This is a genomic window from Streptomyces sp. NPDC028298, from assembly GCF_055565895.1.
Map to the genome: position 1 here is coordinate 170331 of NZ_JBVHTL010000010.1, position 115343 is coordinate 285673.

Annotated in this window: 94 protein-coding genes, 5 tRNA genes and 4 pseudogenes (2 of these 103 cut by a window edge); 35 read left to right on the forward strand and 68 right to left on the reverse strand. The window is 71.1% G+C overall.

The genetic code is table 11. From position 1 onward, the window contains the following. Positions 1-83, forward strand: the 3' portion of a protein-coding gene (locus ACZ4TO_RS35435; protein ID WP_385048495.1) for a CAP domain-containing protein. Its footprint begins 919 nt before the window's first position; only the last 83 of its 1002 coding nucleotides appear in the window; its start codon lies off the left edge, out of view; it ends in the stop codon at positions 81-83. 20 nt (positions 84-103) lie between these two features. On the opposite strand, the pseudogene ACZ4TO_RS35440 reads toward ACZ4TO_RS35435, so the two are convergent. After that, positions 104-595 (reverse strand): annotated as a pseudogene (locus tag ACZ4TO_RS35440) (tyrosine-type recombinase/integrase); the annotation flags it as partial. Between ACZ4TO_RS35440 and ACZ4TO_RS35445 the strand changes: the two are divergent. The 4 genes and pseudogenes from ACZ4TO_RS35445 to lepB all read left to right on the forward strand — a co-directional run. Continuing rightward, a pseudogene (locus ACZ4TO_RS35445) lies at positions 584-727 on the forward strand (NUDIX hydrolase); the annotation flags it as partial. The pseudogenes ACZ4TO_RS35440 and ACZ4TO_RS35445 sit on opposite strands and share 12 nt — an antisense overlap. Before the next feature lie 9 nt (positions 728-736). Continuing rightward, positions 737-1114 carry a hypothetical protein gene (locus ACZ4TO_RS35450; RefSeq protein ID WP_468026348.1) on the forward strand — a complete coding sequence of 126 codons (378 nt, stop codon included), beginning with the start codon at positions 737-739 and terminating at the stop codon, positions 1112-1114. A 358-nt stretch (positions 1115-1472) separates the two neighbouring features. Beyond that, a complete protein-coding gene (locus tag ACZ4TO_RS35455; protein WP_468026349.1) occupies positions 1473-1697 on the forward strand; it encodes a hypothetical protein in 225 nt (74 codons plus the stop codon). 920 nt (positions 1698-2617) lie between these two features. Next, a pseudogene (gene lepB / locus ACZ4TO_RS35460) lies at positions 2618-3460 on the forward strand (signal peptidase I); the annotation flags it as partial. Between the two features lie 220 nt (positions 3461-3680). On the opposite strand, the gene ACZ4TO_RS35465 reads toward lepB, so the two are convergent. The 4 genes and pseudogenes from ACZ4TO_RS35465 to ACZ4TO_RS35480 form a co-directional block, all read right to left on the reverse strand. Continuing rightward, positions 3681-3995, reverse strand: coding sequence for a hypothetical protein (locus ACZ4TO_RS35465; protein WP_468026350.1), 315 nt, complete (start codon positions 3993-3995; stop codon positions 3681-3683). 741 nt (positions 3996-4736) lie between these two features. Continuing rightward, positions 4737-4961 (reverse strand): annotated as a pseudogene (locus ACZ4TO_RS35470) (flavoprotein); the annotation flags it as partial. Positions 4962-5047: 86 nt separating this feature from the next. Next, entirely contained in the window at positions 5048-5545 is a 498-nt protein-coding gene (locus ACZ4TO_RS35475) for a hypothetical protein (RefSeq protein WP_468026351.1), read from the reverse strand. A gap of 650 nt (positions 5546-6195) precedes the next feature. Beyond that, positions 6196-6513 carry a hypothetical protein gene (locus ACZ4TO_RS35480; protein WP_468026352.1) on the reverse strand — a complete coding sequence of 106 codons (318 nt, stop codon included), beginning with the start codon at positions 6511-6513 and terminating at the stop codon, positions 6196-6198. A gap of 204 nt (positions 6514-6717) precedes the next feature. Here ACZ4TO_RS35480 and ACZ4TO_RS35485 point away from each other — a divergent pair, with 204 nt between their 5' ends. After that, positions 6718-7173 (forward strand): winged helix-turn-helix transcriptional regulator, encoded by a 456-nt coding sequence (locus ACZ4TO_RS35485; protein WP_468026353.1) that lies wholly within the window; start codon positions 6718-6720, stop codon positions 7171-7173. 51 nt (positions 7174-7224) lie between these two features. Here ACZ4TO_RS35485 and mutM read toward each other — a convergent pair whose 3' ends face one another. The 8 genes from mutM to ACZ4TO_RS35525 all read right to left on the reverse strand — a co-directional run bounded on the left by mutM (position 7225) and on the right by ACZ4TO_RS35525 (position 15996). Then, a complete protein-coding gene (gene mutM, locus ACZ4TO_RS35490; RefSeq protein WP_468026354.1) occupies positions 7225-8085 on the reverse strand; it encodes a bifunctional DNA-formamidopyrimidine glycosylase/DNA-(apurinic or apyrimidinic site) lyase in 861 nt (286 codons plus the stop codon). A 478-nt stretch (positions 8086-8563) separates the two neighbouring features. Continuing rightward, positions 8564-9421, reverse strand: a complete 858-nt coding sequence (gene rnc, locus ACZ4TO_RS35495) for a ribonuclease III (protein ID WP_382790865.1) — start codon at positions 9419-9421, stop codon at positions 8564-8566. A gap of 19 nt (positions 9422-9440) precedes the next feature. Then, entirely contained in the window at positions 9441-9614 is a 174-nt protein-coding gene (rpmF, locus tag ACZ4TO_RS35500; protein WP_006139588.1) for a 50S ribosomal protein L32, read from the reverse strand. A 2-nt stretch (positions 9615-9616) separates the two neighbouring features. After that, complete coding sequence (locus ACZ4TO_RS35505; protein WP_361683169.1) at positions 9617-10261, reverse strand: YceD family protein; 645 nt, start codon at positions 10259-10261, stop codon at positions 9617-9619. Positions 10262-10434: 173 nt separating this feature from the next. After that, entirely contained in the window at positions 10435-11508 is a 1074-nt protein-coding gene (locus ACZ4TO_RS35510; protein WP_468026355.1) for a cell division initiation protein, read from the reverse strand. A gap of 99 nt (positions 11509-11607) precedes the next feature. Next, the gene (gene coaD, locus ACZ4TO_RS35515; RefSeq protein ID WP_192582606.1) at positions 11608-12087 is read right to left on the reverse strand and encodes a pantetheine-phosphate adenylyltransferase; all 480 of its coding nucleotides are present in this window, start codon (positions 12085-12087) and stop codon (positions 11608-11610) included. Positions 12088-12113: 26 nt separating this feature from the next. After that, positions 12114-12701, reverse strand: a complete 588-nt coding sequence (rsmD, locus tag ACZ4TO_RS35520; protein WP_468026356.1) for a 16S rRNA (guanine(966)-N(2))-methyltransferase RsmD — start codon at positions 12699-12701, stop codon at positions 12114-12116. A 67-nt stretch (positions 12702-12768) separates the two neighbouring features. Next, positions 12769-15996: a helicase-related protein gene (locus tag ACZ4TO_RS35525; RefSeq protein WP_468026357.1), complete on the reverse strand. Its 3228-nt coding sequence runs from the start codon at positions 15994-15996 to the stop codon at positions 12769-12771. Positions 15997-16162: 166 nt separating this feature from the next. Here ACZ4TO_RS35525 and ACZ4TO_RS35530 point away from each other — a divergent pair, with 166 nt between their 5' ends. Both ACZ4TO_RS35530 and ACZ4TO_RS35535 read left to right on the forward strand, forming a co-directional pair. Then, a complete protein-coding gene (locus tag ACZ4TO_RS35530) occupies positions 16163-18001 on the forward strand; it encodes an HSP90 family protein (protein ID WP_468026358.1) in 1839 nt (612 codons plus the stop codon). Next, positions 17998-21162, forward strand: coding sequence for a tetratricopeptide repeat protein (locus ACZ4TO_RS35535; RefSeq protein WP_468026359.1), 3165 nt, complete (start codon positions 17998-18000; stop codon positions 21160-21162). Before ACZ4TO_RS35530 ends, ACZ4TO_RS35535 begins: the two co-directional genes overlap by 4 nt. 41 nt (positions 21163-21203) lie before the next feature. On the opposite strand, the gene ACZ4TO_RS35540 is transcribed toward ACZ4TO_RS35535, so the two are convergent. Beyond that, a complete protein-coding gene (locus tag ACZ4TO_RS35540) occupies positions 21204-22130 on the reverse strand; it encodes a LysR family transcriptional regulator (protein ID WP_382790882.1) in 927 nt (308 codons plus the stop codon). Positions 22131-22210: 80 nt separating this feature from the next. Here ACZ4TO_RS35540 and ACZ4TO_RS35545 point away from each other — a divergent pair, with 80 nt between their 5' ends. After that, positions 22211-23137, forward strand: coding sequence for a DMT family transporter (locus tag ACZ4TO_RS35545; protein ID WP_468026360.1), 927 nt, complete (start codon positions 22211-22213; stop codon positions 23135-23137). Between the two features lie 19 nt (positions 23138-23156). Here ACZ4TO_RS35545 and ACZ4TO_RS35550 read toward each other — a convergent pair whose 3' ends face one another. After that, a complete protein-coding gene (locus ACZ4TO_RS35550; protein ID WP_468026361.1) occupies positions 23157-25055 on the reverse strand; it encodes a DAK2 domain-containing protein in 1899 nt (632 codons plus the stop codon). A gap of 261 nt (positions 25056-25316) precedes the next feature. Between ACZ4TO_RS35550 and rpmB the strand changes: the two genes are divergently transcribed. Continuing rightward, a complete protein-coding gene (gene rpmB, locus ACZ4TO_RS35555) occupies positions 25317-25502 on the forward strand; it encodes a 50S ribosomal protein L28 (protein ID WP_037625034.1) in 186 nt (61 codons plus the stop codon). Between the two features lie 136 nt (positions 25503-25638). Here rpmB and ACZ4TO_RS35560 read toward each other — a convergent pair whose 3' ends face one another. Next, positions 25639-26604 (reverse strand): thiamine-phosphate kinase, encoded by a 966-nt coding sequence (locus tag ACZ4TO_RS35560; protein ID WP_382790889.1) that lies wholly within the window; start codon positions 26602-26604, stop codon positions 25639-25641. A 206-nt stretch (positions 26605-26810) separates the two neighbouring features. Between ACZ4TO_RS35560 and ACZ4TO_RS35565 the strand changes: the two genes are divergently transcribed. After that, the gene (locus ACZ4TO_RS35565; protein ID WP_028802415.1) at positions 26811-27044 is read left to right on the forward strand and encodes an Lrp/AsnC family transcriptional regulator; all 234 of its coding nucleotides are present in this window, start codon (positions 26811-26813) and stop codon (positions 27042-27044) included. A gap of 20 nt (positions 27045-27064) precedes the next feature. After that, the gene (locus ACZ4TO_RS35570) at positions 27065-27574 is read left to right on the forward strand and encodes a DUF3515 domain-containing protein (RefSeq protein WP_382790892.1); all 510 of its coding nucleotides are present in this window, start codon (positions 27065-27067) and stop codon (positions 27572-27574) included. Positions 27575-27595: 21 nt separating this feature from the next. On the opposite strand, the gene ACZ4TO_RS35575 is transcribed toward ACZ4TO_RS35570, so the two are convergent. The 3 genes from ACZ4TO_RS35575 to ACZ4TO_RS35585 form a co-directional block, all read right to left on the reverse strand. Beyond that, the gene (locus tag ACZ4TO_RS35575) at positions 27596-28753 is read right to left on the reverse strand and encodes a D-alanine--D-alanine ligase family protein (protein WP_382790896.1); all 1158 of its coding nucleotides are present in this window, start codon (positions 28751-28753) and stop codon (positions 27596-27598) included. Between the two features lie 115 nt (positions 28754-28868). Beyond that, positions 28869-29879: an NAD(P)H-dependent glycerol-3-phosphate dehydrogenase gene (locus tag ACZ4TO_RS35580; RefSeq protein WP_468026362.1), complete on the reverse strand. Its 1011-nt coding sequence runs from the start codon at positions 29877-29879 to the stop codon at positions 28869-28871. Beyond that, entirely contained in the window at positions 29876-30646 is a 771-nt protein-coding gene (locus tag ACZ4TO_RS35585; RefSeq protein WP_382790902.1) for a lysophospholipid acyltransferase family protein, read from the reverse strand. Before ACZ4TO_RS35585 ends, ACZ4TO_RS35580 begins: the two co-directional genes overlap by 4 nt. Positions 30647-30790: 144 nt before the next feature. Between ACZ4TO_RS35585 and cofC the strand changes: the two genes are divergently transcribed. Both cofC and ACZ4TO_RS35595 read left to right on the forward strand, forming a co-directional pair. After that, positions 30791-31429 carry a 2-phospho-L-lactate guanylyltransferase gene (gene cofC, locus ACZ4TO_RS35590; protein WP_468026363.1) on the forward strand — a complete coding sequence of 213 codons (639 nt, stop codon included), beginning with the start codon at positions 30791-30793 and terminating at the stop codon, positions 31427-31429. Between the two features lie 62 nt (positions 31430-31491). Beyond that, positions 31492-31695 carry a hypothetical protein gene (locus ACZ4TO_RS35595; protein WP_355766608.1) on the forward strand — a complete coding sequence of 68 codons (204 nt, stop codon included), beginning with the start codon at positions 31492-31494 and terminating at the stop codon, positions 31693-31695. A gap of 113 nt (positions 31696-31808) precedes the next feature. Here the strand turns inward: ACZ4TO_RS35595 and ACZ4TO_RS35600 are convergent, their stop codons facing one another. The 4 genes from ACZ4TO_RS35600 to leuC form a co-directional block, all read right to left on the reverse strand. Beyond that, on the reverse strand, positions 31809-32444 hold the full coding sequence (locus ACZ4TO_RS35600; protein ID WP_382790908.1) for an HU family DNA-binding protein: 636 nt from the start codon (positions 32442-32444) through the stop codon (positions 31809-31811). A 138-nt stretch (positions 32445-32582) separates the two neighbouring features. Continuing rightward, positions 32583-32813, reverse strand: a complete 231-nt coding sequence (locus tag ACZ4TO_RS35605) for an SCO5555 family protein (protein WP_355766602.1) — start codon at positions 32811-32813, stop codon at positions 32583-32585. Between the two features lie 275 nt (positions 32814-33088). After that, on the reverse strand, positions 33089-33682 hold the full coding sequence (gene leuD, locus ACZ4TO_RS35610; RefSeq protein ID WP_382790910.1) for a 3-isopropylmalate dehydratase small subunit: 594 nt from the start codon (positions 33680-33682) through the stop codon (positions 33089-33091). Positions 33683-33687: 5 nt separating this feature from the next. Further along, positions 33688-35112 (reverse strand): 3-isopropylmalate dehydratase large subunit, encoded by a 1425-nt coding sequence (gene leuC, locus ACZ4TO_RS35615; RefSeq protein WP_382790914.1) that lies wholly within the window; start codon positions 35110-35112, stop codon positions 33688-33690. Positions 35113-35303: 191 nt separating this feature from the next. On the opposite strand from leuC, the gene ndgR reads away from it, so the two are divergent. After that, the gene (gene ndgR / locus ACZ4TO_RS35620; protein WP_028806673.1) at positions 35304-36020 is read left to right on the forward strand and encodes an IclR family transcriptional regulator NdgR; all 717 of its coding nucleotides are present in this window, start codon (positions 35304-35306) and stop codon (positions 36018-36020) included. Between the two features lie 218 nt (positions 36021-36238). On the opposite strand, the gene ACZ4TO_RS35625 is transcribed toward ndgR, so the two are convergent. From ACZ4TO_RS35625 to ACZ4TO_RS35665, 9 genes are all read right to left on the reverse strand, one after another. Beyond that, a tRNA-Glu gene (locus ACZ4TO_RS35625) sits at positions 36239-36311 on the reverse strand. Positions 36312-36340: 29 nt separating this feature from the next. Beyond that, a tRNA-Gln gene (locus ACZ4TO_RS35630) sits at positions 36341-36412 on the reverse strand. Between the two features lie 37 nt (positions 36413-36449). Next, positions 36450-36522 (reverse strand) — tRNA-Glu (locus ACZ4TO_RS35635). A gap of 62 nt (positions 36523-36584) precedes the next feature. Beyond that, a tRNA-Glu gene (locus ACZ4TO_RS35640) sits at positions 36585-36657 on the reverse strand. A 42-nt stretch (positions 36658-36699) separates the two neighbouring features. Continuing rightward, a tRNA-Gln gene (locus ACZ4TO_RS35645) sits at positions 36700-36771 on the reverse strand. Positions 36772-36861: 90 nt separating this feature from the next. Then, complete coding sequence (locus ACZ4TO_RS35650; RefSeq protein WP_382790916.1) at positions 36862-37596, reverse strand: HAD family hydrolase; 735 nt, start codon at positions 37594-37596, stop codon at positions 36862-36864. Between the two features lie 286 nt (positions 37597-37882). Continuing rightward, positions 37883-39352, reverse strand: a complete 1470-nt coding sequence (gene gltX / locus ACZ4TO_RS35655; protein ID WP_385048430.1) for a glutamate--tRNA ligase — start codon at positions 39350-39352, stop codon at positions 37883-37885. After that, complete coding sequence (locus ACZ4TO_RS35660; protein ID WP_382790922.1) at positions 39345-40121, reverse strand: fumarylacetoacetate hydrolase family protein; 777 nt, start codon at positions 40119-40121, stop codon at positions 39345-39347. The genes gltX and ACZ4TO_RS35660 overlap by 8 nt, the downstream gene beginning before the upstream one ends. Before the next feature lie 235 nt (positions 40122-40356). Beyond that, positions 40357-40545, reverse strand: a complete 189-nt coding sequence (locus ACZ4TO_RS35665; protein ID WP_361683213.1) for a hypothetical protein — start codon at positions 40543-40545, stop codon at positions 40357-40359. 600 nt (positions 40546-41145) lie between these two features. Here ACZ4TO_RS35665 and ACZ4TO_RS35670 point away from each other — a divergent pair. The 8 genes from ACZ4TO_RS35670 (at position 41146) to ACZ4TO_RS35705 (ending at position 51652) form a co-directional block, all read left to right on the forward strand. Next, positions 41146-44898: a sensor histidine kinase gene (locus tag ACZ4TO_RS35670; RefSeq protein WP_382790925.1), complete on the forward strand. Its 3753-nt coding sequence runs from the start codon at positions 41146-41148 to the stop codon at positions 44896-44898. Between the two features lie 9 nt (positions 44899-44907). Continuing rightward, positions 44908-45321 (forward strand): roadblock/LC7 domain-containing protein, encoded by a 414-nt coding sequence (locus ACZ4TO_RS35675; protein ID WP_037624995.1) that lies wholly within the window; start codon positions 44908-44910, stop codon positions 45319-45321. Positions 45322-45432: 111 nt separating this feature from the next. Beyond that, a complete protein-coding gene (locus ACZ4TO_RS35680; RefSeq protein WP_103548533.1) occupies positions 45433-45831 on the forward strand; it encodes a DUF742 domain-containing protein in 399 nt (132 codons plus the stop codon). Continuing rightward, positions 45812-46387 (forward strand): GTP-binding protein, encoded by a 576-nt coding sequence (locus ACZ4TO_RS35685; protein ID WP_028802395.1) that lies wholly within the window; start codon positions 45812-45814, stop codon positions 46385-46387. Before ACZ4TO_RS35680 ends, ACZ4TO_RS35685 begins: the two co-directional genes overlap by 20 nt. Before the next feature lie 351 nt (positions 46388-46738). Next, positions 46739-49978 carry a sensor histidine kinase gene (locus ACZ4TO_RS35690; protein ID WP_382790928.1) on the forward strand — a complete coding sequence of 1080 codons (3240 nt, stop codon included), beginning with the start codon at positions 46739-46741 and terminating at the stop codon, positions 49976-49978. Between the two features lie 10 nt (positions 49979-49988). After that, a complete protein-coding gene (locus ACZ4TO_RS35695; protein ID WP_037625176.1) occupies positions 49989-50402 on the forward strand; it encodes a roadblock/LC7 domain-containing protein in 414 nt (137 codons plus the stop codon). Positions 50403-50496: 94 nt separating this feature from the next. Beyond that, positions 50497-51090 carry a DUF742 domain-containing protein gene (locus tag ACZ4TO_RS35700; protein WP_382790932.1) on the forward strand — a complete coding sequence of 198 codons (594 nt, stop codon included), beginning with the start codon at positions 50497-50499 and terminating at the stop codon, positions 51088-51090. Next, on the forward strand, positions 51071-51652 hold the full coding sequence (locus tag ACZ4TO_RS35705; RefSeq protein ID WP_103554950.1) for a GTP-binding protein: 582 nt from the start codon (positions 51071-51073) through the stop codon (positions 51650-51652). Before ACZ4TO_RS35700 ends, ACZ4TO_RS35705 begins: the two co-directional genes overlap by 20 nt. Positions 51653-51884: 232 nt before the next feature. Here the strand turns inward: ACZ4TO_RS35705 and ACZ4TO_RS35710 are convergent, their stop codons facing one another. From ACZ4TO_RS35710 to ACZ4TO_RS35720, 3 genes are all read right to left on the reverse strand, one after another. Next, positions 51885-52079, reverse strand: a complete 195-nt coding sequence (locus ACZ4TO_RS35710; protein WP_351868759.1) for an acyl-CoA carboxylase subunit epsilon — start codon at positions 52077-52079, stop codon at positions 51885-51887. Positions 52080-52136: 57 nt separating this feature from the next. Then, positions 52137-53744, reverse strand: coding sequence for an acyl-CoA carboxylase subunit beta (locus ACZ4TO_RS35715; RefSeq protein ID WP_468026364.1), 1608 nt, complete (start codon positions 53742-53744; stop codon positions 52137-52139). A 251-nt stretch (positions 53745-53995) separates the two neighbouring features. Next, on the reverse strand, positions 53996-54493 hold the full coding sequence (locus ACZ4TO_RS35720) for a hypothetical protein (RefSeq protein WP_468026365.1): 498 nt from the start codon (positions 54491-54493) through the stop codon (positions 53996-53998). Between the two features lie 394 nt (positions 54494-54887). On the opposite strand from ACZ4TO_RS35720, the gene ACZ4TO_RS35725 reads away from it, so the two are divergent. Continuing rightward, entirely contained in the window at positions 54888-55520 is a 633-nt protein-coding gene (locus ACZ4TO_RS35725; protein ID WP_468026424.1) for a YceI family protein, read from the forward strand. Between the two features lie 235 nt (positions 55521-55755). Here the strand turns inward: ACZ4TO_RS35725 and ACZ4TO_RS35730 are convergent, their stop codons facing one another. After that, entirely contained in the window at positions 55756-57111 is a 1356-nt protein-coding gene (locus tag ACZ4TO_RS35730) for a hypothetical protein (protein ID WP_468026366.1), read from the reverse strand. Between the two features lie 157 nt (positions 57112-57268). Beyond that, a complete protein-coding gene (locus ACZ4TO_RS35735; protein WP_468026367.1) occupies positions 57269-60310 on the reverse strand; it encodes a glycoside hydrolase family 3 protein in 3042 nt (1013 codons plus the stop codon). 289 nt (positions 60311-60599) lie between these two features. Here ACZ4TO_RS35735 and ACZ4TO_RS35740 point away from each other — a divergent pair, with 289 nt between their 5' ends. Beyond that, entirely contained in the window at positions 60600-62462 is a 1863-nt protein-coding gene (locus ACZ4TO_RS35740; RefSeq protein WP_468026368.1) for a lectin, read from the forward strand. Between the two features lie 57 nt (positions 62463-62519). Here ACZ4TO_RS35740 and cimA read toward each other — a convergent pair whose 3' ends face one another. From cimA to ureA, 5 genes are all read right to left on the reverse strand, one after another. Continuing rightward, positions 62520-64124: a citramalate synthase gene (gene cimA / locus ACZ4TO_RS35745; protein WP_382790953.1), complete on the reverse strand. Its 1605-nt coding sequence runs from the start codon at positions 64122-64124 to the stop codon at positions 62520-62522. A 327-nt stretch (positions 64125-64451) separates the two neighbouring features. Continuing rightward, entirely contained in the window at positions 64452-65042 is a 591-nt protein-coding gene (locus ACZ4TO_RS35750) for a TetR/AcrR family transcriptional regulator (protein ID WP_382790956.1), read from the reverse strand. Between the two features lie 15 nt (positions 65043-65057). After that, positions 65058-66095, reverse strand: a complete 1038-nt coding sequence (locus ACZ4TO_RS35755; RefSeq protein WP_382790958.1) for an agmatine deiminase family protein — start codon at positions 66093-66095, stop codon at positions 65058-65060. Between the two features lie 26 nt (positions 66096-66121). Further along, a complete protein-coding gene (locus tag ACZ4TO_RS35760) occupies positions 66122-67831 on the reverse strand; it encodes an urease subunit alpha (RefSeq protein ID WP_385049456.1) in 1710 nt (569 codons plus the stop codon). Continuing rightward, complete coding sequence (ureA, locus tag ACZ4TO_RS35765; RefSeq protein WP_468026369.1) at positions 67828-68532, reverse strand: urease subunit gamma; 705 nt, start codon at positions 68530-68532, stop codon at positions 67828-67830. Before ureA ends, ACZ4TO_RS35760 begins: the two co-directional genes overlap by 4 nt. A 166-nt stretch (positions 68533-68698) precedes the next feature. Here ureA and ACZ4TO_RS35770 point away from each other — a divergent pair, with 166 nt between their 5' ends. Beyond that, a complete protein-coding gene (locus ACZ4TO_RS35770; protein WP_382790967.1) occupies positions 68699-70132 on the forward strand; it encodes a cytosine permease in 1434 nt (477 codons plus the stop codon). On the opposite strand, the gene ACZ4TO_RS35775 is transcribed toward ACZ4TO_RS35770, so the two are convergent. From ACZ4TO_RS35775 to ACZ4TO_RS35795, 5 genes are all read right to left on the reverse strand, one after another. Continuing rightward, on the reverse strand, positions 70079-71311 hold the full coding sequence (locus ACZ4TO_RS35775; protein ID WP_468026370.1) for a KamA family radical SAM protein: 1233 nt from the start codon (positions 71309-71311) through the stop codon (positions 70079-70081). The genes ACZ4TO_RS35770 and ACZ4TO_RS35775 overlap by 54 nt on opposite strands. Positions 71312-71449: 138 nt before the next feature. Beyond that, entirely contained in the window at positions 71450-71923 is a 474-nt protein-coding gene (locus ACZ4TO_RS35780) for a hypothetical protein (RefSeq protein ID WP_468026371.1), read from the reverse strand. Then, entirely contained in the window at positions 71920-72519 is a 600-nt protein-coding gene (locus tag ACZ4TO_RS35785) for a hypothetical protein (protein ID WP_468026372.1), read from the reverse strand. The genes ACZ4TO_RS35780 and ACZ4TO_RS35785 overlap by 4 nt, the downstream gene beginning before the upstream one ends. Positions 72520-72675: 156 nt before the next feature. Continuing rightward, positions 72676-73764, reverse strand: coding sequence for a branched-chain amino acid aminotransferase (locus ACZ4TO_RS35790; RefSeq protein ID WP_382790974.1), 1089 nt, complete (start codon positions 73762-73764; stop codon positions 72676-72678). Between the two features lie 287 nt (positions 73765-74051). Next, on the reverse strand, positions 74052-75095 hold the full coding sequence (locus tag ACZ4TO_RS35795) for a 3-isopropylmalate dehydrogenase (protein ID WP_382790977.1): 1044 nt from the start codon (positions 75093-75095) through the stop codon (positions 74052-74054). A gap of 243 nt (positions 75096-75338) precedes the next feature. On the opposite strand from ACZ4TO_RS35795, the gene ACZ4TO_RS35800 reads away from it, so the two are divergent. Continuing rightward, the gene (locus ACZ4TO_RS35800) at positions 75339-76940 is read left to right on the forward strand and encodes a purple acid phosphatase family protein (protein ID WP_468026373.1); all 1602 of its coding nucleotides are present in this window, start codon (positions 75339-75341) and stop codon (positions 76938-76940) included. A gap of 99 nt (positions 76941-77039) precedes the next feature. Here the strand turns inward: ACZ4TO_RS35800 and ACZ4TO_RS35805 are convergent, their stop codons facing one another. Beyond that, on the reverse strand, positions 77040-77171 hold the full coding sequence (locus ACZ4TO_RS35805; RefSeq protein ID WP_103550476.1) for a hypothetical protein: 132 nt from the start codon (positions 77169-77171) through the stop codon (positions 77040-77042). A 415-nt stretch (positions 77172-77586) separates the two neighbouring features. Here ACZ4TO_RS35805 and ACZ4TO_RS35810 point away from each other — a divergent pair, with 415 nt between their 5' ends. Further along, positions 77587-78492, forward strand: coding sequence for an alpha/beta fold hydrolase (locus ACZ4TO_RS35810; protein WP_385049441.1), 906 nt, complete (start codon positions 77587-77589; stop codon positions 78490-78492). A gap of 51 nt (positions 78493-78543) precedes the next feature. Beyond that, the gene (locus ACZ4TO_RS35815) at positions 78544-78750 is read left to right on the forward strand and encodes a DUF5988 family protein (protein ID WP_382790986.1); all 207 of its coding nucleotides are present in this window, start codon (positions 78544-78546) and stop codon (positions 78748-78750) included. 173 nt (positions 78751-78923) lie between these two features. Here the strand turns inward: ACZ4TO_RS35815 and pruA are convergent, their stop codons facing one another. Genes pruA through ACZ4TO_RS35830 form a run of 3 tightly spaced genes read right to left on the reverse strand, consistent with a single transcriptional unit; the run spans position 78924 to position 81653 of the window. After that, on the reverse strand, positions 78924-80555 hold the full coding sequence (pruA, locus tag ACZ4TO_RS35820) for an L-glutamate gamma-semialdehyde dehydrogenase (protein ID WP_382790989.1): 1632 nt from the start codon (positions 80553-80555) through the stop codon (positions 78924-78926). A 39-nt stretch (positions 80556-80594) separates the two neighbouring features. After that, positions 80595-80723: a hypothetical protein gene (locus ACZ4TO_RS35825; protein WP_385049438.1), complete on the reverse strand. Its 129-nt coding sequence runs from the start codon at positions 80721-80723 to the stop codon at positions 80595-80597. Positions 80724-80726: 3 nt separating this feature from the next. Further along, on the reverse strand, positions 80727-81653 hold the full coding sequence (locus ACZ4TO_RS35830) for a proline dehydrogenase family protein (RefSeq protein ID WP_385049435.1): 927 nt from the start codon (positions 81651-81653) through the stop codon (positions 80727-80729). Positions 81654-81817: 164 nt separating this feature from the next. On the opposite strand from ACZ4TO_RS35830, the gene ACZ4TO_RS35835 reads away from it, so the two are divergent. Beyond that, positions 81818-83197: a PucR family transcriptional regulator gene (locus ACZ4TO_RS35835; protein ID WP_468026374.1), complete on the forward strand. Its 1380-nt coding sequence runs from the start codon at positions 81818-81820 to the stop codon at positions 83195-83197. Here ACZ4TO_RS35835 and pdxR read toward each other — a convergent pair. Then, the gene (gene pdxR / locus ACZ4TO_RS35840) at positions 83194-84627 is read right to left on the reverse strand and encodes a MocR-like pyridoxine biosynthesis transcription factor PdxR (RefSeq protein WP_468026375.1); all 1434 of its coding nucleotides are present in this window, start codon (positions 84625-84627) and stop codon (positions 83194-83196) included. The two genes, ACZ4TO_RS35835 and pdxR, sit on opposite strands and share 4 nt — an antisense overlap. A 329-nt stretch (positions 84628-84956) precedes the next feature. Here pdxR and ACZ4TO_RS35845 point away from each other — a divergent pair, with 329 nt between their 5' ends. After that, entirely contained in the window at positions 84957-86042 is a 1086-nt protein-coding gene (locus ACZ4TO_RS35845) for an MFS transporter (protein ID WP_468026425.1), read from the forward strand. Positions 86043-86061: 19 nt separating this feature from the next. Here the strand turns inward: ACZ4TO_RS35845 and ACZ4TO_RS35850 are convergent, their stop codons facing one another. Continuing rightward, positions 86062-86637 (reverse strand): TetR/AcrR family transcriptional regulator, encoded by a 576-nt coding sequence (locus ACZ4TO_RS35850; RefSeq protein ID WP_382790998.1) that lies wholly within the window; start codon positions 86635-86637, stop codon positions 86062-86064. A 123-nt stretch (positions 86638-86760) separates the two neighbouring features. Here ACZ4TO_RS35850 and ACZ4TO_RS35855 point away from each other — a divergent pair, with 123 nt between their 5' ends. Together ACZ4TO_RS35855 and ACZ4TO_RS35860 are read left to right on the forward strand one after the other, a co-directional pair. After that, positions 86761-88365: an MFS transporter gene (locus ACZ4TO_RS35855; protein ID WP_468026376.1), complete on the forward strand. Its 1605-nt coding sequence runs from the start codon at positions 86761-86763 to the stop codon at positions 88363-88365. 177 nt (positions 88366-88542) lie between these two features. Beyond that, a complete protein-coding gene (locus tag ACZ4TO_RS35860; protein WP_468026377.1) occupies positions 88543-91518 on the forward strand; it encodes a helix-turn-helix transcriptional regulator in 2976 nt (991 codons plus the stop codon). A gap of 94 nt (positions 91519-91612) precedes the next feature. On the opposite strand, the gene serA is transcribed toward ACZ4TO_RS35860, so the two are convergent. The 6 genes from serA to ACZ4TO_RS35890 form a co-directional block, all read right to left on the reverse strand. Further along, complete coding sequence (serA, locus tag ACZ4TO_RS35865) at positions 91613-93202, reverse strand: phosphoglycerate dehydrogenase (protein WP_468026378.1); 1590 nt, start codon at positions 93200-93202, stop codon at positions 91613-91615. A 304-nt stretch (positions 93203-93506) separates the two neighbouring features. Beyond that, positions 93507-94508: a ketol-acid reductoisomerase gene (gene ilvC, locus ACZ4TO_RS35870; RefSeq protein WP_382791008.1), complete on the reverse strand. Its 1002-nt coding sequence runs from the start codon at positions 94506-94508 to the stop codon at positions 93507-93509. A gap of 135 nt (positions 94509-94643) precedes the next feature. Continuing rightward, positions 94644-95171 (reverse strand): acetolactate synthase small subunit, encoded by a 528-nt coding sequence (gene ilvN, locus ACZ4TO_RS35875; RefSeq protein ID WP_037622651.1) that lies wholly within the window; start codon positions 95169-95171, stop codon positions 94644-94646. A gap of 20 nt (positions 95172-95191) precedes the next feature. Further along, positions 95192-97048: an acetolactate synthase large subunit gene (locus tag ACZ4TO_RS35880; RefSeq protein WP_382791015.1), complete on the reverse strand. Its 1857-nt coding sequence runs from the start codon at positions 97046-97048 to the stop codon at positions 95192-95194. A gap of 227 nt (positions 97049-97275) precedes the next feature. Next, positions 97276-100644 (reverse strand): putative bifunctional diguanylate cyclase/phosphodiesterase, encoded by a 3369-nt coding sequence (locus tag ACZ4TO_RS35885; RefSeq protein WP_468026379.1) that lies wholly within the window; start codon positions 100642-100644, stop codon positions 97276-97278. A gap of 219 nt (positions 100645-100863) precedes the next feature. Next, entirely contained in the window at positions 100864-101805 is a 942-nt protein-coding gene (locus tag ACZ4TO_RS35890; protein ID WP_382791021.1) for a 2-hydroxyacid dehydrogenase, read from the reverse strand. 75 nt (positions 101806-101880) lie between these two features. On the opposite strand from ACZ4TO_RS35890, the gene ACZ4TO_RS35895 reads away from it, so the two are divergent. After that, the gene (locus ACZ4TO_RS35895; RefSeq protein WP_468026380.1) at positions 101881-102888 is read left to right on the forward strand and encodes an aldo/keto reductase; all 1008 of its coding nucleotides are present in this window, start codon (positions 101881-101883) and stop codon (positions 102886-102888) included. 103 nt (positions 102889-102991) lie between these two features. After that, the gene (locus tag ACZ4TO_RS35900; RefSeq protein WP_468026381.1) at positions 102992-104161 is read left to right on the forward strand and encodes a PQQ-dependent sugar dehydrogenase; all 1170 of its coding nucleotides are present in this window, start codon (positions 102992-102994) and stop codon (positions 104159-104161) included. A gap of 103 nt (positions 104162-104264) precedes the next feature. On the opposite strand, the gene ACZ4TO_RS35905 is transcribed toward ACZ4TO_RS35900, so the two are convergent. The 9 genes from ACZ4TO_RS35905 to gatA all read right to left on the reverse strand — a co-directional run. Continuing rightward, positions 104265-107348, reverse strand: coding sequence for a helix-turn-helix transcriptional regulator (locus tag ACZ4TO_RS35905; protein WP_468026382.1), 3084 nt, complete (start codon positions 107346-107348; stop codon positions 104265-104267). A gap of 167 nt (positions 107349-107515) precedes the next feature. Continuing rightward, positions 107516-107707 (reverse strand): hypothetical protein, encoded by a 192-nt coding sequence (locus ACZ4TO_RS35910; protein WP_382791033.1) that lies wholly within the window; start codon positions 107705-107707, stop codon positions 107516-107518. A gap of 198 nt (positions 107708-107905) precedes the next feature. Continuing rightward, positions 107906-108532, reverse strand: a complete 627-nt coding sequence (locus ACZ4TO_RS35915; protein ID WP_468026383.1) for a hypothetical protein — start codon at positions 108530-108532, stop codon at positions 107906-107908. A 35-nt stretch (positions 108533-108567) separates the two neighbouring features. After that, positions 108568-109143: a GNAT family N-acetyltransferase gene (locus ACZ4TO_RS35920; RefSeq protein ID WP_468026384.1), complete on the reverse strand. Its 576-nt coding sequence runs from the start codon at positions 109141-109143 to the stop codon at positions 108568-108570. Between the two features lie 4 nt (positions 109144-109147). Further along, positions 109148-111451, reverse strand: coding sequence for an MMPL family transporter (locus ACZ4TO_RS35925; RefSeq protein ID WP_382791043.1), 2304 nt, complete (start codon positions 111449-111451; stop codon positions 109148-109150). Between the two features lie 183 nt (positions 111452-111634). Beyond that, positions 111635-111925, reverse strand: coding sequence for a hypothetical protein (locus ACZ4TO_RS35930; RefSeq protein ID WP_468026426.1), 291 nt, complete (start codon positions 111923-111925; stop codon positions 111635-111637). Positions 111926-112282: 357 nt separating this feature from the next. After that, positions 112283-113797 carry an Asp-tRNA(Asn)/Glu-tRNA(Gln) amidotransferase subunit GatB gene (gene gatB / locus ACZ4TO_RS35935; RefSeq protein WP_382791050.1) on the reverse strand — a complete coding sequence of 505 codons (1515 nt, stop codon included), beginning with the start codon at positions 113795-113797 and terminating at the stop codon, positions 112283-112285. Positions 113798-113813: 16 nt separating this feature from the next. Beyond that, on the reverse strand, positions 113814-114044 hold the full coding sequence (locus tag ACZ4TO_RS35940; protein WP_361693558.1) for a hypothetical protein: 231 nt from the start codon (positions 114042-114044) through the stop codon (positions 113814-113816). Positions 114045-114052: 8 nt separating this feature from the next. After that, positions 114053-115343: the 3' portion of an Asp-tRNA(Asn)/Glu-tRNA(Gln) amidotransferase subunit GatA gene (gene gatA / locus ACZ4TO_RS35945; protein WP_382791053.1), read on the reverse strand. 215 nt of this gene lie beyond the right edge of the window; only the last 1291 of its 1506 coding nucleotides appear in the window; the start codon falls outside the window, past its right edge; the stop codon is at positions 114053-114055.

Genomic DNA, 115343 nt, shown 5'->3' on the forward strand with positions numbered 1-115343 from the left:
TGAACTGCGACTTCAAGACCCTCGGCGTGGGAGTCCACTTCGGCGAGGGCGGCCCTTGGTGGACGCAGGACTTCGGCTACTGAGACAGCCGCAGGTCAGAGGGCTAAGCGCCCTCCTGGGCCGTGTCCGGGCCGTCGTGAATGGAATCTTCATCCGTGAAGACGCCATCCACGGCGGCCCGAGTCCGTTTCCCGCTCGACGGCATCAGGTGCGTGTACGTCCGCAGCGTGAAGCCGGGGTCATGGTGCCCCAGGTACTCGCTGACCGCCTTGATGCTCTCCCCCGCGTCCAGCAGTACCGACGCGTAGAAGTGCCGCAGCGCGTGCATGCCGTTGTCCCGCCCGGTCTCGACGCCCGCGGCCCGAAGCGCCGGCCGCCATTCGCGATCGTTGAAGCGGTTCAGGTCCAGCGCCAACCCCATGGGTCCGGTGAAGATCAGCGATGCCGTGACGGGCGGACCGTCCAAGGTCTTCCACGGCAGCGTGATCCTGACTGCCGGGTACCGCTTGAGGTGCTTGGCCAACGCGAAGGCGACAGACTCCGGCAGAGGCACGTCGCGTTCCTTGCCGCCCTTCGGCGGGGCGAACAGAGCGCGGTTGACTGGCTCACGCCCGAAGAGGTTGCCGAGCGCATGGCCGAGGTCTTCGCGATCCGGCTCCTGGATGCCTTGGACGGCAACGGCCCGCACGTGCGGAGCCACGACGGCAAGCAGCTGCTGCGCCGCTAGGGTGCCCAGATGACTGCGCCAGATGGAACGCGACAGAAGCCGAGGCAGCTGACCGAGCTGGGCGACGTAAACGACTTCCTCGATGAAGTCCGTCTACGCCCTGGGATGTGGCTGCCGGGCAGTTCCCTGCAGCATCTCGACTCCATGCTTGTTGGATACCGAGTCGCGTTGGCAGTGCACGGCACCCCAGAGGACTTCGACTTCTGGAACCCTGGCTGCCAGGGGCCATTCGCCGAGTGGTTGTGGAAGCGGCTGGGCCGACACAGCTCCCTGGGATGGGCAGTTGAGATCGAGCGTGAGGCCGAGGTCTCCAACACGCCAGCGGTCGAGTTGTTCTTCAGCCTGCTGGACGAGTACCGCGCTGAGCGCAGCCAGCCCAAGGGATAGAACTTTCTCTACTTCATCAAGTGCCCGCGCGAGCGCGGGCTGGCCCCTGGGCTTTGGCCCCTCTGCGCCTTCGGCGGCGGGGCCAGGCCCTGGGCCGCAGCGAGTGCGGGCCCGAGTCGAGAACGGTAACCACGCTGTGGGCCGGTTGGCTCCGAGACTTTAGGCAGCCACCATGGGGCGAGTCTCGAAGATCATGGCCCCAACGTCGTGCTTTAACGGGTAGGTCCACAGACTGCCCGACTCGCCGGAAGCTTAAGGGGCCATGATCACTCGCCCCATGGCAGCTCCCGCCCAAAGTCGCTCCGCCGACCGCGATATAAGGTGCGCGTAAGGGGGTCCAGTGCCAGCGAAGCCGCGTATGTCTATTCAGGACCGATTGATTGTGGGGGCGTGTGTAGCCGCGTTCGTCAACATCGGAGGAAAGGCGTTTTTTGCCTCCAGCGCTATCGTGCGAGCGGGGGCGATCTTCGGTCTGGTCTCTCTCGCCTTCGGCGCGGGAGCTCTCTTCGGCCGACTAGCGGAGCGGCGGAAGCTCAATGCCCAAGAACCCAAGGACGCCCCCGACTCTGACATCAGCGCCTGACACCAACAACCGCGAACCGCGCCAGACGGCACTGGACGTCCACAGCCTGGCAACCGGAGCCTTGCGTGGACAGACCGACGTCGGTGGCTCCCTGTCATCGACCTGATGAGGATGAGGCCACAGCTCAAAACGTGTCAGCCGTCCAAGTAAGCCCACAACCTTCGACAGTGGCGAAGGAGTTCGCGCAACGGCGGACCGTCGCAGCCGCTCAGAAGCCCGCCGACATCGCCGTGAAGGGTTTCGTCATTTCGCGCGGCCACTTCCAGGCAGCGAGGTGGCCGTGCGAAGATCACGGCTGGCGGCCATCGAGTCGCACATTTGTGGCAAGGGGGACTCGCCGTGGAGGGCATCGACTGGGCTCTGTTGGTGCTCTTTTGGCTCATTACCTTTGTCTCCGGCACTGCCGCCATCTGTGCCGGATGGATCGCCCCATGGTTCAGGAAGACGGTTTCCTCGCCGCGCCTCGGGGGCTGGGCAGACATTTGCATGGGCATCGGGGGCACACTCGCGGCGGGTCCTGTGCATCGCCACTTGGGGTCGATTCCAATGACAGCAATCGCCACAATCGTGGGTTACTGCTCCGTCTTCACCGCCCTAGGTCTCTACCGACGGTCCTACCGACCCGAGCCGTCGGGGTCAACGGCATACCAACACCCTGCAGCCTCAGTCGCTGCTGTACAGCAGCGAAGTACAGCAACCTCGCCGCCCGTGACCGGCCACCGGCAGACCGAAGCAGCCGACTAGCCTGCGGTACTGACTCAGCGACCGTCGCGCCCACAGTTCGCATCGAGCGGGTCCAGAGGCTTCGCACGCTCGTCGGCTGTGGCCGGCTGGCTTGGAGCCATTGAGACTCCGCCGACCGCGTCGGTTGCTGAGAGGCCCCGGATAACACGGCAGGCAGGTTGAGCTGTGGGAGGGCCATGCCCAGCGCAGAGCCAGGCCGAGGGCTCCGGCAGTCGGGAACTCCCGCTCGTTGTGACTGTGGTGGGCCCTGTGCTCTGCACGCAAGGGACCACTTCGGACACGGTGCGCTCGGACCGGGCGCAAGGGGAGGCGTGGTTGTGAAAGATCTTGTCGCTGGCGAACGGTCGAGATCCGGGGGCGACGAAACCGACGACGGAACGGCGGGTGAGCGCCGGCGGAAAACGCGCTCGTTCTGGAAGGAGTTGCCGATTCTCATCGGCATCGCGTTGGTGCTCGCGCTGGTCATCAAGACGTTCTTCGTGCAGGCGTTCTCGATCCCATCCGGCTCGATGCAGAACACGTTGCAGCCTGGCGACCGCGTGCTGGTCGACAAGTTGACGCCGTGGTTCGGATCCAAGCCGCAGCGCGGAGAGATTGTGGTCTTCCACGACCCGGGTGGCTGGCTCCCTGAGAAGGCCGAGGAACCGAACGCGGTGCAGAAGGTGCTCAGTTTCGTCGGCCTGATGCCGTCGACGGACGAGAAGGACCTGATCAAGCGGGTGATCGCGGTGAGTGGCGACACCGTGGAATGCTCGGGAAGCGGTCCGGTAAAGGTCAACGGGAAGGCGATGGACGAATCGTTCATCCACCCCGGCAACACCCCCTGCGGGGACAAACCGTTCGGGCCGGTCAAGGTGCCGACAGGGAGGATCTGGGTGATGGGTGACCACCGCCAAGACTCTCAGGACTCCCGGTACCACCAGGACCAGCCCGGCGGTGGCACGATCGACGAGGACCAAGTAATCGGCCGGGCCTTCGTCGTCGCATGGCCGGTCAACCGGTGGGCCCCGCTGCCGGTGTCGCGGTAACGAGCCACGCCGTCCATCGAGACGTCAAGCTCGCCCCCTGCGTGCCCTACTGGGCCGAGGGGGCGTGCCACTTCCGTGCCAGAACGGACGGGGCCTCACGGGGAATCGAGGTTCGCCAGGGTGCGTACCGCCCCACGCTGCCGGAGGCACGGATTCCCAGGTCACGCCGGTGATCACCCCACCTCGCTCCTAAAGTGGATGTCCGGCGCGCTTACCGGGTCCACACCCTCTGGAACTCCTCGGCCGCAACGGGCTCCAGCGGATCCGCTTCGGGATCGATCGCCTGGTCTGTCAGGCCGCCGTGGCCGTCCTCCAGGTGCTCCCAGCTGTAGCGGTGGAGTTGGCCGGCAGGAGTCAGCTCGGCTTGCTTGATGACGATCAACTCGCCACGGTCGGGCACGGCCTCCACGTACCAGAGGCCGCCTTCCTCATCAGCGTGGCGGAAGTGGCGCCGCGAGGTAGCGCCCTCATCGAGTGCTCGGAGGTACGCCAGGCTCTCTGCTTTGATGCGCTCCAGGTCAACCACAGGAGCATCGTGCAGCGAGCGCGTGCGGTTGCACCGTTCTGACATCCATAGGCGACATCAACGACCCCGGACGCCAGCACCTCTGGGCGGTCCTGCACGGCCAGCGGGGCCAGGCAGCTCCCCGCCAGCGCCGAGGAGCGATCGAACTCCTAAAGCGGTGGTCAACGGGCCCGTGCCCCTCGCGCGCCAGGACCGGCGGGAAGCCGTAGTGCCGTTGGCCGGAGGTCACAAGGCCAGATCAAGGTAGCTCTGCACTACAAGCCCGAAGGCAACGAAGAAGGAGCCAATCGTCTGTTCCCGCAAACCACGAATCGTCGCCCGCTTCGACTCCTCATCGCGAGCGGTGAGACGAGCCTCGAGGTCGTTGCCGATCTTCCGGTCTTCCTGTTCTCGTGCTTTCGTCTCTCTCGCCCTAGGTCGTGCCGCACGTCCTGGGCCAGTGTGAAGACACGATTCAGGCGTTCTTCGACCGCGGCCTTGAAGGCGCCAGCGTCCTGTGCGGGGTCAAGCAGGGGCCCGAACGTGACGATGCCCCGAGCGCTTCCCGCGAAGTTGATCTCCATTGCCGCGCCGAGAGCATGAACCACTGTCGGTCGCGGCGTCCGAGGAGGCGACGGCAAAGGCTTTTGAAGCCGGTCCAAAGTCGTCGGACTACTCCTGGCACGGTCGCCAGAAGCTGACGGGTCCGCGACCGGTCTCCCGATCCGGTCGCGGCCCCGTGTCTGGGGGTGTTGCAGGTGGTTACGAGCCGCAGTAGCCGCCCGCCGGCGTTTCCTGCGTGGCGGTGTTCGCACCGAGCTGGATGGGTTGCGGTGCCGGGGCGCAGCAGCCGCCCTCAGCCTGGTCCGCTTCGGGGGCGTCGAAGAGTCCTGCTCCGCCACAGACTCCGGTTTCGGGGAGGGTGAGTTCGACGCGGTCGGCGGAGTCGATATCGCCGGCAATAGCTGCGACGACGGAGCGGACCTGTGCTCGCCGGATGTACGCAGGAGAACCCGCCCGCTGCATCCCGCCAGGTCGCGAACCGACGCGCTACTGCGCCCAGGTGGTGCGGCCTACGTACGCCGATCCTCCCGGAACATCTCGCGGGCCGCGAACACACCGCAGGTGCCAAGGGTGGCGATGCAACTCGCGAGCGAGAGCAGAACGCGCTGTTCAGCCTCGACGGCGGCTTCGTATCCAGCCTTCGTCAACTCGATTTGGCTGTGGTGACCGTTATAGGCGTAGTACCGGTCCCCCAGAGCCTGCGGATCCTGGTAACGGGGATCGCCGTGCACCACCGACAAGACGAGCGCAGCGGCAGCCGTCAGCAGCAGCACGACAAGCGCCTTCCGCAGACGCCGGTGCAGCGCCAAGAAAGACGGCCACCAATCGACGTCCACGTCGTTCAGCGCCAGGCGCGCCCCGGTCGCGAGCGGCACCAGGACGATGACCCCTATCAAGGTCAGGCCGGCCCACCCCGTGCCGTCCACGGGCGAGGGCCCCGGCAGCCAGGTGATCGCCACGAACAGCAGAAGGGCGACGGCAAGCACTGCTGCGAACGCGCTGTGCACCCTGAAAGATCCACTCACGCCCGGAGAGTCGCACACGCGTCCGGCCGCCGTCATACCTTTCTCGGAAATCCACGTCTGCCTGCGGATCTCACCCCGGACGGCGCACCACTAGACCTGTTGCCGACCCGAGAGCCGAGTGCTCCACCGTTGAGGTCTGGCCCCAGGCGACGGCTCGCGGAACTGGACAGCGTGCGCCGGCCAGCCGCCTCTACCTGGCCATCGGCGCGCTCGGCACCGATGCAAGTCAAAGCGGCGGACATCAGCCAGTCTCGTGCCCGCAGCTTCCCAAGCCGATGGCTCGCAGCACGTGTCGGACGACGCGGCGTGTTGTGGCATTCACTCGGACCGTGACCTTCCTGACCCTGACAGTGACGAGGCACGGCGAGAGCGATCCATCTCTCTCGGCGGGACTCTGGCATCGAGGGGCTTCATCGGTCATGGTGTTGAGCAACCTCCGGGCCGCCCCTGGGCCGTCCGAGGGTGCTCGACGAAGACCGACGCTGACAACCGTCGACGGCTAAGCCGCAGGTCACAGCGTTGGACGGTTGTAGGGGTGCAGGTCGGAGACCCGGCCCCGCACTTCTTCGGCTACTGAGACAGCCGTGCAGCGCATGGCCGGCCCGCTCGGGGGGTCGGCCATGCGGCGTTTTTCAGGGGCGGACGGCGAGGGTGTGGAGCAGGAGGGCGCCGGCTCCCAGGACGGCGAGTTGTACCGCCGCGGTGACGCGAAGGCGCAGGGCGAGCAGCGCGCCGCCCGTGACCACCGCAGCGCCGGCCAGGATCCACGCGCCCTGACGCGCGACCCCCGGAGCCTCGGGCGCGTTGACCTCGTCGTAGGAGTCCGCCCAGCCCGTGATGCCGTAGCCGTACACCAGCCAGGCGATGACCAGCAGGTCGAGGACGAGCAGCAGCACGCCGATCGCCACCTGCAGGCCGGTCGACGGCCTCTTCCCCCGTTCCGTTCCCACGCCCGTCCCTCCGTGGCCGCCGCTCCCCGATCGTGCGGGGCCCAGCCTGCCGGACCGGTGGACTCCGCACATGAGTACGTCTACTCACTGGTACTCAGAGCCGAAGTCGTGGATCAGGGTCGGGGCGGGGACGGGCGGGGCGTGTGGCTAACCAGGAGTTAGTGCTCTCTGTCGGGTGGCGCTGTGGCTGAGTATGCTGGGCGTATGGATTCGTCCGCGGGGATCACCGAGCGTGCCGAGAGCGGCGAGGGTGGCGCGGGTGTCGGCGCCAAGGACCTCGCCTACGACGTGTTCGCCCGTGGCTGCCCGTCCCGGGGCACGCTGGAGAACGTCACCGGCCGCTGGGGCTCGCTGACGCTCGGAGCGTTGTACGACGGCACGTTCCGGTTCAACGAGCTGCGCCGCCGGGTCGACGGCGTCAGCGAGAAGATGCTCTCGCAGACCCTGCACGCGCTGGAGCGCGACGGTCTGGTGCACCGTGACGCGCGGCCCACGAACCCGCCGCGCGTCGACTACACCCTCACCCCTCTGGGCCGCGAGGTCGCCGAGCGCCTGCTGGCCCTCATCGACTTCGTCGAAGGACGCATGGACGAGGTCCTGGAGGCCCGCGGGCGGTACGACGAGACCCGCGAGGCCGTGCGGGCGGCGCGAGAAGCCTAGGGGTCGAGACCCCGAGCCCGGAAGCTGGGCCAGGCGGTCGGGCCCCGGGCCTCAGGCGGTCGGGCGGGGGGCTCGCTGGCAGCGTGGGCAGAAGTAGCTGGAGCGGTTCATCCAGGCGCGGCGGCGGATCGGGGTCCCGCAGCGGCTGCACGGCTCGCCCTCGCGCCCGTACGCGTCGAGCGAGCGATCGAAGTAGCCCGACTCGCCGTTGACGTTGACGTACAGACTGTCGAAGCTCGTGCCGCCGACGGCGAGGGCGTCGTTCATGACCTCGCGGACGTGGCCGAGGAGTTCGGCGGTGCGCGGCCGGGTCATGGTTCCGGCGGGGCGTTCGTAGTGCAGCTTGGAGCGCCACAGCGCCTCGTCCGCGTAGATGTTCCCGACCCCGCTGATCAGTGACTGGTCGAGCAGCGCGCGCTTGAGGGTCGTACGGCGGGCGCGCAGCGCGGTGTGGAACGCGGTGTCGTCGAAGAGGGGGTCGAGCGGGTCGCGGGCGATGTGCGCGATGACGTCGGGGAGGCCGTCCGGGGTGGTCTCGTGCAGCGACAGCCCGCCGAAGGTGCGCTGGTCGACGAAGCGCAGTTCGGTGCCCTGTTCGTCCTCGAAGCGGACGCGGATGCGCAGGTGCTTCTCGTCGGCGGCGTCCTCCGGCTGCACGAGGAGCTGACCGCTCATGCCGAGGTGGGCGAGCACGGAGTACGGCGAGTCGTCGAGGGGCAGCCACAGGTACTTGCCGCGGCGCATCGCCTCGCCCACGCGGTGCCCGGCGAGCGCCTTCGCGAAGCCGTCGGGGCCGGCCGGATGCCTCCGCACGGCCCGCGGATGACAGACCTCCACCGACCGCACCATCCGCCCGGTGACCCAGCGCTCCAACCCCCGTCGCACGACTTCGACTTCGGGCAGCTCGGGCACGGGACTCCTCCTGAGGGGTGGGCTGGGCCGGTGATGCCGGAAGGGTACATCGCACCGACCGCCGACCGCCGACCGCCGCCGAGCGATTCACCGCCGGGCCTGCGGCACGCGTCTACCGGGTTCGAAGCCGCCGCCTCGCCACCGGGGCCCCAGAGCGACGCCGAGGGCCAGAGCGGAGCCGAGGTCCCGGGCCGAGCCGAAGGGTCGGGGCGGAGCCCAGGTCCGGGGCGAAGCCGAGGCTCCAGAGCGAAGCTGAGGGGCTGGGGCGGAGCCCAGGGGCCGGGGCGGGCTCCCGGCCGCACGGAGCGTGGAGTCGTCTCCCGCCGCCCGGCCTCGGCGCCCCGTCGTACCCCGGTCCCCCCGCGGCAGCGGGAACGCAGCGACCCCGTCCCGCCGCGAGTGCGGCGGGACGGGGTCGGGTGGTGCTTGGTTCCGAGCGGGGGCGCGGATCACCGCGTACCCGTGTCGGGTGAAGGATTCAGGCCGTGGCCGTGTCGGAGCTGGGCGTCGAGGAGGTGTCGGCGGTCTCCTCGATGTCCTGCGCCGCCTGCTCGGCGGCGACAGCCGCCTGTTCGGCGGCCTGCGCCGACTTCGCGCGTTCGTCCGCGGCGGAGTGGATGGCACGCCACGCGGATTCCGCGGCCTGCTGCTCCGCCTCCTTCTTGCTGCGGCCGGTGCCGGTGCCGTACGAGACGCCTCCGACGCGGGCGGCAGCAGTGAAGACCTTCTCGTGATCCGGGCCGGTCTCCGTGACCAGGTACTCGGGAACCCCGAGCCCCTCGGTCGCGGTGAGTTCCTGGAGACTGGTCTTCCAGTCCAGGCCGGCACCGAGATTCGAGGACTTCTCGATCAGCGGGTCGAAGAGCCGGTGGACGAGTTCGCCCGCGGCCTCCAGCCCCTGGTCGAGATAGACGGCGCCGATCACCGCTTCGAGGGTGTCGGCGAGGATGGACGCCTTGTCCCGGCCTCCCGTGCCTTCTTCACCCCGGCCGAGCCGGATGAAGGAGCCGAGTTCGAGGCCGCGGCCCACCTCCGCCAGCGCACGAGAATTGACCACCGCGGCCCGCAGTTTGGCCAACTGGCCCTCGGGCAGGTCGGGGTGGGTGCGGTACAGCGTGTCCGTGACCACGAGGCCCAGTACGGAGTCCCCGAGGAACTCCAGACGCTCGTTGGTCGGCAGACCGCCGTTCTCGTACGCGTAGGAACGGTGGGTCAGCGCACGCACCAGAAGGGCGGACTCGAGCTTGTAGCCGAGCCGCCCTTCCAGAAGCGTGTGGGACGAGGCTGTGTTGTCCGCCTTTTTCTTGGCGTTTGAATCCGCCTTGGCGTCAGACATCAGACCTCTCACCAGCCGCTCAGACCTCGAGGACCTGGCGCTTGTTGTAGGTGCCGCAAGCCGGGCACGCGATGTGCTGCAGCTTGGGCTCGTGGCAGCGCTCGCACGCAACCAGGGTGGGGACCGCAGCCTTCCACTGCGACCGGCGGTGGCGCGTGTTGCTGCGCGACATCTTCCGCTTCGGAACAGCCACGGCTACTTCTCCTGCTTCTCGTCGACGCCAGGTTCGGCGCCGCTCAACTCGTCCTTCTCGCCATCTTCGAGTGAACCGGCGAGTCCCTGCAGTGCCGCCCAACGGATGTCGACGGCGTCGTGGTGGTGGTCCGGGTCGTCCGCCAGCCGCGCTCCGCATTCGGAGCACAGACCCAGGCAGTCGTCCTGGCACACCGGCTGCATCGGCAGTGCGAGCACCACCGCATCCCGCAGCACGGGTTCGAGGTCGAACAGGCCGTCCTCGAGGAAGAGAGTGTCCTCGTCGTCCTCGGCGTCGTCGACCGGCTCCGCCTTGGGGCGGCCCCGGTCATCGGCGTCAGGGTACGAGAACATCTCCTGGAAATCCGCTTCGAGCACCTGCTCAAGCGGCTCCAGACACCTTACGCACTCCCCCTTCGCCGATGCACGAGCGGTGCCTGTGACAAGCACCCCTTCCATGACCGACTCCAGACGGAGGTCGAGCTCCACCGGTGCACCTTCCGGCACTCCGATGACACCTTGGATCCCGAGATCCACGGGAGCGTCTATCGTGCGGGTCAGGCGCTGCATCGCGCCAGGACGCCGCCCCAGCTCGTGTGTGTCGAACACGAGAGGATTGCGGTGGTCGAGGCGGGCGTTCAGAGCCATTCCTGCTTTCGATCTACGAACTCAAGGGATGCCACCCAAGGTGTCCCTCGGGCAGCGCTGATCGCGGACGTACACGCGACCGAAGAGCCAGGATACTGGACCTTTCGCTCTCGGCCCAATCCGGTGCGTACAGGCCCCCCGGCCGGAGGCGCGCACCCCTCCTGACCGGGCGGTCAGTGGCCGCCGCGCCCCTGCTCGTACGCCCTGAGCTGCTCCGCGCTGATCATGCTGGTGTCGAAGAGGCTGGCCTCGTCCAAGGCGTGGTTCTGCTGGTCCACGGCGTGGGCCTGCTGGCCGTAGACCTGCCCGTTCTGGTCGTAGCCCTGCTGGTCGTAGCCCTGCTGCTGATAGGCGGCGTACGGGTCGGCCTGCTGATAGCCGTAGGCGTCCTGCTGCTGGGTGTACTGCTGCTGCTGATAGCCGTACGGGTCGGCCTGCTGCTGATAGGCGTACGCGTCCTGCTGCCCGTAGGACGGCTGCGCGGCCGGTTCCTGGGTCCGGGCGCCCGGCTCGGGACCGTCGGCGAGCTCCGCGAGGCCGGCCAGGTAGTCGGCGTCGCTGGTGTGCGCGCCCGGCGTCCCGTCCTCCGCGAAGGTGCCCAGTTCGCCGAGGTCGTCGCTGGCGATCCGGCCCTGGAGCTTCTCGCGGCCACGGCCGACGGCCTCCAGGGTCTTGGCGAGGACGGCCTCGAAGGCACCGAGCTTGGCGTCGACGTAGTCGTCGGCGTTGCGGCGCAGGGTCTCCGGGTCGTAGCTGCGCTCGGGGGCGTCCTCGTCCTCGTAGCCCTGCTCGTCGAGGCCGGGACCGGTGCCGAGGAGCTTCTCGCGGCCGCGGCCGACCGAGCCGAGGGTCTTGGTGAGGACGACCTCGAAGTTGGCGAGCTGGGAGTCGACGTAGTCGTCGGCCTCCGCGCGGATCTCCTCGGCCTCCTTGCGCGACTCGTTGAGAATCCGGTCCGCCTCGTTCTGCGAGCGGCGGGCGACCTCGGTGTCGGAGATCAGCGAACCGCGCTCGGCGTGCGCGGTCTCGATGATCCGCTCGGCCTCCTGACGGGCCCGCTCGACCATCTCCTCGCGGCCGCCGATCAGCTCCTGCGCCTGGGCGAGGGAGCCGGGCAGCGCCTGGCGCACCTCTTCCAGCATCGAGAGCAGGTCGGCGCGGTTGACCACGCACGACGCCGACATGGGCATGGAACGGGCGCTGCCGACCGCCGAGACGATCTCATCGAGCTTCTTCTGTACGTCCACCGTGTGCTCGCCACTCTCTACAGCCGTGATGGAGACGGACGGGACGACTGTACGACCACTCCCGCACCGCCCGACACCGGGTGACGGACAGTCAGTCGCTCAGTCCTTGCCGAGACGCTCCGTGAGCGCCTCCAGGACCACCGGCGGCACCAGGTGGGAGATGTCGCCGCCCCAGTTCGCGACTTCCTTCACCAGCGACGAGGAGAGGAAGCTGTAGGTGGGGCTGGTCGGGATGAACAGGGTCTCGACGCCCGAGAGGCCGTTGTTCATCTGGGCCATCTGGAGTTCGTAGTCGAAGTCGCTGACCGCGCGCAGGCCCTTGACGATGGCCGGGATGTCCCGCTGCTTGCAGTAGTCGACGAGGAGGCCGTGGTAGGCCTCGACCTGGACGTTGCCGAACTCGGCCGTGACCTCGCGGATCAGCTCGATCCGCTCGTCGACCGTGAACAGGCCCTTCTTCGACTGATTGATCATCACCACGACGTGCACCACGTCGTACAGCGCGGAGGCGCGGGCGATGATGTCGAGATGTCCGTTGGTGATGGGGTCGAATGACCCCGGACAGACGGCGCGGCGCAACAGTGGTCCCTCGCTCTCCGGTCCGGTCATCGTGCGTCTTCGCACGTAGAGGCGGCGCGACCGTACCAAAAGGTCCCCTCGCCGTAACGACGGGCCCTGACGGCCTCGAAACCCTCGGGCCAGCCGAACTCACCGCCTCTTGTGCTGCGCTCCACGGTGACGAGCGCATCCGCCGTGAGCCAGCCCCCGGTGCGGAGTGTGAGCAGAATCTCCCGAAGATCGTCGTCCGCGACGGCGTACGGAGGGTCGAGGAAGACCAGGTCGTACGGCTCCTGCGGCGCCGCCGTCCGGACGATCTGCTCCGCTTTGCCCGCTCTGACCTCGGCGCCGGGCAGGCCCAGCGTCTTCACGTTGTCGCGGATGACCTTGGCCGCGCGGGCGTCCGCCTCCACGAGCAGGGTGTGGCCGGCACCGCGGCTGAGCGCCTCCAGGCCGACGGCGCCCGAGCCCGCGTACAGGTCGAGCACGCGCTCGCCCTCCAGCGGGCCGCCGAGCAGGGACTGCCAGGTGGAGAAGAGGCCCTCGCGCGCCCGGTCGGAGGTGGGGCGGGTGCCGGTGCCCGGCGGGACGGCCAGACGGCGTCCGCCGGCCCGGCCGGCGATCACGCGGGTCATGAGGGTCCTTTGCGCTGGGGGTGGTCGGTTCCTCCCAGTCTCTCAGCCGCCGACCGCCCGCCGCCGCTCAGCCCTTGTCCAGGTACTGCTCCCGTTCCTCGTCCAGCAGGGCGTCCAGGGCCACACGCAGGCCGGGCAGGCCCGTGAGGTCCGGGTCGGCGGCGACCACGGCGGTGGCCTCCTCGCGGGCCTCCGCGATGATCTCCTCGTCGTCGATGACGGCCAGCATGCGCAGCGAGGAGCGGACACCGGACTGGGCCTGACCGAGGACGTCGCCCTCGCGGCGCTGTTCGAGGTCGATGCGGGAGAGTTCGAAGCCGTCCAGGGTCGAGGCCACCGCGTTCAGCCGCTGGCGGGCCGGGCTCGCCTCCGGCATCTCGGAGACCAGCAGGCACAGTCCCGCCGCCGAGCCGCGGCCGACCCGGCCGCGGAGCTGGTGGAGCTGGGAGACGCCGAAGCGGTCGGCGTCCATGATCACCATGGCGGTGGCGTTCGGCACGTTCACCCCGACCTCGATCACGGTCGTGGCGACCAGGACGTGCGTCTCGCCGGCGGCGAAGCGGCGCATGACGGCGTCCTTGTCGTCCGGGTGCATCCTGCCGTGCAGGACCTCGACCCGCAGGCCCTGGAGGGGACCCTTGGCGAGCTGGTCGGCGACGTCCAGGACGGCCAGCGGCGGACGCTTCTCCGCCTCGTCCTCGGCGGACTTCTTGCGGGCGCCCTTCTTGTCGTCCTCCTCGTCGCCGATGCGGGGGCAGACGACGTACGCCTGATGGCCGTTCTCCACTTCCTCGCGCACGCGCTCCCACGCGCGCGACAGGAAGTGCGGCTTGTCCGCGGCCGGGACGACATGGCTGGCGATCGGGGAGCGTCCGGCGGGGAGCTGGTCGAGCACGGAGGTCTCCAGGTCGCCGAAGACCGTCATCGCGACCGTGCGCGGGATGGGCGTGGCGGTCATCACCAGGAGGTGCGGGGGCTGCTTTCCCTTGCCGCGCAGGGCGTCGCGCTGTTCGACGCCGAAGCGGTGCTGTTCGTCGACCACGACCAGGCCCAGATCGTGGAACTGGACCTTGTCCTCGATCAGCGCGTGGGTGCCGATCACGATCCCTGCCTCGCCGGTGACCAGGTCGAGCAGCGCCTGGCGCCGGCCGGCCGCCCCCATGGATCCGGTGAGGAGCACGACCTTCGTCGCGTGCTCGGCCCCGCCGAGCATGCCGCCCTGGGCCAGCTCGCCCATCATCTCGGTGACCGACCGGTGATGCTGCTGGGCGAGCACCTCGGTGGGCGCGAGCATCGCGGCCTGCCCACCCGCGTCGACGACGGCGAGCATGGCGCGCAGGGCGACCATCGTGTTGTGGGTGACGGTGAAGTTGTCCGTGACGTAGGCATGGCTCGGGTGAGCGACGCTGATGCACTGGACCGGTTTACGGCCGACGTACTCCACGGCCCGGATGCCTCGTCGGAACGTGGTGTATTTCGGGCGGGGGCCGACACGATCGGCCTTACGGGACAGCCTGAAAGGCGCGTATGCGGCGGGGAGTGCCACCGAGACGTTGAAAGCCGCCTTTTTCGGCAGCACGCGAGCCCGTCCGCCCAGGGAGCGCACCAACCAGGCGACGTCGTCGGCGAGCCTGAGCGACGCGGAGCAGAGGGAAATGCTCAGACCGTCCTTGTGCACCGTTCCGTCCGTGTCCAGGAGTCCTTGGAGGAGGGCGAGACGGTTCTTGATGGACGTGTTCTTGAACTGATCAGGGATGAATTTGCCGTGCGAGGTCATTCCCCAGAGACCCAGGTTCCGCAGAGCCTGGATGACTGGATTTCGTACGCCTCCGGAGCGCTCCTTCAACTGGATCGTGTAGTCACAACGGGATCCCTTCACAGGAACCAGCAGGCAGTCCGGGGCGATGGCGCTCGCCGCCGCGTCGCGGATCTCGTCGTCGATCGTCGAAAGACGCAGGTTGTGCCGGAATGAACCGTCACCCAGCAGCAGCCCGAAAAGGTAGGGATCCAGGGGCAGCTCGAAGTCCGGTCCGATGTCGACGGGCACCGCGGGAGGGATGTACCACTTCGAAGATCCGTTCGCCTTGAACGTGTCGAGCCGGATCTCCCTGGTGGTCATCGTCTTGGGCGCCTGGCCGCGATGCCACCCACAGCTCGTCCCGACGATCCACAGGTGTTCGTCGTCGCACTCCACCGAACTTCCGTCGGAGAGGACCAAGCGCCAGACGTCGCGCTCTCCCTGCGGAAAGATCCCGTCGATCACGGCGATCTCGCCGTCGGGCACGACCACTTCGTCGCCTTCCCGCAGGTCTCCCATCCGCCGGAAACCCGTGGGTGTCAACACGGTCGCGTCAAGGGGCTGAGCCTTCCCGGAACCCACCTCCCCCTGGAGCAGTCGGTGCATCGGGTGTTCGGTGGCCAGGCCGTCGAAGATCTCCTTGGAGACCTTCTGCTGGCCCTCGGTGAGGGTGAAGGGCAGCCGGGCGTCGAAGGCGGTCAGCAGGCCGTCCGGGGCGGGGGTGCGGGCGACGGCCGGGAGCTGGGCGTCGGCGTGCCGGCGGCGGGCCAGGGCGACCTGGAGGACGAAGGCCTCGTCCCACTTGAGGCGGGCGCGGGCGTCGTGGACGTCCGCCTTGGTGTGCGGGCGGTGGATCTTGAGGAGTGCCTCGGGGAGGGTGACCAGACCGCGGCCGTCCCGCAGCGAGTCCGGGAGGGGGTCGACCGCTTCCTGGGCACTGGGCAGCACCGTCTGCACGGACTTGGCGATCTTCCAGGACTCCAGCTTGGCGGTGGCCGGGTAGATCGGGATGAGGGCGCCCGCCCAGCTGTCGACGCTCTCCGCGGCCTCGTCGCCCTCGCCGCGCAGCAGTTCGTAGGCCGGGTGGGCGAGCTGGAGGCGGCGGTTGAAGACGGAGGCCTTGCCGGAGAACATCGCGCGGGTGCCGGGCAGCAGGTCCTTGTGGGGCTTGTGCACGCCGTTGCCGAAGAAGACGAGCTGGACCCGGCCGCTGCCGTCCGTGATGGTCACTTCGAGGCGCTGGCCCTTGCCGCGGGGCGCCTTGGAGGAGGCGAAGGTGTGCAGGCGGGCGTCGGCGACCTGGGCCACCACCGTCACATGCTCGTCCATCGGCAGGTCGGCGAGGTGGGTGAGCTGCCCGCGCTCCTCGTATCTGCGGGGGTAGTGGTGCAGCAGATCGCCGACGGTGTGCAGGCCGAGGTGCTCGGCCATCACCTTCGCGGTGGCGGGACCGAGCGCCTTCTTCAGTGGTTCTTCGAGCACGGGCACGAGATCCATTGCACACCACGGCACTGACATTGCCGTATACGTCCGGGAAATCCGCTGGTCAGACGGCTCGTTCCGGGCCTAGGATGACGCGCTCCGGCCCTCTTCGCGGTCACCTCTTCCGGGACCGCCCGACCCCGCGCCGTCGCCCGTCCCCCCACCGACCGGCGCAGCGACGATGGACTCCCAGACCTCACAGCCGTCCCAGGCCTCCCCGTCACCTCATACGTTCCAGGTCGACCTGCGCGGTCTGGTCGACCTCCTCTCCCATCACCTCTACTCCAGCCCCAAGGTCTATCTGCGCGAGCTGCTGCAGAACGCCGTCGACGCGATCACCGCGCGGCGTGCCGAGGATCCGGACGCCCCGGCCACGGTGCGGCTGTACGCCGAGGACGGAACCCTGCGGGTGGAGGACTCCGGCGTCGGGCTCACCGAGTCCGACGTGCACAGTCTGCTGGCGACCATCGGCCGCAGCTCCAAGCGGAACGACGGTCTGGAGTCGGCGCGTTCGGACTTCCTCGGGCAGTTCGGCATCGGGCTGCTGGCGTGTTTCGTCGTAGCCGAGCGGATCCGGGTGGTCAGCCGCAGCGCCCGTACGCCCGAGGCGGCGCCGGTCGAGTGGACGGCGGCCGACGACGGCTCGTACACGGTGCGGACCCTGCCGCAGGAGGCGCGCACCGAGCCGGGCACCACCGTGCACCTGGTGGCGCGGGCCGGGGCCGGCGAGTGGCTGAGCCCGGAGCGGGTCCGGTCGCTGGCGCGCGACTTCGGGGCACTGCTGCCGTACGACGTACGGGTCGGCGACGAGGCGATCGCGGACCTGCCCGCGCCCTGGGACCGGCGCCACCCGAGCCCCTCCGCCCGGCGGGTCGCCCTGGCCCGGCACTGCCGGGAGCTGTTCGGGTTCACTCCGCTGGACTCGATCGACCTGGACGTCCCGCTCGCCGGGATCCGCGGTGTGGCCTATGTGCTGCCGACGGCGGTCAGTCCCGCCCAGCGCGCGAGCCACCGCGTGCACCTGAAGGGCATGCTGCTCACCGAACGGGCCGAACAGCTCCTGCCGGACTGGGCGTTCTTCGTGCGCTGCGTCCTCGACACGGACAGCCTGCGGCCCACCGCGTCGCGCGAGTCGCTGTACGAGGACGAGACCCTCGCCGCCGTACGGGAGGCGCTGGGCGAGCGCATCCGGTCCTGGCTGACCGGACTCGCGGCGGGTGAACCGGAACGGCTGGCCGCCTTCCTGTCCGTGCACCACCTGGGAGTGAAGTCGCTGGCGCGGCACGACACCGGGATGCTGCGCACGATGCTGCCGTGGCTGCCCTTCGAGACGACCGACGGACGGCTGTCCCTGGAGGAGTTCGCGCAGCGGCACCCGGTGGTGCACTTCACGCGGACCGTGGAGGAGTACCGGCAGGTCGCGCCGATCGCCTCCGCGCAGGGGGTCGGGGTCGTCAACGGCGGCTACACGTACGACAGCGAGCTGATCGAGGCACTGCCCGCCGTCCGTCCGGGTACGGCCGTCTCGGAGCTGGACGCGGACACCGTCACGGCCCACCTGGACACGGTCGACCCGGCCGAGGAGCTGGCGCTGGCCGGCTTCCTCGCCGCCGCGCGGGCCCGGCTCGACCCGCTGAACTGCGACGTCGTGCTGCGCGCCTTCCACCCGCTGTCGGTGCCCGCCCTGCACCTGGACGACCGGGCGGCCCGTCACGAACAGGCCCGGGCGGAGGCGGAGGAGCAGGCCGACGACCTGTGGGCGGGCATCCTCGGCTCGCTGCGCGGCAGCGCGCCGCGCGCGCGTCTGGTCCTCAACCATCTCAACCCGCTGATCCGCAGGATCAGTTCGCTCGGTGATCCGGACCTCGTCGGAACGGCCACGGAGTCCCTGTACGGACAGGCCCTGCTGATGGCCCAGCGCCCGCTGCGGCCCGCGGACTCGGCGCTCCTGAACCGCGCCTTCATCGGCCTCCTGGAATGGGCCACCCACACCGACCCCGGAAAGGACGACCGCCGATGACCCCGGCCATGGACTTCGACACGCTGCGCCGGGCGATGGCGGACAACTACGAGCAGCCCGAGGGGCCCGGCCGCAACGCGCGCGCGGAACAACTGCTCGTGGAGGCCGAGGGGCTGGACATCCCGCTCGCCGTGATCGAGGCGCTCGGACACCAGCTCAAGGTCTACAACTACAGCTCCGAGAAGGACAAGATGTTCGTCCCCTTCGCGCGCCTGCTGCGCATGTGGGACGAACACCCCGAGGACTTCGACGAGTTCGAGATCCACTCCCTGCACTGGGTCTTCAAGTGGATGTCGGCGGGCATGCTCGACCAGCCGCACGTTCCGCTCGCCTCCATAGAGAAGTGGCTCGGCGAGATGGAGCGGCGCTACCGTCTCGCCGGTCACTCCGAACGGGCCGTGCGCAGCGCCGAGTTCAGTGTCGCCGCCCATCTGGGCGATCTGGGGCGCGCCGACCGGGCGTACGGCGCCTGGCTGGCGGCGGACCGCGACTCGATGGCCGACTGCCACGCGTGCGAACTGCACGGGCAGGGCTGGTGGCGCGCGGTGCGCGACGCGGACCTGGAGGCGCTGGAGCTGTGGGCGCCGGTGCTCCAGGGCGAGTACACCTGCGCCCACGAGCCGCACACCGTCCTCGCGTCCTCCCTGCTGCCGCTGCTGCGCCTGGGACGCGTCGAGGAGGCGCGCGCCCATCATCTGCGGGGCTTCCGGCTGGTGCGGGCCATGGAGAGCATGCGCGGCGCGTACGCGGACCATGTGGAGTTCTGCGCTCTGACCGGCAACGAGGCGCGCGCCCTGGAACTGCTCGCGGAACGACCGGCCTATTTCACGGACTCCGGGGATCCGCGCAGCAAACTGGACTTCATGGCGGTCGTGGCGCTCACGATGGACCGGCTGACCGCGCTCGGGCTCGGCGGGCAGCCGGTTCCAGGGCCCGCGGGGCGGGCGTGGACGGCCGCGGAACTCGCCGTGCACGCGCGCGGGGAGGCGCTCGTGCTGGCCGCGCGGTTCGACGACCGCAACGGCACGTCGTACGTCGGGGAGCGGACCCGCGCCCGCATGGACCAGCCGGTGCTCGTCGGCCGGCTGCCGCTGGGCGTCCGGTCCGCGGCGCCGGCACGCGCGGGTGCGCGTCCGCAGGTGCCCGTGCCCTCGGCCGCGGCCTCGGCCTCGGCCTCGGCCTCGGGGCGGACGGTGGCGGAGGCCGCCGCCCGACCGGGCCCGGACACGCTGGAAGCCCTGCTCGCCGAGGCCCGGCGGCTCTCGGCGCTGCGGAACCCGGACGCGGTCGAGGCGTGGGCGGCGGTCTCGCGCGCCGCCGAGGGCCACGAGCTGGAGGTCCGCGACCGCGCGGAGATCGCCGATCACGCGGCGATGGGTCTCGGGCCGGAGGGCGCCGCGCTCTTCCAGCGGGCCGCCGCTCTGTACGCCGAGGCGGGCGACCCCGGTGAGGCGCTGGCGGCCCGTTCCCGCGCCGCGTACGTCCAGGCGCTGTCGGGCGGGTCCGCGCAGTCGCTGGAGGTCGTCACGGAGCTGCGCGCGCGGGCGCTCGCCCTGTTCGCGGAGGGCGGGACACAGGTCTCGCAGACGGCGTCCGTGCTGGTGAGCCGGGCCCGGACGCTGATGCGGCGGGTGGACGAGCTGGAGTCCGACGCGGTGAACGGGCACCCCCTGCCCGCCACCGGCGGCGAGACCGACACCGACACCGACTGGTACTCCGAGGCCGATGTGATGGTCGCCGCGGAGGAGGCCGCGCGGGAGCTGCTGGACCTCGCGGAGCCGCACGCCGGGGACGACGTGGGCCTCGCGTCGCGGGCCGCCGAGGCGTACGCGATGCTCGGAGAGCTCGCCGCCCGCGCCGACGACGCCGAAGGGGCCGCCGGATTCCTCCGGCGCGCCGTCGACGGGTACGTGGCGGCGGGGCTGCCGTGGTTCGCCGTCGAGTACGACTCCCGGCTCGCCGGGATCGCGACGCATCTCGGCGACCTGGAGGCGGCGGAACGGGCGACGCTCGACGCGCTGGACCACGGAGGGTCCCATCTGGAGCCGATGGGCCATGCCCAGCTCCATCTCCGGCTCGCCGAGACACTCGCGGCCACCGGGCGCTTCGGCCCGGCCTCGGAGCACGCCCTGGAGGCCGCGCACTGGGCCGACGAGGCGGGCGAGGCGGCCACGTTCGGGGCCTGGGCGCGTCACCACCTGGGTGATTTCCTGCTGCGGCTCGGCCGGTGGGCGGAGGCCGCCGAGATCCTGGAGTCGGCGCTGCCGGACCTGACCGCCGAGATGCACGGCGAGGGCGCGATCGTGCAGACGCGCTGGTGGCTCGGCGACTGTCTCACCGAGCTCGGCGAACACCGCGAGGCCGCCGGACACTGGCTGCGGGCCGCCGACATCGCCCGGCACTGGCCCGAGCAGCGTGACCACGCGATGCTCGCGAACCTGGCGGCCGAGGCCCTCACGCACGCGGGGCTGGGCGCGCAGGCCGATCAGGCGTACGTCCGTGCGTGCGACCTGTGGCGCGAGCTGGGCGACGTGGACGGGCTCGTCCGCACGCTCCGGGCCCGCGCGTGGGGCGCGGCCCGGCGGGACGGCGGGCTCGGCGAGGCGCGGGAGCTGATGGCACTGGCGATCCGGGAGTGCGAGTCTGCCGCGCGGGCGGGAGCGGGTGCCGGTGGCGATGCCGGAGCCGGAGCCGAAACCGGAACCGGAACCGGAGCCGGAGCCGGAGAGGGTGCCGGTGGCTGTGGCGGAGCCGGTGGCGATGCCGGTGGCGCGGACGGCGGAGCGGACGCGGGGCTTCGTGGCCTCGCCGAACTCGGGCACACCCACCGTCAGTTCGGCGACCTGTTGGCCCGTTCCGTGGCGGAGGACGCGGAAGAGGCCGTCGTGCGGGAGGTGTTCGAGGAGGCACTCGGGCACATGGTCCGGGCGGTCGGCGTGTTCGGCTCCCTCGGCGACCTCTCGCTCGGTGCCCGCACGGGCGCCGAACTGGCGGCCGGCTGGCTGGAGGCCGACCTGGGTCGGCACGAGGCCGCCTCGGCCCGCGCCCGCACGGTCCTCGCCGCGTGCGCCCGGCTGGACGGGGAGCTCGCCCGGTCCCGGCGGGCGGAGGCCGAGAAGATGGTCACGCTGATGGAGAACGCGGGCTCGGACGGGTCCTAGGGCCGGTCCGGCCGTTCCCGTCGTCGCCGGAACGCCGGACTCTATGGACCGGCGCCGGCGGGATGCGGGTGGTCGGCGGCGCGGATCGTCTCGGCCGCGCGGCGCAGTTCGTCGAGGACCGTGCGTACGGCCTTGCGGGCCGCGCGCTCGGGACGGTGGAGCACGTCGATGCGGCGTACGGCGTGGACCCCGGTCAGGGGTCTGAGGACCAGCGCGGGATGCGGGCGGGTGGTCCAGCGGGGCATCAGGGCGATACCGCCTCCGGCGGCGACGGTCTCCGCGACCACCGCGAACTCGTTGATGCGGTGGACGATGTCGAGCCGCCGGTTCGCGGCGGTCGCGACGGCGTCGACGGTGGCCATCAGCGGGAACCCGTCGTGCACGGTGATCCAGGGCAGCGCCGCGACGTCGTGCGGCGTCAGGCTCGCCTCGCGGGCCAGCGGGTGGCCGGCCGGCAGCGCGACGTCGAGAGGTTCGCTCAGCAGCGTGGTCGCGGTGACGGTGCGCGGCCAGGGCGGCGTGTGCGCGAGATGGTGGGCGACCACGAGGTCGTAGTCCCGGGTCAGCCGGGGGAAGTGGTCCTGCGCCACGTCCTCGTCGGCGAGCGCGAGCCTCGGCGCCGTCGCGGCCCGGTCGCGCAGCAGGACCGGGAAGAACGTGGCGGCCGCGCTGTGGAAGGCGGCGATGGACACGTCTCCGGCCGGCTCGTCCACGAACTCGTCCACGCAGTGCCGTGCCCTGGCCAGGGCGCTCTCCACCTCGATCGCGGCACCGGCGAGCACCCGTCCGGCGTCGGTGAGCACCAGCCGCCGGCCTTCGCGTTCGGTGAGCGGGACCGGAATAGCGCGTTGCAGCAGGCGCAGGTGCTGCGAGATCGCCGAGGGGGTCATCAGCAGCGCCTCCGCCACGGCGGTGACACTTCCCAGCTCGCCCAGTTCACGCAGGATCCGCAACTGCCGCTCGTTCACCCGTTCATTGTAGTGATGCTTAAAAGACCTTGAAGAACTTCGCTCTGGGCTTCAGGGTCGGAGTGGGGGAGCGTGTGGGCGTGTCCCGAGTCCGCAGCACCGACGCGGTGCTTCTCCTTGTCGCCGTCGTCTGGGGTTCCAGTTATCTGGCCGCCAAGTCCGCCACGTCGGCTCTCCCCGTCCTGCTCGTCCTGTTCGCGCGGTACGGCATCTCGGCCGTGGCCTGTGTCGCGCTCCTCGGCGTCCGCTGCCGGACACGGCGCTGCACCCGCGACGAACTGCGGGTCGGGGCGGTGCTGGGGGTCACCCAGGCGGCCGTCCTGGTCCTGGAGACGTACGGGGTCGCCCACACCAGCGCCGCCAACGCGGGCCTGCTGATCAGCCTCACGATCGTGCTCACCCCGCTGCTGGACCGTACGTCGGGCGGGCCGGGGCTGCCGCCCCGCTATTTCGCCGCGACCGGCCTGTGTCTGCTCGCCGTCGTCCTTCTCGTGTCCGGCAGCGGCTTCCACTCGCCCGGCGGCGGCGACCTGCTGATCCTCGCCGCCGCGCTGGTCCGCGCGGCCCATGTGGCCCTGGTGGGACGGCTCACCGCCCGTCACCCGGTGCGGCCGTTGCAGGTCACGGCCGTGCAGACGCTCGTCGGCGCCGTCCTGTTCGCGGTGCCCGTCGCGGGCACCCTGACGACGCTCGGCGGGGTCGACGCGGGCGGCTGGGCGCGGCTCTTCTATCTCGCCCTGTTCTGCGGCCTGTTCGCCTTCCTCGCGCAGACCTGGGCGGTGCAGCGCAGCTCCGCCAGCCGGGTCAGCCTGCTGCTGGGCACCGAGCCGGTCTGGGCCGTCGCGGTCGGTGTCGTCCTGGGCGGCGAACACCTGACGGCCCTCACCGCTCTGGGCGCCCTGCTCATGGTCGCCGGGACCTACTGGGGGCAGGCGGTCGAACGCGCCCACCGGTCGGCCGTGACCCCGGAGGTCCTCCGGCCGGCCGAGGTGCCCGCGAGCGCCTGACCGCCGGCGCCGAGGGCCGCTACTCGACCCCGATCAGCAACAGCGCGCCCTGGCGTCCGCCCCGGTACACCACGGTGTCCACCGCGAGGTAGGACTCCCGAACCCGTGCCTCCAGGTGCGCGGCGATGCTCTCGGGGGCGTCGTCGCCGAGGACGAGGGTGACCATCTCGCCGCCCGCGGCGAGCATGCGGTCGAGGACGGTCTCCGCCGTGGCGGTCACGTCGGCGCCGATGACGGCGACGTCACCGTCGATGAGGCCGAGGACGTCCCCGGCCTGGCAGATGCCGGCCATCGTCCAGGACTGCCGCTCGGCGACGGCGACTTCGGCGTAGCGGGTGGCGCCCGCGGCGGACGTCATGGCGACGACGTCCTCGTCGAAGCGGCGCTCCGCCTCGTGCACGGCCAGCGCGGCGATGCCCTGCACGGCCGAGCGGGTCGGGATCAGCGCGACCCGGACGCCCTCGGCGCGGGCCTGTTCGGCGGCCGCCGCCGCTGTGTGCCGCAGGTCCGCGTCGTTGGGCAGCAGCACCACCTCGCGCGCGTGGGCCCGGCGTACGGCCGCCACGAGTTCCCCGCTGGCGGGCGGCTCCCCCGGACGCGCGAGCACGGTGGTCGCCCCGGCCTCCGTGTACAGCCCGGCGAGGCCCTCGCCGGGCACGACGGCCACGACGGCTCGCTGTGTCCGCTCCCGGGGCGGTCGTCCCGCCCCCGCGGTGTGGGCGTCGCCGAGCCCGAAGTGGGTGATCCGGATGCGGTGCGGACGCCCCGCCTCGACGCCCGCCTCGACGGCCGCGCCCGCGTCGTCCACGTGCACATGGACGTTCCACAGGCCGTCGCCGCCGACCACGACGAGGGAGTCGCCGAGGCCGTCGAGCCGGTCCCGCAGACGGTCCACGGCGGCGTCCTGCGCCTCCAGGAGGTAGATCACCTCGAAGGCGGGATGACCGCTCTCCGCTCCCCCGTCCCCGCAGGCGGGTGCCGCGTCGGCGCCCTGGCCGTCCGGCCCTCGCGTCGCGGTCCCGGGAGCGGCGTCCGGTGTCCCGGCGGAGCCGGGCAGGTCCGTGGTGCCGGGGACGCGCGTGACACCGGGGGCGGTCCCCTCTCCGGGCCCGTACGGGGCGGCGGAGGCCGTGAACGGCCGCGGCGCCTCTCCCGTGAACGTCTGCACAAGTGCGGCGAGCACCGCCACCAGTCCCCGCCCGCCCGCGTCGACCACACCGGCGTGCTCCAGGACGGCGAGCTGTCCGGTGGTGGCGGAGAGCGCGGTGCCGGCGCCCGCGTAGGCCGCGAGCGCGACGGCGCCGCAGTCCCCCTCGGTGCCGGAGGCGGCGTCGGCGGCGGCCGAGGCGACACTGAGGACCGTGCCCTCGACGGGGTGTGCGACGGCCCCGCGGGCGGAGTCGGCCGCGTTGCGCAGGGCCAGGCACAGGCCCCGGCCGTCGGTGTGAGCGGTCTCACCGTCGGCCGCGAGCACCTGGGCCATGCCCCGCAGGAGCTGCGCGAGGATGGTCCCGGAGTTGCCCCGGGCCCCGATCAGGGCCCCGTGGGCCATGGCCCTGATGGCGTCGGCGAGGGAGACCTCACGATCTCCGTCGGCGAGGGAGCCCTCACGGTCTTCACCGGCCCCGGCCCCCGCGGCCCCTGACCTCTCCCCGGTCCCGGTCCCCGCCGCGGCCACGGGCCCCCGCGCCGTCCCGGGCGCCGGTGCGGCCACCGCCTCGTGGGCCGCGAACACCGCCTCGACCGCCGCCGCGGCCGACTCCAGGGTCAGATACAGGTTCGTCCCGGTGTCCCCGTCGGCGACCGGGTAGACATTGATCGCGTCGATCTCCTCGCGCGCGCGGCCGAGGGCCTCCAGCGCGAGCCCGCACCAGGTGCGCACCGCGAGAGCATCGAATGTCTGCGGCACCTGCGGCACCTGGCCTCCTTGAGCTGCTGGACGTGGGAGGCAGCGTAGTCCCAGAAGGGGTTACTGCCGGTAGAGGGCCCCGGCCCCCGCGGGTGGGCCGTCAACCGGCAGGTCATGGTAGTTTCGTTCTCCGGACGCAGTCGTTGTATGCTGCTCCAGTTGCCCGATCCGATCGGGCCATCCCCCTGGCAGCGCCCCTCAGATCCTAGATCTTGATCCTCGGCATGCCGGGATCAACCGTAAGTGCATCTGAAGTCTTTGGAGTGACCCGTGGCTGCCAACTGCGACGTCTGCGGCAAGGGGCCGGGCTTCGGCAACAACATCTCGCACTCGCACCGCCGTACACCGCGTCGCTGGAACCCCAACATCCAGCGCGTCCGTACCGTGGTGGGCGGGACGCCGAAGCGCGTGAACGCTTGCACCTCGTGCATCAAGGCCGGCAAGGTCACGCGCTGACAACCGCTAGCGCGCGGCCACTGCTGGTTCGCTTGCACTGAACCCGTCCACCTCACGGTGGGCGGGTTTTTTGCTGCCCTCGTGCCATGGGTGGCGCCCCCGGCGTCCGAGGTGTGCACCCCGGACGCCGGAAGCCTCAGGACTCGATGTCCCCGAAGTGGTCCCAGCCGCCCTTGCTCGTCCAGGGAGCGCCGTCCACGGTCACCCGCGGCAGGGCCGACGGGTTGAGCACCTCGCCGATCACCTTCCAGCGCGCGGGCAGCTTCACGTCCGGCGGGAAGGTGGCGACGATCGCGTGGTCCTCGCCACCGGTGAGCACCCACTGGATGGGGTCGACGCCGACGGCCTGGCCGATGTCGTTCATCTGCGAGGGGATGTCGATGTCGCCGGAGCGGATGTCGATGCGCACCTTGCTGGCCTCGGCGATGTGCCCGAGGTCGGCGATCAGGCCGTCGCTGACGTCCGTCATCGAGGTCGCGCCGAGCCCGGCGGCGGCCGGACCGGCGTGGTACGGCGGTTCGGGCCGGCGGTGGGCCTCGACGAACGCGCGCGGCGAACGGAAGCCCCGGGAGAGCACCGCGAACCCGGCCGCGGACCAGCCCAGCCAGCCCGTCACGGCGACGACGTCACCGGGCTGCGCGCCGGCCCGGGTGACCGGCTCGTGGTTGCGCAGATCGCCGAGCGCCGTGATGGCGACGGTGATGGTCTCGCCCCGTACGACATCCCCGCCGACCACGGCCGCGCCCGCGACCTGGCACTCGTCGCGCAGCCCGTCCATCAGCTCCGAGGGCCAGGTGGCCGGGAGTTCGGCGGGCACGACCAGGCCGAGCAGCAGCGCGGTCGGCACGGCGCCCATCGCGGCGATGTCCGCGAGGTTCTGCGCGGCGGCCTTGCGGCCGACGTCGTACGCCGTGGACCAGTCGCGGCGGAAGTGACGTCCTTCGAGGAGGATGTCGGTGCTCGCCACGACCCTGCGGTCCGGCGCTGCCACCACCGCGGCGTCGTCGCCGGGGCCGACCCGGACCGCCGGGGTGGTGGTGAGGCGCGAGGTGAGCTCTCGGATGAGCCCGAACTCCCCCAACTCGCCCACGGTGCCCTTCATGATCGTCGTGCTCCCTCTGTCGCTGCTCGTGCCCGGTCGCGAGCCGTCTGAGTACTCGGTACGGTCGAGTTGACCGTCAACTTGCGCAGTCCCTCCACCCCGGCGCGCGAGCCCCAGTCACCGCGGGTCTCCCCGCGGCGCGCGGCAACGCGATACCGTGGCGTTCCTTTTCCCCACATGATCCTCGTGGCCGCCCTGGAGGTTCCGTGGTACAGGCGTACATCCTGATCCAGACGGAGGTCGGCAAAGCGTCGACCGTCGCCGAGACGATCAGCAAGATCCCGGGGGTGATCCAGGCCGAGGACGTGACCGGACCGTACGACGTGATCGTGCGGGCCCAGGCCGACACCGTGGACGAACTCGGTCGCATGGTGGTGGCCAAGGTCCAGCAGGTGGACGGCATCACCCGCACCCTGACCTGTCCGGTCGTGCACCTGTAGCCCCCGTCTACCCTTGGCCGGTGAACTTCTTCCGTCACCGGCACGCCGCTTCCCCCGGGCTGCCCGTTCTCGCGGCGCTGATCGCGATCGCGGGCTGCTCCTCAGCAGACGACAGCGCGTCCGTCGCGGTTCCGAGTCCGGACACTAAGGTCACCGGGCTGTGCCAGAACCTGGACAAGGCGCTGCCGCGGACCGTGGACGGCCGTCACCGTGAGGACCCTGAGCCCCGGTCCGCGCTGACCGCGGGCTGGGGAAGCCCGGCGATCATACTGCGCTGCGGTGTCGAGCGGCCGCCGAAGATGACCGACCCCAAGGTCGCGGCGGGCGACGACCCGAAGGCCGTGGCCGGAGGAGTGAACGGCGTCGACTGGCTGATGGAGCAGCAGGACGACGGGACGACCCGTCTCACCACCGCTTCGCGTCTGGCCTACGTCCAGGTCACCGTGCCGAAGGGCGCCGACGCCTCCGGTGTGCTCGTCGACCTGGCCCCCTCCGTCAAGAAGGCGATCCCCGAAGGGATCGCCGACTGACGTCCTGGTCCCGCGGGCCGCTCAGCGCAGCCCGGTGGACCGCCGCAGTGCCGCCTGGATCAGACGGTCGACGAGCTCCGCGTAGCCGACGCCCGTCTCCCGCCACATCCGCGGGTACATGGAGATCGGCGTGAAGCCCGGCATGGTGTTGATCTCGTTGATGACGAACTCGCCGTCCTCGGTGAGGAAGAAGTCCGCGCGGACCAGACCCTCGCAGGAGGCCGCCTCGAAGGCCTCGACGGCCAGCCGGCGGACCTCGGCGGTCTGCTCCTCGGTGAGCGGCGCCGGCACGATCCCGTCGGCGGCGTCGATGTACTTGGCCTCGAAGTCGTAGAACGCGTGCGACTGCACGGGCGGGATCTCGGCGGGGACCGAGGCGCGCGGCCCGTCCTCGAACTCCAGGACCCCGCACTCGATCTCGCGGCCGCGCAGCAGCGCCTCGACGATGATCTTCGGGTCGTGGCGCTGGGCCTCCGCGATGGCGTCGTCGAGGCCCGCGAGGTCGTCGACCTTCGTGATGCCGAACGACGAACCCGCGCGCGCGGGCTTCACGAAGAGCGGCCAGCCGTGCTCGCCCGCGAAGTCGACGATCTTCTTGCGGGCGGCGGACTCGTCCTGCTGCCACTCGCGCGGCCGGATCACCACGTACGGGCCCACCTTCAGCCCGAACGAGGTGAACACCCGCTTCATGTAGTCCTTGTCCTGGCCGACGGCCGAGGCGAGGACGCCCGAGCCGACGTAGGGGACGCCGGACAGCTCCAGGAGGCCCTGGAGGGTGCCGTCCTCGCCGTACGGGCCGTGCAGCATCGGGAAGACGACGTCGACCTCGCCGAGCGCCTTGGGGACCGACCCGGGCTCGTTGTAGACGACTTCGCGGTTGGCCGGGTCGACGGGGAGCACCACGCCGCCCTCACCGGACTCGGCGAGCTGCTCGACGCTCGGCTGCTTGCGGTCGACGATCGCCATGCGTTCCGGCTCGTCCGCGGTGAGCGCCCAACGGCCGTCCTGGGTGATGCCGATCGGCAGTACGTCGTATTTCGTACGGTCGATGGCGCTCAGGACGGCGCCGGCGGTGACCACGGAGATCCCGTGTTCGGAGCTGCGGCCGCCGAAGACGACGGCCACGCGCGGCTTGCGCGTCGGCCGCTCAGGGCTCTGGGGGAGGTTCTCGGTGCTCATATCGCGTTGAGAGTACCCGGTGGTACGGCGGTGAGTCAGCGCCCCACGGCGGCTGTTGCTCAGCGTCGTACCCACCGTCGCGGAGCGTCGCCCACCTGGCGGTTCGCCGGGTGGCTCAGCGGCGTTCGGACTTCGCGCTGCGCCCCATCAGCTCCTTGAGGGCGACCACCGGCGGCTTGCCCTCGTGGACGATGCTGACGACCGTCTCGGTGATCGGCATGTCGACGCCGTGCCGGCGCGCCAGATCCAGCACCGACTCACAGGACTTGACTCCCTCGGCGGTCTGCCGGGTGACCGCGATGGTCTCCTGGAGGGTCATGCCCCGGCCGAGGTTGATGCCGAAGGTGTGGTTGCGGGACAGCGGCGAGGAGCAGGTCGCGGCGAGGTCGCCGAGGCCCGCGAGGCCGGAGAACGTCATCGGCTCCGCGCCCATGACGAGTCCGAGCCGGGTGGTCTCGGCCAGGCCGCGGGTGATCAGCGAGCCCTTGGCGTTGTCGCCCAGGCCCATGCCGTCCGCGATGCCGACGGCGAGGCCGATCACGTTCTTGACGGCTCCGCCGAGTTCACAGCCCACCACGTCGGTGTTGGTGTAGGGGCGGAAGTACGGCGTGTGGCAGGCGGTCTGGATGCGCCGGGCCACCGCCTCGTCGCGGCAGGCGACGACCGCCGCCGCGGGCATCCGCTGGGCGATCTCCTTGGCGAGGTTGGGTCCGGTGACCACGGCCACGCGGTCCGCGGAGACCTTGGCGACCTCCTCGATGACCTCGCTCATCCGCTTCACGGTGCCGAGTTCGACGCCCTTCATGAGCGAGACGAGCACGGTGTCGGGGGCGAGCAGCGGCACCCAGTCCGCGAGGTTGCCGCGCAGGGTCTGGGAGGGCACCGCGAGGACGGTGAAGTCGGCGTCGCGGGCGGCCTCGGCCGGGTCGGCGGTGGCCCGCAGGTTCTCCGGGAGTTCGATCCCCGGGAGGTAGTCCGGGTTCATCCGCGTGGAGTTGACCGCGTCGGCGAGTCCGGGACGGCGTGCCCACAGGGTGACGTCGCACCCCGCGTCGGCGAGCACCATGCCGAAGGCCGTACCCCACGATCCGGTCCCGAAGACGGCCGCCCTGACCGGCTTGCTCACGTGCCCTGCCCTTCTTCCTGCTGTGCCTTCGACTTGGCCGCGGCCTTGCGGCGCTGCGCGATGCGCACCTCGCGCGGGTCGTACACGTTCTCGGGCGCCTTCTCGCCGCGGATCAGCTCGAGCTGCGCGGTGATGGCGGCCATGATGACCTCGGTGACCTCCTTGAGGAGGTCCGGGTTCATCTCCCGGTCGTAGAAGCGCGAGAGGTCCACCGGCGGGCCCGCGAGCACGTGGTGGGTCTTGCGCGGGAGGATGTCGGGCTTCTTGGCGTACGGGGGCAGCAGTTCGTTGGCGCCCCACTGGGCCACCGGGATGACCGGGCACCTGGTCTGCAGGGCGACGCGCGCCGCACCGGTCTTGCCGGTCATCGGCCAGCCGTCGGGGTCACGGGTGAGCGTGCCCTCGGGGTAGAACGCGACGCACTCACCGCGTTCCACGGCGTCGATCGCGGCCCGGAAGGCGCTCAGGGCGTCGGTGCTCTCGCGGTAGACGGGAATCTGTCCGGTGCCGCGCATCGCGGCGCCGACGAATCCCTTCTTGAAAAGTCCGGCCTTCGCCAGGAACCGGGGAACACGTCCGGTGTTGTACTGGTAGTGCGCATACGCGAACGGGTCCACGTGGGAATTGTGGTTCACCGCGGTGATAAATCCGCCCTCGGCCGGAATGTTCTCCATCCCACGCCAGTCCCGCTTGATCAGAACCACGAGCGGCGGTTTGCAGAGAACCGCTGCGAAGCGGTACCAGAAGCCGATTCTGCGGCGGGGCACGCGGACACCTTCCTCTAGAGCCTGGGGGGCCGCACAAGTGTCGCTCCAGGCCGCCTGTCTGTCGAGAACACCGTACGCCCCGACACCCGGACCGCCAGGGTGACCAGGTCACAATAAGGCGTGACCGGAGAGGGTGGAGTGTTCGTGCGGTGGACCTTGGTCGTACCCCTCAAACCCCTGGCGCGTGCCAAGAGCAGGCTTGCGGACACCGCTTCCGACGTACTGCGCCCGGGCCTCGCGCTCGCGTTCGCGCAGGACACGGTGGCGGCGGCGCTGGCCTGCGCGGCGGTGCGGGATGTGGCGGTCGTCACGGGTGACGCGGTGGCCGGCAGGGAGCTGGCCGCGCTCGGCGCGCGGATCGTCGCGGACGAGCCGGGCGGGGGTCTCAACGCGGCGCTGGCGCACGGCGCGGGTGTCGTACGGGCCCGGGATCCCGAAAGCGCCCTCGCCGCCCTGAACGCCGATCTGCCCGCTCTGCGGCCTTCGGAATTGGCCCGGGTCCTGGCCGCCGCGAGTGAATTCCCGCGCGCTTTTCTGGCCGATGCTGCTGCAATCGGCACCACGCTCCTGGCCGCGTCCCCGGGCCGGGAATTGCTCCCTGCTTTCGGTGGTGATTCCCGGGCCCGCCATCGCGCCTCGGGGGCGGCGGAACTCCGTCTCGACGCGGTGGATTCCGTACGGCGGGACGTGGACACCCGGGAGGATCTGCGGGCGGCGCTGACGCTCGGGGTGGGACCGCGCACGGCGGCCGCGGCGGCGCGGCTGCTCATTCCCGGGCAGTGAGGGACACCGGGCGGCCGGTCCGCGCGCGGCGCCCCCGGCGGCGGGATCAGTAGGCTGCCCCCATGCAGGCGACCTCGTACACGTACGACCCCGAGACCCGCAGCGGACAGGTGCTGCTCGACGACGGCACCCCGGTGCCCTTCGACGGTCCGGCGTTCGACGCCGGCGGGCTGCGGCTGCTGCGGCCGGGACAGCGGGTGCGGATCGAGACCGAGGGCGCGGGCGCGGAGCTCCGGATCACCCTGATCACGCTGCAGACGTTCTGAGCCCTCGCGGCGCGGGCGTCGCGGACCCCCGCGGCGCGGCCGTCGCGGACACGCCGCGGGCCGGGCTCCCTCGGGGAGCCCGGCCCGGCGCGTGAGGTGCCCTGTACCCGTCTCTAGCGGGCGGTGGCCTTCTTGGCGGTGGTCTTGCGGGCGGTCGACTTCTTGGCGGGGGCCTTCTTGGCCGTGGCCTTCTTCGCCGGAGCCTTCTTGGCGGCGGTCTTCTTGGCCGCGGTCGTCTTCGCCGTGGTCTTCTTGGCGGCGGTCGTCTTCGCCGTCGTCTTCTTCGCCGTGGTCTTCTTCGCGGCGGCCGTGGTCTTCTTCGCCGTGGTCTTCTTCGCCACGGCCTTGCTCGCCGCCGCCTTCTTGGCGGTGGTGGCCTTCTTGGCCGCGGCCTTCTTCACCGTCGCGGAAGCGCCGCCGGAGAGGCTGCCCTTCGGGGCCTTCTTGACCGCCACGTCGTTCTTCGGGAGCTTCTTCGAGCCGCTCACCAGGTCCTTGAAGCCCTGGCCGGCACGGAACCGCGGCACGGACGTCTTCTTGACCCGAACACGCTCACCCGTCTGAGGGTTGCGGGCGTAACGGGCGGGACGGTCGACCTTCTCGAAGGAACCGAAGCCCGTGACCGAGACCCGGTCTCCGCCGACAACCGCACGGACGATGGCGTCCAGTACCGCGTCGACCGCGTCGGCGGCCTGCTGACGCCCGCCGACCTTGTCGGCAATCGCTTCTACGAGCTGCGCCTTGTTCACGTCTTCCCCTTCGGAGACATTGCCCGAACGAATGCGTTCAAGCTTTTTCGCACGTTAGGCAGATATATACCGCAAATCAAACACGAAACGGGCTAATCACCCTTGTGCCGCAACGAACTCGGGCCGCAGCGCAGTTCGTCAGTGATCCCCTTCGAGGAATCGACCCTCGTCAAGGTCGCTGGTGAACCGCTCCAGCCGCCTTGCCGCGTCGGCGAGATCGTGTTTGGCCGCGGCCGTAATGACCAGCAGCTTCCGGGTCAGCGCCATCCGTACGCCCTCCGGGACTTGCAGTGCGCGCACTGTTGTGTGCGCTTCCTTGAGTTGGGCCGCGACCGCCATGTAGAGCTCGAGTTGGCCGTCACGTTCCATGCACAGATTGTGCCATCTGGGGCGAGTTGTCGCCTGCGCAGGGGGTAACTGCCGCCCCCCGGCAGCCTCCTGACCCCCTTGGCCGGAAGTCGCCCAGGTAGCCGCCTACCCAGACAACCCGCCTTGTAACTAAGGGAGTTGACCGCCCTCGTGGGGGCCCGCGGGAGCCGTCCGGAGGCGGAAACGGCTGTACCCCCAACCGTCCACGATTGGGGGTACAGAGGGGTGTTGCGTGGCTGAAATGAGTCGGGCCGGGCCGTGGCCCGGCCCGGGGGTCAGACCTGGAGCGTCTTCGGCTTGTGCGAGGGCCGCTTGGCCTCGTACGCCGCGATGTCGCCCTCGTTCTGGAGGGTGATGGAGATGTCGTCCAGCCCGTTCAGCAGCCGCCAGCGGGCGTTCTCGTCGAGCTCGAAGGCGGCGGTGACGCCCTCGGCGCGCACCTCGCGGGCCTCCAGGTCGACCGTGATCTCCGCCTGCGGGTCCCGCTCGGACAGCTCCTGCAGGGCGTCCACGATCTTCTGGTCCAGAACCACCGTGAGCAGGCCGTTCTTGAGCGAGTTGCCGCGGAAGATGTCGGCGAACCGGGAGGAGATGACGGCCTTGAAGCCGTAGTTCTGCAGCGCCCAGACGGCGTGCTCGCGGGAGGAGCCCGTACCGAAGTCGGGGCCCGCGACCAGAACCGTGGCGCCCTGGCGCTCCGGCTGGTTGAGGACGAAGGAGGCGTCCTTGCGCCAGGCCTCGAAGAGACCGTCCTCGAAGCCGTCCCGGGTCACCTTCTTGAGCCAGTGCGCGGGGATGATCTGGTCGGTGTCGACGTTGCTGCGGCGCAGCGGGACGGCCCGGCCGGTGTGCTTGGTGAATGCTTCCATGACTCTCAGACTCCAGCGGGCACGGGGGCGTCGGACAGGTCGGCCGGGGAGGCCAGGTGGCCGAGGACCGCCGAGGCGGCGGCGACCTGCGGGGAGACCAGGTGCGTACGGCCGCCCTTGCCCTGCCTGCCCTCGAAGTTGCGGTTGGAGGTGGACGCGGAGCGCTCACCGGGGGCGAGCTGGTCGGGGTTCATGCCCAGACACATCGAGCAGCCCGCGTGCCGCCATTCGGCGCCGGCCTCCTTGAAGACCACGTCCAGACCCTCGGAGACGGCCTGGAGTCCGACCCGCGCGGAACCGGGGACGACCAGCATCCGTACGCCGTCGGCGACTTTGCGGCCCTCGACGATCGCGGCGGCCGCGCGCAGGTCCTCGATGCGGCCGTTGGTGCACGAACCTACGAAGACGGTGTCGACCTTGATGTCGCGCAGCGGCTGTCCGGCGGTCAACCCCATGTATTCCAGGGCCTTTTCGGCTGCCAGGCGCTCCGAAGCGTCTTCGTACGAAGCAGGGTCGGGGACGTTCGCCGAAAGCGGCGCTCCCTGGCCGGGGTTGGTGCCCCAGGTGACGAACGGCGACAGGGAGGCGGCGTCGATGACGACCTCCGTGTCGAATGCGGCGTCGTCGTCGGACTTCAGCGTCTTCCAGTACGCGACGGCGGCGTCCCAGTCCTCACCCTCGGGCGCGTGGGCGCGGCCCTTGAGGTAGGCGAAGGTCGTCTCGTCGGGGGCGATCATGCCCGCGCGGGCGCCGGCCTCGATCGACATGTTGCAGATGGTCATCCGGGCCTCCATCGAGAGCTTCTCGATGGCGGAGCCGCGGTATTCCAGGATGTAGCCCTGGCCGCCGCCCGTACCGATCTTGGCGATGATCGCCAGGATCAGGTCCTTCGCGGTGACGCCGTCGGGCAGCTCGCCCTCGACGGTGATGGCCATGGTCTTGGGCCGGGCCAGCGGCAGCGTCTGGGTGGCCAGCACGTGCTCCACCTGAGAGGTGCCGATGCCGAACGCCAGGGCGCCGAACGCGCCGTGCGTGGAGGTGTGCGAGTCGCCGCAGACCACCGTGGTGCCCGGCTGGGTCAGACCGAGCTGCGGCCCCACCACGTGCACCACGCCCTGCTCGACGTCGCCCAGGGAATGCAGCCGCACGCCGAACTCGGCGGCGTTCTTGCGCAGCGTCTCGAGCTGGACGCGCGAGACCGGGTCCGCGATGGGCTTGTCGATGTCGAGGGTCGGGGTGTTGTGATCCTCGGTCGCGATGGTGAGGTCGAGGCGCCGCACCGGACGGCCCGCCTGGCGCAGGCCGTCGAAGGCCTGCGGGCTGGTCACCTCGTGCAGCAGGTGCAGATCGATGAAGAGGAGGTCGGGCTCGCCCTCGGCGCGCCGGACGACGTGGTCGTCCCAGACCTTCTCCGCGAGTGTCCTACCCATCGCTTTCCCTCCGGCCGGCTCGTGTGGCGCCGGCCCAACTAGAGATTTCCGGGGCGGTGGACGTCCGCACCCCTAGTGCCGGACGTCGTCCGCCGGACCCGTTGGTCCGCGGGCCGCTGTGCCTACCAGGGTGGCGCGTTTCACCGGAAATTGAACTTGCGTTTCACAGAGTGAGACGCGAGTATCGTTTCATGGACAACAGTAGCGGCGTCGGCGTTCTGGACAAGGCAGCCCTTGTCCTGAGCGCTCTGGAGTCCGGTCCGGCCACCCTCGCAGGCTTGGTCGCGGCGACCGGACTGGCACGACCCACGGCACATCGCCTCGCCGTGGCACTTGAACACCACCGCATGGTGGCGCGCGACATGCAGGGCCGTTTCATCCTCGGGCCCCGGCTCGCCGAGCTGGCCGCGGCCGCCGGCGAGGACCGTCTCCTCGCGACGGCGGGCCCGGTGCTCACCCACCTCCGGGACATCACGGGCGAGAGCGCGCAGCTCTACCGCCGCCAGGGCGACATGCGCATCTGCGTCGCCGCGGCCGAGCGGCTGTCCGGTCTGCGGGACACGGTGCCGGTGGGCTCCACCCTCACCATGAAGGCCGGTTCCTCCGCCCAGATCCTGATGGCCTGGGAGGAGCCGGAGCGGCTGCACCGCGGCCTCCAGGGCGCCCGCTTCACCGCCACCGCGCTGTCGGGGGTACGGCGCCGGGGCTGGGCCCAGTCGATCGGCGAGCGCGAGCCGGGCGTGGCGTCCGTCTCCGCGCCGGTCCGCGGCCCCTCGAACCGCGTCGTGGCCGCCGTCTCGGTCTCCGGGCCGATCGAGCGCCTGACCCGGCACCCGGGCCGCATGCACGCCCAGGCCGTCATCGACGCCGCCGGACGCCTCTCCGAGGCCCTGCGCCGCACGGGCTGACCTCCGCTCCGCTCCCGCGTGCGACGGGAGGGCCGGCCTCAACGCCGCGGCAGGCTCTCCCCGATGCACACCGTCCCGTACACGGGGTGTACCGGCCCTCGGGCCCGGTGCACCCCGTGACTCGTCTCCGGGGTGATCCAACTCATGGCGAGATGGCACGAGTTGATCGCCGAACGCCGAAAGGGCCCCCACCGAAGTGGAGACCCTTGCGGACCGTGTACCCCCGACCGGATTCGAACCGGCGCTACCGCCTTGAGAGGGCGGCGTGCTAGGCCGCTACACAACGGGGGCCTGAATCCTGCGTTTCCGCAGATTCGGAGCTGGGCTACCAGGACTCGAACCTAGAATGACGGTACCAGAAACCGTAGTGTTGCCAATTACACCATAGCCCATGGTGGTTTAGACCATTGGTCGAGACCAGTTGGTCAGTACCCCCGACCGGATTCGAACCGGCGCTACCGCCTTGAGAGGGCGGCGTGCTAGGCCGCTACACAACGGGGGCCCTAGCGATCCTGCATGAGGGGCAGCGGGTGCGACCCGAACTGCCTCCCTGGGAAGGATCTGTACCCCCGACCGGATTCGAACCGGCGCTACTGCCGTGAGAGGGCAGCGTGCTAGGCCGCTACACAACGGGGGCTTTGCGGATCTGGATCTCCGCGGTGCAGATGAGCTCTGCGAGCTGGCCTACCTGGACTCGAACCAAGACTAACGGAACCAGAAACCGTCGTGCTGCCAATTACACCATAGGCCACTGAAACTCAACCCCGCGTGGGGATCTTGTTTTAGCGAGCGCCTCCGAGCTCCGGCCTTTCGGCCCGCTCCCGGCGGCGCAGAAAGAACATTACCCGAAGGTGGACGGCGCTCCAAAACGGGTATCGGCGGCGAGGATCGCGGGCAACTCGGCGAGCGATCCGATCCGATGCGGACCCCTTCGTCCGGCGGTGCCGGCGGCACCGGCGCCGCCGCGGTCGATCCACACCGAGAGCAGACCGGCGTCGGCGGCGCCGCGTCCGTCGATCTCCGGATGGTCCCCGACGTAGGCGACGCGGCCGGGCGGCAGCCCGAGGGCGTCGCAGGCCGCGTGGAAGGCGGCCGCCGCGGGTTTGGAGACGCCGAGCTCGGCGGCGCACAGGATGGCCTCGAAGCGGTCGTGCACACCGAGGACGCGCAGCTTGCGGTCCTGCACGAGGAGGCTGGAGTTGGACAGCACCGCGTGCCGGTGGCCGGAGGCGAGCGCGTCGAGGGCGGGCAGGACGTCGGGGAACAGCGCCCAGGCGCCCTCGTAGTGCGTGATGTACCGGTCGAACCACGCGTCGGCCTCGGTGTCGCTCAGCGACTCCCCCAGGAACACCCGGACGCGGTCCCGCCGCTGGCCCTGCCAGTCCGTCTCACCGGCCGCGTACCTCGCCCACTGGGCGTCGGTGATCTCCCGCCAGCGCGTGAGGGCCTGTTCGACGCTCGTACCGCCGTCGAGCAGTCCCTCGGCCGCGAGATGGTCCCGCATGCCCGCCCTGTCAGCGCTCGTGTAGTCGAAGAGCGTGTCGTCGATGTCCCAGACCACGGCGTCGATGCCCATGGCCCGACGGTATCGCCGGGGACGGGCGGCTGTCCCGCGGGCGGCGGTCATCCGCGACGGCGAGGACCGGAACCCCCGCCGTGACGACCACCACGTGGCACCGGTCCGTGTGACGACGGCCACCCGGCGGCGGTTCACGCGACGACCGCGCCCGGCCTGCGGGTCCGCGTGACGACCATCACCGGGCGCCGGCCCGATGACGACCGCCTTGGCGCCGGTCCGGACATGCGTGAGGGGCGGCACCCGGACCGGGTGCCGCCCCTCTTCCGCCCTCTGCCTGTCAGGGCTAGGCGGCCAGCTTCGCCAGGGCCGCGTCGACGCGTGCCAGCGTCTTCTCCTTGCCCAGGATCTCCAGGGACTCGAAGAGCGGCAGGCCGACCGTGCGGCCGGTGACGGCGACACGGACCGGGGCCTGGGCCTTGCCGAGCTTCAGGCCGTGCTCCTCACCGGCGGCCAGGACGGCCTCCTTGAGGGACTCCGGAGAGGTCCAGTCGGCCGCCTCCAGCTTCTCGCGGGCCGTACGGAGCAGGGCGTCGCTGCCCTCCTTCATGGCCTTCGTCCAGGACGCCTCGTCGACGGCCGGCTCCGGCAGGAACAGGAAGTCGACGTTGTCCGTGATCTCGGAGAGCACCTTCATCCGCGACTGGGCGTGCGGGGCGATCGCCTGCCACTTCGCCTCGTCGAAGTCCTCCGGCGCCCAGGGGGCGAACGGGGCGCGCAGCCACGGGGCGCAGCGCTCGGTGAAGTCCTTCACGTCGAGCATGCGGATGTGGTCGGCGTTGATCGCCTCGCACTTCTTCAGGTCGAAGCGGGCCGGGTTCGGGTTCACGTCGGTGACGTCGAACGCGGCGACCATCTCGTCGATGGAGAAGATGTCGCGGTCGGCGGCGAGCGACCAGCCGAGCAGCGAGAGGTAGTTCAGCAGGCCCTCGGGGAGGAAGCCGCGCTCGCGGTAGAGGTTGAGCGAGGACTCCGGGTCGCGCTTGGAGAGCTTCTTGTTGCCCTCGCCCATCACGTACGGGAGGTGGCCGAAGGCCGGGGTCTCCTTGGCGATGCCCAGCTCGGTCAGCGCCTTGTAGAGGGCGATCTGCCGGGGGGTGGAGGAGAGCAGGTCCTCGCCGCGCAGGACGTGGGTGATCTCCATCAGGGCGTCGTCGACGGGGTTGACGAGCGTGTACAGCGGCGCGCCGTTGGCGCGGACGATGCCGTAGTCCGGCACGTTCTCCGGGAGGTACGTGATCTCGCCGCGGACCAGGTCCTCGAAGGTGATCGCCTCGTCGGGCATCCGGAAGCGGACGATGGGCTTGCGGCCCTCGGCCTCGTAGGCGGCCTTCTGCTCGGCGGACAGGTCGCGGCAGTGGCCGTCGTAGCCGGAGGGCTTGCCGGCGGCGCGGGCGGCGTCGCGGCGGGTGTCCAGCTCCTCGGTGGAGCAGTAGCAGTGGTACGCGTGGCCCGCGTCCAGGAGCTTGGCGGCGACGTCCGCGTACAGGTCCATGCGCTGCGACTGGCGGTACGGCGCGTGCGGGCCGCCGATCTCGGGGCCCTCGTCCCAGTCGAAGCCCAGCCAGCGCATCGCGTCGAGGAGCTGCTCGTACGACTCCTCGGAGTCGCGGGCCGCGTCGGTGTCCTCGATGCGGAAGACCAGGGTGCCCTCGTTGTGCCGGGCGAACGCCCAGTTGAACAGGGCGGTGCGGACCAGCCCGACGTGGGGGTTGCCGGTCGGGGAGGGACAGAAACGTACACGGACGTTAGCCACGCTTGATCACCTTGTTGGTGAGAGTGCCGATGCCTTCGATGGTGACGGCGACCTCGTCGCCGACGTTCAGGGGGCCGACCCCAGCCGGGGTGCCGGTGAGGATCACGTCGCCGGGGAGCAGCGTCATGGCCTCGGTGATGTTGACGATCAGGTCCTCGATGGAGTGGATCATCTCGCTGGTGCGGCCGAGCTGGCGCTGCTGGCCGTTGACCGTGCACTGGATCGTCAGGTCGGCGGGGTCGAGGTCCGTCTCCACCCAGGGGCCGAGCGGGCAGGAGCTGTCGAAGCCCTTGGCGCGGGCCCACTGCTTCTCGCGCTTCTGCACGTCGCGGGCCGTGACGTCGTTGGCGCAGGTGTAGCCGAGGATGACGTCCTTCACGCGCTCGCGCGGGACCTCGCGGCACATGCGGCCGATGACGACGGCGAGCTCGGCCTCGTGGTGCAGCTCGCTGGAGAACGAGGGGTACTGGATCGGGTCGCCGGGGCCGATCACCGAGGTCGACGGCTTGAAGAAGGCGAACGGGGCCTCGGGCACCTCGTTGCCGAGCTCCTTGGCGTGCTCCGCGTAGTTGCGGCCGTAGGCCACGACCTTGTTCGGGAGCACCGGCGGCAGCAGCCGGACCTTGTTCAGCGGGACCTTCGTACCGGAGAGCTCGAAGTCCGCGAACGGGATGCCCTTGATGATGTCGAGGACGAGCTCGTCCGGCTTGTCGCCCTCGACCGCGCCGAAAGCGACGTTGCCGTCGATGGAGAATCTGGCGATGCGCACGGGATCCTTGCGCCCCTCACTGAGCTGGCTGGAGTCTGACGCTCCAGGCTAACGCGGCAAGGGCTGCCGACTTCGCGTATATCCGCCGGGGTGGTCAGCGGCGGGGCGCCGGTCCGGGGGCCGGACGGCGGCTTCCTCGGCCAGGGGCGGCCGTGGCCGGCCGGGCCGCGCGCAGGGGGCGGCCGTCCCCGACCGGCCGGGCCGCGCGGGCCGCGGCCCTCGGCCGGTCACCGGGTCACTCCGCGGCGGCGACCGCGACCGGGGCGTCCATCAGGACGGTGCGGCGGGGGTTGGCCGTCTGCAGCGGGAGGACGACGGCGTGCTCCGGCAGCTCCGGCGTGCGCAGGGCGTCGGCGTCCTCGAGGTGCGCCAGCGTCGTGCGCCGCGGGTTGGCAATGTTGCGGAACATCATCGTCGTCTTCACCGTTTTGCTCGACCTTGTCGTCCTGGGCGCCGGTCGGGGTCAAAGAGCCCCAGATGGACGCGGGTTGTCGGATTCGCCATGCCTGTAAAGCGTCAGGCTAAACATTCAATTCCCTGGCGATGGCGTGAAGAGGCCATGATCGGTGTGTGAGTTTCCTCACTCACCAAGGGGCAAACCGGTCAATCGAGACCCTCAACTCGGTGCGACCAAAGGGACATTACGCCACTGAACCAATCATTCCGCTCCTGATCATCGCGACTGGGACAGGGTATGCACCCCCATGGCTCGTAGGCGTATGCCCGGTATGTACGAGAACCCTTTGCACACCTCGTGACCTGTCACTCACATCCTGTCACGAAGGTCACAGCCTGGTACACGGGCCTTGTTGGAGATCCTGGGCTGTGCTGGAATTCCTCGGACCGCCGCGGATTCACGATCCGGCGCGCAGGGGCGCTACTCAGCGCCGAGTGGCGGCGGGAAGGGGGAACCTGCGCCGGTCACTCAGACCACATACACAGGGCGCATCTGCGTCCGTGTACAACGCCGACACCGTCCCGCCGTTCCAGCGGAGGGGCGCCTGGTCCAGAGGTTGCGACGCTAGTGCAGGGACGTTTCAAGAGGGATGGCAGCGCTTCGGCGGAGCCGGAGCCGCGCGGCGGGACCGACCGCGGTTCCTCGCCCCAGCACGCCCAGAACCCGGGACCGGCAGAGGTCGGCGGCAGCGGTGAACACTCCGCTCGCGCCGGCGCGAAGCCCAAGGCTCCCGCCACCACGACCGACGCCACGCAGAGCGCCACTCCGAGCCACGGCTCGCGCGTAGCCCTGCGGAACTGGCGCATCTCGACACGACTCGTCTCGCTGCTCGCACTCCCCGTGGTCGCAGCGACCTCGCTGGGTGCACTCCGCATCAACGAGTCGATGGACAACATCCAGCAGCTCGACAACATGCGACTGCTGACCGAGATGACCAAGCAGGCCACCGAGCTCGCCGCCGCGCTCCAGAAGGAGCGCGACGAGTCGGCCGGTCCGCTGGCCCACGGCGCCCTGTCCAACGACTACGAGGTCAAGTCCGTGCGCGACGCCACGGACGTGGCGAAGAAGCACTTCCTCGAGGGCACGCAGCAGGTCGACGACGCCACGGCCAAGGGCCAGCTCTCCGGCGTGCACGACAGCCTCGTCGGCGTCGTCAGCGAGCTCTACAAGCTCAACGCGATCCGCAGCAGCGCCTACAACGACCCGCAGAACGCGACCCAGACGGTGGACGCGTACCACCGCCTGGTCACCGAGCTCCTCGCGCTCTCGCAGGACATGGCCGAGGCGACCAGCAACCCGGAGATGATCCAGCGCACCCGCGCGCTGGCGTCGTTCTCCGCCGCCAAGGAGTACGCCTCCGTCCAGCGGGCCATCATCGCCGCCGCGCTCCCCACGCGGCCGACGACCTTCGGAACCCTCTCCAAGAACGACCAGCAGTACGCGCAGTCCGCGCTGGAGAGCCAGGACTCCGAGAACCAGGCCTTCAAGAACATCTACGGCTCCGGCAGCACGGAACTCCTCCTGCCGATCGAGGGCGACAACCCGACGATCAAGTCGGCCGACCAGTACGCCAAGCGCGTGCTGAGCAACCCCGAGGGTCTGCGCACGCAGAACAAGCGGTCCTACAGGGACTGGCTCGACGACGACTCGTCCAAGATCGACCAGATGTCGAAGATCGAGACCACGCTGCTCAGCGAGATGGAGCAGAAGGCCCGTGAGCTGCGTAACCAGTCGCAGAGTGAAGCGATCATCTCCGGTGTCCTGATCCTGCTCGTCCTCGGTGTCTCGCTCGTCGGCGCCTTCGTCGTGGCCCGGTCCATGATCCGCTCGCTGCGCCGCCTGCAGGACACCGCCACCCGGGTCGCCCAGGACCGACTGCCCGAGCTCGTCAAGCAGCTCTCGGAGTCGGACCCGCAGGACGTCGACACCTCCGTGGAATCCGTCGGTGTGCACTCCCGGGACGAGATCGGCCAGGTGGCCGCGGCCTTCGACGACGTGCACCGCGAGGCCGTCCGCCTCGCCGCCGAGCAGGCCCTTCTGCGAGGCAACGTCAACGCGATGTTCACCAACCTCTCGCGCCGTTCCCAGGGCCTCATCCAGCGTCAGCTCTCGCTCATATCCGAGCTGGAGTCGCGCGAGGCCGACCCCGACCAGCTCTCCTCGCTGTTCAAGCTCGACCACCTCGCGACCCGCATGCGCCGTAACGGCGAAAACCTTCTCGTCCTCGCCGGTGAAGAGCCCGGCCGTCGCTGGACCCGTCCGGTCCCGCTGGTCGACGTCCTCCGCGCCGCCGCGTCCGAGGTGGAGCAGTACGAGCGCATCGAGCTCGCCTCGGTGCCCGGCACCGAGGTCGCCGGCCGCGTCGTCAACGACCTCGTCCACCTGCTCGCGGAGCTGCTGGAGAACGCCACCTCGTTCTCCTCCCCGCAGACCAAGGTCAAGGTCACCGGTCACGCCCTGCCCGACGGCCGCGTGCTGATCGAGATCCACGACACCGGTATCGGTCTGTCCCCCGAGGACCTGGCCGCGATCAACGAGCGGCTCGCCGCTCCGCCCACGGTGGACGTCTCCGTCTCCCGACGCATGGGTCTGTTCGTGGTCGGTCGTCTGTCCCAGCGTCACGGCATCCGCATCCAGCTCCGCCCGTCCGACTCCGGTGGTACGACCGCGCTGGTCATGCTGCCGGTGGACGTGGCCCAGGGCGGCAAGAAGCCCATGCCGAACAAGCCCGGCCAGGGTGCCGCCGGCGGCGGCCCCGCCGCCGCGCAGGCCTCGGCCGGTGTGGCCGCGGCCCGTCGCTCGGGCGGTGGCTCGCTCGGTGCCGGCTCCCCCTCCGCTCCCGGCGGTCCCCTCGGGGCCCCGCCGCAGCGCGGGCAGGTCGGCTCCGGCCAGGGTGCGCGGGCCGCGCTGCCCGGCACGGGCCAGGGCTCGCGCCCGGGTGCCTCCGGCGGAGCGCGTGGTCCGCAGGGCGGCCAGGGCCAGCAGGGCCGGCAGGCCCCCGCCGGCGCGAACGCCTTCGGGCAGAGCCCTCAGCAGGGCTTCCCCGCCCAGAACGGCTCGCAGCAGCAGGGCTTCGGTGACGGAGCGGGTTCCCAGAACGCCTTCGGCGACACGTCCGGCGGCCGCAAGAACTCCTTCGGCAACGGCTCCGGCACGGGTCAGACCGGCCAGACGGGCCAGAACGCCTTCGGCGACGGCAACCAGGCCCCCGCGGCGCCCGCGAAGGCGTCCGGCGGCAAGAGCGGCCGTCGTCGCCCGCAGCTTCCGGGCCGCGGTGGCGCACGCGCCGAGCTGCCCGGCGGCAACACCGGGTCCCGCACGCCGAGCTGGAGCGACGAGAACGCCCAGCCGCCGGTTCCGCGGACCTCGCTCGACACCCCGCGTGGTCACGAGGACCCCGACGCCACGTCGCGCATGCCGCGCATCGACGACCGGCAGGGCCCCGCCTCCACCGCGGAGTTCGCCCGTCCCGACTTCGACGCCCCGCGCCCCGGCGCGGGCGCGCCGCAGAACAACGGCCAGAACAACGGCCAGTACGGATACGGCAACCAGTCCCCCGCCGGCCAGAACCCGGCCGCAACGGGGCAGTTCGCCGCCCAGGGCTACGGCGCCTCCCAGGCTCCGTCGTCCACCGGCCAGTTCGCCCAGCCGGGCTACGCGCCTTCCCAGGACCCCGCGTCCACCGGGCAGTTCGCGGCACCCGGCTACGGCAACGGCCAGGGATCCTCCACCGGACAGTACGAGCGGCCGGCCACCCCACAGGCCCCCGCCCGTCCGCAGGCCCCCGAGGCGCTTCCCCCGGCCTCGAACCCCGGTGACGGCCGTACACCGCTGTACGACACGCTGGAGACCAACTGGTTCCACGGTCAGGCGAACGGCTCGGACGGTGCGCCCGCGGGCGGTGCCGCCCAGAGCAACGGGTCCCACGGGTCCCCGACCAACGGCTCCCAGGGATACGCACAGGCCGCCCCCCAGCAGCCGCAGACTCCCCCGGTTCCGCAGCGGCCGGCAGCCGCACCGGCCGCCACCTCGTGGCGCAGCTCTCCGAACGACGATCTCGTCAAGCAGGCGGAGCGTTCCCGTAAGCCGTCGGCAGGCGGGGTCACCACCTCAGGCCTGCCGCGTCGAGTCCCGCGAGCCAACCTCGTCGCGGGCACGGCACAGCAGCAACAGCACCAAAGCGGTCCGCAGGTCTCGCGTGCGCCCGATGACGTACGCGGCCGGCTGACCAATCTCCGTAGGGGCATTCAGCAGGGTCGACAGGCCGGTAACGGTCAGACCGGCAGCTTCCCCAGCCCCACTCACCAGCAGGAGCGTTAGTTGAGCCCGATGAGCCAGGCGGCACAGAACCTCAACTGGTTGATCACCAACTTCGTGGACAACACCCCCGGGGTGTCCCACACCGTCGTCGTGTCCGCCGACGGACTCCTTCTGGCGATGTCCGAAGGCTTCCCCCGCGACCGCGCGGACCAACTGGCGGCCGTCGCCTCCGGACTCACTTCGCTGACTGCCGGGGCCTCCCGGATCTTCGAAGGCGGCTCGGTGGCCCAGACGGTCGTGGAGATGGAGCGCGGTTTCCTCTTCCTGATGTCGGTTTCGGACGGATCGTCCCTCGCGGTCCTCTCCCACCCGGAGTGCGACATCGGCCTTGTCGGCTACGAGATGGCACTGCTCGTCGACCGTGCGGGCGCCGTCCTCACGCCGGACCTGCGTGCCGAACTACAAGGCAGTCTGCTTCACTGACCGCCGCCGGATCCAGACACCGCACGAAATCACCGTCCGGCCGCCACAATCCCCCCACCGGCCCCAACAGACGGCACGACTGACCGACTTGCTGTCCCGCCCGGAGGATTCATGACCCCGCCCCCCGCCTCTCATGATCCGTACGCCGAGTCGTACGGGGATGAAGGCGACCAGCCGCTGGTACGTCCGTACGCGATGACCGGCGGCCGGACCAGGCCGCGGTACCAACTGGCCATAGAAGCTCTGATCAGCACCACGGCCGATCCGGCCCAGCTGATGGGACTGCTCCCCGAACACCAGCGCATCTGCCATCTGTGCCGGGAAGTGAAGTCGGTGGCCGAGGTGTCGGCCCTCCTGGGCATGCCGCTCGGCGTGGCCAGGATCCTTGTCGCGGACCTCGCCGAGGCCGGACTTGTCGCCATTCACCAGCCTGGCGGCGATGAGAACAACGGCGGCGCGCCGGACGTGACACTGCTCGAAAGGGTGCTCAGTGGACTTCGCAAGCTCTGACGGAGGCCGGGCGACCACCTCCGCGAAGATCGTCGTAGCGGGTGGTTTCGGTGTCGGCAAGACCACGTTCGTGGGTGCCGTCTCCGAGATCAACCCCCTGCGTACCGAGGCCGTCATGACCTCCGCCTCGGCGGGCATCGACGACCTCACCCACACCGGGGACAAGACCACCACCACGGTGGCCATGGACTTCGGCCGTATCACCCTCGACCAGGACCTGATCCTGTACCTCTTCGGTACGCCGGGCCAGGACCGCTTCTGGTTCATGTGGGACGACCTGGTCCGCGGCGCCATCGGCGCCGTCGTCCTGGTCGACACCCGGCGTCTCGCCGACTGCTTCCCCGCGGTCGACTACTTCGAGAACAGCGGCCTGCCGTTCGTCATCGCCCTCAACGGCTTCGACGGTCACCAGCCGTACAACCCGGAGGAAGTGCGCGAGGCTCTTCAGATCGGCCCGGACGCTCCGATCATCACGACGGACGCGCGACACCGTGCAGATGCGAAGAGCGCTCTCATCACGCTGGTCGAGCACGCCCTCATGGCACGGCTGCGGTAGCAGCCAAGTAGACGGCTCCCTATGGAAGTTGTCGTAGACGCATTGGAGCCGGCTGTGTCATTTGACACGGCCGGCCTCGGTGTTCATAACGTTTCGACAGAGAATTTCGCCGGCCCCGACACGCATAGCGGTCGCCCGATGCCCCTGCGTTCATGAAAGCCCCGTCTTTTGGCGGGGCTCGCTCTTTATGACCGTTTTATCTGTGGCCGGCACCACTCGGAATCACCCGTTCCGAGTGTTTGGAATGGCGCTGCTTGGCATGCTGGAATGCGCTGAACTGCCCAGTAGTCAAGGGCGCTGGTAGATACGGCGGCACACAGCAGGTGCCGACGCCGAGAGGTTGTTGGTCGAGTGAGGCGAAGCATGAACGGTCCCGAGCCGTCGGCACGGGGCAACTTCACCCCGCCGGCGCGCGGAGCGGCGCCCGCACAAGTCGCCGGCCCCGAGCCCACGCCGGCGCCCGCGCCGAGCGGGAGCCGATTCTCCCCGCGCAACTGGCGCGTGCCGACCAGGCTGAACGCGATCCTGCTCATACCCGTGGTGGTCGGCCTCGTCATGGGCGGCTTCCAGGTGAAGGGCTCGATCGACACCTGGCAGGAAGCGCAGGACGCCGAGAAGACGGCCCGCCTCGTGCAGGCGGCACTGACGTACGGCGACAAGCTGTTCGAAGAGCGCGACCTCAGCGCCGCGCCCCTGCTGTCCGGCAAGGGCGACAAGGACGCCACCGTCGTCAAGGTCCGCCGGGAGACCGACCTGGCCGCCGACGCCTTCGACGAGGCCGCCCAGGACATGCCCAAGACTCCGGGCCTGGAGCGCCGTCTCGCGGTCTTCCGCAACGTCGAGCCCGGTCTCGAGAAGCTGCGGAAGTTCGCGTACACCACCACGCTGACCGGCGTGAAGACCGAAGAGGGCTACCTCCAGATCCAGCACCCGCTGATGGAGTTCGCCAACGAGCTCGGTCTGGGCACCGGAAACATCACCAGCTACGGCCGTACCGTCTACGCGATCTCGCTGTCCAAGGCCGCGCTGTCGCTGGAGCGGTCCATCGGTCTGCACCTGCTGATCAAGCCGGGCCCCGGCAACAGCGGCCTCGCCAGCCAGCGCGTCGCCCTGTCCTCGTACGCCTACCTCGAGGGCATCGCCATCGAGGAGTACAAGGGTGGTGGCACCGAGGCCGACAGCGCCAAGCTCGACGAGGCGTCGGCGAAGATCAAGTCCGAGCTGACCGCGAAGGCCAAGGAAGCCGCCGCCGCCGACCCGGCCTACGTTCCGCCGCCCACCGGCGACAACGAGATGGTCAAGGAGCTCTCGGGGCTCCGGTCCACGCTGGAGAGCGACCGTGCGCTGCTCGCCGCGAAGGGCGTCACCGCGCAGAACTGGATGGCGGTCAACACCGCCAAGTACGACGCGTACCGCCAGATCGAGTCCGACCTCGCCGACAAGGCCGTGGCCGAGGCCGGTGACATCTCGAACACCGCCCGCACCGACGCCTTCATCACCGGTGCCATCGTCGTCGTCGCCCTGCTCGCCGCGTTCATCCTGGCCGGCATGGTGGCCCGCCAGATGAGCCGCTCGATGCGCCAGCTCCGCAGCGCCGCCTTCAATGTCGCCGAGCAGCGCCTGCCGATGCTGGTCGACCAGCTCTCGCGCACCGACCCCGGCCGGGTCGACACCCGCGTGCAGCCGATCCCGATCAACACCACGGACGAGATCGGCGAGGTCGCCCGCGCCTTCGACCAGGTCCACCGCGAGGCCGTGCGACTGGCCGCCGAGCAGGCCCTCCTGCGAGGCAACATCAACGCGATCTTCACGAACCTCTCGCGCCGCAACCAGTCGCTGATCGAGGGCCAGCTGACCCTGATCACCGACCTGGAGAACAACGAGGCCGACCCGGACCAGCTCGAGAACCTCTTCCGGCTGGACCACCTCGCGACCCGTATGCGCCGCAACGGCGAGAACCTCCTGGTCCTCGCCGGCGAGGAGCCCGGACGCCGCTGGGACCAGCCGGTCCCGCTGGTCGACGTCCTGCGCGCCGCCTCCTCCGAGGTGGAGCAGTACGAGCGCATCGAGCTCTCCGGTGTCCCGGAGGCCGAGATCCACGGCCGCGCCGTGACCGACCTCGTGCACCTGCTCGCCGAGCTCCTGGAGAACGCGACCACGTTCTCCTCCCCGCAGACCAAGGTCCGTGTCACCGCGACCCGTCTCCCCGACGGCCGCGTCATGGTCGAGATCCACGACAAGGGCATCGGCCTCACCGCCGAGGACTTCGCGGACATCAACCACAAGCTGGCCAACCCGCCGACCGTGGACGCCGCGATCTCGCAGCGCATGGGTCTCTTCGTGGTCGGCCGTCTGTCGGACCGCCACGGCATCCGCGTCCAGCTCCGCCCCTCGGGCGAGCAGGCCGGCACCACGTCCCTTGTCATGCTCCCCGACGCCATCACCCACGGTGGCGGTGGCGAGCAGCAGCCGATGACCGACGAGTTCACCGTGTCGCAGATCATTCCCGAGCAGCAGCAGCACCAGCAGCAGCAGTTCCCGGGCGAGAACTTCGGTGCGCAGCAGCAGCCCGTGCTGACCGCCGCGGACCTCGGTTTCGACGACAGCCGCTACGAGGTCCCGGACGACATCCGTGACCTCGACCCCGTCGGCCGCTCGCTGATGCGTGAGGAGCGCCGTGCGGCCCTGGAGGCGCAGGCGCAGGGCCCGGAGGCCATCGAGGGCTCCCAGGGCTACACCGACGCCTTCGACGCCCCTGCCGGCCCCTCGTACGACAACGGACAGCCGTCCTTCGACGGCGCCCCGGCGTACGACGGCGCCCAGGGTGTGCACGAGGAGCAGCAGACCACGTACGACCAGCAGACGTCGTACGAGGAGCCGCAGCAGGCTGCGTACGACGAGGCGTACTTCCCGTCCAACGGCGGCTACCCTGAGCCCTCCTACACGGAGCCGGGCCGGCAGGACCACGCCGGAATGGGTGGCTCCGCCCCGGAGACGGTGTCGGGCTTCGGTGAGCCGTCCTACCAGGACGACTGGCCGCAGCAGGACACGCACCAGGGTGGCTACCAGGGCGGGTACCGGCCCGACTACGCTCCGCAAGCGGAATCTCCGCAGGTCGCTGACGCGGCCGAGCAGAACAGCGTAGGCTTTGGTCGTCCGGGTCCGGCCTCTTCGGCCCCCCACACGATGACCAACTCGGGACTCCCCCGTCGCGGACCCGCCCCCGCCGGCAACGGCCGGCGCCCCGCGGAACCGGCGAGGGAGCAGGCGGCGCCCATGTCCTCCGGGAACACGGGCGACGACTGGCGGTCGTCGAACGACGACCGCTGGCAGCGCGCCGAGCAGCTGAAGAAGCCCAAGGCGGGCGGGGTCACCTCGTCCGGTCTGCCGCGGCGGGTGCCCAAGGCCAACCTGGTCGAGGGAACCGCGGAATCGACCCCCCAGGGAGGCCCCCAGGTCTCCCGTGCTCCCGAAGACGTCCGGGGCAGGCTGAGCAACCTGCGTCGCGGTGTCGAGCGGGGACGCAGTGCAGGTACTGAGACGAACGGTCAGGGCTTCGGCTCTGACAGCACCTACAACCAGGAGCGTTAGTGTGAGCCCGATGAGCCAGGCGGCACAGAACCTGAACTGGTTGATCACCAACTTCGTGGACAACACCCCCGGTGTGTCGCACACAGTGGTGGTCTCCGCCGATGGACTCCTTCTGGCTATGTCCGAAGGCTTTCCCCGCGACCGCGCCGACCAGCTCGCCGCCGTCGCGTCCGGTCTGACCTCCTTGACCGCGGGCGCGTCCCGTATCTTCGAGGGCGGCCACGTGAACCAGACCGTTGTGGAGATGGAGCGAGGATTCCTCTTCCTCATGTCCATTTCGGACGGTTCTTCACTCGCAGTACTTGCACACCCTGAGGCGGACATCGGTCTCATTGGGTACGAGATGGCGCTTCTGGTGGACCGTGCGGGCACGGTCCTGACTCCGGATCTTCGTGCGGAGCTCCAGGGCAGCCTTCTCAACTAATAGACAGACGGTGCGAATTGTCGTCCCGGGGCCGTAAGGTTTCGGGACGCGGTCCCAGCGTTGGGTGCCCGGCACGGTCGGAGGAGGAGAGAAAGTGGTAACACCCCCAGGCGGTTCGTCTTCGGGCAATTGGTCGTACGGCCCCGGCCAGGGGCAGGGCGACGGTTCCGGCGACCCGAACCGGTACAACTTTCCTCCCTCCGCACCCCACCAGCGACGGCAGCCGTACGCGCCTCAGGGTCCCCAGGGCCCCGGGCCGTCTCCGTACGACCAGCCGTCGGCTCCGCGCATCCAGCCGGTGCAGCCGCAGCGACGCTCCCCCGAGGCGTCGCCGGCCGGTGCGGCCAACAACCCCCTGGTGCGTCCGTACGCCATGACGGGTGGCCGCACCAGGCCCCGCTACCAGCTCGCCATCGAGGCGCTGGTGCACACCACCGCGCAGCCGCACCAGATGCAGGGCCAGTTGCCCGAGCATCAGCGGATCTGCAACCTCTGCCGGGAGATCAAGTCGGTGGCCGAGATCTCGGCCCTGCTGACCATCCCTCTCGGTGTTGCCAGGATCCTCGTCGCCGACTTGGCGGAGGCAGGCCTGGTCGCCATCCATCAGCCCGGCGGCGACGAAAACGCCGGCGGCCAGCCAGACGTGACTTTGCTCGAAAGGGTGCTCAGTGGACTTCGCAAGCTCTAGCGGAGGGCCTTCCCGCTCCACCACGTCCGCGAAGATCGTGGTGGCGGGCGGCTTCGGCGTGGGCAAGACCACGTTCGTCGGCGCCGTCTCGGAGATCAACCCGCTGCGCACCGAGGCCGTCATGACGTCCGCCTCGGCGGGCATCGACGACCTCACGCACACCGGAGACAAGACGACGACGACCGTCGCCATGGACTTCGGCCGTATCACCCTCGACCAGGACCTGATCCTGTACCTCTTCGGTACGCCGGGCCAGGACCGCTTCTGGTTCATGTGGGACGACCTGGTCCGCGGCGCCATCGGCGCGATCGTCCTCGTGGACACCCGGCGTCTCGCCGACTGCTTCCCCGCGGTCGACTACTTCGAGAACAGCGGCCTGCCGTTCGTCATCGCCCTCAACGGCTTCGACGGCAACCAGCCGTACAACCCCGAGGAAGTCCGCGAGGCCCTTCAGATCGGCCCGGACGCCCCGATCATCACGACGGACGCCCGTCACCGCGCGGACGCCAAGTCGGCGCTCATCACGCTGGTCGAGCACGCCCTCATGGCGCGCCTGCGCTAGCAGCCTCCGCCCGTACGACGACGGCCCCCGTTCCTCCGCCCGGAGAAACGGGGGCCGTTCTCGTGCCGCCGGCCGAACTCCTGCCCCGTACGGCCCCGTTGGGCGGGCCGGCGGCGGGGAGTGCCCGAACCCCGGCCGCGGAGGCTCCTGTCGGCCGTGGAGGGCGTCCGCGGGCTTCGGACACACCACAGCCCCGCCCTCCGTCGGAGGGCGGGGCTGTCGGCGTCGGATCTCAGTGCCAGCTGTGCGGCGCCCGGAAACCGGGCTCCCGCTCCAGGCGGCGCCAGCCCGCCTTGCGGTGCGGACGGTGGGAGGGAGCGGCATCAGTGGGAGCGGAGGCGGCACGGGCCAGGAGGATCGCCGTGATGGCGGCGACCTCCTCGGGCTCGGCGTGGCCCTTCTCGACGCGGATGTCAGGGGTGCTCATAGGTTTCAGTCTCCATGAGAGAGGTTTCCGCGGGGGTACCGCGGAGGATCCGCCGGGTTACTGCGGGGGGTTGCCGTGCTTGCGCGAGGGCAGGTCCGCGTGCTTGGTGTGGAGCATCGCGAGCGACTTGATCAGGACCTCGCGGGTCTCGGCGGGGTCGATGACGTCGTCCACCAGTCCGCGCTCGGCCGCGTAGTACGGGTGCATCAGCTCGGCCTTGTACTCCTTGACCATGCGGACCCGCATGGCCTCGGGATCGGCGGCGTCGGCGATCTGGCGGCGGAAGATGACGTTGGCGGCGCCCTCGGCGCCCATCACGGCGATCTCGTTCGTCGGCCAGGCGTAGGTGAGGTCGGCCCCGATGGACTGGCTGTCCATGACGATGTAGGCACCTCCGTACGCCTTGCGCAGGATGAGGGAGATACGCGGCACCGTCGCGTTGCAGTACGCGTAGAGCAGCTTCGCGCCGTGCCGGATGATCCCGCCGTGCTCCTGGTCGACACCCGGGAGGAACCCGGGCACGTCCAGCAGCGTGATGATCGGAATATTGAAAGCGTCACACATCTGGACAAAGCGTGCAGCTTTTTCGGACGCCTCGATGTCGAGCACGCCCGCCAGGCTCTGCGGCTGGTTGGCGACGATGCCGACGACCTGGCCGTCGAGGCGGGCCAGCGCGCAGATGATGTTGCGGGCCCAGCGCTCGTGGACCTCGAGGTAGTCGCCGTCGTCGACGAGCTCCTCGATGACCTTGGTCATGTCGTACGGACGGTTGCCGTCGGCCGGGACCAGGTCCAGCAGCACCTCGCTGCGGCGGTCGGCCGGGTCCGAGGACTCCGCGCGCGGCGGGTTCTCGCGGTTGTTCTGCGGGAGCATCGACAGGAGGTAGCGCACCTCGGCGATGCAGGTCTCCTCGTCGTCGTACGCGAAGTGGCAGACGCCGGAGGTCTCCGCGTGGACGTCGGCGCCGCCCAGACCGTTCTGGGTGATCTCCTCGCCCGTCACCGCCTTGACCACGTCCGGTCCGGTGACGAACATCTGCGAGGTCTCGCGGACCATGAAGACGAAGTCCGTCAGCGCGGGCGAGTAGGCCGCGCCGCCGGCGCACGGGCCGAGCATGACGGAGATCTGCGGGATGACCCCGGAGGCCTTGGTGTTGCGCTGGAAGATGCCGCCGTAGCCGGCGAGGGCGGAGACGCCCTCCTGGATACGGGCGCCGGCGCCGTCGTTCAGGGACACCAGCGGCGCACCGGCCGCGATGGCCATGTCCATGATCTTGTGGATCTTCGTGGCGTGGGCCTCGCCGAGGGCGCCGCCGAAGATGCGGAAGTCATGGGCGTACACGAAGACCGTGCGGCCCTCGACCGTGCCCCAGCCGGTGATGACACCGTCGGTGTACGGCTTCTTGGCCTCCAGGCCGAACCCGGTCGCCCGGTGCCGGCGGAGCTGCTCGACCTCCTGGAACGAGCCCGCGTCGAGCAGCAGCTCGATGCGCTCCCGGGCGGTCAGCTTGCCCTTGGCGTGCTGCGCCTCGGTCGCCTTCTCGCTGGGACCCCGCAGCGCCTCCGCACGGATGGCGTGCAGCTCGGCCACCCGGCCACGCGCGTCCGTCGGTTCGTCTGAGGGGATCGTGGAGCTCGCGGTGTCGGCCTCGTCCAAAACGGTCATGTAGCGACCATACGAAGTCCACCAAGGAAAGAGGCCCGTCGACTCTGCACAGTCTCCGGACCGTTTTCCTGGTGCCCCTGAACAGAACCACCATCACATGCAGGCGATCCGACTGCCCGGAGGGGCTCGGTGTTGTGGAGGTCTCACAAACCGTTCGGCCGACTGCCATCTCACATTCATGAGCGGCACATGCCGTCACCGGGGTGACGCGGACGCCCGTTCGGGGGTCCGCGCACCCCGGAGGCGCCGGTTCAGCAGCCGCCGCAGTTGTAGTACAGGACGTCCCAGTGGTTGCCCTCGTCGGCGTAGATGTTGCCGGCGCCGGACTGGTACTGCGGAGCGCCGTCGCCGCGCAGGCCTATGTAGGTGAAGGTGTTCTTGATGTACGCGGTGACACAGGTGTTCTTGCCGTAGTCGAGCTTGTAGCCGTTCCAGTGCGAGTACGTGCCGCTCGCGTGCCCGATCTCGGTACCGCCGGTGATGTTGAGCGCGCAGCCGCTGGACCCCTTGAGGGTCTGGGCGCCCTGCGCGGTGGCGAGGTTGAGCTGCTCGAACGAGGTGCAGGTGGAGTTGTTGCGGTCGGAACAGTTGCCGGAGGAGGACCAGGTGATGCCGGACTGGCGGAACATCGAGGTCGCGGTGGCGTGACTGATCTTGCTGACGGCGAAGGCGTCGGTGGCGGTGCCGACGACGGCGACGCCAGGGGCCACGAGGAGGGCCAGTGCGGTCAGCGCGGACCTGAACTTCATCTGGGGGGACCTTTCCTGCGGAGGACCGTCGGTACGGCCGCACGGGCGTGCGGCCGCGTTTCCTGTGGGGCGGCTGTGCAGGGGGTGCACGCAGATGGTGCCCGAGTTCTACGCGCGTCCGCCAGAGGGCCGACAGGACGACCCGCCACGACTTCCCACCCGCCGGCACCCGCGCCCCCGCGCCACGACCCACCGCACCCTCGCACCACGACCCACCGCGACTCCCAACGCCCCCGCACCACGACCCACCGTGACTTCGCGGACACCCTCCGGATGATGTTGAAAGTTGAACGGAATAGGTCTACGGTTGCCCTTGTTGGAGTCGTTGAACATTAAACAGACTGACGCCGTGGCTCTCCCCGGAACCGCGGCCCGTCCCCCCAAGGAGCACCTCATGGGCATCTTCGGCCGCAAGACCACCGACACCACCGCGACCTCCGCCACCGCGACGGCCACCGCGACGGCCGGTGCCGTCAACCCGGACCTGGCCGCGCTGACCGGCGAGTACACCATCGACCCGGCCCACTCGACGATCGGCTTCGTCGCCCGGCACGCGATGGTGACCAACGTCAAGGGCAGCTTCAAGGACTTCGAGGGCACGCTCCACCTGGACGGCGGCGACCCGTCCCGCTCCACCGCTTCCCTCGACATCAAGATGGACAGCATCGACACCGGGTCCGCCGACCGCGACGGTCACCTCAAGAGCGCCGACTTCTTCAAGACCGACGAGTTCCCGGCGATGACGTTCCGCTCCGTCAAGGCGGAGGCCCTCGGCGGTGACGACTACCGGATCACCGGCGATCTGGAGATCCTCGGCACCACCAAGCAGATCAGCATCGACCTGGAGTTCAACGGCGCCGCGAAGGACCCGTTCGGCAACGAGCGCGTGGGCTTCGAGGGCAAGGCCGAGATCCTGCGCTCCGACTGGGGCCTCACCTGGAACGCGGCCCTGGAGACCGGTGGCGTCCTCGTCTCCGACAAGATCAAGCTGAACTTCGACATCTCGGCGATCAGGAACGCCGGCTGAGCCGCCGGCCCGACCGCCGCTGTCGGCCACACCGGCCTGGCCTCGGCCGGGCCGCCGGCCCGGTGGCACACCGAGCGCGCCCGCCCGCTTTCTCCGTACGGAGGAGGCGGGCGCTCTCGTGTCCGGTCCCGGGGAGGGCCGGCTCGTGTCCCGTTCGCGCCGCCGAGGGGTGCTCGCCCCACGGGGAGGGCCCGGTCGTGTCCGGTACGGGGAGGTGCGCCGGGTGCGCCCGGCGTCAGAAGCCGCCGCCGAAGTCCCCGCCGCCCCCGCCGAAGTCCCCTCCCCCGCCGTCGCCGAACCCGCCGCCGAAGTCCCCGGAGTCGAAGTCGGCGCCGGAGACGTCGCCTCCGTCGTAGCCGCCGCCGAAGTCGCCGTATCCGTTGCCGTACGCGGCCCCGTACCCGGGGCTCGCCATCATGCTGCCCAGCAGGGTCCCGACGAGCAGGCCCGGCAGCACGCCGCCGCCGAAGTAGCCGCCCGCCCAGGGGCCGTAAGCCGGGCCCGCGTCCCAGTACGGGCGGCGGCCGTACTCCGTCTCGACCTCGCGCACCGCCGGCTGTTCGCCCCCGGTGAGACGCATCCAGTCCGCCTTGCAGACCGGGACCTCTCGAGGCGCGCCCCCGGCGGGTGTCCAGGTCGCGTCGGTGACGGACGGGCCGTGCCGGGGGTCGAAGAAGCAGGGCGCGCGGCGCTCGGGGACCGGGCGGCCCTCGCGGCGCGCGGCGAGCACGGCGAGGGAGAAGCGGCCCTCCTCCAGGGACTGGGTGACGGAGCGCACGTCCTCGGGGCGCCCGGCCTGCGCCATGTACGTCTTCGCCTGTTCGTAGGCGTCCAGCGCGCGTTCGTAGTCCGCCCGCATCGCGTCGTCGGCGCCGGCCTCGGCGGGGTGGAAGTCCAGCCGGTCGAGTTCCTCGCCGAAGGCGGTGATGTCCTCGTCCACGACCACCCGGAGCCGGTCGAGCGCGGCGCGCTGTTCCTCCTCCTGCCGGCGCCGGTTGCGCCGTACGACCGTGTACGCGCCCGCGCCGCCGATCACGGCCACCGCGCCGACCGCGATCAGCGCGCCCGTCGAGACGCCTCCGTCGTTCGCGCCGCCGCCCCAGCTCGCGGGGGCGGCGCCGTGGATGTTGGCGAGCGCGCGGTCGGTGAAGTCGTTGAGCTGGGTGTTCGCGTCCTTCACGCCCTGGACGCTGGCGACGAGGTTCTGCACGGCCGAGCGGGACATCACCGCGGAGTCGGCGCGGGCGTCGAAGCGGTCGCCGAGCCTGATCGCGTAGAGGCCGGTGATCCCGGTGTCGGTGCGCAGGTTCCGGAACAGGTCCTGGGTGGGGAAGCCGGCGGGGAGCACGGCGACGAAGACCGGCTTGTCCGCCTTCTTGATCTTGGCGGCGAGGGCGTCGGCCTCCGTGGCGGAGAGCTGGCCGGAGGCGGCCGGGTCCACGTAGACAGGACCCTTGCGCAGGGCCGCCGCGACGGTGGAGACATTGGTGGCGGCGTGGGCCCGGGGCGCCGGGAGCCACACCATCGCCAGGGCCGCGAGCATCAGTGCGACCAGCAGGCCTGGAAGTCCTCGGGTGAGTGCGGCCCTCATGCCTTGAAGCTACCCGAACCAGAGCGAAACCGGACATCGGGAGAGCGGCCCCCCGCGCTCACCGGAACGCGGGCCGGAACGCGGGCCGGAACGCGGGCCGGAACGCGGGCCGGCCGGGGCTGAGTGTGCAGCCCCGGCCGGCCCTCCCGTTTCTCCCTCACGCGGCGCGGTACGCCTGGGTCAGCTTCGCCACCGCCTCTCCGTAGTGGCCGGTCAGCAGGAGATGGTCCGCGTCCGCGAAGGGACCCGCGTTCGCCGCGGTGACCGAGGTGCCGATCTTCTGCTGGACGAGCAGGCGGGCCCGGGTGACGGCCGCGCGGGCCGTCCCGTCGGCTCCGCGCCGCTCCGCCGCCGAGGCCACCCGGGCGAGCTCCCGCAGGGCGGCGGCGCCACCCCCCGGTGTCTTGGTCAGCGTGGTGAGTCCCCAGCCGTACGGGAACTGCGGATCGTAGGAGGCCTCACCGACGTTGATCGGGAGCTGGGACTCCGACCTGGGCCAGGTGACCGGGAGCTGCCCGGTGAAGGCGCGCTTTCCGTAGAGGACGTCCGCGACCCCGTCGCCCTCGGTGCCGGGCAGCCAGGAGGCGACGAGGGCGTCGATGTCGCCGAGCCGGTCGCCGACGAGCTGCGGGCGGCCCGAGACGATCAGCACCGCGCACTTCATGGCCGCGCACACCTTGTCCACGGCCGCCTTGTCGGCCGCCGTCAGCTCCAGGTCGTTGCCGTTGCCGACGTCGCCGACGCCCTCCGCGTACGGGGTCTCGCCGACGACGACCACACCGACGTCGTAGCCGCTCGTCGGTGCCGAGGCGTCCTTGGAGTAGGTGACGTCACCGCCGGCGTTCCGCATGCCCTGGAGGACCGTCGTGCCCTTGGTGATGTTCCCGGAGGAGCCCTGCCAGGTGAGGGTCCAGCCGCCGGTCTGGTTGCCGAGGTCGTCGGCGTTCGAACCGGCGACGTACACCTTCTGGGACTTCTTCAGCGGCAGGACGCCGCCCGCGTTCTTCAGCAGGACCTGGGACTCGGCCGCCGCCTGCCGTGCCACGGAGCGGTGCGCGGCGGAGCCGATCCGCGAGGCGCCGCTGGTGTCGGCGTACGGCTTCTCGAAGAGCCCCAGATCGAACTTCTGGGTGAGGATGCGCGACACGGCATCGTCGATCCGGCGCTCGGTGACGCGGCCCGCCTTCACCTCGTCCGTGAGCGTCGTACGGAAGTCCTTGTACGAGTACGGCACCATCATCATGTCCACGCCCGCGTTGACCGAGGTGCGCACGTGCGAGGCGTAGTCGCCGGGGAGCTGGTCGATGGCGTTCCAGTCGCTGATGACGAAGCCGTCGAAGCCCATCCGGCCCTTGAGCACGCCGTTGATCATGTCGGCGCGGGCGTGCATCTTCACCGGGCCCTGGCCGTCGCCGATGATGTCGAGCGAGGAGTACGACGGCATGACCGAGCCGACGCCCCGGTCGACCGCGGTCTGGAACGGCGAGAGGTGGACGGCCTCCAGCTCCTTCCTGGTGACCTTGGTGACGCCCTGGTCGACGGTGTACGAGCCCGTCGTGGACGTGCCGTAGCCGGTGCCGCCGTCGCCGACGTAGTGCTTGGCGGTCGCGAGGACCTTGTCGTCGTCCTTGAGGTCGCTGCCGTCGCGGGCGCCCTGGAGGCCCTGGACGACCGTCTCCATGGCCTTCACGAGCGCGGGGTCCTCGCCGAAGGACTCGTAGGAGCGGCCCCAGCGTTCGTCGCGGGTCACGCACAGGCAGGGGGCGAAGTCCCAGGGGATGCCGGTGGCGCGGACCTCGGAGGCGGTCACCGCGCCCGTCCGCTCCGCCAGGGCGGGGTCACGGGTGGCGCCGATGCCGATGTTGTGGGGCATGACCGTCGCCCCGGCGAGGTTGTTGTGGCCGTGCACCGCGTCCACGCCGTAGATCAGCGGGATCTGGAATCGGGTGGCCTGTGCCCGGAGCTGGTAGCCGTCGATCATCGACGCCCACGCCGCGGCGGTGTTGGGGGTCGGAGTGGAGCCGCCGCCGGAGAGCAGGGACCCGAGGTCATAGGCGGCGATGTCGCCGCCGGTGCCGATCGCGCCGCGCTCGGCCTGGGTCATCTGCCCGGTCTTCTCCTCCAGGGACATCCGGGAGACCAGGTCGGCGACCCGCTTCCGCACGGGCAGCTTCGGATCGAGATACGGCAGCCCGTGGGCGTCGATGACGACCTGCGGGGTCTCGGCGGGAGCCTTGGCGCCGGTCACCGTGAGCTTGAGGGGGATCGTCTCGGCCGCTTCGGCGGACTTGTCGCGCAGGGTCCGGACGGTGACGGTGCGGCTCGTGCCGGACGTCGTACCGGCCGGGAAGGTGATCTCGCCCTTGACGGGGGCGTAGTCCCTGCCGGGCTCGGCGCCGCCGCCCGCGCTCTCGTACGCGACGGTCACGGGCTCGTCGATCGGGGCGGAGCCGGTGGTGGCGACGGAGACCTTCACCCGCGCGGTGCCGCCCTCCCTGACCGGGTAGACCGCCGCGTCGGTGGTGACGGAGGCGCGCAGGGACTGGTCGGCCTTGCCGTACAGCTCGACGTCGTCCATGGCGAACTGCCCCTGGACGCCGACCGGGAGCGTGAGGGCGTAGCCCCACATCTGGGTCAGGCCCAGGACGTGGTCGATACCGCCGACGGGCTGGTAGTCCGTGCGGTAGACGAAGTCGGCGAAGGGGATCTCGACCTGCTTCCAACCGCTGAAGTCATCGGTGAAGGAGGTCGTCCACAGCTCCGAAGCCTCGCCGTCGGCGCCGCCGTCCTTGATCTCGAAGGAGATCTTCTTGGCGGTGTTCCGGCCGTCCCACCAGAAGCGGATGCCCTTGTGCGCGGACCAGTCGTGGGCCGGCTGGTCCGCGGCGAAGTCGTGGGTGAACCCGCCGTAGCCGCTGATGTCGTAGTCGCCGGTGAGGACCTTGGCGCCCTCGGGTGCGTCGGAGCGCGCGGTCAGGGCGAGCTTCGGCGGGTCGTCGCTGTCGCCGCCCCAGGTGAAGAGGCCCTCGGCGGGCTGGTTCGCGAAGGGCACCTCGCCCTCGAAGCGGTCGACCGGGACGGGCGCGGGATCAACGGCCGCCGCCGCGCCCGCCGAAGCGAGCGGAAGCAGTCCGGCGATCAGCGCGGCACCGGCCAGCAGAGCGGTTCTTCGTACGGAATTCCGATCGAGCCCGGTCAATGGGGTTCCCCTCGACTCTCACGTGGTTCTGACGACGTGCTTCCTGACGATGACGTGCTGCTCTGTTCCCTCGCTCTTCTCACGACTTAGATCACGGCGTGAGTTAACTGGTGCCCCGGCAACCCGTCAAGACTTCACGCCAGAACCGGTACAGACTCAAGTCCCGGCCGGATCAGGGCAGTTGTTCCTTCAAAGTCTGAACGCGCAACCCCTTGACGCGCCTTCGCAGCCGTCATTTACTCACGCCTCGCACGCCTCCCCACCCCCACCTCCGAAAGGGCGGCGCTCCATGAGGAGATCCACTCGGGCGGCCCGGCTGATCGTCGCCGGGCTGCTCGCCACCGCGGGATTCACGGCGGCCGCGCCCGCGCACGCCGCGGGCGAACAGGTCACCGCCTATCTGACGACGACGGACGACGACGGCGGACGGCACGTCGTGCGCGGGCTCCAGGCGCAGGCGCCGTTCGCCTTCCAGTCGGGCAGCGGCGGCAGCGGCGAGAACATCACCGTCGACGAGAACACCCGGTACCAGACCTTCACCGGCGGCGGCGCGTCCTTCACGGACACCGCGGCCTGGCTGATGAACAGCAGCGGCGCGCTGTCGCAGAGCACCCGTGACGCGACGATGCGCAAGCTCTTCTCCCCCACGGACGGGATCGGGCTGTCCTTCCTGCGCAACCCGATGGGCGCCTCGGACCTCGCGCGCTACGGATACACCTACGACGACGTGCCGGCCGGACAGAGCGACGCGAACCTGGCGCAGTTCTCCATCGCGCACGACCTGGCCGACGTGGTGCCGCTCACGAAGCAGGCGCTCCAGCTCAACCCCTCGCTGACGGTGATGGCCTCGCCGTGGACGGCGCCGGCCTGGATGAAGGACAGCGGGTCGCTGAACGGCGGCTGGCTGAAGGCGGAGGACTACGGCGCGTACGCCTCGTACTTCGTGAAGTACCTCCAGGCCTACCGGGACCAGGGCGTCCCCGTCTCGTACGTCACCGCGCAGAACGAGCCGACCTGCTGCTCGGGCTACCCCTCGATGAGCTGGAACGCCTCGGGGCTCGCCTACTTCACCAAGAGCGAGCTGCTGCCCAAGCTCCAGGCCGCCGGGCTGTCCACGAAGGTGCTCGCCCACGACTGGAACTGGGACGTGTACGACTCCTACGCCGCCCAGACCGTCGACGACGCGGCGGTCCGCTCGCATCCGAACTTCGGCGGGATCGCCTGGCACGGGTACGGCGGCGACATCGCCAAGCAGACGTCCGTGCACAACCAGTACCCGGGTCTCGACGCCTTCGGGACCGAGCACTCGGGTGGCACCTGGATCGCCAACCAGCAGCGCGAGGACATGCTCAACATCGTCGACTACACCCGCAACTGGGCGAAGTCGGTGACCAAGTGGTCGCTCGCCGTGGACCAGAACAAGGGCCCGCACAACGGGGGGTGCGGCACCTGCACCGGGCTGATCACCGTGCACAACGGGGACGGCGCGAGCGGGACCGTCGACTACACGGTCGAGTACTACACGATGGGCCATCTGACGAAGTTCGTCCGGCCGGGGGCGCAGCGGATCGCCTCCACCGCCTCCTCGGCCGTCCCGAACGTCGCCTGGCGCAACCCGGACGGTTCCAAGGCGCTGATCGCCTACAACGACGCCTCCGCGGCGAAGACGGTCACCGTCAACTGGGGCGGTCAGCACGCGACCTACTCGCTGCCCGGCAAGACGTCCGCGACCTTCACCTGGTCCGGCACGCAGTCGGGCGGGGGCAGCTCGTCCGGAGCGTTCGTCGGGCTGGCCGGCAAGTGCCTCGACGTGGCGGGCGCATCGAGCGCCAACGGGACCGCGGTGCAGCTCTACGACTGCAACGGCAGCGCCGCGCAGTCCTGGACGGTGGGGGCCGACGGTTCGGTGCGCGCGCTCGGCAAGTGCCTCGACGTCACCTCGGGGTCGACGTCCGACGGCGCCAAGGTCCAGCTCTACGACTGCAACGGCTCGGGCGCCCAGCGGTGGTCGTACAACTCCTCGACGGGTGACGTGGTCGGCACGGCGGCGAACAAGTGCCTCGACGTGACGGACAACTCGTCGGCGAACGGGGCGCGGGCGCAGATCTGGTCGTGCACCGGGGCCGCCAACCAGAAGTGGCAGCTGCGGTAGCGCGGTCCGTGTCCCGTCCCTGCCGGGGACGGGACACGGACTCCCGCCGGGTGGCCGCTACAGGGCCGGCTCGACCCCGGCCCGCAGCAGGCCGTAGGTGTACGCGTCCTCCAGGGCCTGCCAGGACGCGGCGATGACGTTCTCCGCCACGCCGACCGTGGACCACTCCCCCGCGCCGTCGGACGTGGAGATGAGCACCCGGGTCGTGGACTGCGTGCCGTGCTTGCCCTCCAGGATGCGGACCTTGTAGTCGACCAGCTCCAGCTTGGCGAGCTGCGGGTAGAGCGTCTCCAGGGCCACGCGCAGGGCGCGGTCCAGGGCGTTGACGGGGCCGTTGCCCTCGGCGGTGGCGACGATGCGCTCGCCCTTGGCGAAGAGCTTGACGGTGGCCTCGTTGGCGTGGCTGCCGTCGGGGCGGTCCTCGACGATGGCCCGCCAGGACTCGACCTCGAAGTAGGTGCGCTTGCGGCCCTCGGCCTCCTCGCGGAGCAGGAGCTCGAAGGACGCGTCGGCGGCCTCGTACGTGTAGCCCTGGAGCTCGCGCTCCTTGACGCGTTCCACGACCCGGGCGACCAGTTCGCGGTCGTCGCCGAGGTCGACGCCGAGCTCCTTGCCCTTGAGCTCGATGGAGGCGCGCCCGGCCATGTCGGAGACCAGCATCCGCATGGTGTTGCCGACCTGCTCGGGGTCGATGTGCTGGTACAGGTCCGGGTCGACCTTGATCGCCGAGGCGTGCAGGCCGGCCTTGTGCGCGAACGCCGACACGCCCACGTAGGGCTGGTGGGTGGAGGGGGTCAGGTTCACGACCTCGGCGATCGCGTGCGAGATCCGCGTCATCTCGCGGAGCGCGCCCTCGGGGAGCACCTTCTTGCCGTACTTGAGCTCCAGGGCCGCCACCACGGGGAACAGGTTGGAGTTGCCGACCCGCTCGCCGTAGCCGTTGGCCGTGCACTGCACGTGGGTGGCGCCCGCGTCGACGGCGGCCAGGGTGTTGGCGACCGCGCAGCCGGTGTCGTCCTGGGCGTGGATGCCGAGCCGCGCGCCGGTGTCCGCGAGGACGGTGGAGACCACGGCCTGCACCTGCGCCGGGAGCATGCCGCCGTTGGTGTCGCACAGCACGACCACGTCGGCGCCGGCCTCGTGCGCGGCCCGCACCACGGACTTCGCGTAGGCGGGGTTGGCGCGGTAGCCGTCGAAGAAGTGCTCGCAGTCCACGAAGACCCGGCGGCCCTGCGCGACAAGGTGGGAGACGGTGTCGCGGACCATCTCCAGGTTCTCCTCCAGCGTGGTGCGCAGCGCCAGTTCCACATGCCGGTCGTGGGACTTGGCGACCAGCGTGATCACCGGGGCACCCGAGTCCAGGAGTGCCTTGACCTGGGGGTCCTCCGAGGCCTTGCCGCCGGCCCTGCGGGTCGCTCCGAAGGCCACGAGCTTGGCGTGCCGGAAGTCGATCTCCTGGGCGGCGCGGGCGAAGAACTCGGTGTCGCGGGGGTTGGCGCCGGGCCAGCCGCCCTCGATGAAGCCCACCCCGAAGTCGTCCAGGTGCCGCGCGATGGCCAGCTTGTCCGCCACGGTGAGGTTGATGCCCTCGCGCTGCGCGCCGTCGCGCAGCGTCGTGTCGAAGACGTGGAAGGAATCGTCGACTTCGCTGGTTTCCGTCATGGTCTCAAGGCTCCTGTATTGAAACTCGGTCTACCGGAATGACCGGCTCCACCGTCCCCCAATGATCCCTCGCGCTGCGCTCCCGGCTGAAGGTGGGCCAGAAATGCGAAAAACCCCTCGCGGGTGCGAGAGGTCTGCGCGCGGGTCGAGGACGACGGTGTCCGCCCGTACCTGGTCGTACGTGGCGGTCACTGCGGACCGGCGCGCCTGCTGCCAATAATCATGGCGAACGAGAGCACGGGGGCAGTCTGGCACATACCGCCCCCGTGGTCACACGGTGTCTCAGGATGCGAGCACTGGGCTACATGATCGGCGGACGCCGGCCGCTCAGGCCAGCGCGTCGTCGAGGAACTCCCGCACGTGGGACAGGACCTGCTCGCGGCTGGTGCCGCGCAGGCCGATCGCCACATGGATGGAGAAGCCGTCCAGCAGGGCGCGCAGCCGGGCGCCGAAGCGGTCCGCGTCGAGGGGGCGGAACTCCCCGCGCGAGACGCCCTCGGCGAGCAGCGCGACGAGGTCCCGGTGCCAGGCGCCCTCGATGGCGGCCTGCCGTTCGCGGGCGTCGTCGTCCGCGTTCTGGGAGTGGTTCCAGACCTCCAGCCACAGGGTCCAGTGCGGGTCCCGGTGGCCGTCGGGGACGTACAGGTCGACATAGGCGTCCAGGCGCTCGCGGGCGGTGCCGCGCGCGGCGAGCAGCCGGCCGCGCTCGGTGCCGAGTCGGCCCTCGCTCCACTCCAGGGTGCGCAGCAGCAGCTCGTCCTTGGAGCGGAAGTAGTAGAGGAGATGGCCGCTGCTCATGCCGACCTCACGGCCGAGCGCCGCCATGGTGAGTTTCTCCAGACCGCGTTCGGCGATCATCTCCATGGCGGCGGCGAGGACCTCCTCGCGCGGTGGCGCGTTCTTCCGCGCACCGGCCATCCGTGACTCCCGTTGTCAGACCTTCGGCTGCTGCTGGGTGATGCAGTGGATGCCACCGCCACCCGCGAAGATCGTACGTGCGTCCACCAGCGTCACGGTCCGCTCGGGGAAGAGCCGGCGGAAGATGCCCGCCGCGGTCTCGTCGCGCGGGTCGTCGAAGCCGCACAGGACGACGCCGTCGTTGCAGAGGTAGTGGTTGATGTACGAGTAGTCGGCCCAGTGGCCGTCGGCCTCCAGGACGGTCGGGGCGGGGACCTCGACGACCTCGATGGCGCGGCCGCGCGCGTCGGTCTGGGCCCTGAGCAGCCCGATGACCTCCCGGCTGACCTCGTGGTCGGGGTGGGCGGGGTCCTGCTGGGAGTGGGCGACGATCACGCCGGGCCGGGCGAAGGCGGCGACGATGTCGACGTGGCCGAGGGTGCCGAAGCCGTACGGGGGGTAGTCGCCGGTGAGGCCGCGCGGCAGCCAGATGGCCTTCTCGGTGCCGAGCTGGGCGTGGATCTCCGCCTCGACCTGTTCGCGGCTCCAGCCGGGGTTGCGCTCGGGGCCGAGCTGCACGGTCTCGGTGAGCAGTACGGTGCCCTCGCCGTCGACGTGGATCGCGCCGCCCTCGTTGACGAGCCGGGAGGCGTACGTCTTCGCGCCGGCCAGTCCGGCGACCTGGGCGCCGATCTTGGAGTCGTGCTCCCAGCGGGCCCAGTCCTGGGCCCCCCAGCCGTTGAACGTCCAGTCCACGGCGGCGAGTCCGCCCCGGCCGTCGGTGAGGAAGGTGGGGCCGATGTCGCGCATCCAGGCGTCGTCGAGTTCCCGCTCGACGATGTCGATGCCGGGGCCGAGGAGTTCGGCGGCCGCCGCGGTCTGGTCCGGGCCGCACACGACGGTGACGGGTTCGAAGCGGCGGACCGTGCGGGCCACCTCCGCCCAGGCGGCGCGGGAGGCGGCCAGGTCCTCGGGGCTGTCGAAGGTGGGGTTGGGGCCCGGCCACGCCATCCAGGTGCGCTCGTGCGGGGTCCACTCGGCGGGCATGCGGAAGCCGTCGGCGGCAGCAGACATGGGGGGTTCCTTACGGGCTGTGTCCATCAGAGGAAGTACAGGCGGTTGAGGGAGACCGCGTCGGCGGGGTCGGAGCGCAGGGGTTCGCCGTCGAGGGTGACGAGGCCGGTGCGCCCGTCCACGTCGACCGCTCCGGTACGGGAGTTGAGGCGCAGGTCGGCGGGGCCGATGCCGCGGGTGCCGCGGACCGCGACGCGGCGGCGGCGGGTGGGCATGGTGTCGTTGCCCTGGTCGAGGGCGGCCTGGGCGACGAAGGCCACGGAGATCTCGGCGGGGGTCGCGCCGTGCGCCCCGAACTGCGGTCCGAGGACGAGGGGTTCGCAGGTGTCGGTGGCGGCGTTCGGGTCGCCGACGACTCCGTAGGCGGGGAAGCCGGCCTTCAGGACGAGCTGCGGTTTGGCGCCGAAGTACTCGGGGCGCCACAGCACGATGTCGGCGAGCTTGCCGGTCTCGATGGAGCCGACCTCGTGGGCGAGGCCGTGCGCGATGGCGGGGTTGATGGTCAGTTTGGCCATGTAGCGCAGGACGCGTTCGTTGTCGTGGTCCTCGGGGGCGCCGAACTGGGCCTTCATCTTGCCGGCCATGGCGAAGGTGCGGCGCACGGTCTCGCCGGCGCGGCCCATGCCCTGCGCGTCCGAGGAGGTGATGCCGATGGCGCCCAGGTCGTGCAGGACGTCCTCGGCGCCCATGGTCCCGGCGCGGATGCGGTCGCGGGCCATGGCGGCGTCGCCGGGCAGGTCGGTCTTCAGGTCGTGGACGGAGACGATCATGCCGTAGTGCTCGGCGACCGCGTCCCGGCCGAAGGGCAGGGTCGGGTTGGTGGAGGACCCGATGACGTTCGGGACGCCTGCCATCTTCAGCACGTTCGGGACGTGGCCGCCGCCGCAGCCCTCGATGTGGAAGGCGTGGATGGTGCGGCCTTCGAGCACCCTGAGGGTGTCCTCGACCGACAGGCACTCGTTCAACCCGTCGCTGTGCAGGGCCACTTGGACGTCGTGCTCTTCGGCGACCCGCAGGGCCGTGTCCAGCGCCCGGGTGTGCGCGCCCATGTCCTCGTGGACCTTGAAGCCGCTGGCGCCGCCCTCGGCGAGCGCCTCGATCAGCGGGGCGTCGTGGGAGGACGAACCCCGGCCCAGGAAGCCGATGTTGACCGGCCAGGCGTCGAAGGCGGAGAACGCGTGACCCAGCGCCCAGGGCGAGTTGACGCCGACGCCCCACACCGGGCCGAACTCCTGGCCGATGATCGTGGTGACGCCGGAGGCGAGCGAGGCCTCCATGATGCGCGGGGACAGCAGGTGGACGTGCGTGTCGACGGCGCCTGCGGTGGCGATGAGCCCCTCGCCGGAGACGATGGACGTGCCGGTGCCGACGACGACGTCGACGCCGTCGAGCGTGTCGGGGTTGCCGGCCCGCCCGATCGAGCAGATCCGGCCCTCGCGGATGCCGATGGACACCTTGCGGATGCCCTGGACGGCGTCGATCACCACGACGTTGCTGATGACGACGTCGCAGGTGTCCCGGACGGCGGCGGCCTTCAGGTGCAGTCCGTCGCGGGCGGTCTTGCCGAATCCGGCGAGGAACTCGTCGCCGGGGAGCTGGGCGTCGGACTCGACACGGACGGTCAGCCCCGAGTCGCCGAGCCGGACCCGGTCGCCGGCGCGGGGGCCGTGGGTGGCGGCGTACTCGTAGGGGGTGAGGCGGCGCGCCTCGGCGGGGTGTCCTCCGGGGCGGCTCATCGCCCGGCCTCCTTCGCGCGGGTGTCCGGTACGCCGAGGTAGCCGCAGGCGGCGGCGCGGCGCAGGGCCTCTTCCCTGGCTCCGGACGCGTCCAGCGGTCCGTCGACCAGACCGGCGAAGCCGATGGCGACGCGTGCTCCGCCGATGGGCAGGAGCCCGACCTCGGCGCTCTCCCCCGGGCCGAAGCGGACGGAGGAGCCGGCGGGCACGGCCAGCCGCATGCCGTAGGCGGCCGGGCGGTCGAAGTCGAGCCGGGGGTTGGCCTCGAAGAAGTGGAAGTGGGAGGTGACGGAGACGGGGACCGTGGCCGTGTTCGTCACGGTCAGGTGGACGACGGCCTCCGGCTCGGCGTGGTCGGGGCCCGGCAGCAGGGCTCCGGGGGCCCGCTCGCCGAGGCCGCCGCCGATGGGGTCGCCGACCACCGCGAGACGCGAGCCGTCGTCGAAGACGGCCTCGACGTGCACCTCGGTCACGATGTCCGCGACGCCGGGCAGGACGTCGTCCGGGCCGAGGACGGACCGGGCCGCCTCGACGGCCTCGGCCAGCCGTCCTCCGTCACGGGCGACCTCGCAGACGGTGTCCGCGATGAGCGCGGTGGCCTCGGGCACGTTGAGCCTGAGGCCGCGCGCCCGGCGGGCCCGGGCCAGCTCGGCGGCCGAGAACAGCAGCAGTCGGTCACGTTCCGTGGGGGTCAGTCTCACGCCGCGACACCTCCTCGCCTTCCTCCGTTTAGAGCATCACTCTAAACGTCGGATTCATGGAAGGGAAACATTGACGGATAAGCATCGGAGGCGCCACATTGAGCGTCGCTCAAACTCACGTGATGCTGCCCGCACCACGCCGGGCGGCCGTCAAAGGAGACCAGCCATGCCGATCGAACAGCGCGGAGTCGACACGATCCCGGACGAGGAACGCACCAGCGGGCCGCGCGACCTCGTGTCGATCCTGCTCGGTTCCAACCTCTGCCTCGGGGTGATCATCTTCGGCTGGCTGCCGCCCTCGTTCGGGCTCGACTGGTGGTCCTCCGTGAGCTCGATCGTGGCAGGCACCGTCGTCGGCACCGCGCTCACCGCGCCGCTCGCCCTGGTCTCGCTGCGGACCGGCACCAACCTCTCCACCTCCTCCGGCGCGCAGTTCGGCGTGCGCGGACGGCTGGTCGGCTCGGTCGTGGGCCTGCTCCTCGCCCTCGGCTACACCGCGCTGACCGTGTGGATCGGCGGTGACGTCATGATCGGCGTCCTCGGCCGCCTCTTCGGTCTCCCGGCGAACGGGGTCTCGTACGCCGTGGTCTACGCGGTGCTCGCCGCCGCCACCGTCGCGGGCGCCGTCTACGGCTACAAGGTGCTGCTCGCCATGTCCCGCGCCCTCGCGATCGGCATGTCGGCCCTACTGGTGGTCGGCGTGATCGCGTACGCCCCGCACTTCACCACCGCGGCGCTCCCGGAGGCCGGCGGCTATCTGCTCGGCTCCTTCTGGCCCACCTGGCTGCTCGCGGCCGTCGCCGCCGGTCTGTCGGGCCCGATCGCCTTCATCACGCTGCTGGGCGACTACACCCGCTACATCTCGCCCGAGCGCCACTCCTCCCGCACGGTCCTGCACGGCACCTGGCTCGGGCTGATCGCCGGTCTGCTGGTGCCCCAGCTGTTCGGCACGTTCACGGCGTACGGGGCCCGCGCGGCCCTCGACTACGCGGGGCCGCTGGTCTCCGCGTCCCCCGGCTGGTACCTGATCCCGCTGCTGCTGGCGGCCTCCGCGGGCTCGGTGGGCAACGCCGGTCTGATGCTCTACTCGATGGGCCTGGACCTCGACGCGATCCTGCCCCGCGCCTCACGCGCCCGCGCCACCTGCGCGGTCGCCGTCGTCGCCATGCTCTGCGTGTTCGTCGGTCACTACGCCTGGAACGCCCAGTCCGCGATGACGTCCTTCGTCCTGCTGCTGACCGCGATCGGCACCCCGTGGGCGGTCATCACCCTGATCGGCTTCGTCCGCTGCCGCGGGATCTACGACGCCGACGCCCTCCAGGTCTTCAACCGCCGTTCGCGCGGCGGCGTCTACTGGTACCGGGCCGGCTGGAACGTCCGGGCCACGGCGGCCTGGGCGCTGGGCGCCGTGGTCGGCCTCCTGGCCGTGTCCCTGCCGTCCTACGAGGGCCCGCTGCTGTCCCTGACGGGCGGAGTGGACTGCAGCTTCATCCTCTCCGGCCTGGTCGGCGGCCTCACCTACCTGGCCCTGACGGCGCGTTCCGCCTCACCCCGGCCCGAGCCCGTCCAGGAACCGGTCGGCGCCGAAAGCGGGCTTTAGGTCGGTCCACCAGGTGGCGCGCTCGTCGAACGCGGCGAAGAACGGGCGCCCCACCAGGTCCGGATCGCGGGCCTGGATGAGGTGGAGCACGAAGACCTTCTCACCGGCCACCTCCGCCGGCCCGTCCACACAGACCTTGCCCGGCATCGCCGACATCACCGGGCCGCGCACGGTCCGCGCCAGGCCGGACACCTGGGCGTAGGCGTCGCGGAAGATCTCGTGACAGCGGGCCAGCGGCACCCCGAAGTAGCCCTGCGGGCCGGTGTCCCGCTCCACGAACTGGTAGTAGGGCACCGCCCCCAGCGCCGTCGTCTCGTTCCACAGCTCGGCCCACGCCCCGGCGCTGTCGTTGATCCCCCTGACGAGGGGACCCTGGCAGCGGATCACGGCCCCCGTGTCGCGCACCCGGCGCATCGCCGCCCGCACGGCCGGGGGCCGCAGCTCCTGGGGATGCGTGAAGTGGGCCATCAGCGCGAGGTTCCGGCCGCTCGCCACCACCTTCTCCAGCAGCCTCAGCAGGTCGTCGGCGTCGCGGTCGGTGAGGAAACGGTACGGCCAGAAGGCGAGCGACTTGGTGCCGATGCGGATCGAGCGGACCGTGTCGATCTCCAGCAGCGGTTCGACGTACCGGCGCAGCACCTCGGTGCTCATCACCATCGGATCGCCGCCCGTGATCAGGGCGCTGGTGACCTCCGGGTGGGCGCGCAGATAGGCCGACGTGGCGGCGATGTCGTCGGTGGCGATCCGCAGCTCGGACTCGCCGACGAACTGGGGCCAGCGGAAGCAGTACGTGCAGTAGGCGTGGCAGGTCTGGCCCTGGCGCGGGAAGATCAGCACCGTCTCCGGGTACTTGTGCTGGAGACCGGTCAGGCGGACGCCCTCGTGCACGGGGACGTTGGCGTCGAGCTGTCCTGAGGGGTGCGGATTGAGCTTCATCCGGATCTCGTGGGCCGCGCGCAGCACCTCGGCCTTCGGGGCCTCGTGGCGGAGCAGGTCCGCCATCTGCTTGAGGTCGGGCTCGGGCAGCATCTCGGCCTGGGGGAACGTCAGCCGGAAGACCGGGTCGTCGGGCACGGCCGACCAGTCGATCAGCTCGTCGACCACGTAGCTGTTCGTACGGAACGGCAGGACGGCCGCCACGGCCCGCAGCGCGAGCCGTTCGTCGGGCGACAGCGCCACGCGCCGGAGGAGGCCGTCGAGGTCGCGCGGGGTGAAGGCGCGAAAGCGGGGGCTCGTGCCGGGGGAGCCTGTGCTCGCGTGCGGAGCCGGGTGGAGCGCTGAGCACATGGGTGACCGGGGCCTCTGTTCCTGTTCCCGCTAGTCGGCGATGAAGCCCTGCGGCCTCAGTTCGACGAAGGCCGTAGACGACGCATCGTACTTCTCCGTGAAGTGCTGGAGCAGTAAGGCGTGCAGCTCGCTTTCGTCGTCGACCACGACGAGTTCGTGTGCGCCGGGGGCGCTCAAGGCATCGCTGTGCGCCGACAGTTGGTCCAGCCGGTGGCGCGCCATGTACGACACGAGGTCGTGCCCCGCGACGTACAGGGCGTCGTCCACGTAGACGAAACGGCAGCTGAACACCCTGCGGCCGTCGGTCGCGTCGACCAGGGTCACCGGCAGATGGGTGAACCGCTCCATGGGCTTGCCCTGCTGCCACAGTTCGTCGAACCGCTGCTCGACGAAGGTGCCGAGCGGGGACCGGACCGCCACCTCGAGCTGGACGCCTTCACCGGAGAGCCGGCCGACGGTGAGGAAGGAGACGAGGGAGCGGTCGTCCCAGCGGTAGAGGGTCACGCCCGGGGAGGTGGAGCACAGCCGCACTTCGAGGAGGTGACGCAGTCCTCGTCGAGCCGCAGCGCGAAGCGGTCCAGGGTGCGCAGGTTGCGCATGATGTCGCGGCGGATGTCGGCGCTCTGCTCGCCCAGTTCACGGCCGCGCAGGATGACCGCCAGCGAGTCCGGGTCCAGGAGCAGGATCTGGACCCGGGCGCCGTGCGCGGTGGCCGCCTTGATGCCGCGGAAGAGCCGTTCGGAGAACTGCGGGCCGAAGACGCTGGAGAAGGTGTCGAGGACCTTGACGTTCGAGGTCGCGCCGTAGACCTGGGCGCTGAACCATTCGTAGTCCAGCCGGGTGTGCTCGCGGACCCGGCCCTCCTGCGCTCGGCTGATCAGCGGGCCGATCACGAACACGGTGACGACGACGCCGACGATGTCGGTGCCCAGGTTCAGGGTGAGGTTCTCCCCGTAGTTGTCCATCCGCCTGCTGCTCCAGAGCAGCAGGGCGGCGACGGCGGCGAGCAGGCCGAGGACGGTGAGGCTCTGCGGCCGGCGCGGCGTGCGCAGGGTGCGCAGCAGCCAGCTCGGCCGTGACAGCGGCGACCTTGCCCTCACCTGCGCTCCCTCCGTGACCGTGCGGGCGCACCGGAGGACACGCTCCCCCCGTGGACTGTGTGGATACCCGTGTCGCCGGGGCGCTACGCGTCGGACCAACAGCCGGTCCCCGCAACCCTGTTGGGAAGGCGGGGACCGGACGAAGGAGTGCGGGGATCAGGCCAGCGGGTGCATCCAGCCGTGGGTGTCCTCCGTGATGCCGCGCTGGATGTCGAGCAGGGCCTCGCGGAGGCGGAGGGTGACCTTGCCGGGCTCGCCGCCGGACTGGCGCCACTCGATGCCGTCGCGCTTGACCGTGCCGACGGGGGTGATGACGGCGGCGGTGCCGCAGGCGAAGACCTCGGTGAGGGTGCCGTTCTCGGCGTCGGTCTGCCACTGGTCGATGGAGACGCGGCCCTCCTCGGCGGTGTAGCCGAGGTCGCGGGCGACGGTCAGCAGGGAGTCGCGGGTGACGCCCTCCAGGATCGAGCCGGTGAGGGACGGGGTGACGATCCGGTCGCCGTACACGAAGTACAGGTTCATGCCGCCGAGCTCCTCGATCCACTTGTGCTCGACCGCGTCGAGGTAGCAGACCTGGTCGCAGCCCTTGGCGGCGGCCTCCTTCTGGGCGAGGAGCGAGGCCGCGTAGTTGCCGCCCGTCTTCGCGTCGCCCATGCCGCCGGGGACGGCGCGGACGCGGTCCTCGGAGAGCCAGATCGACACCGGCTTCACGCCGCCCGCGAAGTAGGCGCCGGCGGGCGAGGCGATGACGAGGAAGAGGTACTCGTTGGCGGGCTTCACACCGAGACCGACCTCGGTCGCGATCATGAACGGACGCAGGTAGAGGGACTCCTCGCCGCCGTGCGCGGGAACCCAGTCGCGGTCCTGGCGGACGAGCGCGTCACAGGCCTCGATGAAGGTGTCCACGGGAAGCTCGGGCATGCCGAGCCGGCGCGCGGAGGCCTGGAAACGCTTGGCGTTCTTGTCGGGGCGGAAGGTCGCGACGGAGCCGTCGGGCCGGCGGTAGGCCTTGAGGCCCTCGAAGATCTCCTGCGCGTAGTGCAGGGTCATGTTCGCCGGGTCGAGGGAGAGCGGTCCGTACGGGACGAGCTGGCCGTCGTGCCAGCCGCGGCCCTCGGTCCACTTGATGGTCACCATGTGATCGGTGAAGTGGCGGCCGAACCCCGGGTTGGCCAGAATCGCCTCGCGCTCGGCGGCGGCGAGCGGACTGGCGGAGGGCTTGAGCTCGATCGTGGGCTGCGTCATGAGTGGTTTTGTCCTTCACCGGTTGTATGTGACGGGCCGCGCTCACATCCGAACCGTCCGTGGCCAGTGCTAGGACGTCCGAGCATTCCCTCGTTCCGCGGCTCCGCCTCGATTATCGCGCGCGGAGGACCGTGGACGAAACGGTGTGAATACGGCCCGGGGAATGCCCCGGGAGCACCCCGGGGACGACCCAGGGGTCGATGGTGGCACCCGGCGAGGGCACAGCGAAAGCCGCCGGGTGCGGATGCGACCCGGCGGCTGCTACGGAACGTAGTCGGTGCGCCGGGTCAGCCGGCTACTCGCAGGGCGAGCGCGTCGCCGATCTCCTCGGTGCTGCGGGCGGGCTTGCCGACGCGCTCGGCGAGGTCGGCGGAGACGGCCTCCTCGATCCGGGCGGCCTCGGTCTCGTAGCCGAGGTGGCGCAGGAGCAGGGCGACGGACAGCACGGTGGCGCTGGGGTCGGCCTTGCCCTGGCCCGCGATGTCGGGCGCCGAGCCGTGCACGGGCTCGAACATCGAGGGGAACTCGCCGCTGGGGTTGATGTTGCCGGAGGCGGCGACGCCGATACCGCCGGAGACGGCCGCGGCCAGGTCGGTGATGATGTCGCCGAAGAGGTTGTCGGTGACGATCACGTCGAAGCGCTCGGGCTGGGTGACGAGGAAGATCGTCGCCGCGTCCACGTGGATGTAGTCGGTGGTGACCTCGGGGAACTCCTCGGCCACCTTGTTGAAGATGTTCGTCCACAGGTGGCCCGCGAAGGTCAGCACGTTGTTCTTGTGGACCAGCGTGAGCTTCTTGCGCGGGCGGGCCTGCGCACGGGCGAAGGCGTCACGGACGACCCGCTCGACGCCGAAGGCCGTGTTGACGGAGACCTCGGTGGCGACCTCGTGCTCGGTGCCCTTGCGGATCGTGCCGCCGTTGCCGGTGTACGGGCCCTCGGTGCCCTCGCGGACCACGACGAAGTCGATCTCCGGCTGGCCCGCCAGCGGGGTGGCGACACCCGGAAGGAGCTTCGACGGACGCAGGTTGACGTGGTGATCGAAGGCGAAGCGGAGCTTGAGCAGGAAGCCGCGCTCCAGGACACCGGACGGGACCGAGGGGTCGCCGATCGCGCCGAGCAGGATGGCGTCGTGCCCCTTCAGGGCGTCGAGGTCGGCGTCGGTGAGGGTCTCACCGGTGGCGTGGTAGCGCCGGGCGCCGAAGTCGAACTCCTTGGTCTCCAGCTTCACGTCCTGCGGGAGGACGGCGGAGAGGACTTTGAGCCCCTGGGCCACGACTTCCTGGCCGATGCCGTCACCGGGGATCACTGCGAGATCGATGCTGCGAGACATGACGGCACCGTACTCCTTGTCCCATGGAATGACACGCGATGTCCGGCATACGGACAGACGGGTGTCGCGGCACGTCCATGCCTCGGCACGGGCGGAGGCACGGCGCACCCCGCACTTCGACGCCGGCGAACGCGCGACCCGCCCCGCAGTCCGACGCGGGTGGAGGCGCGCAACGTCTACGCTTCGACCCACGTTCACTCGTATGTATGAACGCCGTTGGCGCAGGGTGGGAACTTTCCAGACATGACCGCTCCCTCCCCGGGGACCTCCCCCGAGTCCCCCGTCCCCGATGTCGGCATCCCGTACGAGCTCGCGCGCGACATGAGCATGGCCGAGCAGTACGAGTACCTGAGGACGAGGCTCACGCGGCGCCGGGCCCTCGTCGCGGCGAGCGCCTTCGCGGGCGGCGGGCTGCTGGCCGGCTGCGCCCAGGGCACCACGTCGCCCGCCCGGTCGGCGTCCGGCTCCTCGCCGCATCCCGCCACCAGCAGGGTTCCCGGCTCCGCCGTCACGCCGTTCGGCCGCCACCTCGCCTTCGGCGCGGACCCGAAGACCCAGATGCGGATCTCCTGGCAGGTGCCGTTCGCGGTCAGGAAGCCCTTCATCCGGGTGGGCTCGACGCCCTGGGGGCTGAGCCGCAGGATCGAGGCCGAGGTCCGCCATCTGCACACCCCGGGCCTCACCGGGCAGCGCGCCGCCCTGGACCAGTACTACCTGCACGCGGCGCTCGACGGACTGCGCCCCGGGACGACGTACTACTACGGGGTCGGCCACGAGGGCTTCGATCCGGCGAGCAAGGAGCGGCGCCCCACGATCGGCCGCTTCCGCACGGCGCCCGCGCACCCCGAGAAGTTCGTCTTCACCGCTTTCGGCGACCAGGGCGTCACCCCCGACGCGCTGGCCAACGACAAGGTGCTCCTGGGCCGCGGTCCCGCCTTCCATCTGCACGCGGGCGACATCTGCTACGCGGACGGGGTCGGGCTCGGCCAGAAGTCGGACATCTACGACCCGGCGGCCTGGGACCTGTTCCTCAGGCAGACCGAGACGGTCGCGAAGACCGTGCCGTGGATGGTGACGACCGGCAACCACGACATGGAGGCCTGGTACTCGCCGAACGGCTACGGCGGCCAGTCGGCACGCTGGGCGCTCCCCTCCAACGGCTTCGACCCCCGGAACGCGCCGGGCGCCTACTCGTTCGTGTACGGCAACGTCGGCATCGTGGCGCTGGACGCCAACGACGTGTCGTACGAGATCCCCGCCAACAAGGGCTACTCGGACGGCAGACAGACCGCCTGGCTCGACAAGCGGCTCGGCGAGCTGCGCGAGCAGGTCGACTTCGTCGTGGTGTTCTTCCACCACTGCGCCTACTCGACGTCGACACACGCCTCCGACGGCGGGGTGCGCGACGCCTGGGTGCCGCTGTTCGCCAAGCACCAGGTGGACCTGGTGATCAACGGGCACAACCACGTGTACGAGCGCACCGACGCCATCAAGGGCGGCAAGGTGGGCAGGCGGGTGCCGGTGGGCGCCTCGACCGATCCGACCCGGGACGGGATCGTGTACGTGACGGCGGGCGGCGCGGGCAAGAGCCTCTACCGCTTCCCCACCGGGGTGGAGGACAGCTTCGAGGGCAAGGTCACGCGCCACGAGGCCGTGGAGACCTTCCACTGGACGAAGTCGAAGCAGCAGAAGGCGGACACCGTGGACTGGTCACGGGTGCGGTACACCGGCTTCTCGTTCCTGTCGGTGGAGGCGCAGGCGGGCCCCTCGCCCCGGCTCACGGTGTCGGCGCTGGCCCAGAGCGGTGAGCGCATCGACCACTTCGAGGTGCGGCGCGGGACCTGACGGCACGGCGGCCGGGACGGCACGTCGAGGTGCGGCGCGGGGCAGGACCCCGCGCCGCACCTCTGCGGGTGCGGCTCCCGGTCGAGAGGGCGGCGGGCCTCAGTGGCCCGTCGCTCCGCCGTTGTCCCTGCGGTCGAGGGCGCGCTGGAGGGCGGCGGCGGCGTTCTTGCGGTCGGACTCGCTGCTCGTGCGGGAGAGGTGACGGACTCGGCGGACGGTCGTCTCGGCCATGATGAATCGACTCCTTGCCTCCGGCGTCACGCCCACACGGGCGGCCGGAAGTGCGATGAGGGATTTACGAGACGCCGGAAGGGGCGGGGAGCGGTGCCGCAGGGGTTGCCTGCCAAGGGCTCCGGCTCACGACCGCCATTCGCTTGGTCGAGCGAGACGTTCGGCTTCTTCCAAGCTAGGCGAGGACGGAGCATCTGTCTCCACAATTACTCGGACTTCCTACTATCTGAGACGGCGGGTTACGTCACACCGCTCCGACCTGCGACGACGACCCGCACGGCGGCACCGCCCCGGGTGCGGCCGGACGGCGTACCCGAGATGACCTAACCTCCAAAAACTCCTTGACCGGTTAGAGCCAGTCGTGCTGAACTGACCTCACCACCGAAGAGGCTTTCAGGGGTTAGGGGATCCGATCATGCGCAGTCACCCGGTCCACCACCGCGTCGTCACCGTCGCCGGCCACCGCATCGCCTACCGCGAGGCGGGTCCCGCGGACGCTCCCGCCCTGCTCCTGCTGCACGGCTTCCCGTCCAGCTCGCACATGTTCCGGGACCTGCTGCCGCTGCTCTCCGACCGCTACCGCCTGATCGCCCCCGACCACCTCGGCTTCGGGCGCTCGGACGCCCCGGCGGCGGACGACTTCCCGTACTCCTTCGACCGACTGGCCGAGATCACCGGGGAGTTCACCGAGCGGCTCGGCCTGGAGGAGTACGCGCTCTACATCCAGGACTACGGCGCCCCCATCGGCCTGCGCCTGGCGCTCGCGCACCCCGAGCGGGTGACCGCGATCATCACGCAGAACGGCAACGCCTACGAGGAGGGGCTGGGCGCGGACGCCTGGGCGCCGGTGCTGGCGCTGATCGAGAAGCGCACCCCCGAGACGGAGGCGCCGGTCCGGGCGATCAGCGGCCCGGACGGGATCCGGTGGCAGTACCTGACCGGTGTCCAGGACCCGACCCTGGTGAGCCCCGACGCCTACGAGCACGACGCCGCCCTCATGGCCCGCCCCGGCCAGCCGGAGATCCAGCTCGACCTGATCTCCGACTACGGTTCCAACTTCGCGCTCTACCCGGCGTTCCAGGAGTACTTCCGCACCAGCCGGGTCCCGCTCCTGGCGGTCTGGGGCGGCCACGACGAGATCTTCGTCCCGGAGGGCGCCCTCGCCTTCCGCCGCGACCTCCCGGCCGCCGAGATCCATCTGCTCCCGACGGGACACTTCGCCCTGGAGACCCACGCGGCACAGATCGCGTCCCTCGTCCGGGACTTCCTCGGCCGGCAGGTGACGGCCGGCGACCGGCAGCCGGATCACCCGCACGACTGATCCTCGGCCGGGCATGCCGCATCGGGCCCCGGCAGAGGGAACGGTCACGGCATGAGCGACACGACGAAAGCACTGCTCGAGGGCGGCCCGGACGACCTGCCCGAACGGATCGTCCCCGCCCCGGACCCCGGATCGGACGTGAAGATCGCGCTGCGCGGTGGATACGAGCACTTCAGGGCGACCCCGCGGCACGCGGACTCGCCGGAGGGCCGGCTGCCCGTGTACGAGTGGTGGGAGCGGACGGAGCTGCCCGGATAGCTCCGGGGCGGGGGCGGCGGATCACCGGGCCGCCGCCGGCCCGGCCTCGCCGGGCCCCCGCCCGCCGCTCCGGGAACTGGAACCGCCCCCGCTCCACGGACGGGGGAGACCGTGAGGCGGGGGCGGAGTCAAGGGCGGCCGGCCCGGGGGGGGGCGGTGGCCGCGTTCGGCTGTCAGCCCATGTGCGGGTAGCCGTAGTCGGTCGGCGGGACCAGCGTCTCCTTGATGGCGCGGGTCAGCGTCCAGCGCATCAGGTTCTGCGGGGCGCCCGCCTTGTCGTTGGTGCCGGAGGCACGGCCGCCGCCGAAGGGCTGCTGGCCGACGACGGCGCCGGTCGACTTGTCGTTGATGTAGAAGTTGCCCGCCGCGTAGCGGAGCTTGTCCATCGTGTACGCGGCCGCCGCGCGGTCGCTCGAGATGACCGCGCCGGTGAGCGCGTAGTCGGACGCCGACTCCATCTGGGTCAGCATCTCGTCGTACTTGTCGTCCTCGTAGACGTGCACGGCGAGGAAGGGGCCGAAGTACTCGGTCGTGAAGACCTCGTTCTCCGGGTCCGAGCACTCGACGACGGTCGGGCGCACGAAGTAGCCGACGGAGTCGTCGTACGTGCCGCCCGCGACGATCGTGCAGGTCGGGTCGGCCTTCGCACGGTCGATGGCCGCCTTGTTCTTGGCGAAGGAACGCTCGTCGATGACCGCGCCGATGAAGTTCGACAGGTCGGTGACGTCACCCATGGTCAGTCCGTCGACCTCGGCCGCGAACTCCTCCTTGAAACCGGAGTTCCAGATGGAGGCCGGGACGTAGGCGCGGGAGCTCGCCGAGCACTTCTGGCCCTGGTACTCGAAGGAGCCGCGGGTCAGGGCGGTCTTGAGGACCGCGCGGTCGGCCGACGGGTGGGCGACGACGAAGTCCTTGCCGCCGGTCTCGCCGACCAGACGCGGGTAGGCGCGGTACTTCTCGATGTTGTTGCCGACCGTCTTCCACAGGTACTGGAAGGTCTTGGTCGAGCCGGTGAAGTGGATGCCGGCGAGGTCGCGGTGCTCCAGGGCGACCTTGGAGACCTCGATGCCGTCACCGGTGACGAGGTTGATGACGCCCTTGGGCAGGCCCGCCTCCTCCAGGAGCTGCATCAGCAGCACGGCGGCGTGGGTCTGCGTCGGGGACGGCTTCCAGACGACGACGTTGCCCATGAGCGCCGGAGCGGTGGGCAGGTTGCCGGCGATCGCGGTGAAGTTGAAGGGCGTGATCGCGTAGACGAAGCCCTCCAGCGGGCGGTGGTCCATGCGGTTCCACACGCCCGGGGAGTTCGCCGGGGGCTGCTCGGCCAGGATCTGCCGGGCGTAGTGGACGTTGAAGCGCCAGAAGTCGACGAGCTCGCAGGGGGTGTCGATCTCGGCCTGCTGGGCGGTCTTCGACTGGCCGAGCATGGTGGAGGCGGCCAGCGTCTCGCGCCAGGGACCGGCCAGCAGCTCGGCGGCGCGCAGGATGATCGCGGCGCGGTCGTCGAAGGACATCGCGCGCCAGGCGGGAGCGGCGGCGAGGGCCGCGTCCACGGCGTCCTGCGCGTCCTGCTGCGTGGCGTTGGCGTAGGTGCCGATGCGCGCCTTGTGGTTGTGCGGCTGCACGACGTCGAAACGGTCGCCGCCGCCCATCCGCTTCTCCCCGCCGATGGTCATCGGCAGGTCGATCGGGTTCTCGGCCAGCTCCTTGAGCCTGGCCTCCAGGCGAGCACGCTCGGGCGAGCCGGGGGCGTAGCCGTGCACCGGCTCGTTGACGGGGGTGGGGACCTGGGTCACAGCGTCCATTTTTTCCGTAACTCCTTGAGTCGAGCGGGTGGTTCGGTCTCAGCCCTTGGTGAGGATCGAGCGGGCGAAGAAGAGCAGGTTGGCCGGCTTCTCCGCGAGGCGGCGCATGCTGCGCCTTCCCGGGGGACAACCCCCGGACCCCCGGCCGATGGTTCGTGTGGCCGTCATCTGTCAGCCCTTGGTGAGGATCGAGCGGGCGAAGAAGAGCAGGTTGGCCGGCTTCTCCGCGAGGCGGCGCATGAAGTAGCCGTACCAGTCGGTGCCGTACGCGGTGTAGACGCGCATGCGGTGGCCCTCGGCGGCGAGCCGCACGTGCTCGTCGCTGCGGATGCCGTAGAGCATCTGGAACTCGTACTCGTCCAGTTTGCGCCCGGCCGTCCGCGCGAGCTCCTGCGCGATCGAGATGAGGCGCGGGTCGTGGGACCCGATCATCGGGTAGCCCTCGCCCTCCATCAGGATCTTCAGGATGCGGACGTACGCCTTGTCGGTCTCCGCCTTCTGCTGGTAGGCGACCTCGGCGGGCTCCTTGTAGGCGCCCTTCACCAGACGGACGCGGCTGCCGCTCTCGGCGAGGCGGCGGGCGTCGGCCTCGGTGCGGAACAGGTAGGCCTGGATCACACAGCCGGTCTGCGGGAAGTCCTTCCGCAGCTCCTCGTGGATCGCGAACATCGAGTCGAGGGTGGTGTGGTCCTCGGCGTCCAGCGTGACGGTGGTGCCGATGGCGGCGGCGGCCTCGACGACCGGGCGGACGTTGGCGAGGGCCAGCTCGTGCCCGCCCTCCAGCGCCTGGCCGAACATCGACAGCTTGACGGACATCTCGGCCTTCGTGCCGAGGCCGAGCTCCTCGAGGCGGCCGATCAGCTCCAGGTACGCGTCACGGGCGGCGTACGACTGCTCGGGGGTCGTGATGTCCTCGCCGACGACGTCCATCGTGACCTCGAGGCCCTTGCCCGTGAGGTCCTTGATGATCGGGAGGACCTGGTCGACGGTCTCGCCGGGGATGAAGCGGTCGACGACCGGCTTGGTCACCGGGGCGGCCGAGATCAGACGGCGCATCTTGTCGCTGCGCGAGGCGGCGAGAATCACGGGACCCAGCACGGGGCACCTCCACAACGAAGTCAGCAGGTGGCCGAATCCCGACGATTCGGGTACGGCACGGAGAACCACCGTGAAACCTAGGGATCTCTCCGATCCTGGGCCATCGACACCTGTCACGCATCCCTGACCCAGATCTCAGACATTTGTATGAAGGGTCCCCGGAAATGCGCGAGAATGCCGGGGTGAGCGGTGAACACAGAGGCGACTATCAGGAGCTGGTCGACGAGATCTCGGCGCTCCTCGGCGTCCCGGCGACGCTGGAGAACCGCGATTTCGAGCTGATCGCCTTCGGCGCGTACGACAGCGAGGGCGACCTCGACCCGTCCGACCTGGACCCGGTGCGCACCCGCTCGATCCTCACCCGGCGGTCCACCACCGCGGTCCGCACCTGGTTCGAGGGCTTCGGCATCACTCGCGCGACCGGGCCGGTCCGCATCCCGCCCACCCCGGAGGCGGGGGTCTACCGGGGACGGATCTGTCTGCCCGTACGGCATCGGGGCGTCGTCCTCGGCTATGTCTGGCTGCTCGACGACGACCCGGGCCCCACGGACGCCCAGCTCGCCGGGGCCATGCAGGTGGCCTCGCGCATCGGCGCGCTGCTCGCGGACGAGGCGCAGGCCGGCGCCGACCTCACCCGGGAGCTGCGGGCCGTCCTGACCGCCGAGCGCGGCTGGCAGCGGGACATGGCGGTGGCCGAACTGCACACGGCGCTCGGTCCGCGCGGCGAGGGTCTGCACACGGTGGTGTGCGTGGCGCCGTGGCCCTCGGCCGACCCGGACGACGCCCCGTCCGCCCGTACGGTGCCGGGCGCGACGGCGCTGTGCACGATCCCCTGGGGCACCACGGGCCAGAGCCTGGCCCTGCTGATCCGGCTGCGGTCGCCGGACGTCATGACTCCGGCGCTGACGGCGGCCGGCCGGTTCGTACGGGAGGCCGCGGGAGCCCGCGGCGCGGGCACCGCCTCCACCGCGGGAGCCCGCGGCGCGGGCACCGCCTCCACCGCGGGCGTCCGGGGCCCGGGCACCGCCTCCGGGGGCGGGCGGGGTGCGAGCTCCCCGCCCGGCGGCCCGGGTGCCGCGACGCACGGCGGCGGTCCGGGGGCCTCCTCCGACGCGGGTCCCGCGTCGCACGGGACGGTGGCCGCCGGAGTCGCCGGGGCCCGGGAGGGGCTCGGGGAGCTGGGCGCCGCCTGGCGCGAGGCGGCGGCCGCCGCGCGTGCGGTGCTGGCCGAGCCGCGGCTCGGTCCGGTCGCCGAGTGGGGCGCGATCGGCCCCTTCCGGCTCCTCACCGCGCTGCCGCCGGACGCCGCCCACGACCCCGCCGTGAGCGCCCTGTTGGGCACCGCCCACCGCGAACTCGCGCGTACGGCAGAGGTGTTCCTCGACCGGGCGGGCCAGGCCGGGCGCACGGCGGCCGAGTTGGGCATCCACCGCCAGACGCTGTACTACCGCCTGTCCCGCGTGGAGCAGCTCACCGGCCTGGACCTGGACGACGGCGAGGACCGGCTGCTGCTGCACATGGCACTGAAGGGCGCCCGACTCTAGGGCCTGTCCGACAGGACCTGGCGAGCCCTGCCGGTCAGCAGGTCGCCGACGGTCGCGATTCCCTCGGCGATCGCCCGCTCCCCCACGTCACCGAAGCCGAGCACCAGCCGGGGCGGTGTCGCCGACCCGTCCGAGCGGCACGCGCTCATGCCGTACAGGCCGACGGCACGCTCCCGGGCCGCGAGGACGACGGACCGCTCGTCGGTGGCCGGCGCCAGGTGCAGGACCGCGTGGAAGCCGGCGGCCAGGCCGGTGAGCCGGACCTCGGGAGCGTGCGCGGCCAGCGCGTCGACCAGGGCGGTGCGCCGGGCCGCGTAGAGCATGCGCATCCGGCGCAGATGGCGGTCGTGGCGCCCGGACTCGATCAGCCTGGCCAGGGCGAGCTGATCGAGGGTCGGGGAGCCTCGGTCGCTCAGGAGCTTGGCCTCCGCCAGCGAGGTGGCGAGCGCGGGCGGGCAGAGGATCCAGCCGAGGCGCAGCGCCGGGGCGAGCGACTTGCTGACGGTACCGATCGAGACGACCCGGTCGGCGGCCAGGCCCTGGAGCGCGCCGACGGGCTCCCGGTCGTAGCGGAACTCGGCGTCGTAGTCGTCCTCGATGACGTACGCGTCCCGGCGCATGGCCCACTCGATCAGGGCGATCCGGCGTTCGGGGGCGAGGACGACCCCGGTGGGCCACTGGTGGGCCGGGGTGACGATGACGGCACGGGCCCCGGTCGCGTCGAGCGCGCGCACGTCGACACCGTCCTCGTCGACCGGCACGGGCACGGCCGTGAGACCCGCGGCGCCGGCGGCGGCCGACGCGGTGGCGGGGCCGCCCGGATCCTCGTACGCCACCACCCGCACCCCGGCGAGCGCCAGGCCGCGCAAGGTGAGTCCGAGCCCCTGCGCGTAGCCGGAGCAGACGACGATCCGTTCGGGGTCGGCCGCGGCCGCGCGCACCCGGCGCAGGTATCCGGCCACGACCTCACGCAGCGCCGAACTCCCGCGTGGATCGCCGTAGTCGAGATCCGACGTCGGCATCGCGCGGGCCGCCTCGCGGGTGGCCCAGAGCCAGTCGGCGAGCGGGAAGCTCCCCAGGTCCGGTACGCCGTGCCGGAAATCGGCGATCAGCCGTGGGGCCGTCCGGCCCCGGGGCGCGGGCGCGGGCGGCACGTGCGCTCCCGCGGCGACCCGGGTGGCGGAGCCGACCCGGGTCACCAGATAGCCCTCCGCCTGGAGTTGGGCGTAGCAGTCCTGGACGAGACCGCGGGACAGACCGAGTTCGCGGGCGAGCCCGCGGGAGGAGGGAAGCCGTTCGCCGGCGCCGAGGCGGCCCGTGCGGATCGCGTGGCGAAGCTGCCGTTCGAGCTGGACCCGCAGGTGCTCGCCGCTGTCGCGGTCGACGGACAGCAGCAGGGCGGGTGACGAACCGGTCCACTGCGGAGGCATGGAATTGGAGCTTACCGGCGGTCCGGCCGGAGCCTAGCGTCGTTCGCATGACGCCTTTCCCGATGCGACGGACCTCCCGGCCGACCACGCGGACGCCGGTCGCGGCGCCCGCACCGCCCTCGACCGCGTCCCCGAAACCCCACCCGACGGCCGTGACGGCTCCGGCCGCCGGATCGACGGAGGGCGCGGCAGCGGCGGAGGGGGCGGCAGGGGCGGAGGGGGCGACCGTTCCGGCAGGCGGGGCGGCAGGGGGTGCGGCGCGTCCGGCCGAGGGATCCGCCGGGCGGCCTCCGCTGCTCACCCGGCCCCTGATGCTCCGCTTCGTGAGCATGATCGGGGCGTCGGTGAGCTTCTTCCTGCTGCTGTCGGTCGTGCCCGCCTACGCCACGGCCTCGGGGGCGGGCCCGGCCACGGGCGCGCTGATGCTGGCCACCGTGCTCGGCGAACTGGGCGCTCCCCGTCTGGTCGCGCGCTACGGCTACCGGGCCGCGCTGACCGCCGGCCTCGCGCTGCTCGGCGCTCCGGCGCTGGTGCTGACCCTGTCGCACTCGCTGGTGTGGATCGTGCTGGTGTGCCTGGTCCGCGGCCTCGGCTTCGCGCTGACGCTGGTGGCCGGCGGGGCGCTGACCGCCTCGCTGATCCCGGCCGAGCGGCGGGGTGAGGGGCTGGCGCTGGTGGGCGTGGTCTCGGGCGTGCCGTCCCTGATCGCCCTGCCGCTGGGCATGTGGCTGGCCGGGCGCGTCGGCTTCGCCCCGGTCGCCGTCGCCGCCGGGGTGGCCGCGCTCGCCGCCGTCGCGTCGGTGCCGGGTCTGCCCGGCCGGGAGCGGGCGTCGGAGAAGCCGGTGGGGATGTCGGCGGCACTGCGCACCGGTGGGCTGGCGCGGCCCGCGGCCGTCTTCGCGACCACGGCTGTCGCCGCCGGGATCGTCGTCACCTTCCTGCCGGTGGCGGTGCCCACCGCCGCCTCCTCGGTCGTCGCGGCGGCCCTCTTCGTGCAGCCCGCAGCGTCGACCGCGGCCCGGTGGGCGGCGGGCCGGTACGGCGACCGGCACGGGCCCGCGGGGCTCGTGGTGCCGGGTCTGCTCCTGTCGGCCGGCGGCATGCTGATCACCGCGTTCACCGGGAGCACGGCCGCCGTCCTGACCGGGATGGCCGTCTTCGGAACCGGCTTCGGCATCGCGCAGAACGCCACGCTGAGCCTGATGTACGCACGGGTCCGGGCCTCCGGCTACGGCACGGTCAGCGCGCTGTGGAATCTCGCCTACGACGGCGGCATGGGCGTCGGCGCGCTCGGCTTCGGCGTCCTGGCCGGACCGTCGGGGTACCCGGCGGCGTTCACCGTCACGGGTGTCCTGATGCTGTCGGCGCTGGTCCCGGCGCTCCGGGACCGGCATGTCCCCGCCCCCCGGGAATGAGCGGGGGGATCGCCCTCGTTCACCCCGCCTCGCGCACCCCTTCGATCACCTGGCGCAGCCCCTCGGTCAGGGCGTCCCCGTCGGGAGCGGTCTTCGGGTCGAAGGTCCACTGCGCGATGAGGCCCGTCATGAGGGTCAGGTAGAAGCGGCCCAGCGTGTCCGCGGACTCGTCGGTCACCTCCTCCTCGGGCACGCCCATGAGGATCGCGACCAGGCCCCGCCCGCCCTCTCGCTGGGCGCGGGCCAGATGGTCGCGCACCTCGGGCAACTCGATGGTCATGACCTCCATGCTCAGCCGCCACAGCGAGCCGGGCTCGCGCATGGTGCCGACGATGTTCGACCAGACCTCGCGGAACCGCTCCAGCGAGCCGGGCGCGCCGCTGATCCCGGTCACCCCGTCGCCGTCGAAGGGCATCTCCTCCACCAGGGCGACATAGGCCTGCGCGAGGAGCGCGTCCTTGGATCCGTAGTGGTAGCCGATGGACGCCAGGTTCGTCCCCGACTCCTTGACGATGTCGCGCGCCGTGGTGCGCGCGAAGCCCTTCTCCAGCAGGCAGCGCTTGGCGCCTTCGAGCAGATCCTCACGGTGTCCCATGCCGGTCACCCTACCCCCGATTCAGACAACCGTCCCATACGCACGTCAAGGACAACCGTTTGATACGCACGTCTTAAACGCACGTACTAGACAAGCGTTTAATACGCCCGTACAGTCCCTGCCATGACGAACCCGACGAGCACGACTCCCGCCGCCGACGCCCCCGGCGCTCTGGCCGGCCGCCGCGAATGGACCGCCCTCGGCGTCCTGATGCTTCCGCTGCTCCTGGTCTCGATGGACGTCTCCGTCCTCTACTTCGCGATCCCCTCGATCAGCGCGGACCTGGAGCCGAGCGGCACCCAGCAGCTCTGGATCTTCGACATCTACGCGTTCGTGCTCGCCGGTCTGCTGATGACGATGGGCTCGCTCGGCGACCGCATCGGGCGCCGCAAGCTGCTCCTGTTCGGCGCCGCCGCGTTCGGCACCGCCTCGGTGCTGGCCGCCTACGCGAACAGCGCCGAGATGCTGATCGCGGCCCGCGCGGTCCTCGGCGTGGGCGGGGCGACCCTGATGCCGTCGACGATGGCGATCATCCGGACGATGTTCACCGACCCCGGACAGCGGGCGAAGGCGATCGGCCTGTGGTCCGGCGTCATGACCGGCGGCATCGCCCTCGGTTCGGTGATGAGCGGAGTCCTCGTCCAGTACTTCTGGTGGGGCTCGGTGTTCCTGGTCAACCTGCCCGCGATGGCGCTGCTGCTGGTCCTCGGCCCGTTCCTGCTGCCCGAGTCCAGGAACCCGGAGCCCGGCCGCTTCGACCTGCCGAGCGTTCCGCTGTCGATGGCCGCCGTCCTGCCGGTGATCTACGGCATCAAGGAGATCCCGTCCGAGGGCTGGAAGACCGAGTACGTCGTCTCGGTCCTCGTCGGCCTGGTCTTCGCCGCCCTGTTCGTCCACCGCCAGCGCACCGCGAAGTCCCCGCTGATCTCCCCCGCCCTGTTTCGCGGCCGCGGCTTCGCGCCCGCGGTCGTCCTCAACCTGATCTCGTCCTTCGGCATGCTGGGCTCGGCGTTCTTCACCACCCAGTACCTCCAGTCGGTGCTCGGGAAGAGTTCCCTGGCGGCCGCCCTGTGGTCCCTGCTCCCCACCGTCCTGGTCGGTGTGGCCGCGCCGGTCTCCGCGCAGCTCGTGCAGAAGGGCGTCCACCGCGCCCACGTCGTCTCCGGCGGCTTCGTCGTCGCCGCCCTGGGCTACGGCCTGCTGGCCCTCGCCGGCACCGACTCCCTGTGGCTCGTGCTGGCCGGCGCGGGCGTCCTCGCCTCCGGGATCGTCACCGTGATGTCCCAGATGATGGACCTGGCCCTCGGCACCGTGCCCGTCGGCAACGCGGGCTCGGCCGCCTCGCTGCTGGAGACCGGCGCCGAGTTCGGCGGGGCCCTCGGCATGGCCGTCCTGGGCTCCATCGGCACCGCGGTCTACCGCCACGACATCCCGGCCGGCGCCCCGGCCGCGGCCCACGAGACGCTCGGCGGCGCGCTCGCCGTGGCCGGACGTCTGCCGGGCGACGCCGGGCAGGCGCTGGCCGGCGCGGCACGGGAGGCCTTCACCCACGGCATGCAGGCCGCCGCCGTCGCCGGAGCGGTCCTGCTGCTGGGCGCCGCCGCCCTCGCCGCGGCGAGCCTGCGCAAGGTGGCGGTACGCGAGGACGGCGACGCCCCCGACGCCGGAACCGGCAAACCGCTCGAAGCGGCGGTGTCCGATCCGGGGACCGGCCTGACACCCGCCTGAACCCGCCCACCGGGCGGACCACGCCCTGAAACGCCCCCCGCCGGGCGGACCGGAGAACCCCGGTCCGCCCGGCACCGGCATGACGGCGCCCGGGCTCTCCGGCCGGCTCGCGGTCCCCGTTCCCGATCAGGGAGGCGACGCCGGGGAGTTGTCGGCGGGGCGTGCCAGGATGGGCCTGTGACACAGACTTTCGGTACGCCGTTCATCGGCCGGAGTGACGAACTCGCCCGGCTCACCGGCGTGCTGGAGCGCGCCGGGGGCGGCGAGCCGCGCGCGGTCCTGGTGGCCGGCGACGCCGGCGTCGGCAAGACCCGCACGCTCACGGAGGCCGCGGCGCACGCGACGGCCTCCGGGACGACGGTCCTGACCGGCCACTGCGTGGACCTCGGCGACGTCGGCCTGCCGTACCTCCCGTTCACGGAGATCCTGGGCGCGGCGGCCGCCGACGAGCGTCTCGCCCCGGCCTTCGCGGCCCACCCGGCGGTGGACCGGCTGACCGGCTCCGGCCCGGGGCCCGGCGGCGCGTCCGACCCCGGCGGCCGGCTGCGGCTCTTCGAGGCCGTCGCCGCACTCCTCGCCGACCTGGCCGACATCACCCCGCTCCTGCTGATCATCGAGGACCTGCACTGGGCGGACCAGTCCTCCCGCGACCTGCTGCGCTTCCTGCTCAGCCGGGGCGTGCTCCAGCGGCCCCGGGCCGGGGATCCGGCCCGGCGCCTCGCCGTCTTCGCCTCGTACCGCGCGGACGACCTGCACCGCCGCCATCCGCTGCGCCCCCTGCTCGCCGAACTGATCCGGCTGCCCGCCGTCGACCGGCTGGAGCTGCGGCCCATGGCCGACGCCGACGTGGCCCGGCTCGTGCGCGCGCTGCGCACCGGCCCGGTCTCCGACACCACGGTCCACAGCATCGTCGAGCGCGCCGAGGGCAACGCCTTCTACGCCGAGGAGCTGCTCGCCGCGCTGCCCGGCGACGACTCCCCCGTCTCCCCCGCCATGCCCAGCGGACTCGCCGACGTCCTGCTCATCCGCATCGAGCAACTCTCCGAGACCGCCCAGCAGGTGCTGCGCACGGCGGCGGTCGCGGGGCGCCGCGTCGAGCACGAACTGCTGCGTGATGCCGTACAACTCCCCGAGGACGAACTGGAGTCGGCGCTGCGGGAGGCCGTCGGCCACCAACTCCTGGTGCCCGGGGGCGACGCGACGTACTCGTTCCGGCACGCGCTCACCCGGGAGGCCGTGTACGCGGACCTGCTGCCCGGTGAACGGGTGCGGCTGCACAGCCGGTTCGCCGGACTCCTCGCCGGCCCGGCCCGTTCGGCGAAGAGCGCGGCCGAGCGCGCCCACCACTCGCGCGAGAGCCACGACCTGGCCGACGCGCTCACCGCCTCCCTCGAAGCCGCCGATCACGCCCAGCGCGTCGGCGCGCCCGCCGAGGAGCTGCGCCACCTGGAGACCGCCCTCGAACTGTGGCCCGCGGTGGACAGCGCCGCCCGCCCCGAGGGCGCCGGTCCGGTCCCCCTCACCCTGCGCGCCGCGGCCGCCGCCGCCAGCGCCGGGGAGACGCATCGCGCGGTGCACCTCACCCGTGACGCGCTCGCCAGGGTCGGCTCCGACGCCGACTCCGAGCTCGCCGCCCGGGTCCGCTACACCCTCGCGGGCAACCTGATGCGGATCGACAGCCTGAAGGACGCGTTCACGTACAGCAGCGAGGCGCTCGCCCTGATCCCGTCCGAACCGCCCTCGTACACCTGGGTGTGGGCGGCGGCCACCCATGTCATGGCGGCCCGTCTGGTGGGGCGGGGCGAGGACGCCGAGCGGGTGGCCCGCCAGGCGCTCGGCACCGCCGAACAGCTCCGGCTGGCCGACGCCCAGGCCGACCTGACGATCTCCCTGGTCGGCATGGAGGCGGACAACCGGCGCACCCCCAAGGGCCGCGAACGCCTGCGCCGGGCGCGTGAACTGGCGCACGACGCCGGGAACTTCCCGGTGGAGATGCGGGCGCTGTTCAACCTGGCCATCGGGTGCTACGAATCCGGTGACCTGGAGGAGTGCCTGACCTGGCTCGGCGACGGTGTGGACCGCGCCCGTCGCGCCGGCCTCCTCCCCTCTCCGTACGCCCTGGAGCTGCGCTACCTCCAGTCGCTGGTGCTCTACACGCTGGGCCGCTGGGACGCCTGCGCCCGAGCTGCCGCCGAGAACGCCGAACTGCTCCCGGCGGCGGCCGGGTTCGCCTCCGGGCCCGCCCTGTACGTCGCCCTCGCCCGCGGCGCGCACGAGGCGGCCGTCACCGGAGCCCGCGCGCTGCTCGACCAGCCCTTCGAATGGATGTCGACGCTCGTCGCGAGCATCGTCCTGACCGACGCGGCGGCCCTCGGCGGCGACGCGGAGGAGGCCGTACGGCGGCTGCGCACCGCGGCCGAGGCGCTCACGGACGTCTCCGGCACCGGCCCGCCGCCCGTCGTGGTGCGGCTCGCCGCGCTCGCGCTGGCCGCGGTCGCGGACGCGGCGGAGGAGGCGCGCCGCGACGGCGACACGGCCGGCGGCGACCGCTGGGCGGACACCGCGACCGAACTGGTGGAACTGGCGAGGACCGCGGCGGGCCCCGACGGCAAGGAAGCCGAGCAGGGACCCGAGGGCCGGGCCTGGACCGCCCGTGCCGAGGCGGAGTGGCTGCGGGCCCGCACCGGTCCGGACGTGGCGGCCTGGGAACAGGCGGTCGCGGCCTTCGGCTACGGCGATCCGTACGAGCTGGCCCGCTGCAGACGGCGGCTCGCGGAGGCCCTGCTCGCGGCGGGCCGCCGGGAGGAGGCCGGCGAACAGGCCCGCGCGGCCCACGACACCGCCGTACACCTCGGCGCGGAACCGCTGCGCGAGGCCCTGGACGCGCTCGTACGGCGCGGCCGCCTCGACGGGTCACCGGCCGCCGGGGACCGCATCGCCGCGCTGACCGCCCGGGAGAGCGATGTGCTGCGGCTGCTCGGCCGCGGGCGCACCAACCGCCAGATCGGCGAGGAGCTGTTCATCAGCGGCAAGACGGCGAGCGTCCATGTCTCCAACATCCTCGCCAAGCTGGGTGCCGCGAGCCGCACCGAGGCCGTGGCCATCGCCTACCGCGAGGGATTGATCGAACCGGAGACGACACCGTCCGCCTGAGGGTTCCGCCCGAGGGCCCGAAACGGCCGAGGGCCGGGACACCCGTGGGTGTCCCGGCCCTCGCTCACGTGGGGCGAGCCGTCGCGAACCGGCCTCAGACCAGGTTGACCGACCGCGCCGACGTCGCGCCGATCTCCTCGGAGAGCTCGGCGAGAACGGCCGGCGGCACGGTGTCGTCGACGGTGAGGACCGCGAGGGCCTCGCCACCGACGTCCGCGCGGGCGACCTGCATGCCGGCGATGTTGATGCCGGACTCGCCGAGGATGCGGCCGACGGTGCCGACGACACCGGGACGGTCCTCGTAGCGAAGGACGAGCATGTGGTCGGCGAGCGCGAGGTCCACGTCGTACTCGCCGACGGCGACGATCTTCTGGAGGTGCTTCGGGCCGGCCAGCGTGCCGGAGACCGCGACCTCCTGGCCGTCGCCGAGCGTGCCGCGCACGGTGACCACGTTGCGGTGGTCGGGGGACTCGGAGCTCGTGGTCAGCCGGACCTCGACGCCGCGCTCCTGCGCGAACAGCGGGGCGTTGACGTAGCTCACGGTCTCGTCGACGACGTCCTCGAACACGCCCTTGAGCGCGGACAGTTCGAGCACCTTGACGTCGTGCTGGGTGATCTCGCCGTACACCTCGACGTCGAGGCGGACCGCGACCTCGCCCGCGAGGGCGGTGAAGATGCGGCCGAGCTTCTCGGCGAGCGGCAGACCCGGCTTGACGTCCTCGGCGATGACGCCGCCCTGGACGTTGACCGCGTCCGGGACGAGCTCACCGGCGAGGGCGAGGCGCACGGAGCGGGCGACGGAGATACCGGCCTTCTCCTGGGCCTCGTCCGTGGAGGCGCCGAGGTGCGGGGTGCAGACGACCTCGTCGAGCTCGAACAGCGGGGAGTCCGTGCAGGGCTCCTTCGCGTACACGTCGAGGCCGGCGCCGGCGACGCGGCCCTCCTTGAGCGCCGAGTACAGCGCCTCCTCGTCGACGATCCCGCCGCGCGCGGCGTTGACGATCCGCACGGTCGGCTTGACCTTGTGCAGCGCCTCGTCGCCGATGAGACCGAGGGTCTCGGGGGTCTTCGGCAGGTGCACGGTGATGAAGTCCGCGACCTCGAGCAGCTCGTCGAGGGTGAGGACCTTGACGCCCATCTGCGCGGCCCGCGCGGGCTGGACGTAGGGGTCGTAGGCGACGACCTTCATGCCGAAGGCGGACATGCGCTGCGCGACGAGCGCGCCGATGCGGCCGAGGCCGACGACACCGAGGGTCTTCTCGGCGAGCTCGACACCCGTGTACTTGCTGCGCTTCCACTCGCCGTTCTTCAGGGCCGTGTTGGCCTGCGGGATGTGGCGCGCGGTGGCGAGGAGGAGACCACAGGCCAGCTCGGCCGCGGTCACGATGTTCGAGGTGGGGGCGTTGACGACCATCACGCCGGCCTTGGTGGCGGCGGAGACGTCGACGTTGTCCAGGCCGACGCCGGCTCGTGCGACGACCTTCAGCTTCTTGGCGGCGGCGACGGCCTCGGCGTCGACCTTGGTGGCCGAGCGGATCAGGATGGCGTCGACGGCGGCGATGGCGGGCAGCAGCTCGGCACGGTCCGCGCCGTTGCAGTGCCGGATCTCGAAGTCCGGGCCCAGGGCGTCTACGGTCGCGGGCGACAGCTCTTCAGCGATGAGTACGACAGGTTTCGAGCTCACGTGAGTCCTCACAAGTCCAATGCGGACGGCCGTCCCGACGGCCGCAGGCGGTGGAGGGTTTGCAGCGGCCCCGGGGTGTGCCTGCACTTCTGGGGGGTCGCTCGAGCCGCGTGGAAGACGCACGACGCTGTGGGCCTGACGCGTTGTTGCTGTGCAGTGTAGTGGCGCCGCGGAGGTCGTCCTGCGCCTCTGCGGAAGGATCACCCGTCCGTGGCTGGACGGGATGTCCAACACCGTGACCACGGGCGTTACCCGGGGTTCGACGAAGGGGCCGGAGCATGCCGCTCCGGCCCCTTCCCACGGCTTACGCCTCGTCGTCGTTGACCCACGACATGAGCTTGCGCAGCTCCTTGCCGGTGGTCTCCAGGAGGTGGTTCTCGTCCTGGGTCTTGTACTCGTTGTACTTCTTCAGGCCCGAGTGGTACTCGTCCATCCAGTTGCGGGCGAACGTGCCGTCCTGGATCTCGGCGAGGACCTGCTTCATCTCGGCCTTGGTGGCGTCCGTGATGATGCGCGGGCCGGTGATGTAGTCGCCCCACTCGGCGGTCTCGGAGACGGACCAGCGCATCTTCTCCAGGCCGCCCTCGTACATGAGGTCGACGATGAGCTTCAGCTCGTGCAGGCACTCGAAGTACGCGATCTCCGGCTGGTAGCCGGCCTCGGTCAGCGTCTCGAAGCCGGCCTTGACCAGGGCGGCGGTGCCACCGCAGAGGACGGCCTGCTCACCGAACAGGTCGGTCTCGGTCTCCTCGGTGAAGGTCGTCTTGATGACGCCGGCGCGGGTGCCGCCGATGCCCTTGGCGTACGAGAGGGCGAGCTCGAAGCCGTTGCCGGTCGCGTCCTGCTCGACGGCCGCGATGCAGGGAACGCCGCGGCCCTCCTCGTACTGGCGGCGCACGAGGTGGCCCGGGCCCTTGGGGGCGACCATGCAGACGTCGATGCCGGCCGGGGGCTTGATGAAGCCGTAGCGGATGTTCAGGCCGTGGCCGAAGAACAGCGCGTCGCCGTCCTTGAGGTTGTCCTTGATGGACTCCTCGTAGACCTGGGCCTGGATCGGGTCCGGCACCAGGATCATGATGACGTCGGCCTCGGCGGCGGCCTCCGACGGGGTCACCACGCGCAGGCCCTGCTCCTCGGCCTTCGCCTTGGACTTGGAGCCCTCGTGCAGACCGACGCGGACGTCGACACCCGAGTCGCGCAGCGACAGCGCGTGGGCGTGACCCTGGCTGCCGTAGCCGATGACCGCGACCTTGCGGCCCTGGATGATGGACAGGTCGGCGTCGTCGTCGTAGAACAGCTCGGCCACTGGGGTTCTCCTTGTTTTCCGGTATTTCCGGTGTTGCGTCCCACCGTACGGCGGGCGGGGGAAGTGAAGTTCTCGGGTCTCGGTATACGGGCGGGCCGGGTGGGCGGCCCGCCCGTACGACCGGTGTTTCCTTGCTTAGGCCGACCGGTCCAGTGCGCGCAGCGACCGGTCGGTGATCGAACGCGCCCCGCGCCCGATCGCGATCGTGCCGGACTGGACGAGCTCCTTGATGCCGAAGGGCTCCAGCATCTTGAGCATGGCCTCCAGCTTGTCGGCGCCGCCGGTGGCCTCGATGGTGACGGCCTCGGGCGAGACGTCGACGGTCTTGGCGCGGAACAACTGGACGATCTCGACGATCTGGGAGCGCGTCTCGTTGTCCGCGCGCACCTTCACCAGAACGAGTTCCCGCTGAACGGCCGAACCGGGTTCCAGTTCGACGATCTTCAGGACGTTGACGAGCTTGTTGAGCTGCTTGGTGACCTGTTCGAGCGGAAGTTCCTCGATCACGTTCACCACGATGGTGATGCGGGAGATCTCGGGGTGCTCGGTGACACCGACGGCGAGGGAGTCGATGTTGAAGCCGCGCCGGGAGAACAGGGCGGTGATCCGGGCGAGGACACCGGGCTTGTTCTCGACGAGGACGGAGAGGGTGTGCTTGCTCATGGGTCTGACTCGGCTCTCTCTCAGTCGTCTTCGTTGTCGCCGAAGTCGGGGCGGACGTCCCGGGCGAACATGACCTCGTCGTTGGAGGTGCCGGCGGCGACCATCGGCCACACCATCGCGTCCTCGTGGACGATGAAGTCGACCACGACCGGGCGGTCGTTGATCGAGTTCGCCTCCTCGATCACCTTGTCGAGGTCGTCCGGGGACTCGCAGCGGATGGCGTGGCAGCCCATGGCCTCCGACAGCTTCACGAAGTCGGGGACGCGGGTGCCGGCGCTCGGCTGCTTGCCGTCCGCGTCCGGGCCGCTGTGCAGCACGGTGTTGGAGTAGCGCTGGTTGTAGAAGAGGGTCTGCCACTGGCGGACCATCCCGAGGGCGCCGTTGTTGATGATGGCGACCTTGATCGGGATGTTGTTCAGGGCGCAGGTGGTGAGTTCCTGGTTGGTCATCTGGAAGCAGCCGTCGCCGTCGACCGCCCATACCGTGCGGTCCGGCTGTCCCGCCTTGGCGCCCATCGCGGCCGGGACCGCGTAGCCCATCGTCCCGGCGCCGCCGGAGTTCAGCCAGGTCGAGGGCTGCTCGTACTGGATGTAGTGCGCGGCCCACATCTGGTGCTGGCCGACGCCGGCCGCGAAGATCGTGCCCTCCGGGGCGAGCTGTCCGATGCGCTCGATGACCTGCTGCGGGGAGAGCTGGCCGTTGTCGGGCTGCTCGTAGCCGAGCGGGTAGGTCTCGCGCCAGCGGTTGAGATCGCTCCACCAGGCGGTGTAGTCGCCGGCGTTGCCCTCGCTGTGCTCCTTCTGGACCGCCTGGACCAGGTCGGCGATGACCTCGCGGGCGTCTCCGACGATCGGCACGTCGGCGGCGCGGTTCTTGCCGATCTCGGCCGGGTCGATGTCCGCGTGGACGATCTTGGCGAACGGGGCGAAGCTGTCCAGCTTGCCGGTGACGCGGTCGTCGAAGCGGGCTCCGAGGGCGACGATCAGGTCGGCCTTCTGCAGCGCGGTGACGGCGGTGACCGAACCGTGCATGCCCGGCATGCCCACGTGCAGCGGGTGGCTGTCGGGGAATGCGCCGAGCGCCATCAGGGTGGTGGTGACGGGCGCTCCGGTGAGTTCCGCGAGGACCTTCAGCTCGGCGGTGGCGTGCGCCTTGAGGACGCCGCCGCCGACGTACAGCACCGGCCGCTTGGCCTGGCTGAGCAGCTTGGCCGCCTCGCGGATCTGCTTGGCGTGCGGCTTGGTCACCGGGCGGTAGCCGGGCAGGTCCTGGGCGGGCGGCCACTGGAAGGTGGTCTTGGCCTGGAGGGCGTCCTTGGCGATGTCGACGAGGACGGGGCCGGGCCGGCCGGTGGAGGCGATGTGGAAGGCCTCCGCGATCGTCCGCGGGATGTCCTCGGCCCTGGTGACCAGGAAGTTGTGCTTGGTGACCGGCATCGTGATGCCGACGATGTCCGCCTCCTGGAAGGCGTCCGTGCCGATCGCCTTGGACGCGACCTGCCCGGTGATCGCCACGAGCGGCACCGAGTCCATGTGCGCGTCGGCGATCGGGGTGACCAGGTTGGTCGCGCCGGGGCCGCTGGTCGCCATGCAGACACCGACCTTGCCGGTGGCCTGCGCGTAGCCGGTGGCCGCGTGGCCGGCGCCCTGCTCGTGGCGGACGAGCACGTGGCGCACCCGCTGGGAGTCCATCAGCGGGTCGTAGGCCGGAAGGATCGCACCGCCGGGGATGCCGAATACGGTCTCGGCCCCGACCTCCTCGAGCGAGCGGATGAGGGACTGCGCGCCCGTGACGTGCTCGGGGGCGGACTGCTGTCCTCCGGAACGGGGCCGCGGCTGCGGATGGTGGGCCCCGGTGGCCTGCTCGGTCATCGGCATTCTCTTCTCGATGCTGAGGGTTTTTGCGACTTTTGTGCGGTGTACGACTGATGCCTGTGCAACAAAAAACCCCTCGTGCCGTGAGGCAAGCGAGGGGAGCGCGCCGGGTGCGGTCGCTGGGTGTTCCGGACCTTTCCGGAGGCCACCTAGCTTCAGCCGACGCGCTTTCCAAGTACGAGAATTCGGGTGCGCATGGCATTGACCCTCCCCCCGGCACGCACCGACTGTCAAGTGGGTGGGACGGGAGTCTCATTATGTGAGCGGAGGGTCGTTCCGCCCCCCAGGACGACGGGCACACCACTCGTATACACCCCCGCGCCCCCGCCACCGGCGAACACCGGCTCGGCGGGGCCGTTGGGCACCGGATAGTGGCCGGAAGAGAGCGCCCGGCGCAGCCGGTACTCGTCCAGGGGCCCGGAGAACGCCATGCCCTGCCCGTGGGTGCAGCCCATCGCGCGCAGGGCGACCACCTGCTCGGGAAGGTCCACCCCGTCGGCCACGGACTGGAGTCCCAGATCGGCGGCGATCCGCAGCAGCCCGCTGGTGATCTTGTGCAGCCGGGCGGACTCGACGACCCCCTCGACCAGACTCCGGTCGAGCCGCAGGACGTCGACCGGGAGCCGTCTCAGCGCCGTGATCGCGGCATAGCCGCTGCCGAAGCCGTCCAGGGCGATCCGCACGCCGAGGCGCCTCAGCGCGTTCAGCCGGCGCTCCAGCTCGTCCAGGGGGACCCTCGGGTCGGTGTCGGACAGTTCGATGATCAGGCCGCCGGAGGCGAGCCCGTGCCGGGTCAGCAGGGACTCCACGGAGCCCAGCGGCATCGAGCGGTCCACCAGGCGCCGGGCGGTCATCCGGACCGTGACCGGCACGGCGACCCCCGCGGCGGTGCGCTCGGCGGCCTGCCCGACGGCCTCGTCGAGCATCCAGCGGCCGAGCTCGGCGGTCCGCTCGCTGTCCTCGGCGACCCGCAGGAACTCGGCGGGCGTGAAGAGCACCCCTTGGGAGGAACGCCAGCGCGCCTGTGCGGTGACCGACGCGATCCGGCCGTTCTCCAGCGACACCACGGGCTGGTGCAGCAGGGCGAACTCGCCGTCCTGGAGGGCGGAGCGCAGCCGGGTCGCCAGCTCCGCCCTGCGGACCACGTCCTGCTGCATCTGGGGCGCGTAGAGCTCGACGCGGCCCTTCCCGGCGGCCTTGGCGCGGTACATGGCGAGGTCGGCGTTGCGCAGCAACTCGCCCGCCCCGAGGCCCGGTTCGGCGAAGCCGACGCCGATGGACGCGGCGACCCGGACATCGTTGCCGTCGATACAGTACGGCTGGGAGAGCCTGATCCGCAGACGGTCCGCGAGTTCCCGTACCTGCTGCTCACGGGCGGTGCGGTCGCGGCCGCCGTCACCGACGATCAGGGCCGCGAACTCGTCCCCGCCGAGCCGGGCGGCGGTGTCGCCGTGCCGGACGGAGTCCTGGAGTCTGCGGGCGGCCTGGACGAGCAGTTCGTCGCCCGCCTGGTGCCCGATGGTGTCGTTGACGCCTTTGAAGCCGTCGAGGTCGATGAACAGGACGGCGGTGCCCCGGTCGGTGGAGCGGCGCCCGGACAGGGCCTGCTGGACGCGCCGGGTGAACAGCGCGCGGTTGGGCAGGTCGGTGAGCGGGTCGTGCTCGGCGTTGTGCTGCAACTGGGCCTGGAGCCGCACGCGTTCGGTGACATCACGGCTGTTGAAGATGAGGCCGCCGTGGTGCCGGTTGACGGTGGACTCCACGTTGAGCCAGCCACCGTCGCCGGAGCGGAACCTGCACTCGATGCGGGTGGTGGGTTCCTCGGCCTGGCTGGCCGCGAGGAAGCGCCGCACTTCGTGGACCACGCAGCCGAGGTCCTCGGGGTGGATGAGCGAGGCGAGTTCGGAGCCGACCAGTTCCTCGGCGTCACGGCCGTAGACCCCGGCGGCGGCCGGACTGACGTATCTGAGGATGCCGTTCGGCGCGGCGATCATGATGACGTCGCTCGAACCCTGGACCAGGGAGCGGAAGTGGTTCTCCTTCTGGGCCAGTTCCTGGGTGAGGGTGATGTTGTCGAGCAGCATGATGCCCTGGCGGACCACGAGGGCGAGGACGACGAGGCCGGCGGTGACGAGCACCACGCGGTCCACCCTGCGTCCGTTCAGGATGTTGTACAGGATCCCCAACGTGCAGACGGCGGCCGCCAGATAGGGCGTCAGGGCGGCCAGTGATCCGGTGATCGGACGCGCCGCCGGAGCGTGGCCCGGGTCCTGGCCGTCCGCGGGCGCGGGTCCGCCCTGACCGTCGTGGCGGGGGTCCGGCTCCTCGTGCCGCGCCGGGCCGTCGTGGGACCCGGGCCGCTCCTGCGGGGTTCCCGGTCCCGGACGGGCGCCCTGGGCCGCGGGCGCCAGACGGCTTCCCGGGGGCCCGTGCTGCCCTTCCCTGCGCTGCCCGGGGATGCCCTCGTGCGCCACGCGCGCGTGCTCCTCCGAGCCCGGCTCGTCCGGTCCGCGCAGGTCGGGTCCGCCCGGTTCGGGGCCTCGGGGTTCGGGGCCGCGCAGGTCCGGGCCGTACGCGTCGATGCCGTGCTCGCCGGTGTGCTCCTCGCCGGGGTGTTCCCCGGTCTCCTGACCGTGCCGGGTGACGACCCAGGGGGCGTAGGCGAGGAGCAGCGAGCCGGCGAACCAGCCCGCGTCGAGGAGCTGGCCCGAGTGGTAGCTGTTGTGCAGGAGGGGCGAGGTGAACAGCGCGTCGCACATCACGGTCAGGGCGAGGGCCCCGATCGCCGTGTTGACCGCCGACCTGTTCACCGACGAGCGCCTGAAGTGCAGCGCGAGCACCATGCTGACCAGCGCGATGTCCAGCAGGGGGTACGCGAGGGACAGCGCGGTGTGCGCGACGCTCGGCCCGTCGAACCGAGCGGCCTGGGCGAGCGCCAGACTCCAGGACAGGGTGAGCAGCGATCCGCCGATGAGCCAGGCGTCCAGCGCGAGACACACCCAGCCCGCCCTGGTGACCGGCCTCTTGGCGAGCACCAGCAGGCCCACGATGGCGGGCGGCGCGAAGCAGAGGAAGAACAGGTCGGCGTAGCTCGGGGTGGGCACGGGGCGGTCGAGGACGACCTCGTACCACCCCCAGACCAGGTTGCCGAGCGAGGCCATCGCCGAGGAGAGCGCGAACAGCAGCCACGCGGGTCGAAAGCGGCTGCGGCGGCTGCGGGCGTAGAGGAAGCAGGAGACCGCGGCGGTGCCCGCGGCGACGCTCAGCCCGAAGTCGCCCATGACCAGCGCGAGGCTCGTGGAGCCCCAGCCGAGCGCGGATCCGACGGCGTAGGCCGCGCACACCAGGGCCACCGCGAGTTGCGAGAACAGGCCCGTCCCACCGTCGAACACCGTCCGACGGATCACCAGCGCTCCTGGGGAGCTCACCGGGCCCACCCGGTCCGCGCCCCGGGATCCCGCCGGTCCCGGCAGGCCGGGTGCCCGTGCCTCCGGCGGCCCGGATGCCTGCGGTGGTGATGGCTGCCGTGACCGCGGCTGTGCGTGGCCGCGCGCCAGGGTCGTCGGCGGCGGCCCCGCCGCGTCGGATCGTCGGTCCATAGGCCGTGCATCGCCCGTCGCCCCCCTCGCAGTCTCAAAGTCCGTCCCCGGCGCCGAACGGTGCGCGGCGCAGCCCCTGTCCGGACGATACACCAGTCTCGTCACTCAGGGACATAGTTCCTCTACGCTCCGTAACGACCAGGGACTATGCCGGCACTGCCCGCGTTCGGGGAACTGCGGAGCGTGCCCGAGGCGGACGGCGAGCGAACAGGGCGCTGCTCAGGTGCCGGTGGTAAGGACCACGTTGCGCAACGGCTCCCGGTTCACGAAGCGGGTGAGCTGATCGGCCAGCAGCCGCTTGGCGCGCGGCCAGAACGCCGAGGTGGGCCCTCCGACGTGGGGGCTGATGAGCACGCCGGGCGCGTGCCACAGCGGGTGGCCCGGAGGCAGCGGTTCGGGGTCGGTGACGTCGAGGGCCGCGGTGATGCGCCCGCTCTTCAGCGCGCCGAGCAGGGCGTCCGTGTCGACGACGGGTCCGCGGGCCACGTTCACCAGGAGGGCGCCGTCCTTCATCCGGGCCAGGAAAGCGGCGTCGACCAGACCGCGGGTGCTGTCCGTGAGGGGAGTGGACAGGATGACGACGTCGAACTCGGGGAGGAGGGAGGGCAGTTCGGTGAGGGGGCGCACGGGACCGCGCTCCGTGGCACGGGCGGAGCGCGCGACGCGCGCCACCCGCGCGACCTCGAACGGCGCGAGCCTGTCCTCGATGGCGGACCCGATGGACCCGTACCCGACGATGAGGACGGACTTGTCGGCCAGCGCGGGGTGGAAGCCCGAGCGCCACTCCTGCCGGTCCTGGCCGCGCACGAAGTCGGGGATCCCGCGCAGCGAGGCGAGGACCAGGGCCAGGGTGAGTTCGGCGGTGCTCGCCTCGTGCACCCCGCGGGCGTTGCACAACTGCACGCCGGACGGCAGGGAGCCGAGGCCCGGCAGGACGTGGTCGACGCCGGCGGAGAGGGTCTGCACGGCCCGCACCGACGTCATTTCGGCCATCGGCCGGCGCGAGACGGCGGGCGGCTTCATGTAGGGCACGACGTAGAAGACGCAGTCGGCGGGGTCCGCGGGGAACTCCTGTCCGCCGTCCCAGAACAGGTAGTCCAGGCCCTCGGGCAGTCCGTCGATCTCGTCCGCGTGGAAGGGGAGCCAGACATGGGAAGTCATGGTCAGGAGGTTATGCCAGGCGCTCTTGCGCGCAGAGGTTAGGTTGGGGGCCGGCAGAAGGAGGATCACGGCCAGGTGGAGCGCAGAACGATCGGGGCCGCGGCGCTCGGTGTGGGGGCGGTCGGACTCGGATGCATGCCGATGAGCTGGGCTTACACCGGGTCACAACAACGCGGCGACGAGTCGCTGCGCGCGGTGAACGCGGCACTGGACCGGGGGTCGACGCTGCTCGACACGGCCGACATGTACGGGCCCTTCACCAATGAGCTGCTCGTGGGACGCGTCCTGAAGGAACGGCGTGCCGAGGCCTTCGTGTCGACCAAGGTCGGCCTGCTGGTGGGCGACCAGCACCTCGTGGCCAACGGCCGCCCCGGCTATGTGAGACGGGCGTGCGACGCCTCGCTGCGCCGGCTCCAGACGGATGTCATCGACCTCTACCAGCTTCACCGCGCGGACCCGGAAGTGCCGGTCGAGGAGACGTGGGGCGCGATGGCCGAGCTCGTCGCGGCCGGAAAGGTCCGCTCGCTCGGGCTGTGCGCGGTGGGTGCCGCGTCCGGCCGCCGGGCGGGGGCGCGGCCGCACGACGGGACGATCCGGCTGCTGGAGCGGGTGCAGCAGGTCTTCCCGGTGAGCACCGTGCAGGCCGAGCTGTCGGTGTGGTCGACGGAGGCGCTGGAGGCGCTGCTGCCGTGGTGCGCGGCGCGCGGGGTCGGGTTCCTCGCCGCGATGCCGCTCGGCAACGGCTTCCTGACCGGGACACTGACCCCGGGCGGGGGCTTCGAGCCCGACGACGCCCGGGCCCGCCATCCGCGCTTCACCGCGGAGATGATGGCCGCGAACCAGCCCATCGTCGTCGGGCTGCGGCGCGTCGCGCGGCGGCACGGGAGCGGTGACCGTCCGGTCACGCCCGCGCAGGTGGCGCTGGCCTGGGTGCTGGCGCAGGGTCCGCACGTCGTCCCGGTGCCGGGGGCCAAGCGGGAGCGCTGGGTCACGGAGAACGCGGGGGCGGCCGGACTGCGGCTGACGGCGGAGGATCTCGCCGAGGTGGCGGCACTGCCGGGGGCACTGGGATCCTGGGACTGAACGGCGCTTCCGCGACCCGGCGCGGATCTCCCGGCCGGGACCGGGAACCCGGGGGACGCGAGCGGTGTATGAACAGGGGGACCGCCGCGTCGAAGGGACACTGATGGTGCAAGTTCGAGCAGTGACAGTCGTGTTGGCCGCGAGCGTGCTTCTGGTGACGGCCGGCTGTTCCTCCGGTGAGGGGGGAGGCGGCGGCCCGAACACGCCGCCCGGCATCGAGGGCGGGGCCTCGCACGCGTCCGCCGCCCCGAGCGCCACCGCCGGGCCGACGCCGCCCGCGAAGGGCTCGGTGCGGGTCCTGCGCACCGTCACCGAGGGCCTGGACACGCCCTGGGGCCTCGCGCCGCTGGCCGACGGCGGTCTGCTGGTGTCCTCGCGGGACAAGGGGACGATCACCCGGATCGACGAGAAGACCGGCGCGAAGACCGTGCTGGGCGAGGTTCCCGGGGTGGCCCCGGCCGGCGAGGGCGGCCTCCTCGGCATCGCGCTCTCGCCCGACTACGCCTCCGACCACATGATCTACGCGTACCTGACCACCGCCTCCGACAACCGCATCGTGCGCATGTTGTACGACGCGCGCAAACCGGCCGGCGAGCAGCTCGGCGCGCCGGACACGATCTTCAAGGGCATCCCCAAGGGCATGATCCACAACGGTGGCCGGATCGCCTTCGGTCCGGACAAGATGCTCTACGCGGGCGCGGGCGAGACGGGCGACCGTGGCCTGGCCCAGGACAAGAAGTCGCTCGGCGGGAAGATCCTGCGCATGACGCCGGAGGGCGAGCCCGCGCCGGGCAACCCGTTCCCGGACTCGGTCGTGTACTCGTACGGGCACCGCAACGTCCAGGGTCTCGCCTGGGACGACAGACAGCGGCTGTGGGCCTCGGAGTTCGGCCAGGACACCTGGGACGAGCTGAACCAGATCAAGCCCGGCGACAACTACGGCTGGCCGGTGGTGGAAGGGATCAGCCACGACTCGGCGTACCACGATCCGATCGTCCAGTGGAAGACCGACGAGGCCTCCCCGAGCGGGATCGCCTACGCCGAGGGGTCCATATGGATGGCGGCCCTCAAGGGCGAACGCCTGTGGCGCATCCCGCTGAACGGCACCGAGGCGTCCGCGGCGCCCGAGGCCTTCCTGACGGGCAAGTACGGCCGCCTGCGCACCGTCGTCTCCGCGGGCGGCGACAAGCTCTGGCTGACGACGAGCGAGACCGACGGCCGCGGCACCCCCGTGAAGGGCGACGACCGGCTCCTGGAGCTGGAGGTGAAATAGCCCGGGGGGCCGGCCGGGTCGGCCGCACGAGCAGGGTGGGCCGGAGGGGTGACCGCGGTGGACGCGGCACTCCCCCGGCCCGGTCTCCCCCGGGGAGCACTCCTCAGCCGGCCGCTCGGGCGGGCGGGCCGTCCGGCGGGAAGAGCCGCAGCCGGTGCGCGAGCGCGGCCGCCTCCCCCCGTCCCGAGACGTCCAGCTTGGCCAGGATGTTCGAGACGTGGACGCTGGCCGTCTTCGGGGAGATGAAGAGCTCCTCGGCGATCTGGCGGTTGCTGCGGCCGGCGGCGACCAGGCGCAGGACGTCCCGCTCGCGGCTGGTGAGGCCGAACGCGGCCGCGGGGTCGGCGGGAGCGGTCCGGGGCGGTCCGGGCGGGTGATCCAGGGTGATGCGGGCACGCTGGGCGAGCAGCGCGACGGCGTCGGCGAGCGGACGGGCCCCGAGGTGCCCCGCGACGGCGCCGGCCAGCCGCAGGAGTTCCGCGGCGCGGCCGCGCTCGTCGTCCGCGCCCGTGAGCAGCAGGGACTCGGCGAGCCGGAGCCGGACCCGGGCGAGGTCGTAGGGGCGCTCCAGGGGTTCGAGGGCCTCGACCACCTCGGACCACTGGTCGGGGCTGCTCGCGCCGTCGGCCCGCCTCAGTTCGGCGCGCAGCCATTCGGCGTGGGCGCTCCAGACGGGCGCTCCGGTGGCCAGGGTTCTCGCGGCCGTGCGGACGCGGTCCAGGGTGGGGGCGCGGCCCGGGGCGGCGACGGGCAGGCCGCGGGCGTCGGCCTCCGCGGCGACGGCGGCCAGCAGCAGCGGCCAGGCGTAGCGCTGGGTGCCGGGCGGGAAGCCCGCGGCCAGGGCCTCCTCCAGGGCGGTGCGGGCGTCGAGGAAGCGGCCCTCGCCCGCGGCGATGCCGATGGTGGTGCACAGCAGCGGCAGGGAGTGCTGGGGCATCGGATCATGGGTGCCGAAGTGGCCCCGGGCAGCGGTCAGTTGACGTCCCGCCTCGACGAGGTCCCCACGGCCCAGGGCCACGGGCGCGAGCCGGGACGCGCCCACCCCGGAGGCCTTGCCGCCGAGTCCGATGGCCAGGGCGTTGCGGGCGGCCTCGGCGGCCTCGTCCCAGCGGCCGAGCGCGTACAGCGACTCGGAGAGGTTGCCCCAGACCCAGGCCTGGGTGTCCAGCAGGCCGTTCCGGCAGGCGAGTTCTATGCCCTCGCGCAGGATGGCGACGGCCTCCCGGGAGCGGCCGACCGATTCCAGGTGGGAGGGCAGGTTGATGTGCAGACGGCCCACGACGTACGCGGCGCCCTGGCGGTTGGCCCGTTCCCTGACCCGGTACATCTCGGCGAGCCCGGCCTCGGTCTCCCCCGCGTCGACCATCAGGCCGCCGAGGGTGAGCCGGGCGTTCAGCTCGGTGTCCCGGGCGCCCACCATGTGCGCGTACTCCACGGCGCGTTCGGCCGCGGAGAGGGCGCCGTGGCCCGGCTGGTGCACCATGCACCAGGCGGCGACCATGGACAGGACCTCGGCGTGGACCTGGGAGGGCGGCAGACCGCGCACCAGGTCCTGGGCGGTGGCGAGTTCCTTCCAGCCGTTGCCGCGGACCTGCGCCTGCACGAGCCGGGAGCGCTGGATCCAGAACCAGGCGGCGCGCAGCGGGTCGTGCTCGTCCTCCAGCAGGTGCAGCGCCCGTCTGGTCGTCTTCAGGGCGCGTTCGCGTTCCCCGCACAGCCGTCCGGCGACGGCGGCCTCGGCCATGAGGTCCAGATAACTCAGCGGTGTGGCCGCGCAGTCGGGGCCGGCGGGGGTCCGTCCGTGCCCCTCGGGCAGCGGAGGCGGGTAGGCCTCCACGTAGTCGATGGGGCGCAGTTCGGCCCGTACGGTGTCGGGGACCGCCTCCCACAGTTCCATCGCCCGCTCCAGGAGCCGCAGTTGCTCGGAGTGGGCGTGCCGGCGGCGGGCCTCGACCGAGGCGTCGAGGACGGCGGGCAGGGCCTTGGCGGCGTCGTGGGCGTGGTACCAGTAGCTGGCCAGCCGCGTGACGCGTTCGTCGGCCGGTACGAGCGTCGGGTCGGCCTCCAGGGCCTCGGCGTAGCGGCGGTTGAAGCGGGAGCGTTCGCCGGGCAGCAGGTCGTCGCTGACGGCCTCGCGGACCAGGGAGTGGCGGAAGCGGTAGCCGTCGCCGGCGGGCGTGGCGATGAGGATGTTGGCGCCGACGCAGGCGCGCAGGGCCTCGATGAGGTCGTCCTCGGCGAGCCGTGCCACGGCGGCGAGCAGGGGGTACTCGACGGTGCTGCCGCCCTCGGCGACGATCCGGGCGACCCGCTGGGCGCTCTCGGGCAGTCCTTCGACGCGGACGAGGAGCAGGTCGCGCAGGGTGTCGGTGAGTCCGGTGCGACAGCCTTCGCGGGCGGCGACGGCGAGTTCCTCGACGAAGAACGCGTTGCCGTCGGAGCGGGCGAAGATCTCGTCGGCCTCGGCGGTGTCGGGTTCGCGGGCGATGATCCCGGCGATCTGGCGGCCGACCTCCGCCCGGTTGAAGCGGCTCAGCTCGATGCGTCGGACCGTGCGGAGGCGGTCGAGCTCGGCGAGCAGGGGGCGCAGCGGATGGCGGCGGTGGATGTCGTCGGCGCGGTAGGTGGCGATCACGACGAGGCGGCCGCTGCGCAGCGTGCGGAAGAGGTAGGCGAGCAGATGGCGGGTGGAGGCGTCGGCCCAGTGCAGGTCCTCGAGCACGACGACGACCGTGCGGTCCGCGGCGACGCGTTCCAGCAGGCGGGCGGTGAGCTCGAAGAGGCGGGCCATGCCGTCCTCCTCGTACTGCCGTCCCCGGGGCGTCGGGGCGAGCTCGGGGAGGAGGCGGGCGAGTTCCTCCTCCTGTCCTGCGGCCGCGGCGGCGAGTTCGTCGGGCAGGGCGCGGCGCAGGGCGCGCAGGGCGGTGGAGAAGGGTGCGAAGGGCAGGCCGTCGGCGCCGATCTCGACGCAGCCGCCGGAGGCGACGACGGCGCCCTCGCGGGTGGCGGCGCCGGAGAACTCCTCCAGGAAGCGGGTCTTGCCGACGCCGGCCTCGCCGCCGAGCAGGAACGCCTGGGGCTCTCCCCCGGCGGCGGCGCGGGCGAGCGCGTCGTTCAACACACCCAGTTCGTCGGCTCGTCCGACGAACACGGGGCTGACGGACCTGGTCTCCACGGGCCCGAGCATGGCACAGGCGTCCGGCAGGGGGGCACCGGTCGCCGGTACGGCGATCAGTGCCCCGCCCGCCGGACGGCCGGTGGACGGTGGGTGCGGGACGGCCGCCGCGGGGTGGCCGTCCCGCACGGCCCGTGGTCGGCCTGATGGTGCCGGGCCGTCCACGGGAGCCCCGGTGTTCACGCGGTGCGGGCCGACCGGTGCCTGCGGGGGCTGTCGCTATGGGCGCGTTCGCCGTCGTTCTGTGCGGACCGCCGGGCGGCGCGGCGGGCGGCCCGGCGGCCGTCGGCGGCTTCCTTGGCGAGCCGGTAGGTCTGGGCCCTGCGGATCATTTCGTCGGACCGGATCTGCTGGAGCTCGAACTCGAACATCTCGTACCCCTCGTGAAGAGTCGGTTTCGGTCTCGCTTGTTCGCGATGCCTCAACCTTCGTCTCCCAGGGGGGTGCGCCACATCGGGAGAGTTCCGCATCTTGGGGACGCGAAGGGCCTTAGGGCGGCGGCCGGATTCCCGTGCCGGCCCTAAGGCCCCTCTGAGGTGCCGGTTCGCCGGCGGTGCCGGGCCCGGGACTCAGCTCGTGGAGGGCAGTCCGAGGAGGATGTCGGAGTACTTGGCGACCGCGAGCACCAGGCCCACGACGCCGAGGGAGACGCCCGCCCAGGAGACGGACTTGATCCAGGCGGCCTGCGGCCTGCCGGGGGCGCCGAAAGCGGGCCGGACCAGCACCACGACGCCGACGATCAGCGCGGCGAGCGCGAAGAGGCCGCCGACCAGGGCGGTGGTCGCCCAGGCGTCGCCGTAGACCTCCTTGACCTGCGTGGCCACGCTCGCGGTCGACGAGGTCTGGAGCTGGCCGATCAGGGTCTCGCGGGCGGCCGCCACGGTGGCGACCCAGCTCCCGGTCAGCGACACCAGGCCGAGTGCGGCGGACACGACGGCGGCGGCGCCCTGGCCGACCCCGCCGTCCCGTGCCGTCTCGGCGTCCGCGAGCGCGGCGAGGTCGTCGTCGGCCTGCTCGCCGAGGTCCTCGTCGGCCTCGTCCGGCTTCTCGTCGGCCGCGGCCTCGGCCCCGGTCACGGTCCCTTCGTCCGCGGCCGCCTCGGCCGTTCCGGCCTTGGTGACGTCCACGGTCCGCTCGTCGCGCTGCGCCTCGGTACCGGTGTCGGCCCCGGTCTCGTCAACTGTCTTGGTTCCCATGCGTGGCACCGTACGGACGCTGTCTGAGAGCTTCCTTAATGTTCCGCGGAGGGGGTGTGCGCGCGTGCGGCACGCCACTCGGGGGCGAGTACGGACCACACCTCGAGGTCGTGCCGGACCCCGTGGTGGGGATGCTTCTCGCGGAGTACGCCGTCCCGGCTCAGGCCGAGCCGCCGGGCCACGTTCAGGCTAGGGACGTTGCCCGCGGCGGCGACCCACTCGACGCGGTGGATGCCGCGCTCCTCGACCGCCCAGTCGATGAGGATCCGCATCGCGCGGGTGACCAGACCGCGTCCGGAGGCGGCGGGTTCCAGCCAGCAGCCGACCTCGCAGTTGCCCTGGGCCGCGTCGAAGTTCAGGAAGAGCACACCGCCCACGAGCTTCCCGTCCAGCCACAGGCCGTGCAGGGACCCGGTGTCGGCGCAGCGCATGTCCGCGTACCTCTGGAGCTGCGCCCGCGCGGACGGCACGTCCGTGGACCGGGCCCCGAAGGGGATGAACTGCCCGATGAACTCGCGTCCGCGGTCCAGGTGCGCGAGGAACTCCTCCGCGTGCCAGGGCTCCAGGGGCCGCAGTTCCGCTCCGTCGTCGCCCAGGGATATCGCGTACATCCCGTCACCGCTCCTTCGTCGTCACGTCCTTCACCCCGGCGTCCGGCACCGCGACGCCCCGCGCCCCGGCGTCGGTCGCCGCGGGGCCCAGTACGTCCGCCGCCTCGGCGTCCGTGGCCTCGGCCAGCCTCTCATGCGCGGCCCGGCACTCGGGCGGCTCGATGCTGATGCGCGGCAGCCTCTTGTCGAGCGCCCGGGGCAGCCACCAGTTGGCGTCGCCGAGCAGGTGCATGAGGGCGGGGACGAGGAGCGTGCGCAGGACGAAGGCGTCCAGCGCGACGGCGGAGGCCAGGGCGATGCCGAACATCGCGATCACGCGGTCGCCGCTGAGCACGAAGGCGAGGAAGACCGAGATCATGATGACGGCGGCGGAGTTGATCACCCGGCTGGTCTCGGCGAGGCCGACGCGTACGGCACGCCGGTTGTCACCGGTCTCCAGCCACTCCTCGTACATCCGGCTCACCAGGAAGACCTGGTAGTCCATGGACAGGCCGAAGAGCACCGACACCATGATCACGGGCAGGAAGGGCTCGATCGGGCCCGCCCGGCCGAGCCCGAGCAGCTCGCTGCCCCAGCCCCACTGGAAGATCGCGACGACGACTCCGAAGGCGGCGGCGACGGCGGCGATGTTCATGGCCGCGGCCTTGAGCGGGATGCCGATCGAACGGAACGCGAGCAGCAGCAGGACACAGCCGAGGCTGATCACGACACCGACGAAGAGTGGGAGCTTTCCGATGATGACGTCCGCGAAGTCGTCGTAGCTCGCCGTCACACCCCCGACCTGTACGTCCAGGGAGGTGCCCGACTCGGCGCGCGGCAGGACGTCGGTGCGCAGCCGGTCGACGAGGTCGCTGGTCTTCTGGGACTGCGGGGCGGAGTCGGGGACGACGGTGAGGAAGGCGGTGTCGCCGACGCCGTTGTACGTCACCGGGGTCGCCGAGGCGACGCCCTCGGTGGACCGCAGCGTGGCGTCCAGGTTGTCCAGGGCGAGCCGGTCCTCGGCGCCGCCGACCTTGGTGACGAGGGTCAGGGGCCCGTTCACGCCGGGGCCGAAGCCCTCCGAGACGAGGTCGTACGCCTGCCGGGTGGTCGTCGTCCTCGGGTCGTTGCCCTGGTCGGACGTGCCCAGGTGGAGGGAGAGCGTGGGCAGGGCGAGCACGGCCATCACGACGACGGCCACGACACCGAGCAGCTTGGGGTGGCGTTCCACGAAGGCGGACCAGCGGGCGGCGAACCCGGTGGCCATCTCCGGTTCGGGCCCGTGCTCCTCCAGCCGCCGCCGCTCGCGGCGGCTGAGCGCGCGGGGGCCGATGAAGGACAGCAGCGCGGGCAGCAGGGTCACGGAGGCCGCGACGGTGAGCACGACGGTCAGGGAGGCGGCGATCGCCACGCCGTTGAGGAAGCTGAGCCGCAGGATGAGCATGCCCAGCAGGGCGATGCAGACGGTGGCGCCGGCGAAGACGACCGCGCGTCCGGTGGTGGCCACGGCGTTCCGCGCCGCCTCGGCCACCGGCAGTCCGCGTTTGAGGCCGCGCCGGTGTCTGGTCACGATGAACAGCGCGTAGTCGATCCCGACGCCGAGGCCCACCAGCATGCCGAGCATGGGGGCGAAGTCGGCGACGGTCATGACGTGTCCGAGGAGCACGATGCCGAAGTACGCCGTGCCCACGCCGACCAGGGCGGTGGCGATGGGCAGCATGGAGGCGGCGAGCGAGCCGAAGGCGAGGAAGAGGACCACGGCGGCGACGGCCACGCCGACGATCTCGGCCGTGTGTCCGCCGGACGGCTTGGTGAGGGAGATCGCGGTGCCGCCCAGCTCGACGTCGAGTCCCTTGGCCTCGGCGTCCTTGGCGGTGTCGACGACGGCCTGGACCTCGCCCTTGTCGAGGTTCTCGGCCCGGTCGGCGAAGGTGACGGTCGCGTACGCCGTCCGGCCGTCCCGGCTGATCCCGCCGTCCGTGCCCGTCCGGCCCGACCCCTCGTGCTTGTAGGGACTGTCGACGGAGGCCACTCCGGGAAGCTTCTCGATCTTGTCCAGGGCCCGGGTCATCGACTGTTCGACGTCGGCGGAGCGGACCGTGCCCGAGCCGGTGTGCCAGACAACGGTGTCGCTGTCGCCGCCGAGCCCGGGGAATCCGCTGTTCAGGAGCTGCGTCGCACGGCCCGATTCGGTGCCGGGGACTTCGTAGTCGTTGGAGTACGAGGAGCCCGCCGCGGACGCGGCCGCGGTCACACCGCCGAAGGCCAGAAGCCAGAGCAGGACGGTGACGAGGCGATGCTGGACGCACCACCGTGCAAGGGCTGCCACGAGCGAGCTCCCCGGGGGATTTGTGGATCTTTATCGGGAACTGCCCGCAAAGAACACATGACTAATGCGTCATCACTCTTGCAGCACGAACTGATCCTTTGTCGCATTCGTGGGCTTACTCACAGGGTGGCGACCGATGTCACACGGCATGCGCGTGGCCTCCGTCACCCCACCGGCCACAGCTCAGTCCAACTGGTCACCCACGGCCATGACCATCACTCCGGCGATCATCAGCCACAGGGCCCGCCGGGTGCGGCCCCTGGCGCCGAGCGCCGACGCGCCCGCGCACAGGACGGCCCCCGAGGCGTAGGAGAGGGGTATGAGCGCGCTTCCCGAGCCGCCGGTGCGCATCGCCGACGCGGCGAGTCCGGCGACGGTCAGCAGGACTCCGGTACCGATCGCGGTCCAGCGCGCCCGGCGCGCCTCGGGATCCTCGTCCCCTTCGTCGTCCGGATCCCCGTCCTCCGGATCCAGGTGCCCGTCCCCGTCCCCGTCCCCGTCCCCGTCCTTCGGAGCCTGGTCCCGGTCCTCCGGCTCGGCGGGGTCGTGGTCCTCGCGGCCGTCGGGGTCACGCGGCGCGCGCTCCCGGGTCTCGGCGGTGCCGTCATGCGCCCCGGCCGTACGGTCACGCGTCCCGGTCGTGGCGTCGTGCGTCTCGTCGTGCGTCTCGCTGGTGCCGTCGTGCGTTCCGGCCGTGCCGTCGTGCGTCTCGGAGTCGGTGCTTCCACTCATGGCGCGGGAGCGTAGCGCGTTGACCTGAGCCCGCCGACACAGACCCCAGGGGGTGCACCGGTCACGGCGCACCCCCTGGGATGTGGGAAAACCCGGATCTCAGCCCTCGGAGACGCCCAGCTTCTCCAGGATGAGCTCCTTGACGCGAGCGGCGTCGGCCTGGCCGCGGGTGGCCTTCATGACCGCGCCGACGAGCGCGCCGACGGCCTGGACCTTGCCGCCACGGATCTTGTCGGCGATGCCCGGGTTCCCGGCGATGGCCTCGTCGACGGCGGCGGTCAGCGCGCCCTCGTCCGAGACGACCTTCAGACCGCGCTTGTCGACGACCTCGTCCGGGGTGCCCTCGCCGGCGAGGACGCCCTCGATGACCTGACGGGCCAGCTTGTCGTTCAGATCGCCGGAGGCGACCAGCTCGGACACCCGGGCGACCTGTGCCGGGGTGATCGGCAGGTCCTCCAAGGCCGTGGCCGACTCGTTGGCGCTGCGGGCCAGCTCGCCCATCCACCACTTGCGGGCGGAGGTGGAGTCGGCACCGGCCTCGATCGTCGCGACGATCGAGTCGATGGCACCGGCGTTGAGCATCGACTGCATGTCGTGGGCGTTGACGCCCCACTCCTCGCGCAGCCGGTTGCGGCGGGCCAGCGGCTGCTCGGGCAGTCCGGCGCGCAGCTCCTCGACCCACTCACGGGACGGGGCGACGGGGACGAGGTCGGGCTCCGGGAAGTACCGGTAGTCCTCCGCCTCCTCCTTCACGCGGCCCGAGGTCGTGGACCCGGTGTCCTCGTGGAAGTGACGGGTCTCCTGGATGATCGTGCCGCCGGAGTTCAGCACCGCGGCGTGGCGCTGGATCTCGAAGCGGGCGGCACGCTCGACGGAACGCAGGGAGTTGACGTTCTTCGTCTCGGAGCGCGTGCCGAACTTCTCACGCCCGTGCGGACGCAGCGAGAGGTTCACGTCGCAGCGCATCTGGCCCTGCTCCATGCGGGCCTCGGAGACGCCGAGCGCCTTGATGAGCTCGCGCAGCTCGGCGACGTACGCCTTGGCCACCTCGGGAGCCCGCTCGCCCGCGCCCTCGATCGGCTTGGTGACGATCTCGATGAGCGGGATGCCCGCGCGGTTGTAGTCGAGCAGGGAGTGCGAGGCGCCGTGGATGCGGCCGGTGGCACCGCCGACGTGCAGCGACTTACCGGTGTCCTCCTCCATGTGGGCGCGCTCGATCTCCACGCGGAAGATCTCGCCGTCCTCGAGCTGGACGTCCAGATAGCCGTTGAAGGCGATCGGCTCGTCGTACTGCGAGGTCTGGAAGTTCTTCGGCATGTCCGGATAGAAGTAGTTCTTCCGGGCGAAGCGGCACCATTCGGCGATCTCGCAGTGCAGCGCGAGGCCGATCTTGATGGCGGACTCGACTCCGGTCGCGTTGACGACCGGGAGGGCGCCGGGCATGCCGAGGCAGGTCGGGCACGTCTGCGAGTTGGGCTCGGCGCCCAGCTCGGTCGAGCAGCCGCAGAACATCTTCGTCTTGGTGCCGAGTTCGACATGGACTTCGAGGCCCATGACGGGGTCGTACGACGCGAGCGCGTCCTCGTACGACACCAGGTCGATCGTGGTGGTCACGGTGAAAACTTCCCTCTCAGCCCAGCAGGACGTCGTCGTCGCCCAGGCGCTTGAGCTCCCGGTAGAGGATGGCGAGGCCGGTGACGATGGCGGCGGCGGACACGGCGGCGTCGATGAGGCGCAGCGTGTCGTTCTCCTTGCGGGCCCTCTTGACCTGCTTCGCGACACCGAGGGCGCCGAACGCCGTGCCCGCCATGGACAGATACGTGCCGGACTTGGACTTCTTGAAACCCTTGGCCTTGGACATTGCCTTGCTCACAGCGACGGAGCCTCCTCAAGCAGCGGGTGGCCCCACTTTTCCACGAAGGCGGCCTCGACGGCGGCTCCGACCTTGTACAGACGGTCGTCCTTGAGCGCCGGGGCGATGATCTGCAGACCCACCGGGAGGTTGTCCTCGGGGGCGAGACCGCAGGGCAGCGACATGGCGGAGTTGCCGGCCAGGTTGGTCGGAATGGTGCACAGGTCCGCGAGGTACATCGCCATCGGGTCGTCGGCGCGCTCGCCGATCGGGAAGGCGGTGGTGGGCGTCGTCGGCGAGACGATCACGTCGACCTGCTCGAACGCCTTCTCGAAGTCGCGCGTGATGAGCGTACGGACCTTCTGGGCGCTGCCGTAGTACGCGTCGTAGTAGCCGGAGCTGAGGGCGTACGTGCCGAGCATGACGCGGCGCTTGACCTCGGGGCCGAAGCCGGCCTCGCGGGTGAGGGCCGTGACGTCCTCGGCGGAGCGGGTGCCGTCGTCGCCCGTGCGCAGGCCGTAGCGCAGGCCGTCGAAGCGGGCGAGGTTGCTCGAACACTCCGACGGGGCGATCAGGTAGTACGCGGAGAGCGCCAGGTCGAAGGACGGGCAGTCCAGCTCGACGATCTCGGCGCCCAGCTCCTTGAGCATGGTGACGGCCTCGTCGAAGCGCTGCACGACACCGGCCTGGTAGCCCTCGCCGCGGAACTGCTTGACGACGCCGACGCGCATGCCGGAGACGCTGCCGTTGCGGGCGGCCTCGACGACCGGCGGGACCGGGGCGTCGATGGAGGTCGAGTCGAGCGGGTCGTGCCCGGCGATGACCTCGTGGAGCAGGGCCGCGTCCAGGACCGTACGGGCGCAGGGGCCGCCCTGGTCGAGGGAGCTGGAGAACGCCACCATGCCGTAGCGGGAGACCGCGCCGTACGTCGGCTTGACGCCGACCGTGCCGGTGACGGCGGCCGGCTGGCGGATGGAACCGCCGGTGTCGGTGCCGATGGCGAGGGGCGCCTGGTACGAGGCGAGGGCCGCGGAGGAGCCGCCGCCGGAGCCGCCGGGGATCCGGGTGAGGTCCCAGGGGTTGCCGGTCGGGCCGTACGCGCTGTTCTCGGTGGAGGACCCCATGGCGAACTCGTCCATGTTGGTCTTGCCGAGGATGACGACGTCGGCGGCCTTGAGGCGCTTGGTGAGCGTCGCGTCGTACGGCGGGATCCAGCCTTCGAGGATCTTCGAGCCGACGGTGGTCGGGATGCCCTCGGTGGTGAAGATGTCCTTCAGCGCGAGCGGGACGCCGGCCAGCGGGCCGAGC

Excerpts from the sequence above, each read along its gene's own strand:
- ACZ4TO_RS35810 (WP_385049441.1), top strand. The coding sequence starts at position 77,587 with ATGCGCAGTCACCCGGTCCACCACCGCGTCGTCACCGTCGCCGGCCAC.
- ACZ4TO_RS35790 (WP_382790974.1), bottom strand. The coding sequence starts at position 73,764 with ATGACGCAGCCCACGATCGAGCTCAAGCCCTCCGCCAGTCCGCTCGCC.
- ACZ4TO_RS35575 (WP_382790896.1), bottom strand. The coding sequence starts at position 28,753 with ATGAGCACCGAGAACCTCCCCCAGAGCCCTGAGCGGCCGACGCGCAAG.
- pdxR (WP_468026375.1), bottom strand. The coding sequence starts at position 84,627 with ATGCCTCCGCAGTGGACCGGTTCGTCACCCGCCCTGCTGCTGTCCGTC.
- ACZ4TO_RS35740 (WP_468026368.1), top strand. The coding sequence starts at position 60,600 with ATGAGGAGATCCACTCGGGCGGCCCGGCTGATCGTCGCCGGGCTGCTC.
- ACZ4TO_RS35725 (WP_468026424.1), top strand. The coding sequence starts at position 54,888 with ATGGGCATCTTCGGCCGCAAGACCACCGACACCACCGCGACCTCCGCC.
- ACZ4TO_RS35845 (WP_468026425.1), top strand. The coding sequence starts at position 84,957 with ATGATCGGGGCGTCGGTGAGCTTCTTCCTGCTGCTGTCGGTCGTGCCC.
- ACZ4TO_RS35855 (WP_468026376.1), top strand. The coding sequence starts at position 86,761 with ATGACGAACCCGACGAGCACGACTCCCGCCGCCGACGCCCCCGGCGCT.
- ACZ4TO_RS35915 (WP_468026383.1), bottom strand. The coding sequence starts at position 108,532 with ATGGGAACCAAGACAGTTGACGAGACCGGGGCCGACACCGGTACCGAG.
- ACZ4TO_RS35900 (WP_468026381.1), top strand. The coding sequence starts at position 102,992 with ATGGTGCAAGTTCGAGCAGTGACAGTCGTGTTGGCCGCGAGCGTGCTT.
- ACZ4TO_RS35800 (WP_468026373.1), top strand. The coding sequence starts at position 75,339 with ATGACCGCTCCCTCCCCGGGGACCTCCCCCGAGTCCCCCGTCCCCGAT.
- ACZ4TO_RS35760 (WP_385049456.1), bottom strand. The coding sequence starts at position 67,831 with ATGAGCCGCCCCGGAGGACACCCCGCCGAGGCGCGCCGCCTCACCCCC.
- ndgR (WP_028806673.1), top strand. The coding sequence starts at position 35,304 with ATGGACAACAGTAGCGGCGTCGGCGTTCTGGACAAGGCAGCCCTTGTC.
- ACZ4TO_RS35505 (WP_361683169.1), bottom strand. The coding sequence starts at position 10,261 with ATGGCTCTGAACGCCCGCCTCGACCACCGCAATCCTCTCGTGTTCGAC.
- ACZ4TO_RS35910 (WP_382791033.1), bottom strand. The coding sequence starts at position 107,707 with ATGTTCGAGTTCGAGCTCCAGCAGATCCGGTCCGACGAAATGATCCGC.
- ACZ4TO_RS35560 (WP_382790889.1), bottom strand. The coding sequence starts at position 26,604 with ATGAAGGGCACCGTGGGCGAGTTGGGGGAGTTCGGGCTCATCCGAGAG.
- rnc (WP_382790865.1), bottom strand. The coding sequence starts at position 9,421 with ATGTCTGACGCCAAGGCGGATTCAAACGCCAAGAAAAAGGCGGACAAC.
- cimA (WP_382790953.1), bottom strand. The coding sequence starts at position 64,124 with ATGACGGAAACCAGCGAAGTCGACGATTCCTTCCACGTCTTCGACACG.
- ilvN (WP_037622651.1), bottom strand. The coding sequence starts at position 95,171 with ATGAGCAAGCACACCCTCTCCGTCCTCGTCGAGAACAAGCCCGGTGTC.
- ACZ4TO_RS35710 (WP_351868759.1), bottom strand. The coding sequence starts at position 52,079 with ATGAGCACCCCTGACATCCGCGTCGAGAAGGGCCACGCCGAGCCCGAG.
- ACZ4TO_RS35815 (WP_382790986.1), top strand. The coding sequence starts at position 78,544 with ATGAGCGACACGACGAAAGCACTGCTCGAGGGCGGCCCGGACGACCTG.
- ACZ4TO_RS35755 (WP_382790958.1), bottom strand. The coding sequence starts at position 66,095 with ATGTCTGCTGCCGCCGACGGCTTCCGCATGCCCGCCGAGTGGACCCCG.
- ACZ4TO_RS35650 (WP_382790916.1), bottom strand. The coding sequence starts at position 37,596 with ATGGGCATCGACGCCGTGGTCTGGGACATCGACGACACGCTCTTCGAC.
- ACZ4TO_RS35730 (WP_468026366.1), bottom strand. The coding sequence starts at position 57,111 with ATGAGGGCCGCACTCACCCGAGGACTTCCAGGCCTGCTGGTCGCACTG.
- ACZ4TO_RS35485 (WP_468026353.1), top strand. The coding sequence starts at position 6,718 with ATGGATTCGTCCGCGGGGATCACCGAGCGTGCCGAGAGCGGCGAGGGT.
- rsmD (WP_468026356.1), bottom strand. The coding sequence starts at position 12,701 with ATGACCCGCGTGATCGCCGGCCGGGCCGGCGGACGCCGTCTGGCCGTC.
- ACZ4TO_RS35720 (WP_468026365.1), bottom strand. The coding sequence starts at position 54,493 with ATGAAGTTCAGGTCCGCGCTGACCGCACTGGCCCTCCTCGTGGCCCCT.
- ACZ4TO_RS35920 (WP_468026384.1), bottom strand. The coding sequence starts at position 109,143 with ATGTACGCGATATCCCTGGGCGACGACGGAGCGGAACTGCGGCCCCTG.
- ACZ4TO_RS35905 (WP_468026382.1), bottom strand. The coding sequence starts at position 107,348 with ATGCTCGGGCCCGTGGAGACCAGGTCCGTCAGCCCCGTGTTCGTCGGA.
- ACZ4TO_RS35770 (WP_382790967.1), top strand. The coding sequence starts at position 68,699 with ATGCCGATCGAACAGCGCGGAGTCGACACGATCCCGGACGAGGAACGC.
- leuD (WP_382790910.1), bottom strand. The coding sequence starts at position 33,682 with ATGGAAGCATTCACCAAGCACACCGGCCGGGCCGTCCCGCTGCGCCGC.
- ACZ4TO_RS35940 (WP_361693558.1), bottom strand. The coding sequence starts at position 114,044 with ATGTCCAAGGCCAAGGGTTTCAAGAAGTCCAAGTCCGGCACGTATCTG.
- ACZ4TO_RS35805 (WP_103550476.1), bottom strand. The coding sequence starts at position 77,171 with ATGGCCGAGACGACCGTCCGCCGAGTCCGTCACCTCTCCCGCACGAGC.
- ACZ4TO_RS35530 (WP_468026358.1), top strand. The coding sequence starts at position 16,163 with ATGGACTCCCAGACCTCACAGCCGTCCCAGGCCTCCCCGTCACCTCAT.
- ACZ4TO_RS35675 (WP_037624995.1), top strand. The coding sequence starts at position 44,908 with ATGAGCCAGGCGGCACAGAACCTCAACTGGTTGATCACCAACTTCGTG.
- ACZ4TO_RS35715 (WP_468026364.1), bottom strand. The coding sequence starts at position 53,744 with ATGACCGTTTTGGACGAGGCCGACACCGCGAGCTCCACGATCCCCTCA.
- ACZ4TO_RS35695 (WP_037625176.1), top strand. The coding sequence starts at position 49,989 with ATGAGCCAGGCGGCACAGAACCTGAACTGGTTGATCACCAACTTCGTG.
- leuC (WP_382790914.1), bottom strand. The coding sequence starts at position 35,112 with ATGGGTAGGACACTCGCGGAGAAGGTCTGGGACGACCACGTCGTCCGG.
- ACZ4TO_RS35880 (WP_382791015.1), bottom strand. The coding sequence starts at position 97,048 with ATGCCGATGACCGAGCAGGCCACCGGGGCCCACCATCCGCAGCCGCGG.
- ACZ4TO_RS35525 (WP_468026357.1), bottom strand. The coding sequence starts at position 15,996 with ATGGATCTCGTGCCCGTGCTCGAAGAACCACTGAAGAAGGCGCTCGGT.
- ACZ4TO_RS35890 (WP_382791021.1), bottom strand. The coding sequence starts at position 101,805 with ATGACTTCCCATGTCTGGCTCCCCTTCCACGCGGACGAGATCGACGGA.
- ACZ4TO_RS35595 (WP_355766608.1), top strand. The coding sequence starts at position 31,492 with ATGCAGGCGACCTCGTACACGTACGACCCCGAGACCCGCAGCGGACAG.
- ACZ4TO_RS35795 (WP_382790977.1), bottom strand. The coding sequence starts at position 75,095 with ATGTCTCGCAGCATCGATCTCGCAGTGATCCCCGGTGACGGCATCGGC.
- ACZ4TO_RS35850 (WP_382790998.1), bottom strand. The coding sequence starts at position 86,637 with ATGGGACACCGTGAGGATCTGCTCGAAGGCGCCAAGCGCTGCCTGCTG.
- ACZ4TO_RS35450 (WP_468026348.1), top strand. The coding sequence starts at position 737 with ATGACTGCGCCAGATGGAACGCGACAGAAGCCGAGGCAGCTGACCGAG.
- ACZ4TO_RS35750 (WP_382790956.1), bottom strand. The coding sequence starts at position 65,042 with ATGGCCGGTGCGCGGAAGAACGCGCCACCGCGCGAGGAGGTCCTCGCC.
- ACZ4TO_RS35535 (WP_468026359.1), top strand. The coding sequence starts at position 17,998 with ATGACCCCGGCCATGGACTTCGACACGCTGCGCCGGGCGATGGCGGAC.
- ACZ4TO_RS35825 (WP_385049438.1), bottom strand. The coding sequence starts at position 80,723 with ATGACGGCCACACGAACCATCGGCCGGGGGTCCGGGGGTTGTCCCCCG.
- ACZ4TO_RS35680 (WP_103548533.1), top strand. The coding sequence starts at position 45,433 with ATGACCCCGCCCCCCGCCTCTCATGATCCGTACGCCGAGTCGTACGGG.
- ACZ4TO_RS35835 (WP_468026374.1), top strand. The coding sequence starts at position 81,818 with ATGCGCGAGAATGCCGGGGTGAGCGGTGAACACAGAGGCGACTATCAG.
- ACZ4TO_RS35455 (WP_468026349.1), top strand. The coding sequence starts at position 1,473 with ATGTCTATTCAGGACCGATTGATTGTGGGGGCGTGTGTAGCCGCGTTC.
- ACZ4TO_RS35605 (WP_355766602.1), bottom strand. The coding sequence starts at position 32,813 with ATGGAACGTGACGGCCAACTCGAGCTCTACATGGCGGTCGCGGCCCAA.
- ACZ4TO_RS35885 (WP_468026379.1), bottom strand. The coding sequence starts at position 100,644 with ATGGACCGACGATCCGACGCGGCGGGGCCGCCGCCGACGACCCTGGCG.
- pruA (WP_382790989.1), bottom strand. The coding sequence starts at position 80,555 with ATGGACGCTGTGACCCAGGTCCCCACCCCCGTCAACGAGCCGGTGCAC.